Annotated in this window: 112 protein-coding genes, 1 tRNA gene, 9 pseudogenes and 1 riboswitch; of the genes and pseudogenes, 55 read left to right on the top strand and 67 right to left on the bottom strand. The window is 65.4% G+C overall.

The annotated features are described in order from the left end of the window. Window positions 1-249: 249 nt before the first annotated feature. From ACQPXH_RS15195 to ACQPXH_RS15220, 6 genes and pseudogenes are all read right to left on the bottom strand, one after another. Window positions 250-1440, bottom strand: a complete 1191-nt coding sequence (locus ACQPXH_RS15195; RefSeq protein ID WP_433602977.1) for an acyl-CoA dehydrogenase family protein — start codon at window positions 1438-1440, stop codon at window positions 250-252. Further along, the gene (locus ACQPXH_RS15200) at window positions 1437-1895 is read right to left on the bottom strand and encodes a MaoC family dehydratase (RefSeq protein WP_433602978.1); all 459 of its coding nucleotides are present in this window, start codon (window positions 1893-1895) and stop codon (window positions 1437-1439) included. The genes ACQPXH_RS15195 and ACQPXH_RS15200 overlap by 4 nt, the downstream gene beginning before the upstream one ends. Before the next feature lie 26 nt (window positions 1896-1921). Continuing rightward, a pseudogene (locus tag ACQPXH_RS15205) lies at window positions 1922-2362 on the bottom strand (SDR family NAD(P)-dependent oxidoreductase); the annotation flags it as partial. Between the two features lie 92 nt (window positions 2363-2454). Continuing rightward, window positions 2455-2577 carry a hypothetical protein gene (locus ACQPXH_RS15210; protein ID WP_433602979.1) on the bottom strand — a complete coding sequence of 41 codons (123 nt, stop codon included), beginning with the start codon at window positions 2575-2577 and terminating at the stop codon, window positions 2455-2457. A gap of 457 nt (window positions 2578-3034) precedes the next feature. Further along, window positions 3035-3250 (bottom strand): DUF397 domain-containing protein, encoded by a 216-nt coding sequence (locus tag ACQPXH_RS15215; RefSeq protein WP_433602980.1) that lies wholly within the window; start codon window positions 3248-3250, stop codon window positions 3035-3037. Next, the gene (locus tag ACQPXH_RS15220) at window positions 3247-4134 is read right to left on the bottom strand and encodes a helix-turn-helix domain-containing protein (RefSeq protein ID WP_433602981.1); all 888 of its coding nucleotides are present in this window, start codon (window positions 4132-4134) and stop codon (window positions 3247-3249) included. Before ACQPXH_RS15220 ends, ACQPXH_RS15215 begins: the two co-directional genes overlap by 4 nt. 258 nt (window positions 4135-4392) lie before the next feature. Between ACQPXH_RS15220 and ACQPXH_RS15225 the strand changes: the two genes are divergently transcribed. The 6 genes from ACQPXH_RS15225 (at window position 4393) to ACQPXH_RS15250 (ending at window position 6998) form a co-directional block, all read left to right on the top strand. After that, on the top strand, window positions 4393-4749 hold the full coding sequence (locus ACQPXH_RS15225) for a hypothetical protein (protein WP_433602982.1): 357 nt from the start codon (window positions 4393-4395) through the stop codon (window positions 4747-4749). Further along, window positions 4749-5090 (top strand): hypothetical protein, encoded by a 342-nt coding sequence (locus ACQPXH_RS15230; protein WP_433602983.1) that lies wholly within the window; start codon window positions 4749-4751, stop codon window positions 5088-5090. Before ACQPXH_RS15225 ends, ACQPXH_RS15230 begins: the two co-directional genes overlap by 1 nt. Window positions 5091-5108: 18 nt before the next feature. After that, window positions 5109-5363 (top strand): hypothetical protein, encoded by a 255-nt coding sequence (locus ACQPXH_RS15235; RefSeq protein ID WP_433602984.1) that lies wholly within the window; start codon window positions 5109-5111, stop codon window positions 5361-5363. A gap of 14 nt (window positions 5364-5377) precedes the next feature. Next, the gene (locus ACQPXH_RS15240) at window positions 5378-5548 is read left to right on the top strand and encodes a hypothetical protein (RefSeq protein WP_433602985.1); all 171 of its coding nucleotides are present in this window, start codon (window positions 5378-5380) and stop codon (window positions 5546-5548) included. A gap of 171 nt (window positions 5549-5719) precedes the next feature. Next, the gene (locus tag ACQPXH_RS15245) at window positions 5720-6697 is read left to right on the top strand and encodes an Rpn family recombination-promoting nuclease/putative transposase (protein WP_433602986.1); all 978 of its coding nucleotides are present in this window, start codon (window positions 5720-5722) and stop codon (window positions 6695-6697) included. A 67-nt stretch (window positions 6698-6764) separates the two neighbouring features. Then, the gene (locus tag ACQPXH_RS15250; protein WP_433602987.1) at window positions 6765-6998 is read left to right on the top strand and encodes a hypothetical protein; all 234 of its coding nucleotides are present in this window, start codon (window positions 6765-6767) and stop codon (window positions 6996-6998) included. Between the two features lie 91 nt (window positions 6999-7089). Here ACQPXH_RS15250 and ACQPXH_RS15255 read toward each other — a convergent pair whose 3' ends face one another. Next, complete coding sequence (locus ACQPXH_RS15255) at window positions 7090-7479, bottom strand: VOC family protein (protein ID WP_433602988.1); 390 nt, start codon at window positions 7477-7479, stop codon at window positions 7090-7092. Between the two features lie 178 nt (window positions 7480-7657). On the opposite strand from ACQPXH_RS15255, the gene ACQPXH_RS15260 reads away from it, so the two are divergent. Together ACQPXH_RS15260 and ACQPXH_RS15265 are read left to right on the top strand one after the other, a co-directional pair. Further along, the gene (locus ACQPXH_RS15260) at window positions 7658-7963 is read left to right on the top strand and encodes a hypothetical protein (protein ID WP_433603465.1); all 306 of its coding nucleotides are present in this window, start codon (window positions 7658-7660) and stop codon (window positions 7961-7963) included. 179 nt (window positions 7964-8142) lie between these two features. Continuing rightward, window positions 8143-8526 (top strand): hypothetical protein, encoded by a 384-nt coding sequence (locus tag ACQPXH_RS15265; RefSeq protein ID WP_433603466.1) that lies wholly within the window; start codon window positions 8143-8145, stop codon window positions 8524-8526. A 2-nt stretch (window positions 8527-8528) separates the two neighbouring features. Here the strand turns inward: ACQPXH_RS15265 and ACQPXH_RS15270 are convergent, their stop codons facing one another. After that, window positions 8529-9236, bottom strand: a complete 708-nt coding sequence (locus ACQPXH_RS15270; RefSeq protein WP_433602989.1) for a S1 family peptidase — start codon at window positions 9234-9236, stop codon at window positions 8529-8531. A 171-nt stretch (window positions 9237-9407) separates the two neighbouring features. On the opposite strand from ACQPXH_RS15270, the gene ACQPXH_RS15275 reads away from it, so the two are divergent. The 4 genes from ACQPXH_RS15275 to ACQPXH_RS15290 all read left to right on the top strand — a co-directional run bounded on the left by ACQPXH_RS15275 (window position 9408) and on the right by ACQPXH_RS15290 (window position 13785). Next, window positions 9408-10109 (top strand): response regulator, encoded by a 702-nt coding sequence (locus ACQPXH_RS15275; RefSeq protein WP_433602990.1) that lies wholly within the window; start codon window positions 9408-9410, stop codon window positions 10107-10109. Window positions 10110-10261: 152 nt separating this feature from the next. Beyond that, complete coding sequence (locus tag ACQPXH_RS15280; protein WP_433603467.1) at window positions 10262-11194, top strand: HAMP domain-containing sensor histidine kinase; 933 nt, start codon at window positions 10262-10264, stop codon at window positions 11192-11194. 582 nt (window positions 11195-11776) lie between these two features. Beyond that, on the top strand, window positions 11777-13468 hold the full coding sequence (locus ACQPXH_RS15285) for a DUF4153 domain-containing protein (RefSeq protein ID WP_433602991.1): 1692 nt from the start codon (window positions 11777-11779) through the stop codon (window positions 13466-13468). Window positions 13469-13641: 173 nt separating this feature from the next. Then, entirely contained in the window at window positions 13642-13785 is a 144-nt protein-coding gene (locus tag ACQPXH_RS15290) for a hypothetical protein (RefSeq protein ID WP_433602992.1), read from the top strand. Window positions 13786-13822: 37 nt separating this feature from the next. Here ACQPXH_RS15290 and ACQPXH_RS15295 read toward each other — a convergent pair whose 3' ends face one another. Continuing rightward, window positions 13823-15193 (bottom strand): purine-cytosine permease family protein, encoded by a 1371-nt coding sequence (locus ACQPXH_RS15295; protein WP_433602993.1) that lies wholly within the window; start codon window positions 15191-15193, stop codon window positions 13823-13825. Then, window positions 15189-15304: riboswitch (TPP riboswitch) on the bottom strand. (Overlaps the previous gene by 5 nt.) Before the next feature lie 183 nt (window positions 15305-15487). On the opposite strand from ACQPXH_RS15295, the gene ACQPXH_RS15300 reads away from it, so the two are divergent. Next, entirely contained in the window at window positions 15488-15769 is a 282-nt protein-coding gene (locus ACQPXH_RS15300) for a hypothetical protein (protein WP_433602994.1), read from the top strand. On the opposite strand, the gene ACQPXH_RS15305 is transcribed toward ACQPXH_RS15300, so the two are convergent. Then, a complete protein-coding gene (locus tag ACQPXH_RS15305) occupies window positions 15744-16529 on the bottom strand; it encodes a DUF72 domain-containing protein (protein ID WP_433602995.1) in 786 nt (261 codons plus the stop codon). The two genes, ACQPXH_RS15300 and ACQPXH_RS15305, sit on opposite strands and share 26 nt — an antisense overlap. Before the next feature lie 67 nt (window positions 16530-16596). On the opposite strand from ACQPXH_RS15305, the gene ACQPXH_RS15310 reads away from it, so the two are divergent. After that, window positions 16597-16755: a hypothetical protein gene (locus tag ACQPXH_RS15310; protein WP_433602996.1), complete on the top strand. Its 159-nt coding sequence runs from the start codon at window positions 16597-16599 to the stop codon at window positions 16753-16755. Here ACQPXH_RS15310 and ACQPXH_RS15315 read toward each other — a convergent pair. Continuing rightward, window positions 16749-17852 (bottom strand): glutamate--cysteine ligase 2, encoded by a 1104-nt coding sequence (locus tag ACQPXH_RS15315; RefSeq protein ID WP_433602997.1) that lies wholly within the window; start codon window positions 17850-17852, stop codon window positions 16749-16751. The genes ACQPXH_RS15310 and ACQPXH_RS15315 overlap by 7 nt on opposite strands. Window positions 17853-17964: 112 nt before the next feature. Here ACQPXH_RS15315 and ACQPXH_RS15320 point away from each other — a divergent pair, with 112 nt between their 5' ends. After that, window positions 17965-18561 carry a DJ-1/PfpI/YhbO family deglycase/protease gene (locus ACQPXH_RS15320; RefSeq protein ID WP_433602998.1) on the top strand — a complete coding sequence of 199 codons (597 nt, stop codon included), beginning with the start codon at window positions 17965-17967 and terminating at the stop codon, window positions 18559-18561. Between the two features lie 38 nt (window positions 18562-18599). Then, window positions 18600-19130, top strand: a complete 531-nt coding sequence (locus ACQPXH_RS15325) for a pyridoxamine 5'-phosphate oxidase family protein (protein WP_433602999.1) — start codon at window positions 18600-18602, stop codon at window positions 19128-19130. Between the two features lie 78 nt (window positions 19131-19208). On the opposite strand, the gene ACQPXH_RS15330 is transcribed toward ACQPXH_RS15325, so the two are convergent. Together ACQPXH_RS15330 and ACQPXH_RS15335 are read right to left on the bottom strand one after the other, a co-directional pair. Then, on the bottom strand, window positions 19209-20081 hold the full coding sequence (locus ACQPXH_RS15330; protein WP_433603000.1) for a TIGR03619 family F420-dependent LLM class oxidoreductase: 873 nt from the start codon (window positions 20079-20081) through the stop codon (window positions 19209-19211). A gap of 1 nt (window position 20082) precedes the next feature. Further along, complete coding sequence (locus ACQPXH_RS15335; protein WP_433603001.1) at window positions 20083-20631, bottom strand: VOC family protein; 549 nt, start codon at window positions 20629-20631, stop codon at window positions 20083-20085. 99 nt (window positions 20632-20730) lie between these two features. Between ACQPXH_RS15335 and ACQPXH_RS15340 the strand changes: the two genes are divergently transcribed. Next, the gene (locus ACQPXH_RS15340) at window positions 20731-21375 is read left to right on the top strand and encodes a TetR family transcriptional regulator (protein ID WP_433603002.1); all 645 of its coding nucleotides are present in this window, start codon (window positions 20731-20733) and stop codon (window positions 21373-21375) included. Here ACQPXH_RS15340 and ACQPXH_RS15345 read toward each other — a convergent pair. Then, entirely contained in the window at window positions 21365-22015 is a 651-nt protein-coding gene (locus ACQPXH_RS15345) for an arsenate reductase ArsC (protein WP_433603468.1), read from the bottom strand. The genes ACQPXH_RS15340 and ACQPXH_RS15345 overlap by 11 nt on opposite strands. A 902-nt stretch (window positions 22016-22917) precedes the next feature. Here ACQPXH_RS15345 and ACQPXH_RS15350 point away from each other — a divergent pair. Next, window positions 22918-23163 carry a hypothetical protein gene (locus tag ACQPXH_RS15350; protein WP_433603003.1) on the top strand — a complete coding sequence of 82 codons (246 nt, stop codon included), beginning with the start codon at window positions 22918-22920 and terminating at the stop codon, window positions 23161-23163. A gap of 20 nt (window positions 23164-23183) precedes the next feature. Here the strand turns inward: ACQPXH_RS15350 and ACQPXH_RS15355 are convergent, their stop codons facing one another. Beyond that, a complete protein-coding gene (locus ACQPXH_RS15355) occupies window positions 23184-23981 on the bottom strand; it encodes a HugZ family protein (RefSeq protein ID WP_433603004.1) in 798 nt (265 codons plus the stop codon). 119 nt (window positions 23982-24100) lie between these two features. Between ACQPXH_RS15355 and ACQPXH_RS15360 the strand changes: the two genes are divergently transcribed. Next, window positions 24101-25195 (top strand): hypothetical protein, encoded by a 1095-nt coding sequence (locus ACQPXH_RS15360; protein WP_433603005.1) that lies wholly within the window; start codon window positions 24101-24103, stop codon window positions 25193-25195. A gap of 15 nt (window positions 25196-25210) precedes the next feature. Here ACQPXH_RS15360 and ACQPXH_RS15365 read toward each other — a convergent pair whose 3' ends face one another. The 4 genes from ACQPXH_RS15365 to ACQPXH_RS15380 all read right to left on the bottom strand — a co-directional run bounded on the left by ACQPXH_RS15365 (window position 25211) and on the right by ACQPXH_RS15380 (window position 29334). After that, complete coding sequence (locus ACQPXH_RS15365; protein ID WP_433603006.1) at window positions 25211-26461, bottom strand: lipase family alpha/beta hydrolase; 1251 nt, start codon at window positions 26459-26461, stop codon at window positions 25211-25213. A gap of 48 nt (window positions 26462-26509) precedes the next feature. Continuing rightward, entirely contained in the window at window positions 26510-27514 is a 1005-nt protein-coding gene (locus ACQPXH_RS15370) for an SMP-30/gluconolactonase/LRE family protein (protein WP_433603007.1), read from the bottom strand. A 651-nt stretch (window positions 27515-28165) separates the two neighbouring features. After that, a complete protein-coding gene (locus ACQPXH_RS15375) occupies window positions 28166-28882 on the bottom strand; it encodes a metal-dependent hydrolase (protein ID WP_433603008.1) in 717 nt (238 codons plus the stop codon). 44 nt (window positions 28883-28926) lie between these two features. Further along, entirely contained in the window at window positions 28927-29334 is a 408-nt protein-coding gene (locus tag ACQPXH_RS15380) for a DUF4913 domain-containing protein (protein WP_433603009.1), read from the bottom strand. Between the two features lie 271 nt (window positions 29335-29605). On the opposite strand from ACQPXH_RS15380, the gene ACQPXH_RS15385 reads away from it, so the two are divergent. Continuing rightward, window positions 29606-30157 (top strand): isochorismatase family protein, encoded by a 552-nt coding sequence (locus tag ACQPXH_RS15385; RefSeq protein ID WP_433603010.1) that lies wholly within the window; start codon window positions 29606-29608, stop codon window positions 30155-30157. Window positions 30158-30238: 81 nt separating this feature from the next. Here the strand turns inward: ACQPXH_RS15385 and katG are convergent, their stop codons facing one another. Further along, window positions 30239-32467: a catalase/peroxidase HPI gene (gene katG / locus ACQPXH_RS15390; RefSeq protein ID WP_433603011.1), complete on the bottom strand. Its 2229-nt coding sequence runs from the start codon at window positions 32465-32467 to the stop codon at window positions 30239-30241. A gap of 39 nt (window positions 32468-32506) precedes the next feature. Continuing rightward, the gene (locus ACQPXH_RS15395; RefSeq protein ID WP_433603469.1) at window positions 32507-32950 is read right to left on the bottom strand and encodes a Fur family transcriptional regulator; all 444 of its coding nucleotides are present in this window, start codon (window positions 32948-32950) and stop codon (window positions 32507-32509) included. A gap of 728 nt (window positions 32951-33678) precedes the next feature. On the opposite strand from ACQPXH_RS15395, the gene ACQPXH_RS15400 reads away from it, so the two are divergent. Next, window positions 33679-35154 carry a flavin-containing monooxygenase gene (locus tag ACQPXH_RS15400; protein ID WP_433603012.1) on the top strand — a complete coding sequence of 492 codons (1476 nt, stop codon included), beginning with the start codon at window positions 33679-33681 and terminating at the stop codon, window positions 35152-35154. 4 nt (window positions 35155-35158) lie between these two features. Then, window positions 35159-36853 carry a GMC family oxidoreductase N-terminal domain-containing protein gene (locus tag ACQPXH_RS15405; protein ID WP_433603013.1) on the top strand — a complete coding sequence of 565 codons (1695 nt, stop codon included), beginning with the start codon at window positions 35159-35161 and terminating at the stop codon, window positions 36851-36853. 11 nt (window positions 36854-36864) lie between these two features. On the opposite strand, the gene ACQPXH_RS15410 is transcribed toward ACQPXH_RS15405, so the two are convergent. From ACQPXH_RS15410 to ACQPXH_RS15450, 9 genes are read right to left on the bottom strand one after another with little or no spacing between them, the layout of a single operon-like run. Then, complete coding sequence (locus tag ACQPXH_RS15410; RefSeq protein ID WP_433603014.1) at window positions 36865-38058, bottom strand: vWA domain-containing protein; 1194 nt, start codon at window positions 38056-38058, stop codon at window positions 36865-36867. After that, entirely contained in the window at window positions 38055-38699 is a 645-nt protein-coding gene (locus ACQPXH_RS15415) for an SRPBCC family protein (RefSeq protein WP_433603015.1), read from the bottom strand. The genes ACQPXH_RS15410 and ACQPXH_RS15415 overlap by 4 nt, the downstream gene beginning before the upstream one ends. Before the next feature lie 13 nt (window positions 38700-38712). Then, on the bottom strand, window positions 38713-39600 hold the full coding sequence (locus ACQPXH_RS15420; RefSeq protein WP_433603016.1) for an AAA family ATPase: 888 nt from the start codon (window positions 39598-39600) through the stop codon (window positions 38713-38715). Then, window positions 39597-40190 (bottom strand): nucleotidyltransferase family protein, encoded by a 594-nt coding sequence (locus ACQPXH_RS15425; protein WP_433603017.1) that lies wholly within the window; start codon window positions 40188-40190, stop codon window positions 39597-39599. The genes ACQPXH_RS15420 and ACQPXH_RS15425 overlap by 4 nt, the downstream gene beginning before the upstream one ends. Then, window positions 40187-41074, bottom strand: coding sequence for an XdhC family protein (locus tag ACQPXH_RS15430; RefSeq protein WP_433603470.1), 888 nt, complete (start codon window positions 41072-41074; stop codon window positions 40187-40189). Before ACQPXH_RS15430 ends, ACQPXH_RS15425 begins: the two co-directional genes overlap by 4 nt. A gap of 25 nt (window positions 41075-41099) precedes the next feature. Continuing rightward, complete coding sequence (locus ACQPXH_RS15435) at window positions 41100-43490, bottom strand: aerobic carbon-monoxide dehydrogenase large subunit (protein ID WP_433603018.1); 2391 nt, start codon at window positions 43488-43490, stop codon at window positions 41100-41102. After that, window positions 43487-44005: a (2Fe-2S)-binding protein gene (locus ACQPXH_RS15440; protein WP_433603019.1), complete on the bottom strand. Its 519-nt coding sequence runs from the start codon at window positions 44003-44005 to the stop codon at window positions 43487-43489. The genes ACQPXH_RS15435 and ACQPXH_RS15440 overlap by 4 nt, the downstream gene beginning before the upstream one ends. Then, window positions 43996-44898: an FAD binding domain-containing protein gene (locus ACQPXH_RS15445; protein WP_433603020.1), complete on the bottom strand. Its 903-nt coding sequence runs from the start codon at window positions 44896-44898 to the stop codon at window positions 43996-43998. Before ACQPXH_RS15445 ends, ACQPXH_RS15440 begins: the two co-directional genes overlap by 10 nt. Before the next feature lie 57 nt (window positions 44899-44955). Next, window positions 44956-46116 (bottom strand): XdhC family protein, encoded by a 1161-nt coding sequence (locus ACQPXH_RS15450; protein ID WP_433603021.1) that lies wholly within the window; start codon window positions 46114-46116, stop codon window positions 44956-44958. 64 nt (window positions 46117-46180) lie between these two features. Between ACQPXH_RS15450 and ACQPXH_RS15455 the strand changes: the two genes are divergently transcribed. From ACQPXH_RS15455 to ACQPXH_RS15470, 4 genes and pseudogenes are all read left to right on the top strand, one after another. Further along, window positions 46181-47137, top strand: a complete 957-nt coding sequence (locus ACQPXH_RS15455) for a LysR family transcriptional regulator (RefSeq protein ID WP_433603022.1) — start codon at window positions 46181-46183, stop codon at window positions 47135-47137. A gap of 88 nt (window positions 47138-47225) precedes the next feature. Next, a pseudogene (locus ACQPXH_RS15460) lies at window positions 47226-47435 on the top strand (nitroreductase family protein); the annotation flags it as partial. A gap of 588 nt (window positions 47436-48023) precedes the next feature. After that, complete coding sequence (locus ACQPXH_RS15465; protein ID WP_433603471.1) at window positions 48024-49970, top strand: glycoside hydrolase family 15 protein; 1947 nt, start codon at window positions 48024-48026, stop codon at window positions 49968-49970. A gap of 321 nt (window positions 49971-50291) precedes the next feature. Further along, window positions 50292-52496, top strand: coding sequence for a molybdopterin oxidoreductase family protein (locus tag ACQPXH_RS15470; RefSeq protein ID WP_433603023.1), 2205 nt, complete (start codon window positions 50292-50294; stop codon window positions 52494-52496). 10 nt (window positions 52497-52506) lie between these two features. Here ACQPXH_RS15470 and ACQPXH_RS15475 read toward each other — a convergent pair whose 3' ends face one another. Next, window positions 52507-53397, bottom strand: a complete 891-nt coding sequence (locus ACQPXH_RS15475) for an alpha/beta fold hydrolase (RefSeq protein WP_433603024.1) — start codon at window positions 53395-53397, stop codon at window positions 52507-52509. A gap of 138 nt (window positions 53398-53535) precedes the next feature. Here ACQPXH_RS15475 and ACQPXH_RS15480 point away from each other — a divergent pair, with 138 nt between their 5' ends. Continuing rightward, entirely contained in the window at window positions 53536-55395 is a 1860-nt protein-coding gene (locus ACQPXH_RS15480; protein ID WP_433603025.1) for a Na+/H+ antiporter, read from the top strand. On the opposite strand, the gene ACQPXH_RS15485 is transcribed toward ACQPXH_RS15480, so the two are convergent. Beyond that, a complete protein-coding gene (locus ACQPXH_RS15485) occupies window positions 55384-55944 on the bottom strand; it encodes a TetR/AcrR family transcriptional regulator (protein WP_433603026.1) in 561 nt (186 codons plus the stop codon). The genes ACQPXH_RS15480 and ACQPXH_RS15485 overlap by 12 nt on opposite strands. A 203-nt stretch (window positions 55945-56147) precedes the next feature. Here ACQPXH_RS15485 and ACQPXH_RS15490 point away from each other — a divergent pair, with 203 nt between their 5' ends. Both ACQPXH_RS15490 and ACQPXH_RS15495 read left to right on the top strand, forming a co-directional pair. Beyond that, window positions 56148-56786 (top strand): TetR/AcrR family transcriptional regulator, encoded by a 639-nt coding sequence (locus tag ACQPXH_RS15490; protein WP_433603027.1) that lies wholly within the window; start codon window positions 56148-56150, stop codon window positions 56784-56786. Further along, window positions 56783-57685, top strand: a pseudogene (locus tag ACQPXH_RS15495) (enoyl-CoA hydratase-related protein). Before ACQPXH_RS15490 ends, ACQPXH_RS15495 begins: the two are co-directional and overlap by 4 nt. 91 nt (window positions 57686-57776) lie before the next feature. Here ACQPXH_RS15495 and ACQPXH_RS15500 read toward each other — a convergent pair. Both ACQPXH_RS15500 and mshC read right to left on the bottom strand, forming a co-directional pair. Next, complete coding sequence (locus tag ACQPXH_RS15500; protein WP_433603028.1) at window positions 57777-58493, bottom strand: dienelactone hydrolase family protein; 717 nt, start codon at window positions 58491-58493, stop codon at window positions 57777-57779. A gap of 165 nt (window positions 58494-58658) precedes the next feature. Beyond that, the gene (gene mshC, locus ACQPXH_RS15505; protein ID WP_433603029.1) at window positions 58659-59897 is read right to left on the bottom strand and encodes a cysteine--1-D-myo-inosityl 2-amino-2-deoxy-alpha-D-glucopyranoside ligase; all 1239 of its coding nucleotides are present in this window, start codon (window positions 59895-59897) and stop codon (window positions 58659-58661) included. A 239-nt stretch (window positions 59898-60136) separates the two neighbouring features. On the opposite strand from mshC, the gene ACQPXH_RS15510 reads away from it, so the two are divergent. Beyond that, window positions 60137-61009, top strand: a complete 873-nt coding sequence (locus ACQPXH_RS15510) for an LLM class flavin-dependent oxidoreductase (RefSeq protein ID WP_433603030.1) — start codon at window positions 60137-60139, stop codon at window positions 61007-61009. Between the two features lie 184 nt (window positions 61010-61193). Here ACQPXH_RS15510 and ACQPXH_RS15515 read toward each other — a convergent pair whose 3' ends face one another. The 4 genes from ACQPXH_RS15515 to ACQPXH_RS15530 all read right to left on the bottom strand — a co-directional run bounded on the left by ACQPXH_RS15515 (window position 61194) and on the right by ACQPXH_RS15530 (window position 64337). After that, window positions 61194-61976, bottom strand: coding sequence for an SCO1664 family protein (locus tag ACQPXH_RS15515; RefSeq protein WP_433603031.1), 783 nt, complete (start codon window positions 61974-61976; stop codon window positions 61194-61196). A 3-nt stretch (window positions 61977-61979) separates the two neighbouring features. Beyond that, entirely contained in the window at window positions 61980-62564 is a 585-nt protein-coding gene (locus ACQPXH_RS15520; protein ID WP_433603032.1) for a DUF3090 domain-containing protein, read from the bottom strand. A 71-nt stretch (window positions 62565-62635) separates the two neighbouring features. After that, window positions 62636-63391, bottom strand: a complete 756-nt coding sequence (locus ACQPXH_RS15525) for a histidine phosphatase family protein (protein ID WP_433603033.1) — start codon at window positions 63389-63391, stop codon at window positions 62636-62638. A gap of 16 nt (window positions 63392-63407) precedes the next feature. Continuing rightward, window positions 63408-64337: an undecaprenyl-diphosphate phosphatase gene (locus tag ACQPXH_RS15530; protein ID WP_433603034.1), complete on the bottom strand. Its 930-nt coding sequence runs from the start codon at window positions 64335-64337 to the stop codon at window positions 63408-63410. Window positions 64338-64574: 237 nt separating this feature from the next. Between ACQPXH_RS15530 and ACQPXH_RS15535 the strand changes: the two genes are divergently transcribed. From ACQPXH_RS15535 to ACQPXH_RS15550, 4 genes are all read left to right on the top strand, one after another. Next, the gene (locus ACQPXH_RS15535; RefSeq protein WP_433603035.1) at window positions 64575-65552 is read left to right on the top strand and encodes an aldo/keto reductase; all 978 of its coding nucleotides are present in this window, start codon (window positions 64575-64577) and stop codon (window positions 65550-65552) included. Window positions 65553-65580: 28 nt separating this feature from the next. Beyond that, window positions 65581-66618 (top strand): heme/hemin ABC transporter substrate-binding protein, encoded by a 1038-nt coding sequence (locus tag ACQPXH_RS15540; protein WP_433603036.1) that lies wholly within the window; start codon window positions 65581-65583, stop codon window positions 66616-66618. A 322-nt stretch (window positions 66619-66940) separates the two neighbouring features. Continuing rightward, window positions 66941-68014 carry a FecCD family ABC transporter permease gene (locus ACQPXH_RS15545; RefSeq protein ID WP_433603472.1) on the top strand — a complete coding sequence of 358 codons (1074 nt, stop codon included), beginning with the start codon at window positions 66941-66943 and terminating at the stop codon, window positions 68012-68014. A 424-nt stretch (window positions 68015-68438) separates the two neighbouring features. Beyond that, the gene (locus ACQPXH_RS15550; protein ID WP_433603037.1) at window positions 68439-69296 is read left to right on the top strand and encodes a heme ABC transporter ATP-binding protein; all 858 of its coding nucleotides are present in this window, start codon (window positions 68439-68441) and stop codon (window positions 69294-69296) included. A 185-nt stretch (window positions 69297-69481) separates the two neighbouring features. Here the strand turns inward: ACQPXH_RS15550 and ACQPXH_RS15555 are convergent, their stop codons facing one another. The 3 genes from ACQPXH_RS15555 to ACQPXH_RS15565 are packed head-to-tail and all read right to left on the bottom strand — an operon-like array spanning window position 69482 to window position 72466. Beyond that, window positions 69482-71575, bottom strand: a complete 2094-nt coding sequence (locus ACQPXH_RS15555) for an MMPL family transporter (RefSeq protein WP_433603038.1) — start codon at window positions 71573-71575, stop codon at window positions 69482-69484. Continuing rightward, the gene (locus tag ACQPXH_RS15560; RefSeq protein WP_433603039.1) at window positions 71576-72109 is read right to left on the bottom strand and encodes a hypothetical protein; all 534 of its coding nucleotides are present in this window, start codon (window positions 72107-72109) and stop codon (window positions 71576-71578) included. It abuts the gene before it with no gap. After that, window positions 72110-72466: a hypothetical protein gene (locus tag ACQPXH_RS15565; RefSeq protein ID WP_433603040.1), complete on the bottom strand. Its 357-nt coding sequence runs from the start codon at window positions 72464-72466 to the stop codon at window positions 72110-72112. A gap of 154 nt (window positions 72467-72620) precedes the next feature. Here ACQPXH_RS15565 and ACQPXH_RS15570 point away from each other — a divergent pair, with 154 nt between their 5' ends. The 4 genes from ACQPXH_RS15570 (at window position 72621) to ACQPXH_RS15585 (ending at window position 76083) form a co-directional block, all read left to right on the top strand. After that, the gene (locus ACQPXH_RS15570; protein ID WP_433603041.1) at window positions 72621-73679 is read left to right on the top strand and encodes a YncE family protein; all 1059 of its coding nucleotides are present in this window, start codon (window positions 72621-72623) and stop codon (window positions 73677-73679) included. After that, window positions 73679-73924 carry a DUF5703 family protein gene (locus ACQPXH_RS15575; RefSeq protein WP_040691094.1) on the top strand — a complete coding sequence of 82 codons (246 nt, stop codon included), beginning with the start codon at window positions 73679-73681 and terminating at the stop codon, window positions 73922-73924. Before ACQPXH_RS15570 ends, ACQPXH_RS15575 begins: the two co-directional genes overlap by 1 nt. A 4-nt stretch (window positions 73925-73928) precedes the next feature. Next, window positions 73929-75005 carry a quinone-dependent dihydroorotate dehydrogenase gene (locus ACQPXH_RS15580; RefSeq protein ID WP_433603042.1) on the top strand — a complete coding sequence of 359 codons (1077 nt, stop codon included), beginning with the start codon at window positions 73929-73931 and terminating at the stop codon, window positions 75003-75005. 112 nt (window positions 75006-75117) lie between these two features. Further along, on the top strand, window positions 75118-76083 hold the full coding sequence (locus ACQPXH_RS15585; RefSeq protein ID WP_433603043.1) for a PfkB family carbohydrate kinase: 966 nt from the start codon (window positions 75118-75120) through the stop codon (window positions 76081-76083). A gap of 70 nt (window positions 76084-76153) precedes the next feature. Here the strand turns inward: ACQPXH_RS15585 and ACQPXH_RS15590 are convergent, their stop codons facing one another. From ACQPXH_RS15590 to ACQPXH_RS15600, 3 genes are read right to left on the bottom strand one after another with little or no spacing between them, the layout of a single operon-like run. Further along, on the bottom strand, window positions 76154-76546 hold the full coding sequence (locus ACQPXH_RS15590) for a hypothetical protein (RefSeq protein ID WP_433603044.1): 393 nt from the start codon (window positions 76544-76546) through the stop codon (window positions 76154-76156). Beyond that, window positions 76543-76827 (bottom strand): hypothetical protein, encoded by a 285-nt coding sequence (locus ACQPXH_RS15595; RefSeq protein ID WP_433603045.1) that lies wholly within the window; start codon window positions 76825-76827, stop codon window positions 76543-76545. The genes ACQPXH_RS15590 and ACQPXH_RS15595 overlap by 4 nt, the downstream gene beginning before the upstream one ends. Then, a complete protein-coding gene (locus tag ACQPXH_RS15600; RefSeq protein ID WP_433603046.1) occupies window positions 76824-77084 on the bottom strand; it encodes a hypothetical protein in 261 nt (86 codons plus the stop codon). The genes ACQPXH_RS15595 and ACQPXH_RS15600 overlap by 4 nt, the downstream gene beginning before the upstream one ends. A gap of 490 nt (window positions 77085-77574) precedes the next feature. Between ACQPXH_RS15600 and ACQPXH_RS15605 the strand changes: the two genes are divergently transcribed. From ACQPXH_RS15605 to ACQPXH_RS15615, 3 genes are all read left to right on the top strand, one after another. Then, window positions 77575-79077: a PfkB family carbohydrate kinase gene (locus tag ACQPXH_RS15605; RefSeq protein WP_433603047.1), complete on the top strand. Its 1503-nt coding sequence runs from the start codon at window positions 77575-77577 to the stop codon at window positions 79075-79077. 140 nt (window positions 79078-79217) lie between these two features. Beyond that, on the top strand, window positions 79218-79934 hold the full coding sequence (locus ACQPXH_RS15610) for a GTP cyclohydrolase II (RefSeq protein ID WP_433603048.1): 717 nt from the start codon (window positions 79218-79220) through the stop codon (window positions 79932-79934). A 184-nt stretch (window positions 79935-80118) separates the two neighbouring features. Continuing rightward, window positions 80119-81951: an AMP-dependent synthetase/ligase gene (locus tag ACQPXH_RS15615; protein ID WP_433603049.1), complete on the top strand. Its 1833-nt coding sequence runs from the start codon at window positions 80119-80121 to the stop codon at window positions 81949-81951. Between the two features lie 54 nt (window positions 81952-82005). Here ACQPXH_RS15615 and ACQPXH_RS15620 read toward each other — a convergent pair whose 3' ends face one another. Together ACQPXH_RS15620 and ACQPXH_RS15625 are read right to left on the bottom strand one after the other, a co-directional pair. After that, window positions 82006-82542, bottom strand: coding sequence for a YbhB/YbcL family Raf kinase inhibitor-like protein (locus tag ACQPXH_RS15620; RefSeq protein WP_433603050.1), 537 nt, complete (start codon window positions 82540-82542; stop codon window positions 82006-82008). A gap of 18 nt (window positions 82543-82560) precedes the next feature. Then, entirely contained in the window at window positions 82561-83922 is a 1362-nt protein-coding gene (locus ACQPXH_RS15625) for a M20/M25/M40 family metallo-hydrolase (protein ID WP_433603051.1), read from the bottom strand. Between the two features lie 171 nt (window positions 83923-84093). Here ACQPXH_RS15625 and ACQPXH_RS15630 point away from each other — a divergent pair, with 171 nt between their 5' ends. Then, on the top strand, window positions 84094-84969 hold the full coding sequence (locus tag ACQPXH_RS15630; protein WP_433603052.1) for a lysophospholipid acyltransferase family protein: 876 nt from the start codon (window positions 84094-84096) through the stop codon (window positions 84967-84969). 4 nt (window positions 84970-84973) lie between these two features. Here the strand turns inward: ACQPXH_RS15630 and ACQPXH_RS15635 are convergent, their stop codons facing one another. Continuing rightward, the gene (locus tag ACQPXH_RS15635) at window positions 84974-85330 is read right to left on the bottom strand and encodes a winged helix-turn-helix transcriptional regulator (protein WP_433603053.1); all 357 of its coding nucleotides are present in this window, start codon (window positions 85328-85330) and stop codon (window positions 84974-84976) included. 154 nt (window positions 85331-85484) lie between these two features. Here ACQPXH_RS15635 and ACQPXH_RS15640 point away from each other — a divergent pair. From ACQPXH_RS15640 to ACQPXH_RS15650, 3 genes are all read left to right on the top strand, one after another. Next, window positions 85485-85569: transfer RNA gene (locus tag ACQPXH_RS15640), tRNA-Leu, on the top strand. A 528-nt stretch (window positions 85570-86097) separates the two neighbouring features. Further along, a complete protein-coding gene (locus tag ACQPXH_RS15645) occupies window positions 86098-86466 on the top strand; it encodes a hypothetical protein (RefSeq protein WP_433603054.1) in 369 nt (122 codons plus the stop codon). A gap of 147 nt (window positions 86467-86613) precedes the next feature. Next, window positions 86614-87336: a transposase gene (locus ACQPXH_RS15650; RefSeq protein ID WP_433603055.1), complete on the top strand. Its 723-nt coding sequence runs from the start codon at window positions 86614-86616 to the stop codon at window positions 87334-87336. 356 nt (window positions 87337-87692) lie between these two features. Here ACQPXH_RS15650 and ACQPXH_RS15655 read toward each other — a convergent pair whose 3' ends face one another. Together ACQPXH_RS15655 and ACQPXH_RS15660 are read right to left on the bottom strand one after the other, a co-directional pair. Further along, window positions 87693-88049: a hypothetical protein gene (locus tag ACQPXH_RS15655; protein WP_433603056.1), complete on the bottom strand. Its 357-nt coding sequence runs from the start codon at window positions 88047-88049 to the stop codon at window positions 87693-87695. Between the two features lie 218 nt (window positions 88050-88267). Next, window positions 88268-89092, bottom strand: coding sequence for a transposase family protein (locus ACQPXH_RS15660; protein WP_433603057.1), 825 nt, complete (start codon window positions 89090-89092; stop codon window positions 88268-88270). Window positions 89093-89587: 495 nt separating this feature from the next. Between ACQPXH_RS15660 and ACQPXH_RS15665 the strand changes: the two genes are divergently transcribed. After that, entirely contained in the window at window positions 89588-89878 is a 291-nt protein-coding gene (locus ACQPXH_RS15665; RefSeq protein ID WP_433603058.1) for a hypothetical protein, read from the top strand. Window positions 89879-89999: 121 nt separating this feature from the next. On the opposite strand, the gene ACQPXH_RS15670 is transcribed toward ACQPXH_RS15665, so the two are convergent. The 5 genes from ACQPXH_RS15670 to ACQPXH_RS15690 form a co-directional block, all read right to left on the bottom strand. Continuing rightward, window positions 90000-90497 (bottom strand): hypothetical protein, encoded by a 498-nt coding sequence (locus tag ACQPXH_RS15670; RefSeq protein ID WP_433603059.1) that lies wholly within the window; start codon window positions 90495-90497, stop codon window positions 90000-90002. Continuing rightward, window positions 90494-90745 carry a hypothetical protein gene (locus ACQPXH_RS15675; protein ID WP_433603060.1) on the bottom strand — a complete coding sequence of 84 codons (252 nt, stop codon included), beginning with the start codon at window positions 90743-90745 and terminating at the stop codon, window positions 90494-90496. The genes ACQPXH_RS15670 and ACQPXH_RS15675 overlap by 4 nt, the downstream gene beginning before the upstream one ends. Before the next feature lie 196 nt (window positions 90746-90941). Next, on the bottom strand, window positions 90942-92030 hold the full coding sequence (locus ACQPXH_RS15680) for an IS630 family transposase (RefSeq protein ID WP_433603061.1): 1089 nt from the start codon (window positions 92028-92030) through the stop codon (window positions 90942-90944). 42 nt (window positions 92031-92072) lie between these two features. Further along, window positions 92073-92306 carry a hypothetical protein gene (locus ACQPXH_RS15685; protein WP_433603062.1) on the bottom strand — a complete coding sequence of 78 codons (234 nt, stop codon included), beginning with the start codon at window positions 92304-92306 and terminating at the stop codon, window positions 92073-92075. Further along, entirely contained in the window at window positions 92285-92734 is a 450-nt protein-coding gene (locus ACQPXH_RS15690) for a hypothetical protein (protein WP_433603063.1), read from the bottom strand. The genes ACQPXH_RS15685 and ACQPXH_RS15690 overlap by 22 nt, the downstream gene beginning before the upstream one ends. 416 nt (window positions 92735-93150) lie before the next feature. Here ACQPXH_RS15690 and ACQPXH_RS15695 point away from each other — a divergent pair. Next, window positions 93151-93974, top strand: a pseudogene (locus tag ACQPXH_RS15695) (IS3 family transposase); the annotation flags it as partial. A gap of 78 nt (window positions 93975-94052) precedes the next feature. Here ACQPXH_RS15695 and ACQPXH_RS15700 read toward each other — a convergent pair. The 8 genes and pseudogenes from ACQPXH_RS15700 to ACQPXH_RS15735 all read right to left on the bottom strand — a co-directional run. After that, window positions 94053-94555 (bottom strand): annotated as a pseudogene (locus tag ACQPXH_RS15700) (IS3 family transposase); the annotation flags it as partial. Window positions 94556-94628: 73 nt separating this feature from the next. Continuing rightward, window positions 94629-94712 (bottom strand): annotated as a pseudogene (locus ACQPXH_RS15705) (IS3 family transposase); the annotation flags it as partial. 174 nt (window positions 94713-94886) lie between these two features. Continuing rightward, on the bottom strand, window positions 94887-95144 hold the full coding sequence (locus ACQPXH_RS15710; RefSeq protein ID WP_433603473.1) for a transposase: 258 nt from the start codon (window positions 95142-95144) through the stop codon (window positions 94887-94889). A gap of 126 nt (window positions 95145-95270) precedes the next feature. Beyond that, window positions 95271-95555 (bottom strand): hypothetical protein, encoded by a 285-nt coding sequence (locus ACQPXH_RS15715; RefSeq protein WP_433603064.1) that lies wholly within the window; start codon window positions 95553-95555, stop codon window positions 95271-95273. Between the two features lie 15 nt (window positions 95556-95570). After that, window positions 95571-96224: a hypothetical protein gene (locus ACQPXH_RS15720; RefSeq protein WP_433603065.1), complete on the bottom strand. Its 654-nt coding sequence runs from the start codon at window positions 96222-96224 to the stop codon at window positions 95571-95573. Window positions 96225-96240: 16 nt separating this feature from the next. Next, window positions 96241-96980: pseudogene (locus tag ACQPXH_RS15725) on the bottom strand (transposase family protein). 288 nt (window positions 96981-97268) lie between these two features. After that, window positions 97269-98009 (bottom strand): SMI1/KNR4 family protein, encoded by a 741-nt coding sequence (locus tag ACQPXH_RS15730; protein WP_433603066.1) that lies wholly within the window; start codon window positions 98007-98009, stop codon window positions 97269-97271. A gap of 72 nt (window positions 98010-98081) precedes the next feature. Continuing rightward, window positions 98082-98393 (bottom strand): hypothetical protein, encoded by a 312-nt coding sequence (locus ACQPXH_RS15735; RefSeq protein WP_433603067.1) that lies wholly within the window; start codon window positions 98391-98393, stop codon window positions 98082-98084. Window positions 98394-98861: 468 nt separating this feature from the next. Between ACQPXH_RS15735 and ACQPXH_RS15740 the strand changes: the two are divergent. From ACQPXH_RS15740 to ACQPXH_RS15750, 3 genes and pseudogenes are all read left to right on the top strand, one after another. Continuing rightward, window positions 98862-100088, top strand: a pseudogene (locus ACQPXH_RS15740) (IS1634 family transposase); the annotation flags it as partial. Window positions 100089-100348: 260 nt separating this feature from the next. Beyond that, on the top strand, window positions 100349-102541 hold the full coding sequence (locus ACQPXH_RS15745; RefSeq protein ID WP_433603474.1) for a recombinase family protein: 2193 nt from the start codon (window positions 100349-100351) through the stop codon (window positions 102539-102541). Continuing rightward, window positions 102534-102821: pseudogene (locus ACQPXH_RS15750) on the top strand (IS1634 family transposase); the annotation flags it as partial. The gene ACQPXH_RS15745 and the pseudogene ACQPXH_RS15750, both read left to right, overlap by 8 nt. Window positions 102822-103720: 899 nt before the next feature. Here ACQPXH_RS15750 and ACQPXH_RS15755 read toward each other — a convergent pair. Continuing rightward, window positions 103721-103945, bottom strand: coding sequence for a M48 family metalloprotease (locus tag ACQPXH_RS15755; protein ID WP_433603068.1), 225 nt, complete (start codon window positions 103943-103945; stop codon window positions 103721-103723). A 172-nt stretch (window positions 103946-104117) separates the two neighbouring features. Next, window positions 104118-104696, bottom strand: a complete 579-nt coding sequence (locus tag ACQPXH_RS15760) for a TetR/AcrR family transcriptional regulator (protein WP_433603069.1) — start codon at window positions 104694-104696, stop codon at window positions 104118-104120. A gap of 96 nt (window positions 104697-104792) precedes the next feature. Here ACQPXH_RS15760 and ACQPXH_RS15765 point away from each other — a divergent pair, with 96 nt between their 5' ends. From ACQPXH_RS15765 to ACQPXH_RS15780, 4 genes are all read left to right on the top strand, one after another. Further along, window positions 104793-105230: a hypothetical protein gene (locus ACQPXH_RS15765; RefSeq protein WP_433603070.1), complete on the top strand. Its 438-nt coding sequence runs from the start codon at window positions 104793-104795 to the stop codon at window positions 105228-105230. A gap of 33 nt (window positions 105231-105263) precedes the next feature. Next, window positions 105264-105812 carry a DJ-1/PfpI family protein gene (locus ACQPXH_RS15770; RefSeq protein WP_433603071.1) on the top strand — a complete coding sequence of 183 codons (549 nt, stop codon included), beginning with the start codon at window positions 105264-105266 and terminating at the stop codon, window positions 105810-105812. After that, a complete protein-coding gene (locus ACQPXH_RS15775) occupies window positions 105809-106495 on the top strand; it encodes a VOC family protein (RefSeq protein WP_433603072.1) in 687 nt (228 codons plus the stop codon). Before ACQPXH_RS15770 ends, ACQPXH_RS15775 begins: the two co-directional genes overlap by 4 nt. Window positions 106496-106983: 488 nt before the next feature. Continuing rightward, complete coding sequence (locus ACQPXH_RS15780; protein WP_433603475.1) at window positions 106984-108522, top strand: molybdopterin-dependent oxidoreductase; 1539 nt, start codon at window positions 106984-106986, stop codon at window positions 108520-108522. Window positions 108523-108554: 32 nt separating this feature from the next. On the opposite strand, the gene ACQPXH_RS15785 is transcribed toward ACQPXH_RS15780, so the two are convergent. Together ACQPXH_RS15785 and ACQPXH_RS15790 are read right to left on the bottom strand one after the other, a co-directional pair. After that, the gene (locus tag ACQPXH_RS15785; RefSeq protein ID WP_433603073.1) at window positions 108555-108740 is read right to left on the bottom strand and encodes a hypothetical protein; all 186 of its coding nucleotides are present in this window, start codon (window positions 108738-108740) and stop codon (window positions 108555-108557) included. Window positions 108741-109691: 951 nt separating this feature from the next. Then, entirely contained in the window at window positions 109692-110336 is a 645-nt protein-coding gene (locus tag ACQPXH_RS15790; RefSeq protein WP_433603074.1) for a TetR/AcrR family transcriptional regulator, read from the bottom strand. A 56-nt stretch (window positions 110337-110392) separates the two neighbouring features. Between ACQPXH_RS15790 and ACQPXH_RS15795 the strand changes: the two genes are divergently transcribed. Next, on the top strand, window positions 110393-110872 hold the full coding sequence (locus ACQPXH_RS15795) for a methyltransferase family protein (protein WP_433603075.1): 480 nt from the start codon (window positions 110393-110395) through the stop codon (window positions 110870-110872). Here ACQPXH_RS15795 and ACQPXH_RS15800 read toward each other — a convergent pair. Next, a complete protein-coding gene (locus ACQPXH_RS15800; RefSeq protein WP_433603076.1) occupies window positions 110869-111135 on the bottom strand; it encodes a hypothetical protein in 267 nt (88 codons plus the stop codon). The two genes, ACQPXH_RS15795 and ACQPXH_RS15800, sit on opposite strands and share 4 nt — an antisense overlap. Between the last annotated feature and the right edge of the window lie 84 nt (window positions 111136-111219).

Raw genomic sequence — 111219 nt, forward strand, 5'->3', positions numbered from 1 at the left:
GCCCGTCCGGCTCGGGCGGAGCCGAACAGCAGCAGAGGCACCATGACGCCACCGGTCCCGATGTATGCGACGTGTTCGACGCCCGACGAACCGATCAGTCCCGCCGCACCGCGGGCCACGGCATCCAGATCCGCGGTGGTGGCCCGAACAGCGCCGGATACCACCATTAGCCGATCGGGATCGTCGGCCTCGACAGCCGATCGGGATCGTCGGCCTCGACCATGTCGAGCAATAGCGAGATGCTCGAACTTACAGACGGTAGTCGCGCAATACGCCCTTGCTGATGATCCGTTTCTGGATCTCACTGGTGCCTTCGCCGATCAGCATGAACGGCGCCTCGCGCATCAGCCGCTCGATCTCGTACTCGGTGGAATACCCGTAGCCGCCGTGGATGCGGAAACTGGCCTGGGTGACTTCGTTGCAGAATTCACTGGCCAGGTATTTGGCCATGCCCGCGGCGACGTCGTTGCGTTCACCGGAATCCTTGAGACGGGCGGCATTGACCATCATCAGATGTGCTGCTTCGACTTTGGTTGCCATCTCCGCCAGAGAAAAGCCGATGGCCTGGTGCTCGACGATGGGTTTGCCGAAGGTAGAGCGCTGCTGGGCGTAGCGGGCGCCGAGTTCGAATGCGCGAACGGCTATTCCGCAGGCGCGCGCGGCGACATTGACCCGGCCGACTTCGATGCCGTCCATCATCTGCTTGAAGCCCTCGCCCGGAATGCCGCCGAGCACCGTGTCCGCGGCCGCGACGTAGTTGTCGAACAGCAACTCGGTGGTATCGATGCCCTTGTAGCCCATTTTGTGGATCTTGCCGGGAATAGTCAGACCCGGCGCCACCTCGCCGTATCCGGCGGGCTTTTCGATCAGGAAGGTGGTGAGGTTGTCGTGCGGACGTTCGCGCCCTTCGTCGGTGCGGACCAGAACCGCGACCACGGTCGCTGTCGAGCCGTTGGTCAACCACATCTTCCGGCCGTCGATGACGTAATCGCCGGACTCGTCGCGGATCGCTTTCGTGCGAATGGCGGCCACATCCGAGCCGAGTTCGGGCTCTGACATCGAGAACGCACCGCGGATCTCGCCCGTGGCCATCCGGGGCAAAAAGTGTTGCTTCTGCTCCGGAGTGCCGTGGTGCTGAAGCAGATACGCCACGATGAAGTGGGTGTTGATCACCCCGGAAATACTCATCCAGCCCCGTGCGAGTTCTTCGACGCAGAGCGCGTAGGTGAGCAGCGATTCGCCGAGTCCACCGTATTCCTCCGGGATCATGAGGCCGAACAGCCCCATCTCCGCCATGCGGTCGACGATGGCCTGTGGGTAGGTGTCGGCGTGTTCGAGTTCCTGAGCGCTCGGAATGATCTCCTTGTCCACGAAGGCACGGACGGTATTCAGGATTTCGGTCTGGATCTCGGAAAGACCGTGCGTTCGTGCGAGTTTCACAGCCCCACCACCGTGATCGTTTCCGCGACACACGCCGGTTTGGGCTGTCCGTCGTTCTCGATGGTCCAGCGGGCGGTCAGCTGTACCCGGGTCTGTTCGACGCGCAGGTCCGCGATGGTCGCGGTGGCGCGGACGCGGGTGCCCGCGCGAACCGCCGACGGGACGCGAACGGTGTTGCTGCCGTAGTTGATTCGGGCCGTGCCGAAGTCGAGGGCGTAGGTGTCGCGGCCCAGCAGCGGGCTCAGTGAGAGCGTGAGGTCGCCGTGAGCGATGATCGCGCCGTATGGTCCGTCCGCGGCGCGCCGCGGGTCGACGTGGATCCACTGGTCGTCGCCGGTGGCTTCGGCGAAGGCATCGATTCGCGCTTGGTCGACAGTCCGCCACGGTCCCGGTCCGATGGATTCCCCGACCGCGGTACGCAGTTGGTCCAACGAGGTGAATACGCGCTTGGTCATGCCACCCTTTCGAAGACGGCGGCGAGGCGCCCGCCATCGACAATGTGTCGGGCGCCGGCGACGACGGTATTCCAGGTTCCGATGACATTGACATCGATGACATCGCGGAACGATTCGGGGGTGATCGCGACCCAGGTTTCCGGGACGCAGATTCCGGCGTTGGCGATGGTGTCGAGGCGACCCGGGGTATCGATGCCTTCGTTCACGGCCTTGCGCAATCCGTCCTGGTCCCGGATGTCGACAGTGGAGGCAAGTATGCGGCGGCCGGTCGCTTCGACCAGGCGCACCGTCTCGGCGAAATCGTCGGGCGTCGCCGAATCATAGGGAACCGCTGGCGGGAGTGGGCCCGCGACGACTGCGGCGATGATGTCGGCGCCTTCGGCAGCCATGCGCACCGCGTGCGCGCGGCGCTGGCCTCGCGCTGCTCCGGTTATGAACGCAACCTTGTCCGTGAGTCGGCCGGTCACTTGCCCTCCTCTGCCTGCGGCGTCGCTTGCGAAGGGATCATATCCGCCAGTAGAGAACTGGCCTCTCGTAACCGTATCGTCGATCCGCCGAATTATCGGTCCAAGCACAGATCTTCAGCGCCGGCCATGGCGTGGCCGGGGTACACGACATCGTCGCCGTCGCGGACCTCGTCGATCGTGTCGAACGGGAATTCGCCGGGCGTGTGCTGGGACATCCGGTCGTCGCACGCCTGGTCGACGACAACCAACTGAGAACGAACTCCCGCAACAACCGCATCCCACACCCGATCGCAATGGGGTGGATTCGCCGATGCCGCGCAACAAGCAATGCGCGCCCCGTCCGGATAGGTTGCCTCGCTATCAGGTCCGGCTACGCGCCGGGCGTAGTCGAAATGTGGCTCGCCACATCGTCCGACACCGCAATTCGACTGCGCTCGACGGGTCGGTGCCACACCTGAGACTCGGTTACGGGAGAAATTATTGGATGCGGCACTGTCCTCGGGAGCTTTCGCGTGCCGATTCGCGCGCCGTGCGTGTGCGGGGCGTGACAAAAGGTGTGCGAGAGCATATGTCGTTTGGAGGGAACCTATTGGACGAGGTATCCGGGAAAAGGGGACGGCCTCAGTCCATTGCGTTGGACTGAGGCCGTTACCCGCGATCAGTTCGAGGTTGTTACGTTGTGGGGCGGGTGAACTCACCGTCTTGCACGCCCGCGGTGAAGGCGTCCCACTCGCCGGGGGTGAATACCAGTGCCGGGCCGGTCGGATTCTTGCTGTCGCGAACTCCTACGCCACCGCCGTCCAGGAATGCCACCTCCACACATTCGTGGTTTCCGGAGCTGCGGGTGCTCTTGAACCATTTCGCACCTGCTAGGCGGTCATCGCTCACTGTGTCGAGTCCTTCCGTGCTACCTGCCGCAGCAGTGCCCTACTGGCCACCGCATCCAGCGCTGTGTGCTGGATCGTCGCAGACGCCCGCCGGTGCAGTTCGACGTCCGTCTCTTCCTCAAGGTACATGTCACCGGAGTAGTTCTCGACGTAGACGACGGTCGGTTCGGATACGCCGTTCGGTTTGGGTTCGAAGTCGAGGATTACGAACGGTCCGACCGGTGTGCCAAGCGGAAACCCTGCCTTGAACGGCAGGATGCGGATCGAGATGTTCGGGTTGGTGCTCATGTCCGCAAGATGTCGGCACTGCGCCGCTGTAATCGCCTCGCTTCCGACGATTGTGTGCAGAACACATTCGTGCAGGACGAGATCGACGATGATCGGCGATTTCTTGCGGGTGAGGATCTTCTGGCGCTGCATCTTCAACTCGATCCGGCGCTCGTGCTCCTCCTCGGCTTCCTTCGGGAAGTGGATCCGGTTCAATGCGCCGGCGTAATCGGCCGTTTGGAGTAGTCCGGGCACCAGATCGGGTCGCCAGATCTCCATCGACCGCGCGTCGGTCTCCAAGCGCATGTAGACGTCGAGGTTGGCTCGAATGAGATCGTTGTACGGGTCGTACCAAGTCTTTTCGGCCACCTGCCGAGCCAGCTCGATCATGGCCGCGACTTCATGGTCCGGAATTTCGAGGATCTTGCCGAGCTCGACGAGATCCCGGTCCAGCACCTTGCCGGGTTCTCCTCGTTCGAAGCGCGCGTACCTACTGTGGCTCCACTGCATCGCTTTCGCGACCGCCTCCTGGGTGAAGGACGTATTCGCCTCCCGCTGTCGGCGCACGAACTGTCCCAGCTGGCGTCGTGGCAGTGAAGTGTGTCCCGCAAAGACCATCGCAGCTCCTTGGCACTATCAGAAATGACAGGGGTCGACTGTCATAGTGGCAGGCGCCCTGCGGTTTTGAATCACTTTTTGAGAGATGCTGATTCGGCAGTGTCATTTTGACGGTCGAGTGATCTGATGGAGACGCCCGGGCGGAAGGCTTTGATGCGAGAACCCGCCCCGCTGGCTCGACGGTTCCACCCCATTCGCGACCGGGTGCCCAGAAGACTCAGTACGACCGGAGGTTCGCAAATGATAACGAACAAGCAAGTGGCAGAACTGGATACACGCCGAAGTGCGCGGCCGAAAGCGGTCGGATTCGTGCGCGGTGAGGTGTCCGGACTCGCCGCACCCGAGCACGCGAGCGCCGTGACGCGGCACGCCGCGTCGTTGGGTTATCAGTACGTTTACACGATACGGCCGCCACAGGACACCCCCGATCCGATCGAATATGCCCTCGGTATCGCGGCCGGGCTCGATGTGGCCGCGCTCGTTGTCTACGACCTGGCTCATGTCGACGATCAACCGGCGCGGGTATGCGAGGATTTCGATCTCGAAACCGTCTGCCCCGCAACAACTTGGGCGCGGTCGGCGGGTCCGGAACCGTGTGCGGTGGGTGCGGCGTAATGAGCCAGGAGCTCACCTTCACCCTGCCGGAGATCTGCGAGTGCGCAGACATCGAGCTGGCGCACGAGCTGATGCGCAGGCACCGTACCTGCCGAATTCATCGGTGCGCGTGGAAGGCTGCGGCGTACTACACGCTGGTCGATGCCGGACGGCTCGTTCCGCAATCGGTGACCCCGCGCGAGCGGACCGCCGCCCGGGGGATCGCGTTCCCTCCGTTGGACACCGAGCCGCGCGCCCTTCATGGGCTGCCCGTGCGCACATTGCACGAGGTACTGGCCAAGCTCAATGGGCTGGCATCGCCGATCTCCGGCGTACGCGTGAACGATCACGACAACGACTGATTTCGAACGGGGGCCGGAATGAGCGAACGTCGCACCGAGGTCGACGGCTGGCACGCGGACTGGCGGATCGATCGCCACCGCATTCGAATAATGCTGGTGCGCAACCTATCCGAAGCGCAGCCGCTGCTGTCCGCCGCAACACCTGCCGTCGCACCAGATCTGGCCGACCTTCGCGAGCGATTCCCGGAACTCTCCCGGTTATGGGATGCGATACGGCACGAATATTGGGTCGAATTCTTTGTCCCCCAAGAACATTCACAAGGCACTATCTAGCGAAAGGATATCCGGTGACTTCCGATCCGGAATCGGTCCGAGAGCAGCAGCTCGCCAGTCGCGCCGAACGAGCAGGTTACCTGCTGGTGCGCGATCAGCGCTGGACACTGCTCGACGCGGAAGACGGCGAAGCGCTGTATACGACAGCGTCACTTGACCTCATCGAGCAATGGCTGTCCCAATGACACATCCGGCGGATACGCACCGCGCCCCGGCAACCCGGTTCGCTGATAGCTGTCCGACAATTCGACTCATCCCGAGCGGTCAGGGGCGAGTAACCCGGCGCGTGAATCAACCTGGCGTGCAACGTCGCTCGCCCGGCTGCTGTGTCGGTGGGCGGTAGTACGGTGCGCCACATGGCCGCGAACCCGTCGAACCCGCACGACGCCTACTTCCGCAATGTGCTCGGCCGACCCGCCGAGGCCGCCTCGGAGCTACGTGTGGTGTTGCCGAGGGAGATTGTGGCGCGCCTGGATTGGGGCACTCTCGAGGTGCAGTCGGGTACGTTCGTGTCCGACGAGTTGCGGTCCCGCCAGAGTGATCTACTGTTCCGAACCCGCCTGGACGGTCGCGACGCATTCGTCTACATCTTGTTGGAGCATCAGAGCCGCAGCGACAATCTGATGCCGTTCCGGATGCTCGAATATGTCGTCAGCATCTGGAACCATTACCTGCGCTCGCACCCTCATGCTCGACTGCTGCCGCCGGTCATTCCGGTGGTCGTTCACGTCGGCCCGACCGGCTGCCGGTGGACGGCACCGATGGACGTAGCGGAACTGATCGATATCGATGCCGACACCCGGGCTGCGCTCGGGGACTACCTGCCCCGGATGCGGTACGTGCTCGATGACGTCAACGCCCTCGATCTGTCCGCACTACTGCGCCGGCCTCTGACGCCCGCGGCCAGAGTCATGCTGTGCCTGCAGAAAATCGCATCGGGCAACCCCGACCTGGTCGTGCAACTTCGGCCGCTTGTTTCCGACCTGGCCGCCATCCTCGCAGGTCCAGGCGGGAAACAGGCCTTCAGGGCCATCGTGAAGTACATTATGACCGTCGGTGATCTGAATCCCGACGACCTCGATCCCCTCACCGATCAACTCGGGTACGAAGCCAAGGAGGTCATCGTGACTACCGCTGACAGATTGCGCGCAGAAGGTGAGGCGCGTGGTGAAGTGCGCGGGCGTGCGGTGACGTTGGTCGAGCTGTTGACCTTGAAGTTCGGTCGGCTGCCCCCGTCGGTCGAGCAGGCTATCCGTGATGGCGGGTTGGAGCAGTTGAAGGTGTGGACCGCGCGGGTGTTCACGGCGAGCAGTTTGGACGACGTACTGGCCTGAGGTGCGGGCGCTACTCGATTACGCCCGCGCCGATCAGTCGATTCGTGTCCGAACTAAGGGGATCATCGTGACTACCGCTGACAGGTTGCGCGCAGAAGGTGAGGCGCGCGGCGAAGCGCGTGGTGAGGCGCGCGGTGAAGTGCGCGGGCGTGCGGTGACGTTGGTCGAGCTGTTGACCTTGAAGTTCGGTCGGCTGCCTCCGTCGGTCGAGCAGACTGTCCGCGATGGTGGATTGGAGCAGCTCAAACTGTGGTCTGCGCGGGTGCTCACGGCGAGCAGTCTGGACGACGTCCTGGCCTGAGTGGGTTTTCGCATCGATCGCGCTGTCGATGACCAGCAGGCAAAGACACCACCACCCCCAACAGCACAGCCGGTGGGGGTTAAAGACAAGCTCAGGGGACGACTTGGCCGATACCGAGCAGGTTGCCCTCGCTGTCACGGAACCACGCGCCCCGCTCGGCACGCCCCTTGCTCGGATAGTTGCCCTCGATGTCCATGATCCCGTTCACGGTGCCGTCGTATTCCTCGAACACCACGCCAGGGGCACGCAGGTCCGCGACGGTTGCCTCGATGTCATCGACATAGAAACCCATCTGGGTGAACGAGCCGTCGGACGCACCGGCGGAGGCGAACAGGCAGAAGACACCCGTCGCACCTGCATAGCGCAGGCCGCCCTCGCGTTCCTCGACCGGTTCGAGGCCGAGTTTCTCGGCGTACCAGCGGCGGGCTCGGCCCAGGTCCTTGGTGGGTATGCGGGCTTCGATGTGTGCGTTGCTCAGCATCCTCGTCATGGTAGCCAGCCGCACGCACGGTATGGGCCAGATCCCTGTCGCCTCTGATTTCCCAGCCGGGCGACCGTACATGCTGGAAGACTCGTGGGTCGAAACGGTCACTGTGACTGAGGGAGTTTGCGACGTGGAGTTCGTGTACAACATCGTCGTCGTCGCCCATCTGCTGGGTATGGCTGCGGTTGTCGGCGGGTATGTCGCCGGGCAGCCGGACGTACCCGAGCTGATGGTGTGGGGTGCGCGGGCACAGCTCGTCACCGGTCTGATCCTGGTCGGTATGGCGGATTCGATCGATTCGCTCGGCAAGGATCCGAATATGGCGAAAATCGGCACCAAATTGGTCATCTCGGTGCTGGTTGCTGCATTCGCCGAGATCGGTCGCGCGGATGCCAAGAAGGGGAAGCCGGTGCCGTGGATGACGCACGCGTCCGGTGGTTCGGCGATCGTCAACGTATTCGTCGCGGTGCTGTGGACCTGATCTGCTGGGGCGCATGGACTTTCGACATCGCGCCACCCGCGCGGCACCTTCGTTACAGGACGGAAGTAATGGAGGGCATCGAATGCGGGTCGATATCGAATTCACCAGCGGCGCAGTGACATTGCGGGGCTGGCTCTTCCAGTCGGAAGCGGTCTCGGGCCCGGGTCCCGCTGGTGGTGATGACACACGGTTTCGCGAGCGTCAAGGAATGGGTTGCCCCGTTCGCGGAAGTGTTCGGCGAAGCGGGCGTGGCTTGTCTGGTGTACGACCACCCTGGATTCGGGACGTCCGATGGCGAACCGCGTTACGAGGTCGACCCCGTCGCTCAGGCGGATAACACCTTCGGGCGAGTGGGTCGCGCCGAGCCTGGAACAGCGACGGCGTCGACAGGGGCCAGCGTGTGGCCGAGGGCGCTCAGGTGTAGCCGGTCCGCGGCCCGTACGCATGGATGTGTAGTGGCGGCGCCGGGTTCGACGTCGATGAGGATGACGCCGTATCTGCTCGACAGTCGGCGCATTTCGGCATCGAGTGTACGAACGGATAGCCCGGAATTGGGCCCATGAACTCAGAGTGGCCGGAATCCGGTACCGACGGCGTCCGACTGATTCATCTCATCCAGGATCACGCCGATGTCGACCGCGACGGCCGGATCGTGCACGGCCGGCGCGGCGCCGCAGGCGACGTCGAAGACGGTCACGCCGGCCACCACGATCCCGATGTGCCCGATATTCATCCCGACCAGGCGGTCGCCGAGGGTGACCGGCCCGCCCGAATCGCCCGGCCTGGAGCAGAGCTGGCTCCGGAACCACCACTCGTGCGTATCCCACACCACACCACAGTCGAAGCCGGAGGTGCGGCCGTTCTTGCAGACGATATCGCCCGGTCGCGGCGGTGCGCCGATGCCTCCGATGAAGGTCTGCGCCACCTGGCGAACCGGCGTGACCTTGGTGCCGTCGAATTCGATGACGGCGTAGTCGTTGCTGTGCCCGACCGCGGCGACGGTGCCGATGATGCCCGCCTGCTGTGTCTCGGCCTGGACGGACATACCGATATCGGCACAGTGGCCGGCGGTGAGTCCGACCATCCGGCCGGCTCTGTCATAGCCGATCGTCGTGACGGTGCATACCGCTCGGCCCTCGATCAGGATGCCCGAGCCGCCGCCCACTGTCGCCATCTGCGCGGCCGTCACGTCACCGGGTAGCCCCGAGGGCGCGATGACCGCGATGACAACGGCCACCAGCACGCGTATCCCGATCCGGCCCATGGCAACCATGTCGCTAACTGTGCGCCGTGGTCGCAGCTTCTCGTGTGCGCTTTCGTTGCAGGTGGGAAACAGTTTGATGTCGCCGGCTGTGTTGTCCTGCTCGAGCGCGCCTGCGGTGCACACGGAATCTCCACAATTGACGCGGGTTCTCTCCACAGCGAATGACTAGGGTTTCGGTTCATGGAACAGCACGCGGCGGGCAATGGGCAGGCGGCGCGACGGATTCTGGTGGTCGACGACGAGGTGACCATCGCGGAGTCGGTGGCGGTGCGTCTGCGAGCCGAGGGTTTCACTGTTGATCTGGCGCATGACGGGCCGGGAGCGGTCGCGACGGCCGAGGCGGTGGTGCCCGATCTGGTCGTACTGGATGTGATGCTGCCCGGCTTCGATGGTCTCGAGGTGTGCCGCCGCATCCAGGCCGCACGTCCGATCCCGGTTCTCATGCTCACCGCGCGTACCGATGAAACCGATCAGCTCATCGGCCTCGGTGTCGGCGCGGACGACTACTTGACCAAGCCGTTCTCGCTTCGTGTCCTCACCGCTCGCGTGCATGCCCTGCTGCGCCGGGTGGATCGCGTCGCCGAGCGTGACGGCGCCACCATCGTCGTCGGCGATCTACGCATCGATGTGGACCAGCGTCGTGTGTGGCGCGCCGATATCGAAGCGCAACTCACTCCGCTCGAATTCGACCTGCTGGCTCGCCTCGCGCGACGTCCCCGCGTGGTGCTGGCCCGGGAACGATTGCTCGAAGAGGTGTGGGACTGGGCCGACGCCGCGGGCACCCGGGCGGTCGACAGTCATATCAAGGCGTTGCGTCGCAAGCTCGGCGCGGACGTGATTCGCACGGTGCACGGTGTCGGCTACGCGTTGGACGCGCAATGAGCGATCACGCCACCGAGGATGTCGTGCGCGCGGGGACGCAGCGGCGCGCAACTGTTTCGCGGAGGCTGCGTGGCATATCGGACGCGGTAGCGGAAGTGGTGCCGCGACCGCTGGATCCGGTGAAATCGATCAAGCTGAAGTTCGCGATTCTGATGCTCGGGTCGGCTGGCGTGGCGTTCGGGTTCTTCCGGCTGCGGATCGGCTGGTTGCCGCCGAAGACGACGATCGCGGCGACGGTGATCGCACTGATCACCTCGCAGATCCTCGCGCACGGCACCACTCGGCCGCTGCGCGAGATGACCGCGGCGGCCAAGCGGATGGCGCAGGGCGACTACACCCGCCGGGTGCGGGCCAGCTCCCGCGACGAGGTCGGCCAACTGGCGGTGGCGTTCAATCAGATGGCCGCCGACTTGGCCGCCGCCGACCAACAGCGCCGTGACCTGATCGCCAACGTCTCCCACGAACTGCGCACCCCGATCACCGCGCTGAATGCGGTGCTGGAGAACATGGTCGACGGTGTATCCGAACCCGACGACAAAACCCTGCGCACCGCACTCGCGCAAACCGAGCGCCTCGGCCGACTCGTCTCCGAACTGCTCGACCTGTCCACCATCGAATCCGGCGCCCGCGCCCTCGACCGCGAAGAACTCAGCGTCACACCGCTGTTGGCCGAGGTCATCGCCGAGGCCGAGGTGGCCGCGGCGGCGCTCGGGCGCGGCGTGCGCTTCCGCACCGATGTGCAACCAAGCAGCGCAAGCGTTTTCGCAGACCGTGCACGTCTGCATCAGGTGCTGCTCAACCTGCTCGACAACGCCGCCCGCCACGGACCTGTGGGCGGAGAGGTCCGCATCGAGGCCCGCGTCGACCGCGGTGGTCTCGTCATAGACGTTCAAGACCAAGGCCCCGGCATCCCGATCGCCGAGCGCGCCACCATCTTCGACCGCTTCACCCGCGGCGGGCGCACCGATGGTGGCGGTACTGGCCTGGGCCTGGCCATCTCCCGCTGGATAGTCGATCTGCACGGCGGCACCATAGCCGTCGCCGATCCCGGCTCCCGGATCCGTGTAGTACTTCCCGCCCCGTAACGCATCCCAACGTTCCGCAACCCGGACCACGAGGTCCCGGGACAATGTCGCACACCTCAAGGAGGGCACCTCATGCCAGACCAATCCCACCCAGAATCACCCATGCCACCCAGACCGATATCGGAGCCGAAGGTACAGGCCGATTCGGACGCGGCGAACGCTGCCGACTCTTCGGCCGAAGCGGGGACACCGTCCGAACCTGACAACCTGTCCACCATCGAATCCGTGGGTGATGCGCCGACCGCAGTCGAGTCCGGCGGTGATTCGGTTGCGGAGACAGTCGAGGCATCGACCGCCTCGTCCGCTGAACGGGCGTCGGACGCATCGGATTCGGTAAGCGAGCGTGTGGTGCAGTCGGGCGAACCCACTGACATGTCGACGGCGGATCGGGGAGTGCCGTCGAGTGGTGCGGCCGAGGCGTCATCAGGAACAGCGTCGATTGCGCCGCCTACCTGGCCGAGTGTGTGGTCGAGCGCTTCGAGTGTGCCGACGAGTCCGCCATCGAGTGCGTCGCCGCCCATGATGCCGCCGGTTCCGCGGCCCGGCTCCGCGTTGCCACCGTCGCGACCCTGGCCTGTACAAATGCCGCGATGGCGGCGCATCGCCTGCCCGCCAAGCGTATTGCCCGCCGCGGGCATCGCAGGTCTCGCCGGCGCGGTGTTCATCCCATTGGACCGCCCCGGAATCGGTTGGGTACTCGCCGGTTCGGTGGCAGCGGCCGCGGTATTCACGGTGGACCGTCGCGCTCGTCGTACGGCAGGAGCGGCCGTCTCGGCACAGCATTCGGCCGCGTCCGAGGAGACGAGGCGTGATCCGGGACGCGTGGTTCCTGAGATACCCGGTGGTCGGACGCTACTCGAAGATGCCGGCGCGCCGTCCGATCGATCCGACGTGAACAGCGCCGGTTCGGTGGGCGCCGATGCGGCTGCGATACCGAATTCGCCGGAATCGCCCATCTCGAAAGGGGCTGAGCGCGGATGGGGGAGCACGGATCCGGTCGGTCGTACGACTGTGCAAGACGGTGGTGCGGAAGCCGATCCCGCTGGATCGGTGATCGGTGCTCGCGCTGTGAATTGGGGGCGGGTGTGGTGGACGACCCTGGCGTTGGCGCTGCTGGCAGTCGGGGCGGTGCGGGCGGCCGAGTGGCTGTTCGCGCTGTGTGTCGTCGGGGCTGGGGTGGCCGGGTCGTTGGCTGTTGTCGGGCGGCGTTCGGTGTATGGCGCGTGGTACGACGTGATCGCGGTGCCGTTCGAGTCGATCGCGGGCATTCCGTGGGTGTATTCGGCATTCCGGCGGATCGGCGACGGTCCGGCGCGCCGGTCGTGGCGAGCCGGGATATCGGCTGTGGTGACGCTGGCGTTGTTGGCGGTTTTCGCGCCGTTGCTGGGCGGCGCCGATGCGACATTCGCGAAACTGCTCGACGCGGTGACCCCGGATATCGACGCGCCATCGGTTGTGCAGTGGATCGTGCTGTTCGCGGTGCTCGGGCTGGGCAGCGTCGGGGCCATGTATCTGCTTGCCGGTCCGCGAGCCGCAGCGACGGGTGCACCGTCGGGTCGAGGCCTGCGACGGTTGGAGTGGGCACTGCCGGTGGGCGCGTTGACCATCTTGTTCGCGGTTTTCGTCGCCGCTCAGTTCGTCGCGCTGTTCGGCGGTGACGACTACGTGCAGCGCACCGCGAATCTGACCTACGCCGAATACGCGCGCAGCGGATTCTGGCAGCTTTCGATCGTCACCATCCTCACCCTCGCGGTAATCGCCGTTGTATTGCGTTGGGCTGCACGGGAATCCGCTGCCGACCGAGCCTGGCTGCGGATGCTGCTGTGCGCGATCGGGGTGCTGACGCTGATCATCGTGGCCTCGGCACTCGGCCGCATGTGGACCTACCAGCAGGCCTATGGCTTCACGGTCATGCGCCTGCTGGTCGAGGTATGCGAACTCTGGCTGGGGCTGGTGTACCTGTTGATGATCGCCGCTGTCCTTCGCTCGGACGGCACCTGGCTGCCGCGCGCCGCCATCGGCACCGCCATGGCGACACTGTTCGCACTGGCCGTGCTCAACCCGGAAGGCCTTGTCGCGGACCGGAATATAGACCGTTGGGAGCACGGTAGGAACCTCGACACGGGCTACCTCGGCGGGCTCTCACCCGATATCGTCTCCGTCGTAGAGCGGCTTCCGGAACCGCAGCGTCGCGAAGTGCTCTCCGCGATCCGCCGCGATCTCGACGACGATACGTGGCAGGGGTGGAACCTGTCGCGCGCGAACGCCCGCTAGGTCGGGTGCATGGACTCAGCGCCGGTTTCTGTCCTGATCCTGCGGATTCGGTGTGGCAATGGGCGCTGAGTTCGACGGTATGCGCTAGTGCGGCGTGAGCAGCCCGGGTGCGTCCATCGTGTCGACTCCGCCAGGATAACCACATCGCATCACGCCCCCGCGACACTGACCAAGTGTTCGTCGGACCCGCTCGTCAACAGAACATCCCCACCTTTCTGTCACTGGCGGCCGAGGTCGAGCACTGGTTCGGCCCGATGGTCGAAGCACCCGGCTTCCACGAGGCCTTGGAAACAGCATCCGGCGCGGCGCGGCCCTGATCGCATTCTCAGGACAGCGTCCGCGTTGGTCCGAGGTCTAATCTGACTTGCGCAGCAACGCAATCCGCCCCACGCTCCAGGCGACCACTACGGCCGCCAAGAACGACAGCAGTGACGCGCTCATCCACGCCTGCTCGGTGAAGTGCAGCTTCTTCTGCACGTCCACCCAGAAGTCGGTCCACACTCCGGCGTCGCCCGGGTTGATCAGCTGGTAGACCGAAAGTCCCACCAGCCAGGCGAAAACCATGCCCCACCGTGACGGCGCATTCGCCGAGGTATCCCATTGGTCGCGCGCCCGCAGGAAGAAGTCCGCGACGAGCACGCCGAGCAGCGGCACGAAGACCGACCCGATCAGGCCGAGGAAGCCGAAGTAGTTCGCCATGTTCAGCCGCAGCGCCAGCAGCGTGATGAGGATGCCGAGACCGATCGAGAGCAACCGGCGGTCGATTCGCGGCGCGAGGTTCTGGATCGAGACGGCCGTGGAGTACACATTCGCGAACGACTGGTCGGCCTCCCGGAATACGAAGATGAAGAAGAACACCGCTCCGAGGGTGACCGTCAGGAAGGGCGAGTACACCCCGCCGTCGCCGGATGCGAGCGCCAATGCGAACAGGCCGAGCACATACGCGATGATCTGGGTGAACGCATACGCCCCGCTGGCCGCGCCGAATGCCGCGCCGGTGCTGCGGGAGTGCCGGGTGTAGTCGGCCGCCACCGGCACCCACGAGATCGACACCGCAAGGGCCGCATCGGTGGCGACCCAGAACAGATTCCAATCCACGCCGAACGGTCCGCCGCCTTCGGTGCCCGGGTTGGTGGTGAGATCCGGCAGACCTGCGCGGACGAACTGGATGTAGAACCAGACCAACGCGATCACCACGCCGGCGGTCACGAACCGCCGCAGCATTCGCACCGAACCGAGCGGCCAGATCGTCAGCACCGTCGTCAGCACCCCCGCGGCGACCACGTAAACCCAGTGCGGGCCACCGTCGAACAACTCTTCGGCCGCATTGCCGATGACGATCAATTCGAAGGTGCCCCAACCGATCAGTTGGGCGATATTGAGCAGTGTCGGCAGGTAGCTGAGCTTCGCGCCGAACAGTCCGCGCAGCAACATCATCGCGGGCTTACCGGTCTTGGCCCCAGGTACTGCGGCCAGGCCGAGCATGAGCCCGCCGATTACCGTGCCGATGATCATCGCGAGAATGCCCGCGGCGATGGAGATCTGGGCGCTGCCTTCGGAATTCGGCGCGAGCACCGTGTACGCGCCGGAGAATGCGAACAGGCTGACCCCGAGATTCGCCCAGAACGCGCTCTGGTCCCAGAACGAAAGGACCTGCGGTGCAGGCTGGTCCAGGGTCAACGGTGCTTCGCGCCGCTCGGATCGATCGATGGTGGGTGCAGACATCCCGGTACCGCTCTCCCTACGCCGGCATTACCCGGACAGGTTCATGCGGTCGGCGAAACGTGGGGTCCGCCCTCTCAGCCCGGCCGTGCCCGAGCTCCCGCGGTGGGGTTATTCGGGCGAAATGCTACACCCGCGCATCGGCGCGCCGGGCCGCGCCTTCGGACATTCCAGACAGGTTCCGCCGAGACCGCCCGAAAATCTCAGCCGCCGCCCATACTGTCCGGGTATCGATGTGGTTATCGCTCGGTTATCTGTCACTCATCGCCCGCCTCTACCTGGAATGAGTACGCGCCCATGATGCTGATCACCTTGCACGAGACCGTCCTTGCTCAACTCGGGAATCCGACGCCGGAGGCCCCGCCCAATTCGGAGAAGATCCTGCAGATGGTCCGCTACCTGACCTGGTTTGTTCTGCTATCGGGTGTCTCCGGAATCACCTACGCGGGCGGCAGATTCGCGTGGGAGAAGTGGAGCGGTGGCACCCTGGAATCCCCGAAGATGCTCGCCGGAGCAATGGTCGGCGGTGTCATCGCGACCAGTGCGGGCACAATCATGAATGCTGTTGTGGGGAGCTGAAATCCGTTGTGGGTGTTCGACTGACGGTGGCTCCGGCCGTGGCCGCGGCGCGCGCGAAGACGACTGCGTCGCGAACCGCGGCACCGCCGGGATCATTGTTGAAGTAGACGTACACCTGCTCACGATCCGACCACGTGTCGGCCAGCCGTCGCGCCCAACTGGTGAGTGCCGTGCGTCCGTAGCGCGGTGCGGGTGTCGCACGTCCGGAATGCAGTCGCAGATAACCCCAGTCCGTCGTGCGCCACAGCGGCGCGACGGGACGGGACTGGACGTCGGCCCAACACAACGTCGCGCCGCATTCCGTCAGTACGGCACGAACTTCGGGAGTCCACCAGGACTCGTGCCGAGGTTCGACCGCGATCGGGATGTCGGGCGGAAAACAGCGTAGGCAGGCGTCGAGCAGTACCGGATCGACCCGCAGCGTCGGCGGAAGTTGCAACAGCACCGGTCCCAGCTTGTCGCCCAGCGCGCGGGCGTGCTCCATCAAGCGTGCGACTGGTTCCTCGGGTTCGCGCAGCCGCTTGATGTGGGTGAGGAAGCGGCTCGCCTTGACCGCGAAACAGAAGTCCGGCGGCGTCCGGTCCCGCCATGCCGCGAAGGTCTCGCCGCTGGGCAGTCGATAGAAGGCATTGTTGCTCTCGACCGTCGCGAAGCCCGCGGCGTAGGTTTCGAGCCACACACGCTGCGGAAGATTCGCCGGATACAGCACGTCGCGCCAGTCCCGGTACTGCCAACCCGATGTGCCGACGAGTAGGGGCATACCTCCATCGAAGCACCTTCCGATGGCCACCATCTCAACTACGCTGTGTAGTAGATATGGGAGCGCAATGAGCGAGCAATCGGTGGTCCAGCGGCGAATCGACTGGACAAGGTGGAGTTTTCTGCAGTGGGCCGTCTTCGTGATCGGTGCGACGCTACTGGCGATCGTCGCCGTACAGGTCGTCCGGTACCGCGGCCTGCGTCCGGTATTCGGCCTGTCTCAGTAGCACCCTTCGAGGGTGGCGGCGGCGACCACATCGATGACGTCGCTGACATCGTCGTGCGCGCGCATAGCGGTGCGTTGGCGCCGGGCGCCGTTACCACGTGCAAGAACCGCTTTGACGGTATCGGCGACGAACTGCTGGTCACCCGACTGCTCGAGCGCGGGGGTGAGGTAGTCGACGAGCCCGGCCACCAGGGAGTGGGCCGGCAGGGCACGGCCGCTGATCGTGTCGAGTCCGTCTCCATCGAGGCCGGATCGGGCGGCCTTCCAATATGCGGCCCGCAAAACCTCCGCGGGCACTGGTGGCGGTGGCAGCCCGTCGTGTATCGCAGTCTGGGCCATCACGACCGCGGCGCGAATCAGCGTGGCCAACAACGCTGTTTCTTCCACCGTCGCCGGTACATCACTGACGCGCACCTCGACGGTCGGGTACGTGGCCGAGGGCCGCACATCCCAATACACCATCGCGGTATCGAGAATGCTGCCGCTGGCGAACATCATCCGCACCATATCGTCGTAGTCCGCGACCGAATCGAAGAACGGTGGGGGCCCGGCACTCGGCCACCGCCGCCACATGATGCTGCGCCAGCTGGCGTATCCGGTATCGGTAGCGCGGTAGACCGCCGAATTGGCCGTCAACGACAACAACACGGGTAACCAGGGCCGCAAATAATTCCCGACCCGCACCGCGATATCACGTGAAGGCACCCCGACATGGACATGGCAGCCGCACAAACCCTGCTCATGGGCGAGCAACCCGAAATGGTGTTCGATGAGTCGATAGCGCGGGGTATCGGTGACCGGATAGGCATCCGGCACCGTGGGCGGCACCGCCACCGCGAGCAGCCTGGCACCGTTCTTCTCCGCGCAACTCGCCACGTTGCGGCGTAGTCGGCGCAGGTCATCGAGTATTTCGAGGGTCCGGGTGTGCACCCCGGTATTGATCTCGACCTGACAGCGCGTCAACTCCAACTGCAGATCGATGCCGACGTCGGCGGCGGCCGACGCGACTTCGACATTCCGCGGACTCGGCGCACCCGTGATCGGATCCGCCAGAAGGAATTCCTCTTCCACGCCGACAGTGGGCAGGGCCGCGGCCATTACTGGAGTTTACTGCGCAAATCGCTGATCCGGACGGCTGCTGGAATCGTTTGAGTGCCCTGCGCCGGGGTAGGCCGACCGTAGTGAAGGATCGGCGAGAAAGGGGTCCGGTATGTCCGAGGAATTGCGCGGTGTGCGCGCATTGGTCATCACCGCGAATACCGGCGTCGAACACGACGAGCTGCTGGTGCCGCTGGGCTGGTTGCGCGGACATGGCGCCGTCGCCGTGCACGCGACCCCCGAACGTAGCGAGGTCCAGACTTTTCGACACGATGTCGACAAGGACGAGGTCGTGCAGCCGGATGCGGCGCTCAACGATCTCGAGGTCGACGATTTCGACCTGCTCGTCGTGCCGGGCGGAACTGTGAACGTGGATAAATTGCGCGTCTGCGATCGCGCCGTGGAAGTGGCACAACAGTTCGTGCGGGCAGGCAAACCCGTCGCGGCGATCTGCCACGGTCCATGGCTGCTCGTGGAGGCCGACGTCGTCGCGGGCAAGACCCTGACGTCCTATCACTCGCTGCGTACCGATGTCGTCAATGCCGAAGGGCGCTGGATCGATCGGGCGGTGGTACGTTCGGACGAGAACGGCTGGCCGCTGATCACCTCCCGCAGCCCCGGCGACCTCACCGAATTCACCGAAGCGATCGGCGCCGAGCTCACCGCGGCCCAGTCGGCCCAGGCCTTCGTCGGCGATGAAGTCTTCTGACACCGGTGAGTTTCCCGGACACGGATCGTCCTACTGATATGCACACCATCAACCTCGCCGACCGCTACGAACTGCCGCCGATCGATTGGGACGACATTCGCGAACGACTCGACGCGAGCATCGAACAAGCCCCCGGCGCCGGGGGCCCGGATCGGCACACCTGCTGGCTGACCACGATCAATCCCGACGGCAGCCCGCACGTCACCGCCGTCGGCGCGCTGTGGGTGGACGGCGCCTTCTGGTTCACCACCGGGGCCCGAAGCCGCAAGGGCCGCAACCTGGCTCGCGATCCGCGCTGCTCGATGAGCGTGGCCACCCACGAATTCGATCTGGTCGTGGACGGTACCGCGACCAGGATCGCCGATCCCGCCGCCGTCGCCGATGTCGCCCGGCGCTGGGCCGACGGCGGCTGGCCCTGTCGCGTCGACGACACCGGCGAGGCGCTCACCGCGGAATACAGTGCCCCCTCCGCGGGTCCGCCGCCTTGGCATGTCTACCGCCTGACCGCGCTCACCGCCACGGCACTGTCCACCGTGGAACCCGGCGGAGCGACCCGCTGGCGGTTCTGAGGCGCCGCACCTCCATTGCCCGTCAGGTAATCGTGTCGGGGCTGGCGGCTTTCCTGGGATCGGCGGGGCCTTACCGGTTCAGCTCGTCTTCGCGATGACCTTCTCCGCGAACCGGGACAGGTGCGCGATCTTGGTGTCCAGCGATTCGGTATCCGGTTCGGTGGTGTACGGGTAGCGGAAGCCGACGATCACGTCGGTAACCCCCTTGTCCTCCAACCGCTTCACACCGTCCACGGTGAATCCGTCCAGGGAGATGACGTGGATCTCGAAATCCTTGCGGGTGCCGTATTCGGCGCGCAGGACATCGAGTTTCGCGAGCAGCCGGTCCAATTCGGCCGGCTCGCCGCCTGCATGCATCCAGCCATCGCCGCGCTGGGCCGCGCGCCGCAATGCCGGGCCACTGTGTCCGCCGATGAGGATCGGAATCGGCTCGGTGGGCACCGGGCTGATCTTGATGGGCGGCAGATCGTAGAACTCCCCGTGGTATTCGAAATAGCCGCCCGCGGTGAGTCCGCGCACGATATCGATGCACTCGTCCATGCGCGCGCCGCGGTGTTCGAACGGGACACCCATGATTTCGAAATCATCCGGCCACGGACTGATGCCGACACCGAACCCGAACCGGTTCCCGCTCAGTGCCGCGATCGAGGCGGCCTGCTTGGCAACAAGAACCGGTGGGCGGATGGGCAGTTTCACCACGAAGGGCGTCAGCCGCAGCGTCGTCGTGGCCGCCGCGATGGCCGCCGACAATACGAAGGCCTCGATGAACGGTTTGTCCTCCAGGAACTCCCGATTGCCGTCGGCGGTGTAGGGGTAGGTGGCGTCGGATTCCTTCGGATAGGCCACGCTGTCGGCGATCGTCATCGATGTGTACCCGGCCGCCTCCGCGGCCCGTGCCAGCGGCACATAGAAGGTCGGGTCCGTCATCGTCTCGGCATAGGTGAATCGCATCTCAATCGCCTTCCGTACTTTCGGCGCCGCGCGCCCTGTTCGATGCGGCGGATGAGTTCGAAAACCCCTCTGGGGTCAGATAATCGAACATCGCTTGCATATCCGCCGACAGCCGCATGAGCTCCACGGCGGAACCGAGTGCGCCGCCGTCGAGATAGGTGAACTCCATCCCTACGCCCTCGAACGCACCGCGCGCGAGGATTTCGGCTCCGCTCGCCTTCGCCTCGGCCAGCGCCGCGTCATAGTCCTCGGGCACCCACGCGACGTGATGCAGTCCGGGCCCGACTCTGTCCAGATGTTCGGAATACAAACTGGTCCCGGACTTGGGCTCGATCAACTCTAGCTGCTGCCCGCCCGCATATCCCAATGCCACCGTGATCGTGTAATCGGCGGGCGCGCCACGCAATTCGCACGACTGCGGCCCGAAGTGCACATCTGGGACGGTGAACCACTTCGCGACGCCGAATCGCTCGGTGAACTCGCGTTGGGCCGCCTCGATATCGCGCACCACCCAGCACAGCTGGAAAATCGGGCCCCGCGTGATGGTCATCGGATCACCTCGACTCTGCTGCACGAAGACTGCTTGGTATCGCCCAATTAAGCACTAACACTTAAGGTAGTCAACACTCGGATTTAGTACAGTGTTGACATGGCCACCGAGGATCCGCGTGCCGCACTGCTCGACGCGGGCGAACGACTCATCGCCGAACGCGGCGTGGACGTCCCGCTCCGCGATATCGCCGCGGCCGCGGGCCAACGCAACAACTCCGCGGTGCACTACTACTTCGACTCCCGCAGCGGTCTGCTCGAGGCCATCGTCGACCGTCGCATGAACTGGCTCGAAGACCGCCGAATGGGACTTCTCGCCACATACGAGGCCGAGGGCGCCGCACACGAGATCCGCACGCTGATCGCGATGCTCGCCGCCCCCATCCTCGAACTCATCTACACAGCACAGGTCACCCACTACGGCCGCTTCCTCGAAGTCGTGCGGGCTCACCCCGTGATCGCCGATGCCCGCCGCCTCGCCGGCGCCGACCGCGCCGCCGTGCGCATCATCGCCACCCGCCTGGATGCGGCCCTGCCGGAACTGCCACCCCGCCGACGCCGCCAGCGACTGGAAACCATGGCGACCGTCATGTTCGCACTGATCGCCGACTACGAACGCGCACTGGAAGCGGGCGTGCGCACGTCTGCCCCTGACAGCGACACCGCCGAGATCATCGACATGATCGTCGCGATCCTCACCGTGCCGGTGCGCGAAGCGACAACGAGGGGTCAGGTCAGGAGATGATCGGGAGGTCGAGGCTGGCCAGCAGATCGATCACACGCTGCCGGATATCGTCGCGGATCGGTCGCACCTCGGCCACCGGTAGCCCGGCCGGATCGTCCACGCCCCAATCTTCGTATCGGATGCCGGGCACCAGTGGGCACACGTCGCCGCACCCCATGGTGACGATGATGTCGGCGGCCAGGATGATCTCGTCGGTCCAGGTCTTGGGGAACTCGTGGGAGATGTCGATGCCCACCTCCGCCATGGCCGCGACCGCTGCCGCGTTGAGTGCGCCGCTCGGCTCGGACCCACCGGACCAGGCCAGTACCCGACCCTGTGCGTAGTGCTCGAAGAAGCCCAGCGCCATCTGCGAACGTCCGGCATTGAATGTGCACAGGAACAGCACCACCGGGATAGCGTGCTCGACGCGGCCCTCCACCTTGGCCCGCGCGTGCAACTGCTGCCGGGCGAAGCGTTCGGCGAGCAGCGGCACGTAGAGCTTCACCGGCGCGCGTGCCGTGATCTGCGAGTAGGAGTCGTGCAGGAAATGGTGAATCGTGTTGGCGTCGAACAAGATCGTGAACTCGCGGTGCAGTCGCCGCTCGGCACGGGCGAGCGCCGTGCCGTGCACTATGTCGAGGAGTCGGTACGCCGGGGTGATCTCGGCGTAGCCGGCCCGGTTCGTCCGCTCGGGCGTAGGCACAGTAGTGAGGGTGACACCGACGCCCCTGCGCGGCAACCAAACTGAGGATGAACCGTATCGAACCCGCAGGCCACAATGTGGCGTATCGCCGAAGAAACCCCTCGATACCGCGGGCGTCGCGAAAACCGTTAGCGCAGAGAACCTTCCGCGGAGGGATCGATCATTGCGTCACGATGGCGTGTTCGGGACAGGCGCTCGCTGCGTCGGCGACGGCCTCCTGGTACCGGGTAGGAACCGACAGATCTCCGGTTGCGGCATAGCCGCGTGCGCAGCGACTCCTCGATGAAAGCAGCGATCAGGCTGCGGTTTTCCCGTAGCAGTCGCTGGAACTGCGGGCGTTCGGCGAGCACCCGTACCGCCGAGCTCAGCAGTTTGGTGACCGTTTCCTGCCCCGCCGCGAACAAGAAGGTCGCCGATCGCACGATATCGATGAGATCGGGTAGTTCTCCGTCGAGGTAGGTCGTGGACGCAACGATGCCTCAGAAATTGGCATTGCTTTCCTCGTGATGTGGCCCAGGGCAGCCCGGCCGTGAATAGGCTCCGCGACCGGCAGCGCCACATCAAGGCACCCAAGGGTGCGGTCAGCGCCCCGCTGCCCCTGATGAGCACGCAGATGTCCGGTTCGGAGAAACCGGTGGGGTGGGCGATGTCCACCCCATGGGTGGCTATCGGCGACTGCACACGTGACCGAATCTATTTACGCAAGCCGACGAAATCTCACACCAAGGGAGGACACGCGTCCTGTGCATCTCATCGCCGTCATTGTGCTGACCACAGTCATCGCCGGGCTCGTGCGCCGGTTGGTGATTCCGAAGCGAAGTCACAGCCTGACTGCTCTCCCTAACAGGCCACAGCACCGGATGCCGAATCTCGTTTACGCCCCGGTGCGTCCGATGCGGCTGCGTGGCCCATTTATCGCACTCACCGCGCTCTGGTCGGCGCTGCTGGTCACCGAGATCGCAACGAATCCGGACGCGAGCAATCCGATGCTCTACATCTATTTGCTCGCGCTCGTCGCCTCGGCCGTCAACCTCACCGCAATCCACCTCCAATGGCGGTTCGCGGACGGAATCTTCCACCATCCTGCCCACCCACCGGCTATGTGAACCACGGTCGTGGGTCATCGTCAGCCCTCGCGCGAGCGCCGTGTCAATTCGACTGTCGCCGCACGCAATTCGCCTGCGGAATCGATCGCCGTCGCGTAGCCGACCCGGGTCCGCGCCACTCCGCGTGGCGTCACCACTCGCAGATCCAGCCCGTACCGGTCGGCGCGTTCGCAACTCGCCTCGGTCGCGTCCGGGTATCCGCCCAATACCTGCGCCATCGACAACAGCGCGTCCGCGTGATCGTCATTGAGATGTGTGATCGCCCGCCCCGCCACCGCAACCACCGGATCCGGCGCGGCCGCCAGATACTGTTCGGCGGTTGCCGAATCCATCCGCCCGTACCCACCGACCCATCGAACTCGCTGCACCCGCAACACCCACAACGAGAAATCGCTGTAATCCACGTAGTACTTCGCGGCAGGCACCGCCGCCAGATGAGCCGCACGCGCCGCCGCGGCCTCGGCACCGACCGGCCGCTCCACCACACCGGCCAGGGTGATGCGGGTACCGGCCAGCGGATCGGCAGGTACATCGGGCGACACCACCGACAGGCTGGCCCGCGGATCCGCCGCGAGATTGCGCCCGTGCTCGGCCATCCGCGAGACGCACAGCACCGGCTGACCATCCAGCAGCCCGTAGGTGACGAACGACGCCCACGGGCCGCCGTCCTCGCTCAAACTCGCCAAGGTCGCGATATTCGTCGTCGCCGCAACGGTCCTGGCCTCCTCGGCCGCCGAGGGGCGAGCGGAATTCACCACGGGCGCGGTCGGCTGTGGAATCGAAGGCGCGTCGCCGGGATCACCGTGATCGAGAGTCATACCGTCCATCCTCGCAGGGGCCTCGGCAGCGCCGACATCGCACACTGAAACGGCGAAGACCGCATCTCGAACGGGGCGATCGCGCGCGCAACGGCCGCGGATGGGCAAGACTGGCGTGCGTGACCCGATACGCATTCGACGCCGACCGCAACGCCCTTGTCGCCATCTGGGCGACCGGACGCGGCGATCTCTCGACCACGGTGGCCCAGCTGCCAGCGATAAACCATGACCAGGCAACGAGTTTGGCGTCGAATCTGACCACCCTGTCCCGGTTCCAGTGGCGCACCTATACGCATCCGGCAAGCGCCGCAGGCGATCCCGACGTTCCCAATAGCGAGGCCTGGCGGCGCGCGGAAGAACGCCGCAACTTCAAGGAGGTCGAGGCCGGAATCCGCACCCCGAACCTGCCGACCGACCACGGCCTCGTCGTTTCCTACAGCGGCGTGGTCGAATCCGCGCACCGCGTCGGGCGCACCCTGCACGCCATCGACGACTCCGCCCTGCGCGACACCATCGCCGGCGAGGTCCGCACCGAACAGGCCGCCATCGAATCCGCCGAACTCGGCGATCTGTCCGGACGCGCACGCCAAGCAGTCGAACTCTCACGCCCGGACGTCTCACCGGCCCAGGTCCAGGCCGCCGACGACCTGCTGCGCGCCGACCCCCTCGGCACCGTGGAACTGTTCACTGAACTCGACCCCGCCTCCGCATCCGTCGCGGCCGCGCACTGGCTCTACGCCGCCGCCGAAGTCGCGGGTGAACTCGCGGGCGTGCCGACCGGCGATGTGGTCGTCGAAGCCGACGATATCGAGGCACTGCAGGTCGAAACCCCGACCCTGGTACTGGAGCGTCTGACCAGCGGTGAGACACCGATCGAGATTGTCGTCGACCTCATCGCCGAGGCCATGGCCGTCTCCGAAGGACACGTGCCCGCACCATGGGCGGTGGTGGCCCGCGTCGCCGAAATCGAAGAGCAGGCACGCAAATTCGATCTCGACAGCGCCTCCCGCGCCGCCCTCCTCGATGAGTTCCGGATCAGTCGCCTCGACCCGACCCGCCCGGCCCTCGACCTCCTCGAAGATCTCCTCGACGGCATCCGCGGTTGCCTACTGCTCTACTCGGCGCACACCGCCGGCGACGACGCGGAAGTCGAAGCCCAGTTCGCCGCCGACGTCAGAGGGGAAGCCGACACCCACTCCGACCAACTGTTCTGACCCGGGCACCGCTGATCAACCACAGCGCACAGACATCTGACGCGCATCGGCGCCCAGCCAGCGGAGCAGCGCGTCGTAAACGGCGTCGTGGTTGAGCAGGGTGAAATGGTTGGCTCCGGGGAGATGCAGGCCGTTGGCATCATCGAAACCTATGCGGCGGGCCCGATTCCGGCCGGAGCCGCTGGCCGGCAGGACCAACCCGTCGCCGATGATCCGGCCGAGCGGATGACGCGGGCTGTGGGTTACCGAGGCGGTGACGAAGTAGTGGTCGGCGCAATCGAGTAGCGGTATCTCGCGAATGACTCTGCGACGCAATGCGTCCACGTCCAAGTCATGCCAATCCTCATCGACGAGCGAACCCTGGCGCAGGTCGCGAATGCCCGCGCTGCGGCGGCGCAGCAGCCGACCGAACGGCCGGGTCTCGGGTATTTTCACCAATGCGGCGGAGGCATAGTGGACGAACTGCTCCAACGGTGCACCCAAATGCGGTGATCCGAGACAGACGATCTGCCGCACCCGGCGCACCCACGGCAGGTCGGCCTGATCGGCGTCGTAGCAGGCGCCCCGCACGATCAGGCCGCCCATCGAATGTCCGACGAGTGCGATCTGCTCGACCTGCACCGGCCAGTTCTCGACCAGCCGCTGCAGCATCCCGTTCAGCAGACGAGCGTTCTCCGAGATGTGCAGCCCGCTGTTGTATCGAACCATCAGCGCCGTGCAGTCGAGATCGGCCTCGAGCCGCTCGGCATAGCTGGGCCGGCCGCCGAGCCGCCAAGCGTGTTCGGTCTCCACCAAACCGTGCAGAAAAATCACGATGCGCGGGCGCGGATTCGACACCACATCGCCGACCCACCCCGGCGCGACCGGTTCCCCATTGATTCGAAATGTCATCGGCCCGGCCAGAATCGGCAGCTCATCCTCGAGACTGTCGCCGATCAAACCCTGCAATGCCGCCAGGAATCCGGACCCGCAGACCGTGTGTGAGGGCACCGGTGCACCGGGTACGTCCACGGTGCGCTCCGCCAGCGCTCCCGCAGCTGCCGCGGTGCCGCCGACCAGCTGATACACCCCATCGGTAATCGCATCGTGCACTACCTTGACCGGCTGCGCAGCCGGTCCGACACCCAGTCGCACCGCCGCGAACACCCGGTCCGAAATGGCTCGATGAACCGCGGCGATCCCTTCGATCGCACCACCCAGTTCATCGCCCGCCAACCCGGCGAGCGCCTGCATCTCCGCCTGTCGTTGCCGCTCCGGCTCACTCATTCTTTCAGTGTACAACTGTTCACTGAGTTTTCGTGTCGAAGCGGCGGCCTAGGACGGTATTCGGCTGACTCCGACCGCCGTTTCGGTGAGGCTGCCGAGGTAGAGGGTGCCGTCGTGTTCGACAACTCCGGTGACCATGGCGTAGTCGGTGCCCTCGGCCTGCAGGTCGTGCACGACCTTGCCGTCGAAGTCGATGGCCATCACCCAGACGGTGCGCGGCGGTTTGGGCTGTACCCATTCCGGTAGCGCCCAGACGATCCGGCGCAGAATACCGGGCAGGGGAAGTAGATGGTCCAGCAATGGATTTCGTGGTGACGGCAGGGTGATCCACACCAGGCCGTCGCTGCCGAGAGCCATATTGTCGGGGAAACCGGGCAGGTTCTCGATCAGGCGGTCGTAGGTGCCCGCCTTCGGCCCGGTGAGCCAGTAGCGAGTCACCCGGTAGGCGCCGGTCTCCGCGACGAGCACGGTGGAGCCGTCGGGGGAGAGCACCACGCCATTGGCGAATTGCAGGCCGTCGATGAGGGTTTCGAGCTTGCCGGACGGATCGAGGCGGAACAGGCGGCCGGTGCCGGAATGCTCCAGCAGGTCGCCCATCCACGCGTCGAGCGGATAGCGACGCGACGACGAGGAAAAGTAGATGGTGCCGTCCGCGGCGCGAACCACATTGCTGGCGAAGGGGAGTGGTTCGCCGTCGACCTCGTCCACGAGTACCTCGATCTCGCCCGCGCTGTCCAGCCGCAGCAGGCCGCGATGGAAATCGCAGATCAGCAGCGACCCATCGGCGTCGGCATGCATACCGAGCGGACGGCCGCCGGTATTCGCCAGCAAGCTCACCGTGCCCTCCGCGGGTTCGATGCTGTAGACCGAACCGTCATCGACTCCCGCAATGATTCGCCCCTCGGCGGTGCGCACCACATCCTCAGGTGCCGCACCGGGCAGTTCGAATCGCTCGAGCCGGGGAAGTGCTGTGGCACTATGTGTTTCGCGAGCCCGGGGTGGGGCGGGCGGTGGTGTCCAGCGCTGCGGCTGCATTGTCGATCCGGCGACCATGGCTCACTTTATCCCGGTGCCGATGGCCAGTTGCCGAGAATGACCCTCAGCAACATTGTCATACGTAGATATGCGCATCTAAACATGTGTGGTTCAATTAGTGCGGCAACAACACCGTCCGGCTTCGCCGAACGCAGCACAGAAGGGCTCCTGGGGATTGCGCACCGAGTAGATCCGGTAATGAGGCCGTCGTCGATGCGCGCCGTGCGGCCGCCGGCGAATCCGCGGTTCGGATCAACCTGGTTGCCATGATCAACGCCTCCAACCGGCTCCTGGTGATCACCCAGACCAAGGGGCGGCTCGTACATGCGAGGCACGTTCGAGAGCGTGGCGAGCTGAACTGCTCGCGGGTCCCGGCCCAGGATCATTCGGGCCGGGCCCGCGGATGGGGGAGCGCTCAGAGAACCTGCGGCAGTGTCCCGAACGGGCGTCGGGCGAGGACCTGTGAGCGGTTCACGAGCAACGTATCCAGCGGAACTGCGATCTCGAGTACGCTTTGAATGCATCAGACTATATAGATATGCGTATTAGACTATGTAACCTTCCACTCTTGTCTCACCAAACCCAAACCACTCGAAAGACCGCACAGACCAGGGGAGCCTCTGGTCGCTGCGCCCGCCGAAACATCATCGGCGGGCGCATCGACTGGTCCTAGGGACTGACCGAGAAGACGTGCCAGAGCACAGCGAGCGTGGCCAGGGTGAAAAACGGTGACAGAATCCAGGTTTCGACCTTGTTCCCGGTCCGTTCGATCACCGGCACGCAGGTACGCAGCGGGAACGGCCAGAACAGTCGGCACCCCTTATCGGTGAGGCAATCACCGGCGAGGTGGGCCAGTGCTCCGAGTCCGACAGCGAACGGTAACCACGCCGGTTTATCGGCAATCCAGTGATCCATCGCGAACGTCCCTGCCGCGGCGACGATTATGACCGTCCCCCATGCCTCGATGCCCTCACCGGAGGGGCACAGATGCAGTGCCCGTACCGCCAGCGCGAGCAGGAAGAACACCAAACCGAGTGTGAAATATCTGCCGAGCCAATGCTCACCCGCCCAGGTCCCGTAGGCGACGGCGATGACGAAGGCGAACGAGTGTGTGGCGTGCCGATGTCCACCGGAGATCCAGGAAATCAAGCGGCACAGGTGATAGGAGATGGGGCCGAGCACATGCGCGATGGTGCCGTTCGGATGGTCCGCATCGGGCAGCAGCGCGGCCCCAGCCGTCAGGAAGGTACCGAGCAATACCTCGACGGCACCGAGATGCGCGTCACCGGTTGGCAATACCGGATAGACCAACGCCGAGATGGGCAGCGTAGCCGCTGCTACCGACCAGGCGAAAGCGCCACTGGTCGCATGTGAATGTCCTAGCACTACATGAAGGTTAGTTGACCACAACCCATTTCGAACAAACGAGACTAACCAGCCGATGAAAATGTATCGGGAGGAGGGGATTTCACCGAAAGCGGCCAGACGCGATCGGTGTGTCCATTGTGCATGGAACAGCCGGCGAACGGTCCGTTGGGGTCGAACAATACGTTCATATGACTGTCGGCATGGTCCAGAAACCATAGCGACAGGCCCAATTCGGCGTTGAGTCGATAGAGTTCCCAGGATTGCCAGAGCGCCTCCAGCCGCGCCACAGCCTCGGTGTGCCGCCACCATTCCGGGCACCAGGCCAGACCGTTGTCGGCCACTTTGCGCCGATAGACCTGGGCCAGGTAGTTCTCGACGAACTCCACGACCGATGCATAGACCTGTGTCCGCTGCTCTTTCACGGCGCCCCCAGGGACAGTGGCATTCCAAACAGCTTCGAGAGTAGTCACGAAATCTGCTGAGGTCCTTTGGGAAACCTTTGGAATTGCTATGCGGAGCGCCGCGAACGCGGATTCACAATGCGATCGAGGGTGTGCAGATCCGATTCCAGTGCATAGAACACACGCAGCGCGGCGACGAATGCGAAAAGGCTGACCACGCACAGGATCACGATGGGACCGATTACTGTCTGCTGCTGACCTTCGCCACCTGTGGGGTTGGCCGGGGGGGTGGGTTCGTAGTTGAGTGGGGGTACGCGTAGCTCGACCAGCAGGAGGAGACATGACCACGCTGTCGGATCGACCCAACACCGCCTTGATGGTGATAGACGTGCAGAACGGTGTTGTGGCCGAGGCATTTCAGCGAGACGCCGTCGTGGCGAATATCAGCACGCTCGTCGAGAAGGCCCGCGAGGACGGTGTTCCGATCGTCTGGGTGCAGCACTCGAGTGAGGAGCTCGTGCCGGGGACCGTGGCGTGGGAATACGTTCCGGAGTTGGTGCGTGCGGAGTCGGAACCGTTGGTGCACAAGGAGTTCGGTGATTCGTTCGAGGACACCGAGCTGGCGGAGATACTGGCGAAGGCCAGGGTGGGACATCTCGTTGTGACCGGTGCGGAGACCGATGCCTGCATCCGATCCACCATCCATGGTGCTTTCGTCCGCGGCTACGACGTGACGCTGGTCAGTGACGGGCATACGACATTCGACAAGAGCCGATGGGGTGCGCCATCGCCGGAGCAGGTGATCGACCACACGAATCTGTACTGGCGGTATCAGACGGCGCCGTCGCGCACAGCGGCCGTCGTCGCGGCAAAGGAAGTGACCTTCGGATGAAGGCACCCCCGCGAACTATGGGAGTTCGCGGGGGTGCCGGACGAGGACGACCGTCCTTGGCGGGCGGTCATTCCTCCTTCATCACACCAGGTCGAACCGGTCCAGGTTCGACACCTTGACCCACGCGGCGATGAAGTCGTTGACGAACTTCTCCTTCGAGTCGTCGGTCGCGTAGACCTCCGCGAGGGCGCGCAGCTGCGAGTTCGACCCGAAGACCAGGTCGGCGCGGCTGCCGGTCCACTTGACCGCACCGGTGGCGCGGTCCTTGCCCTCGTAGGTTCCGTCATCGGTGGCCGACGGCTCCCACTTCGTGCCCATGTCGAGCAGGTTCACGAAGAAGTCGTTGGTCAACGATCCCGGGTTCTCGGTGAATACGCCCAGCGGCGACTGCTTGTGGTTCGCGCCGAGGACACGCAGACCACCGATGAGGACGGTCAACTCGGGGCTGCTGAGGGTGAGCAGGTTCGCCCGGTCGATCAGCAGGTACTCGGCCGGGAGCCGGTTACCCTTCCCGAGGTAGTTGCGGAAACCGTCCGCGCTGGGCTCGAGCGCGGAGAAGGACTCCACATCGGTCTGGTCTTGGGTGGCGTCGGTGCGACCTGGGGTGAACGGCACCTCGACGTCGTAGCCGGCAGCCTTGGCTGCCTGCTCGACGGCCGCGGCACCACCGAGCACGACGAGGTCGGCGAAGGACACCCGGGTGTTGCCGGTCTGGGCGGAGTTGAAGGATTCCTGGATGCCCTCGAGCACGCGTACCACCTGGGCGAGTTCGTCGGGCTCGTTGCCGTCCCAGCCGGCCTGCGGCTGCAGGCGGATGCGTCCGCCGTTGGCGCCACCGCGCTTGTCGCTGCCGCGGAACGACGCTGCCGCCGCCCACGTGGTCGAAACGAGCTGCGCGACAGTCAGACCCGAGGCCAGGATCTGGCTCTTGAGTGCGGCGATATCGGCGGCCCCGACGAGGTCGTAGTCAGCGGCCGGGACCGGGTCCTGCCACAGCAGCGTCTCCTCCGGCACCTCCGGCCCGAGGTAAAGGACCTTCGGTCCCATATCGCGGTGGGTCAGCTTGTACCAAGCCTTGCCGAACTCCGCGGTGAGCTCTTCGGGGTGCTCGAGCCAGCGACGGGTGATCTGCTCGTAGATCGGGTCGATCCGCAGCGAGAGGTCCGTCGTCAGCATGACCGGAGTGTGGGACTTCGACGGGTCGTGGGCATCGACCACGGTGCCGGCGCCCGCGCCGTCCTTGGGGATCCACTGATTCGCACCGGCGGGACTATTGGTCAGCTCCCACTCGTAGCCGTACAGGGTCTCGAGGAAGCTGTTGTCCCACTTGGTCGGGGTGGGTGTCCAGGTGCCTTCCAGGCCGCTGGTGATCGCGTCTTTGCCGACACCGGTGCCGAAGGCACTCGTCCAGCCCAGGCCCTGCTCTTCGAGCGGGGCGGCCTCGGGCTCGGGACCGACGAGTCCGGCATCGCCGGCGCCGTGGGTCTTGCCGAAGGTGTGGCCACCCACGATCAGGGCCGCCGTCTCGATGTCGTTCATGGCCATGCGGCGGAACGTCTCGCGGATGTCGACGGCCGCGGCGAGCGGATCCGGATTGCCGTTGGGGCCTTCAGGGTTGACGTAGATCAGACCCATTTGGACTGCGGCCAAGGGGTTTTCGAGGTCGCGGGTGCCGGTGTAGCGTTCGTCGCCGAGCCAGGTCTGCTCGGGACCCCAGTACACGTCCTCCTCGGGCTCCCACTGGTCGACGCGGCCGCCACCGAAACCGAAGGTCGGAAAGCCCATGTCTTCGAGTGCCACATTGCCCGCGTAGACCATGAGGTCGGCCCAGGAGAGCTTCTTGCCGTACTTCTTCTTGACCGGCCACAGCAGGCGCCGGGCCTTGTCGAGGTTTCCGTTGTCCGGCCAGCTGTTGAGCGGGGCGAAACGCTGCATACCCGCACCGGCTCCGCCACGGCCGTCGCTGATCCGGTAGGTGCCCGCGGCATGCCAGGCCATCCGGATGAAGAACGGTCCGTAGTGACCGAAGTCGGCGGGCCACCAGTCCTGGGAGGTGGTCATAACCTCCACGATGTCGGCCTTCACGGCAGCCAGATCGAGGGTTTTGAATTCCGCGGCGTAGTCGAAATCCGCGTCCATCGGGTTGGCTACGGCCGGGTTCTTCTGCAAGATCTCGAGGTTGAGCTGGTTCGGCCACCAGTCACGGTTGCTTCCGCCTTCGGCTGGGGACTTGAGGCGACCGGTGACGGGGCAACCACCGGCGGCGGGTTCGGTATTGGCCTCTCCGATGGGCGGATGTTCTTCAGGCACGGCAATTCCTTTCGGGGGAGTGAGTGAATCGGGCTGTGATCACGGGTGTGATCCGGACATTTGCGCTGCCGAGCAGTCGGGGCACAGGCCCCAATAGATGACCTCGGCCTCATCGAGTACGAATCCGCTGTCGTGTGATGCGGTCAGGCAGGGAGCCTCGCCGACGGCGCAGTCGACATCGGCGATGACGCCGCACGAGCGGCACACCGCATGGTGATGGTTATCGCCGACTCGCGTTTCGTAGCGCGCGATGGATCCCATTGGCTGGATGCGCCGCAGCAGACCGGTGGCCGTCAGCGCGCGCAACACGTCGTATACCGCCTGATGGGATACCGCACCGACCGTCGCGCGTACATGACCGAGGATCGAGTCCGTATCGGAGTGCGGATGCTCGTGCACGGCAGTCAGCACGGCAATCCGCGGCGCCGTCACGCGCAGCGACACCCCGCGCAACATACGCTCGAATTCCGGAGTCGTGGACACATTCAAGAGTATGACTCATTCAAGTCTCCACGGGGAGGGTTTTCCGAAATCTCGAGACGATCCACAGCTTCGGCTGGTCTCCGGATCCTGCCGCACCCTGCCGAACCCCACAATCCGCTGCCGGTTCGAGGTTGTGGTTATTGGGAGGGGAGCGGCGGATGAACTGTGAGCGGCGATCGTCATGACGTTTACTTGACATAATGTTGATTATCGGCGTTACAACGGAGGGGCTGGGAGTGGGCGGCTCGTGTTGTATGACGTTGGCATGTATGGGATTTCGGGACTCTGCCTGCTGAGCGGCTGGCCGGCTACCGGCGACTCCTGCGCACGGAACATGTGCTGCGAATGCGCGGTGTCCCCTTGTTGCCCGATTCTGCTGATGTAAATATTTCGGGCGATCATGGATTCTGACGGAAGAACGTTGGATCCGCCGGAACCCTCGGATCTCGACCGTTTGAGCCCGGCTCCCCTCTGTATCCGTCAGCACCTTTAAATCGTCACGTGACGATTTAAAGGTGCTGTGCAAGGTGTGGCCAGTCGGATTGGCTTCTGGCACCCGCAAAACAGATCCAATCATCAAGCAGTGCCCTCATGCAAAACCCGTATAACCCGATCCCACCGTAAATCGTCACAGTGACGAATGAAGCACCACTCTATGGCCGAAAATGTTGATTTCCTGGCCGCGGTGCTCTCCCGGCAACTGTGTCACCGTTCATACAGTTGTCGACATGACTAGCACTCCGTCCGTGCTCATCGTCGGCGCCGGATTCGGCGGCCTCGCGGCTGCGCTGGAGCTGAAGCGCCGCGGCCACGACGCTTTCGCCATTATCGACAAGGCCGACGGGCTCGGCGGAGTCTGGCGGGACAATACGTATCCCGGTGCCGCCTGTGACGCACCATCGGATCTGTACTCGTTCTCCTTCGCACCTAATGCGCACTGGCCGAAGCGTTTCGCCGAACAGCCCGACATCCTCACCTACATGCATGATGTCGCGCGCCGCTACGATCTCGACAAGCACATGCGTTTCGGTGTCGAGGTCGACTCGGCGGACTTCGATGCCGACCGTGGCATCTGGCAGGTGCGCACGACCGCGGGTGAGCTGCTCGAGGCGGATGTCTTTGTGCCTGCGGTAGGTCAGCTTTCGCGTCCGGTGTGGCCGAATATTGCGGGTATGGATTCGTTCACCGGGGATGCGTTCCATTCGGCGCGCTGGGATCACGAGGTCGAGCTGTCCGGTAAGCGGGTCGCGATCATCGGCACCGGTGCGAGTGCGATTCAGATCATTCCGGCGATTCAGCCGAGGGTCGGGCAGTTGACGGTGTTCCAGCGGTCGGCGCCGTGGATCATTCCGAAGATCGAAAGCTATTACGCGCCACCGAAACTCAGTGCGCTGGACAAGCTGTCGATCGTGACGAAGTTCCCGCTGATCCAGCGCGCGGAGCGGTTCGGCTGGTATTCGTTCTACGAGTTGGTGAGTTCGGGACTGGAGGGCAACGGCCGCATCGCCGATGTGATCTCGGGGTGGGCGGACCGGCATCGGGCTTCGCAGATCTCTGATCCCGAACTGCTGGCGAAGATGACGCCGGATTACGAGGCCGGCTGTAAGCGCGGGCTGATGGCGAGCAACTATTACCCGGCGGTGGCGCAGCCGAATGTGCACGTGGAGACCTCGCATATCGCCGAGATCACGCCGACCGGTGTGCGCACCGAGGACGGCACGCTGTACGAGGTCGATGTGATCGTGCATTGCACCGGATTCAAGGCCACGGAGTTCTTGGCGCCCATGGCGATTCGCGGGATCGGTGGTAAGGAGTTGCGCGAGGTGTGGTCGGGCGGTGCGCGGGCCTACAAGGGCCTCACCGTGCCGCATTTTCCGAATATGTTCATCATGTACGGGCCGAATACCAACCTCGGTGCGGGTTCGATCATCTACATGCACGAGCGGCAGGCGCGTTACCTGCGCCAAGCGGTGGAGCACCTGCGCGAGGTCGGTGGTTATCTGTCGGTGCGGCCGGAGGTGGAGGCGCGGTTCGACGAGGAGATCCAGGGGCGGCTCGAACACACGGTGTGGACCAAGTGCACCAGTTGGTATCGGGAGGCCAGTGGCCGGGTGACGGCGAACTGGCCGGGCCGGATGAGTGAATACGACAAGCGGACGCATTTCGATGTCCGCGACTACGAGCTGGTTCGGACCGGAAGGTGATCCCATGACGCACTATGACGTGCTGGTGATCGGTTCCGGTTTCGGTGGCAGTGTCAGCGCGCTGCGGTTGACCGAGAAGGGCTATCGGGTGGGTGTCCTGGAGACGGGGCGGCGCTTCGCCGATGACGAATTCGCTGAGAACTCCTGGCATCTGCGCGAGTATCTGTGGGCGCCGAAATTGGGCTGCTTCGGTATTCAGCGGATGACGCTGCTGAACGACACCTTCATCATGAGCGGTGCGGGTGTCGGTGGCGGTTCGCTGGTTTACGCGAACACGCTGTACGAGGCGCCGGATACCTTCTACGGCGATGAGCAGTGGGCGCATATCACCGATTGGAAGTCCGAGCTGGCGCCGCATTACGACCAGGCCAAGCGCATGCTGGGGGTGACGACCAATCCGGCGACGACGCCGTCGGATCGGGTGCTGCGGGCGGTCGCCGAGGATATGGGTATCGGCGATACCTACCGTCGCACGCCGGTCGGAGTGTTGTTCGCGGATAAGGAGACTCGGCCCGGGGCTGCGGTCGCGGATCCGTTCTTCGGTGGTATCGGACCCGAGCGGCGCTCGTGCACGCACTGTGGTGAGTGCATGACCGGGTGTCGGCACGGGGCGAAGAACACCCTGGTGAAAAACTATCTGTATCTGGCGGAGCAGGCGGGCGCGACCGTGCATCCGTTGACGACCGCGGTGTCGGTGCGGCCACTGTCCGGTGGCGGGTATGCGGTCGATACCGTGCGCACCGGGCGCTGGGTTCGCAAGGCGAAGCAGACCTTGACCGCCGATCAGGTGGTGTTCTCCGCGGCCGCGCTGGGCACCCAGCAGCTGCTGCACAATCTGCGGGATCGTGGTGTGCTGCCGAATATTTCGCCGCGCCTGGGTCATCTGGCGCGCACGAATTCCGAGGCGGTGCTGGCGGCGCGAACACGAGACAGGGATTCGGATTTCACCAGGGGTGTCGCTATCACCTCCTCGATCCATCCCAACGCCTACACCCATGTGGAGCCGGTGCGTTATGGCAAGGGCAGCAATTTCATCGGTCTGTTGACGACGGTGCTGGTCGACGGGCAGGAGGGTAAGCGTCGCTGGGTGCTCGGTCTGCGGGAGATGGTGCGGTATCGGCGGGATCTGCTGCGCATGCACAATCCGGCGCACTGGTCCGAACGGATGATCGGGCTGCTGGTCATGCAGAACGTCGACAATTCGATCATCACCTATAACAAGCGCGGTCTGTTCGGTAAGCGGATGACCACCAAACCCGGTGCGGGACAAGCGCCTCCGGCGTGGATTCCGGAGGGCAACGAGGTCGCGCGGCGGGTCGCCGAGAAGATCAACGGCATTCCGCAGGGCTCCTGGACCGAGATGGCCGATGTTCCGATCACCGGGCACTTCATCGGTGGCTGTGTGATCGGCGACTCCCCCGATGCCGGCGTGGTCGACCCGTATCAGCGGCTCTACGGTTACGAGGGGCTGCACATTGTGGACGGTTCGACGATCTCGGCGAATCTCGGGGTGAACCCGTCGCTGACCATCACCGCGCAGGCCGAGCGCGCGATGTCGTTGTGGCCGAACAAAGGTGAACATGATCAGCGTCCGCGGCTGGGTGCGCCGTATCGGCGGATCGATGCGATCGCGCCGAAGAATCCGGTGGTGCCGGAGTCGGCGCCGGGCGCGCTCCGGCTCCCGATTACTCCGGTATGACCCTTTTGGGTTCAGTTCGCCGATGCCAGGGCTTGCAGGAACTCGTGCATACCCGCCAGCGTGTGTGCGGGCATCATGATGTCGCAGTACGGCAGGGCCGCCGCCATCGCACCGGTGGTCGGCTGGAATCGGGAGTCGCCCGCGCGGGGATTGAGCCAGATCACGCGCCAAGCCCGGCGTCGGATCCGGGCCATCGCTCGGGCGAGGACATCGGGGGTGTCGCTGTCCCAGCCGTCCGAGGCGATGACGACGACGGCGCCGCGTACCGCGTTACCGGACGCGGTCGTGAGCAGTGTGCCGAGGCACCGTCCGATATGCGTGCCGCCGTAGCGGTCGATCACCTTGTCGTTGGCCCTGGCCACCGCGACATCCGGGGAACGGTGTGCCAGCACCGGGGTCAGCCTGGTCAGCGAGGTGGAGAAGGCGAATACCTCGGGTCGATCGGGTGTGCGGCGCTGCATCGCGGCTCGCATCAGGTGTAGGTAGATCGTCGAATACGGTCGCATGGAGCGGCTGACGTCACAGATCATGACGATTCGGCGCGGGCGGCTACGGGGACGGGTGCGGACCAGGACCGCCGACTCCCAGCCGGTGCGGCGGGAGTTGTGCATCGTGGCCCGGAAGTCGATCCGTTTGCCGTGTGGTTGGTTTTCATACCGCCTGCTGCGGCGTTGTGGCCAGTGCGCCGATGCCTGCTCGAGCCAGGCACCGACCGTGCGCAGATCGTCGGGATCGAAGTGGTCGAACGGTTCCTGTGCTCGTGCCGCGAATCTGCTCGGCAGTGCGTCCGGCACCGTCACACCTTTGTCGGTCGATCGGTCGGTGCCGGTCCCTGATTGCAGTGTCGCCCAAGGGACCACACCGCCTTGCCGACTCTGCCCCCGACCGCCCGTACTCGGGGCCGACATGTGTTCGGTGGGCAGTCGGTGCGTTCGGCTCGGCGGGTCCACACCGAGCACCGCATCGGCGAACACCGTGGCGAAGACCGCGTCGAAGGCGGTGAGGTCCTGCATGCGATCGACGAGTGTGAGTCGCGCGGCCCAGTAGAGTTCGGTGCGCGACCACGGTGGCATGCGGCGCAAGGCTTGTACGAACAGCGCGGGCCCGCTCGGTGCGACCGCGACGCCACCACGGCGCAGCCGTGCGACCACCGCGACAGCGAATGCGGCCAGATCGACTCCGCGCAGCATTGCCGCGCGTGTCATCGCTTCCCGCGCATCCGTCTGCGTAGCAGGATGATTGCGAGCACGGACGCCAGCGCGAGCGCGATCGCGGGCGCGTACTTCTTGATCATCGCGGGTCCGGCGAGATCGACGAGGTCCAGTGGTGCCGGTTCGGTTTGTGTGACCGGCTGCGGCCGCATCTCTGGGCTGTCGGGCCCAACCACTGGGGCGGCCGAATCGCTCGCCGCGAGTTTCGCTTCGAGGGACGTCACGAATTGGCCGAGGAGTTTCTCGGACACCTGCTGCAGCACTCCGCTGCCGAGTTGGGCGAGCTTGCCGACGATCTTGAGGTCGGTGTCCACGGTGACGCGGGTCTTGCCGCCGTCTTCGCGCAGTTGCGTGGTGATGGTCGCCGCCGCGTTTCCGGATCCGCGTGCATCGCGGCCGGTGCCGTTGATGACGGCGCGATGGTCGTGTTCGTCGCGCTCGACGAAGTTCGCTTTCCCGGTGAATTCGCTGGTCACCGGGCCGACTTTGACCTTCAGTTTGCCGAGGAAGTCCTGTCCCTGCCAGCCGACCATCTGTGCGCCGGGCATGAGCGGGACCACCTGTTCGAGGTCGGTCAGCACCTGCCATGCCTGCTCGACGGGTGCGTTGACGGTGAATTCGTTGGCGATCTTCATCGGAGTGTCCCTCTCATCCGGTGGCCAGGCTTCGGGTGTATTCGATGAATGCCGTGTGCACGGTGGCTCGGTCGTCGGGTGTCTTCGCCAGTGCGCTGAGCGCCGCGAGCGCCTCCGGTGCGGTGAGATCGGCGACGTCGAGTGTTGCCAGCGCGGCGATCCAGTCGATGGTTTCGGCGACGCCGGGCGGCTTGTCGAGGTCGAGGTCGCGGGCGCGGCCGACGAATCGGGTGGCGTGTTCGATCAGCGCGTCGGTTGCCCCGGGCACGGTGCGTCGCACGATCGCGACCGCGCGGGTCGGCTCCGGGTAGTCGATCCAGTGGTAGAGGCAGCGCCGCCGCAGCGCGTCGTGCAGGTCGCGACTGCGGTTGGAGGTCAGCACCGCCAGCGGCGGGTGTTCGGCGGCGAAGGTCCCGAGTTCGGGTACGGTCACCGTGGCCTCACCGAGGAATTCGAGCAGCAGCGCTTCGAATTCGTCGTCGGCGCGGTCGATTTCGTCGATCAGCAGCACCGGGGGTGTAGGGCCGCGATATCGGGCACAGCGCAGGATCGGGCGGTCGACCAGGAATGCCTCGGTGAACAGCTCGGCTTCGGTGAGGTCGGCGCCGCGCGCCTCGGCGAGCCGGATGCTGAGCAGTTGACGCTGGTAGTTCCAGTCGTACAGCGCTTCGCTCACGGTGAGTCCCTCGTAGCACTGCAGGCGGATCAGTGGTGCGTCGAGCACGGTGGCCAGGGTTTTGGCTGCCGTTGTCTTGCCCACTCCTGGTTCGCCTTCCAGCAGCAGCGGCCGACCCAACGTGGTGGCCAGATAGACGGCGGCGGCGGTCCCGGTATCGAGCAGGTAGTCGTCGGCGTCGAATCGTCGGACCACGTCCTCGATATCGTCGAACGGCGACATCATGGCGACGTGGCGGCGCGCAGGCGCTCGTAGTCGTCCCAGGTGTCCACATCCAAGGGCATCGCTGCGTCGACGTCGAGTCCGGACACCGGGACGCGGCCGGACTCGATGAGCTTCCACACGGCTTTGTCGCCGCGCAATCGGGCCGACTCGCCGAATACGCTGCGACTCAGCCAGAATGGATGCCCGATACCGTCGTGGTAGCGGCAGACCGTGATCGCCGTGGACTTTCCTTCGGCGATCAATCGCTCGACCGTTGCCGCCGACAGACCCGGTTGATCCCCGAGCATCAGCACAATTCCGGCGGCACGGGGGTGCACCAGGGGCAGGGCCGAACGCAACGACGACGAACAGCCCGAACCGAAGTCCTCGGCCATCACCACCTCCAGTCCGGCGAGATCGACCTGCTGCCGGATCGCTGTGGCCGCGCCGCCGAGGGTGACGATGATCTGGTCGAAAGCGCAGGTACGCACCACGTCGAGGGTGGCGCCGAGGACCGTCGTATTCCGGTACGGCAGTAGCTGTTTCGCAGTGCCGAGGCGGCGTGAAGCTCCTGCGGCGAGTACGACTGCGGTGACGAACTCGATTGTCATGAGCTCGTCTTCGCGAAGGAGGTGCGGCAGCCGGAGCTGCAGAACCAGTGGTCGACATCGCCGATGGTGAGATGCGGTGTGTCCGGCCCGACCGTCACGATCATGCCGCACACCGGATCGAGCACCTCGACCGCGACATCCATCGTGCGGGGTGTCACGGCCAATCCGTCTTTGCGGATCGCCTGGATCACTTGCGCGACAATCGAGACGGCGATCTCCGCGGAGGTTTTGGCGCCGATCGGCAAACCCACCGGGGTGCGCACGCGCGCCCGCTCGGCGTCGGTCAATTCGAGTTCGTCGAGAATCGACGCCCCCCGAATCCTGCTGGCCACCAACCCGATATAGCCCAGACCCGCATCGAGCGCGGCTCGGATCAGCTCGGCTTCGGGGCCACCGTGACTGGCGATCACCATCGCCGTCGTATCGGCCAGCGAATCCGGTGAGTCGGTTCCGGCGACACTGCGCTGCACTCCGAATCCGACCAGTTCGCACATGTCGGCCAAGGCGTCGGCGATGGGTGTCGCGCCGCAGATGCACACCAGCGGTGCCGGGATCCGCGGCTCGAGGAATATCTCCAACGCGCCGCCGGACAGACAGGGATTCACCACGACCGCCGCGCCGGGTGCTTCGGGAAACTGCAGGTCACCGTCGGGCAGCACGCGCAGTAGCACACTCTCGTGCGATTGCAGGGCGCCCAGCGCCGCCTTGCGGACCGAGTTCTGGGCGCACTGGCCGCCGACGAACCCTTCGATCGTTCCGTTCTGCAACAGGATCGCTTCGTCTCCGGCGTGCGCGGAGGTCGGTTGCTGCGCGCGCACGACGGTCGCGTGCACGAACGGAGTCCGGGTGCGAACCAATTGCTGTGCGCGCTCGCTCATCTTCATCGGTGATCCCATGGCCGGTACCTACTCAGATCGGCGGTGTGGCCCGCCCCTGCATCGCTTCCCACACCCGCGACGGCGTCAGCGGCATGTCGGCGTGGCGAACTCCGAACGGCGCCAACGCATCCACCACGGCGTTGACCACCGCTGCCGGCGATCCGACCGTGGCCGATTCGCCGATGCCTTTCGCGCCGATCGGGTGGTGCGGTGAAGGGGTGACCGTGTAGCCGGTCTCCAAGTGCGGAACTTCGAGTGCGGTCGGGATGAGGTAGTCCATCAGGGATCCGCTCAGGCAGTTGCCGTCCTCGTCGAAGGCCATGATCTGCATCAGCGCCATGCCGATGCCGTCGGTGATGCCGCCGTGCACTTGGCCCTCGATGATCATCGGATTGATCCGGGTGCCGCAGTCGTCGACGGCGAGGAAGCGCCGCACCTGCACTACGGCTGTCCCTGGGTCGATGTCGACGACGCAGAAATACGCACCGTAGGGGTAGGTGAGATTCTCCGGGTTGTAGCAGATCTGCGCGTCGAGTCCGCCCTCGATGCCTTCGGGCAGATCTCCGGCGCCGTGTGCGCGCATCGCGATCTGCTGGATCGTCACGGCCGCGGACGGATCGCCCTTGACGTGGAACGAGCCCTTTTCCCACTCGAGGTCGGCGATGGAGACCTCGAGCATGCCGGATGCGATGATCCGCGCCTTGTCGCGCACCTTGCGCGCCACCAGTGCGGCTGCGGCGCCCGAGACCGGTGTCGAGCGGCTGCCGTAGGTGCCCAGGCCGAACGGAGTCTGATCGGTATCGCCGTGCACCACGTCGATATCCTCCGGCGGGATGCCGAGTTCTTCGGCGACGATCTGGGCGAAGGTCGTCTCGTGCCCTTGCCCCTGGGTCTGCACCGCGATGCGCACAACGGCTTTGCCGGTCGGATGGATGCGCAGCTCGCACCCGTCGGCCATCCCGAGTCCGAGGATGTCCATATCCTTGCGCGGACCCGCACCGACGGCCTCGGTGAAGAAGGACATCCCGATGCCCATCAGCTCGCCGCGGGCGCGCTTGTCCTGCTGCTCCTTTCGCAAGGCGTCGTAGCCGATCATGTCCATCGCCAGGCGCATGGTCTTCTCGTAGTCGCCGGAGTCATAGACCCAGCCGGTTTTGGAGGTGTACGGGAACTGCTCGGGGCGAAGGAGATTGCGCAGCCGCAGTTGGGCCGGGTCCATCTTCAGTTCGTGGGCGAGGCAATCGACCAACCGCTCGACGAAGTAGACGGCCTCGGTGATCCGGAACGAGCACGCGTAGGCGACGCCGCCGGGGGCCTTGTTCGTGTAGACCGCGGTCATCTTGCAGTAGGCGGCCTCGATGTCGTAGCTGCCGGTGAAGACGCCGAAGAAGCCGGCCGGATACTTCAACGGCGCGGCGGTGCCGTTGAAGGCGCCGTGATCGGCGAGGACGGTCGACCGGATGGCCAGGATCTTGCCTTCGGCGGTGGCGGCGATCTCGCCGACCATGATGTAGTCGCGGGCGAATCCGGTGCTGGTGAGGTTCTCGCTGCGATCCTCCATCCACTTCACCGGTTTGCCCAGCAACAGTGACCCGACGATGGCGCACACGTATCCCGGATAGATGGGTACTTTGTTGCCGAACCCACCGCCGATATCGGGTGAGATCACCCGGATCTTGTGCTCGGGCAGCCCGGCCACCAACGCGTAGAGGGTGCGGTGGGCATGTGGTGCCTGACTCGTCGACCACAGGGTGAGCTTGCCCGTCACGGGATCGAGATCCGCGACGGCACCGCAGGTCTCCATCGGGGCGGGATGCACTCGCGGATAGACGATCTCTTGTTTCACGACCACATCGGCGCGCGCGAACACCGCATCGGTCGCGGCGGCGTCGCCGGTCTCCCAGTCGAAGCAGTGGTTGTCGCGTTTGCCCTCGAGATCGTCGCGGATCACCGGCGTCCCGGGTGCCAGCGCGGTCCGGGCGTCGATCACCGGATCGAGCATCTCGTAGTCGACGTTGATGAGTTCCAACGCATCCCGGGCTGAATAGCGGTCCTCGGCGACGACGAAGGCCACCTCTTGGCCCTGGAACCGGACCTTGTCGGTGGCCAGCACCGCTTGCACATCGTTGGACAGCGTCGGCATCCAGGCCAGTCCCTTCGCCGCCAGATCCGCACCCGTGACAACCGCCCTGACCTTCGGATGTGCTTGTGCCGCGGAGATATCGACGCTCACGATCCGGGCGTGCGCGAACGGGGAACGCAGGATCGCCAAATGCAGCATGCCGGGCAGCGATACGTCGTCGACGTAATTGCCGTGTCCGCGGATGAACCGCGGATCCTCTTTGCGCAGCATCCTGCCGTGACCGCACGGCTTGTGGTCGTTGTCGACACGGTCTTCGGGCCGGGATTCGACGGCTGTCATGACGGGGTCCCTACCGGTGTAGGTGGGGCGGCGGGTTCGGGCTCGACCGCTTCGCCGCGTTGTTTCGCCGCGGCCCACTGGATCGACCGCACGATGGTGGTGTATCCGGTGCAGCGGCAGATCTGACCCGAGATCGCCTCGCGGATGGTCTGCTCGTCGGGGTTCGGGTTGCGGTCGAGCAGGGCGCGGGCGGTGATCATCATGGCGGGCGTGCAGAATCCGCATTGCAACCCGTGGCACTGCATGAAACCCTCTTGCACGGGATCGAGCCGGCCGTCCACCTCGAGTCCCTCGACGGTGCGCACCGCACGACCGCCGGCCATGACGGCCAGCATCGTGCACGACTTCACTGGTTCGCCGTCGACCTCCACGACACAGGCGCCGCAGTTGCTGGTGTCACAGCCCCAGTGGGTTCCGGTGAGGCGCAACTGATCTCGCAGGAAGTGCACGAGCAGGGTGCGTGGCTCGACCTGCGCGGTCACCGGCTCGCCGTTGACGGTCATGGTTACCTGCATGGCTGATTCCCTTCCGGCGCAGGGTGATTCAGTACGCGATCGACCGCGGTGCGCAGCACGCGAATCGTCAGTTCGGACGCGAGATGGCGTTTGTAATCCGCGCTGCCGCGCGCATCGGAGACAGGTGAGCACGCCGCGCTCGCCCGGCGGCCCGCTTCCGCGAAGACCTTCTCGGTGGGCGGCTCACCGATGAGCACGTCCACCGAGGAGGCCAGCGCCGCCGGATCGGGGTCGACCGCGGTCAGGCCGATCCGTGCGGCCGCTATCGCCTCGCCGCGCAGGGTCACCGTCGCGCCGGCCGCCGCGATCGCCCAGTCGCCGACGCGACGCGCCACCTTCGCGTAGGCGCTCGATGTCCGATGCCGCACCGGGATTCGGATCTCGATCAGAAGTTCGTTGTGCGACATGGCGGGTTCGTACGGGCCGACGAGGAAGTCGTCCATCGCGATCTCTCGGTCGCCGGACGGTCCGCGCACCAGGCAGGTGGCACCGAGGACCGTGCAGACAGTGCACAGATCTTCGGCGGGATCGGCCTGACACAGTGAGCCACCGATGGTGCCGCGGTTGCGTACGATCGGGTCGGCGATCACGCGCTCGGCGTCACGGAAGATCGGGCACACCGTGGCGAGGTCGTCGGATTCCAGTACATGCCGATGCCGGACCATCGCGCCGATGCGCACCAGGGTCGGATCTGTGACGATGTAGCCCAGTTCGGCGGCCAGGTCGTTGATGTCGATGAGATATTCCGGATTGGCCAGCCGCAGCTTCATCATCGGCAACAGGCTGTGCCCGCCCGCGACGATGCGCGCCTCCTCCCCGAGCCGGTCCAGTAGTGCGACGGCGTGATCCACGCCCGTTGCGCGCTCGTATTCGAATGGCCCAGGAACTTGCATGTGATCGACCTCACATCGGTGGGAATGGGCCAAGCCTCGGCCCCGCTGATGCCACCGTCAAGACCGATTTAAGGAATCACTTAATTCGCTGTTCGCGCTGGTCGTGTGGTGGATCCGGCCGCCGGTTCCGCTCAGTGCGCCGCCGTGTCCGCCCCAGCGTCGTGCGATGATCTCGGCCGCGATGGACACCGCCGTCTCTTCCGGTGTCCGCCCGCCCAGATCCAGCCCGATCGGGCTGGCGAGGCGGGTGAGTTGTTCGTCGGTGAGGCCTGCCTGTCGCAGCCGGCCCAGCCGCTGGTCGTGTGTGCGGCGCGAGCCCATGGCACCGACATAGCCGATCTGCGGTGCGCGCAGTGCCACCTCGAGCAGCGGAACGTCGAACTTGGGATCGTGGGTCAGCACGCACACGACGGTTTGCGAATCGACCGCGCCGGCCGCGATCTGCGCGGCCAGGTAGCGGTGCGGCCAGTCGACGACGACCTCGTCGGCGGTCGGGAACCGGGCGGAGGTGGCGAAGACCGGTCGCGCGTCGCACACCGTCACCCGGTAGCCGAGGAACGATCCCTGCTGGGCGACGGCGGCGGCGAAATCGATCGCCCCGAACACCAGCATCCGCGGTTGCCGGGCATAACTGGCGACGAAAACACTCATGCCCTCGCCGCGGCGCTGCCCGTCCGGACCATAGGACAGCACTTCGGTGCGGCCCGCCGCGAGCAGCCCGCGTGCGTCATCGATGACCGCATCGTCGGCGCGCGCCGACCCCAGCGCGCCGTGCGCGTCGTTCGGCCGGATCAGCAGCCGACGCCCTACCCGGGCGGTGTCGGGGTGCTCGATGACGGTCGCAACCGCGACCGGCCGGTGCTCGGCGATATCCGCGGCGACCTCGCCGAGTTCCGGAAACGTCTCCCGCGAGACCGCTTCGACGAAGATGTCGATGATGCCGCCGCAGGTGAGACCGACAGCGAATGCGTCCTCGTCGGAGAAGCCGTATCGCTGCAGCACCGGAGAGCCGGTCCGGATGACATCGGTGGCGAGTTCGTAGACCGCGCCCTCGACGCAGCCACCGGAAACCGAACCGCCGACCGTTCCGTCCGGGGCGACGACCATGGCGGCACCGGGCGGTCGCGGTGACGAACGGAAGGTCCGCACGACCGTCGCGACCCCAGCTGTGCCCCCGGCGTTCCATGTTGTCATCAGATCCGTGAGCACGTCCTGCATTATGCGTCCTCCAGACGCGATGCAGCCGTCGACGCCGCGTCCACCTCCAAAGTAGACTCGGATCGTGACGCCCGCCCAGCTTCGGGCCTACTCGACCGTGGTGCGGCTCGGCTCCGTCCATGCGGCGGCCGGCGAGCTGGGGATGTCGGATGCCGGTGTCTCGACCCATATCGCCCAGCTGCGCAAGGAACTCGACGACCCGCTGTTCACCCGCGCGGCATCGGGTCTGGCGTTCACCCCCGGCGGGTTGCGCTTGGCCAGCCGGGCGATCGAGATTCTCGGGCTGCAGCGCCAGACCGCCATCGAGGTGAGCGAGGCGGCGCACGGCCGACGGCTGCTGCGTATCGCGGCATCGAGTGCGTTCGCCGAACATGCCGCGCCCGGCCTCATCGACCTGTTCGCGGCGCGGGCCAAGGATCTGTCGGTGGAGCTGAGTGTGCATCCCACCAGTCGGTTCCGCAGCCTGATCGAGACCCGTGCGGTGGATATCGCGCTGGGGCCCGGGCGTGAGGGCACCGACTCGACCATCACCGCCCGGCCGTTTCTGAAGTATCAGATCATTTCGGTCGCGCGCCCCGACAGCCCACTGGCCGACATCGCACCGCATCCGGCGCTGCTGCGGGAACAGCGGTGGATGCTGGGCCCCGGTGCAGGCAGTGTCGACGGGCATATCGCGACAATGCTGCGCGAGTTGGCCATTCCCGAATCACACCAGCGGATCTTCCAGAGCGACGCCGCCGCCCTCGAAGAGGTTCGCTGTGCCGGAGGCATCACCTTGACGATCGGCTTCGCGGTGTCCTCCGACCTCGCGACCGGCCGGTTGCGACACATCAAGGGACCCGGCCTTCAGGTATCCGACGAGTGGTGCGCGACCACCTTGCCACCGGACACCCGCCAGCCCGCGGTGTCGGAACTGCTGCGGTTCATCACCACCCCGCGATGCACCCAGGCGATGATCCGCGGGTCCGGTGTCGGTGTCACCCGGTTCCGCCCGAAAGTGCATGTGACGCTGTGGAGTTGACGCGGGCGCCGCGATGGAGCATCGGCGCGGCCCGGGGATTCCCGTCAGGACGTCCACAATATCGAGTGCCCGCGTTGGAGGGAGGTCTATGTTCGACCTCGAGGAAGTGGTCAGGGAGCGCCATTCGACACGGATGTTCTTGCCCGATCGACCGGTTCCGAGACGATTGGTGGACGAGGCGCTTGCCTTGGCTGTTCGTGCGCCGTCGAACTCCAACATCCAGCCGTGGCAGATGGTGTTCGCCTCCGGAGCTGCCCGGGACCGGCTGGTGGCAGCGGTGCTGCACGAGGCCCGCAGACGGCCGCCCAAAATCCCGCCGCTTCCCCACGCGTTCGCTCACCTGCGTCGTGAATTGGGCGCGCAGGTCTATGGGGCGATGGGAATCGCTCGCGAAGACATCGAGCGCAGGCGGGTCGCTGTTCTGCGCAACTGGGAGCGGCCGCAACGACCACGGCATCGCCTCGATCGGCACTGTCGCAGCGGAGCTGTCCATCCGGTTCGTCTTGGATCCGGTCGTGAATTCCGTATCGGTCCCCATGATGACGCGGCCTTCACTGTCGATCAGCACCACCCGCTGACCGAATGCTTGGAATCGCGCAAGCAAGACCTCCTCGATCGCGGCAACCGGCACATCGGCGCCGGCGATGGCCCGGACATCGTCTTCTTGTTCGATCGCGTCCCACCACATCACGATGGGCGGTCGCCTCGACCGCGGGGTCCAGCTGTGGGATGCGGTCCGCCGTGGATTCTGGACGAAACTGATCCCGCCGCCGCTGATGGCCACAGGGCCGGCATTGACATAACGTCGCCGAGCACAGTCGTTTCGGTGCATACTCAGCCCGTATCGCTTTCAGAGTTCAGCGCCGAGACGACGATGGAGCGACACATGGACGACGACAGCGAACCCATGCCGCGGCCGACGGCGTTCCCACGCATCGACGACTACGGTTTCATCTCCGACTGCGAGGTCACCGCGCTCATCGCGCCCAGCGGAGCCGTCGAATGGATGTGTCTACCCCGCATGGACTCCCCCAGCGTCTTCGCGGCCATGCTCGATCGTTCCGCCGGTTCGTTCCGGTTCGCCCCCGCCGACTACATGGTGCCCACCGATCGCCGTTACGTCCCGGGCACGATGGTCATGGAGACCAGTTGGCGCAGTGGCGAGGGGTGGGCGACGGTCCGCGATGTGCTGCTGGTCGGGCCCTGGCGACACCAGGTACCCGGCCGTAGCGCTCATTGCCGAACCCCCACCGACTACGACGCCGAGCACATTCTGCTGCGAACGGTGCACTGTGAGACCGGGCAAATCCAGTTCGTGCTCGACTGCCAGCCGTCCTTCGACTACGGCAGGCATCGCGCGCATTGGGAGTACCTCGACAGTTACTACACCGCGCAGGCCGGCGCCGACGGGATCGATCTGCAGCTGACGCTGAGCACCGACGTGCGCTTGGGGCTGGAAGGGACCCATGCGCTGGCCCGCACCCTGCTGAAGGCGGGCGACACACGCTTTTGCGCGCTCTCCTGGGGTAGTCGTGACGCGCCGCGCGCCGTCGACGAGGCCGATGCGCGGCTGCTGCGGACCATCCATCATTGGCGGCACTGGCTGGCCGGTGGGCGGTTTCCGGACCATCCCTGGGCTGCCCAGCTCACCCGCAGCGCGCTGACTCTCAAGGGGCTGACCTTCGCGCCCACCGGCGCCATCAGTGCCGCCGCCACCACGTCATTACCCGAAACACCAGGCGGACAACGCAATTGGGACTATCGCTACTCGTGGATACGCGACTCCGCCTTCGCACTGTGGGGCCTGTACACGCTGGGTTTCAGCTGGGAGGCCAACGACTTCTTCTCCTACATCATCGGTTTGACCGAAGACGTCCAGGATATGCAGATCGTCTACGGCATCGGCGGCGAAAGCGACCTCACCGAGCAGACTCTCACCCACCTGCGCGGCTACGAAAATGCCCGCCCCGTGCGCATCGGCAACGGCGCGTACCGGCAACGCCAGCACGATGTGTGGGGTGCTGCGCTGGACGCGGTCTATCTCTACGCGCGCAACCGGGACCGAATCGACGCGCGAGCCTGGTTGGTGCTGAGCCGGGCGGTCAAAAGCGCTCTCACCTACTGGCGCGAGCCCGACCATGGCATCTGGGAAGTACGCGGGGAGCCCCAGCATTTCACCTCCAGCAAGGTGATGTGCTGGGTTGCCGCCGATCGTGGCGCCCGGCTGGCTCGCATCCACCAGGACTTCGAGCGCGCGCATCGCTGGCAACGGGCGGCAGACGAAATCCGCGCCGACATATGCACGAACGCCCTCGATTCCCGCCAGGTGTTCACCCAGTGCTACGGCAGCACGGCGCTGGATGCCTCGACGCTGCTCATCCCGCTGGTTCGCTTCCTGCCGCCAGACGACGACCGGGTGCGCAACACGGTGTTGGCCATCGCCGACGAACTGACCGAGGACGGCCTCGTATTGCGCTACCGCGTCGGTGAAACCGACGATGGCTGCGCGGGGGAAGAAGGTGCCTTCACGATCTGCTCGTTCTGGCTGGTCTCGGCGCTGTCGGAGATCGGTGAGAAGACACGAGCCGAACAGCTGTGCGAGAAACTGCTCGCCTACGCCAGCCCCCTGGGCCTCTACGCCGAGGAGATCGACCCCCGGACCGGTCGGCACTGGGGCAATTTCCCGCAGGCGTTCACCCACCTCGCGCTGATCAACGCCGTAATGCACGTCATTCAGGACGAACAAGCGATATTGCGGCAGGCGCTCGGCGGGGAATCGATCGCCCCACGACTCGACGATGCATCGTTCACGCTGGGCTACATGCACCGCTGACCCTGCTGCTGCAGCCCGGGTCATCCGCGCGATGACCGCACTCGAAATGCCGGCAGTCGCGACGCCGCTGGTCCGGAGCAAGGCCGAGATCTCACTCGGCAGACCGGATTCGGCACGAAATCTCTTCGCGCATACCAACTTCCGAATGTCTCGGTCGATACCGTTCGGTTTCGCGGACCGGCGCGCCGTGGTCGAGGCTACGGCAATCGATCCCGCGCGCGGACGAATCCGTGGTCCGGCTCGATCGGAACGGTGTACCCGCCACGGTAGGCGCCGCTACGATGAGACGGTAACTCTCTCAATGGTGTGGAGGAACACGGGATGGGTGCTACCACCGTCGCTCGGCAATGCACGTTGTGTGAGGCGCACTGCGGGATTCTGGTGACCGTCGAGGATGATCAGGTCACCCGGATCGAGGGCAATCCCGATGATGTGCTCTCGCAGGGGTATATCTGCCCGAAGGCGACGGCAATGGGTGGGCTGCACCACGATCCGGATCGATTGCGCACACCGGTGCGCCGGGTCGGTGACCGGTTCGAGCCGATCGGATGGGACGAGGCGTTCCGCGAGATCGGGCGGCGGCTGCGGCAGGTGCGCCGCGCGCACGGGGCCAGCGCGATCGGAATGTACCTGGGAAATCCGGCCGCACACAGCTCGTCGGTGATCTACGGCGCGCTGCTGCGCACGGTGCTGATGACACGGAACTTCTTTTCGGCGTCCTCGATCGACCAGTTTCCGCAGGAGTTCGTGGCCTGGCGGATGTTCGGATCGAATGTACTGATGCCGGTGGCCGATATCGATCGCACCGATCGACTCGTGATCATGGGCGCCAATCCGGCGGTATCCAACGGTTCGGTGACCACCATGCCCAATGCGAAGCAGCGCATCCGGGACGTAAGCAAGCGCGGCAAGGTGGTCGTCATCGATCCGCGCCGCACCGAGACCGCGCGCCTGGCCGATGAGCATGTGGCCATCGCACCCGGCGGTGATGTGTATCTACTGCTGGCGATGCTGCAAGTGCTGGTCAGCGAAAACCTGTGTGCGGAAAGCAGGATTCGCGCGCAGTGCAGCGGATGGGACGAATTGCGGGCACTGGTCGCCGATGTGACACCGGAACTCGTCGCGCCGCTCACCGGCGTCGACGCCGAGACGATTCGGCGGCTGGCGCGCGAGCATGCGGCGGCGGATTCGGCCCTGGTCTATGCCCGGATCGGGATATGCCACCAGGTGACCGGCACGCTGACACATTGGCTGGTCAACACCATCAACGCGGTCACCGGGAATCTGGATCGGCCCGGCGGGCAGATGTTCGCGACGCCGCCGATCGATGCGCCGCGATTCGGGAAATATCTGCCGGTGGGCTACGGAGCGTGGACCGACCGCTCCGGCACCTACAAATCGTTTCGCTCCGAGCTGCCGGTCGCGGTGCTGGCCGACGAGATCCGCACCGAGGGCGCCGGGCAGATCCGCGCGATGATCACCTACGCCGGCAATCCGGTGCTGTCGACGCCGCAGCGCGGCGAACTCGACGCCGCACTGGACTCGCTGGATCTCTATGTGGCCGTGGATATGTACGTCACCGAGACGACCCGGCACGCGGATATCATCCTGCCGCCGATCTCCCCGCTGGAACGCGAGGATGTGAACATTCTGTTCCCGGTGTTCAGTGTCCGGAACAATCTGCGCTACGACGCCCGCGTTTTCGAACCTCCCGCCGACGGACTCGAAGATTGGCAGATCATGGCGCGGCTGATCACCGAGCTGGTGCCGCTGCCGGCGCGCCGGTTCACCACACGGGCGGTCAATGCGCTTCTGGCGCAGTTCAGTCCGATGCGGTTGACGACCCTCGGGGTGGCCGCAGGTCCGTACGGGGTGCTGCGGCGCGGTCGCAAGGGATTGTCTGTCGCGAAGGTGCGCGCCGCGGCCGGGGGGATCGATCTCGGTCCGCTGCAGCCGCGATTGCGCACGTTGATCGGGACGAAGGATCGCAAAGTGCGCCTGGCGCCCGACGATTTCGTCACGGCCGCACGGGAATTGCTCGACGACGCGCGCCGGGGCAATGCGCTGACCACGCCCGCCGACGGCTACGACCTCAAACTCATCGGCCGCCGCCACCTGCGCAGCAACAACTCCTGGCTGCACAATGTCCCGTCCATGGTGAAGGGCCGCGACCGCTGCACCGCCCTCATGCACCCCGCCGACGCCGCCGAACGCGCCCTCACCGACGGCACACCCGTCGCGGTCACCTCCCGCACCGGCTCGATCGTGGTCACCCTCGAGGTCAGCGACGATATCCGCCGCGGCACCATCGCCATCCCGCACGGGTGGGGGCACCGTGAACCCGGCGTCGGATGGCACGTGGCGGCGTCTCTCCCGGGCGCGAATGTCAATCTGCTGCACGACCCGTCGCTCACCGACACCTTCTCCGGGAACGCGGCGGTCAACAACACGTGGGTGACAGTGACTCCGGCGACGCCCGCGCCGACGGCGCCGGATGTCGATCGCGAGGCTGCGCCGACTTCGTAGGACTGTGCGTCTACCGCACACGGCTGGCGTGGAAATCCAGCACCGCGGCCAAGGTCTCCCTGGGGGCTTCGAACTGCGGGTAATGGCCGACCTTCGGCAACTCGACCACATCCGGATCCGGGATCAGCTCGCGATAGCGGCGCACCATGTGCGCACCCGACACCGGATCGAGCAGACCGTCGATCAGCCGGACCGGAACCTGCGTGTCGACGAGCGCGCCCACCCAGCGCTCCCGGTTCGCCTTGCGCTCACCCATATATCGAATCAGCTTGTGCCCGTTGCTCTTCCCGTGCTTGCTGCACCACAGGATCCAATACTGATCGAGCTCGTGAGAACTGGGACGGGTGTCGGGACCGAAGACCCCGGCGAGGCTGCGACGGAAGACCCGCTCGGTACCCAACACTCCGAGCAGCGGTCCCAGCGGACTCGCCAGCAACTTCTGCACCGGTCGCGCACGATGGGTCTCGGGGAACAGTCCGCCGTTGAGCAGACATACCGATTCGATCACCAAAGAATCGTCGCCCTCGGCGCGGCGCCGTGCGTCGCGGGCCAGCAACTCCTGGGCGACGGTGTCCCCGTAATCGTGGGCCAGGATGTGCGTGCGGGAAATCCCCTGCTCACGCAGCAGATTCTCGTGGAGATCGGCCTGATCGGCGATCCGGTAATCGTAATTGCGGGGTTTGGCCGACCAGCCGAAGCCGATCATATCCGGGGCGATGAGCCGCGCGAAGCGCTCGCGCAGACCCGGCCACACCGCGTGCCAGTCCCAGGACGCGGTGGGGAAACCGTGGATACAGAGCAGATTTCCGGCACCGTCACCGGTGCTGTCCTGCCAGAAGATCTGATGGCCGCGGTGGGTGTGCCGCCGACCGCTCGCCCGCCAGGACGCAAACTCTTCCATGTCTACCTCCTTCGTGCCGACAACTATTGCGCGCGCACGCTACCGCCACAGCCATTCGGGGGAACCGAACCACACCGTCCCGTGTCACGTACCGCATGGTCTTTTCGAGCCGGGTGTTTGCTCTGCGAGAATGCCACAGTGCATGTCGCGATCGGCCTCGTTGTTCTAGTCGCGTCGGCGGCGTCGCTCGCGGCGCTGTCGCGACGATTCGGGATATCCGAACCGCTGGTGTTGACGCTGGCCGGGGTGGTCGCGTCGTATTTGCCGCACGTTCCCGAGGTCCACCCGGATCCCGAGGTCATTCTGTTGGGCTTCCTGCCGCCGCTGCTCTACACCTCGGCGATTCGCACCTCCCTGGTCGACTTCCGGGCCAACGCGCGCACCATCGCGCTGCTGTCGGTGGGTCTGGTGCTGTTCAGCACGTTCGCGGTCGCGGCGGTGGTGTGGTGGCTGCTGCCGGTGCCGTTCGCGGTGGCGGTGGCCCTGGGTGCGGTGGTCGCGCCGACGGATGCGGTGGCCGCGACCGGGATCGCGCGGCGCATCGGGATGCCGCGCCGGATCGTCACGATCCTCGAAGACGAGTCGATGTTCAACGACGCGACCGCGCTGGTGACGGTGCGCACCGCGATCGCGGCGGCCGCGGGCACGGTGTCGGTGTTGCAGGCCGGTGGTGACTTCCTGCTGGCAGCGGGCGGTGGTGCGGCGGTGGGCATCGTGGTCGCCTATCTGCTGGCGATGCTGCGGCGGCGCATCACCGATCCGGTGCTGGACACCACGCTGTCGTTCCTGGCGCCGTTCCTCGCCTATCTGCCCGCCGAGGGGATCGAAGCCTCCGGTGTGATCGCGGTGGTGACCTGCGGCATGGTGCTGGGGCACGGTGCGCCGGTGTGGCAGAGCGCCGCCTCCCGGATCGCCGAACGCACCAATTGGCGCACCATCCAATTCATTCTCGAGAGCGTCGTCTTCCTGATGATCGGGCTGCAGATGCGCGCGATCATCGAGGGCGCGTGGGACAGCGACCTCGACCACACCACGCTGATCGTGGGGGCGGTGGCGGTCATGTCGGCGGCGATGCTGTCGCGGCCGCTGTGGGTGTTCCCGGTCGCGTTGCTCTCGCGCAAACTGGGATTGTCGAATTCCGATGTACCGCTGAGTCATCCGGTGGTGGTGTCGTGGGCGGGCATGCGCGGTGTGGTCACCCTGGCGGCGGTGCTGCTGCTGCCCGCCGACACCCCGCAGCTGCCGGTGCTCAAACTGCTCGCGCTCGTCGTGGTCGCGGGAACGCTACTGCTGCAAGGGACTTCGCTGCCGTGGGTGGTGCGGCGGCTACATGTGCGCGGCCCGAGTCGCGCGGAAAACGCACTGCAGAAGGCGAATCTGCTGCAGCAGGCGACCGCGGCCGGACTGGCCGAACTGGACAAGCACATCACCCCTGACACGCCGCCGGGTGTCGTCGAACAACTGCGCGACCGGGTCACCTGGAAGACCAACGCGGCCTGGGAACGACTGGGCCGCTCGGAATCGGAACTGGCGACACCGACCGCCGAATATCGTCGGCTGCGGCTGGAAATGCTACGCGCGGAACGGGAAGCGGTACTGCGCGTGCGGGATTCGGGCGGCGCGGACTACGAGATCCTGCAGTACGTGTTCTCGCGGCTCGATCTCGAGGAATCCATGATCGACCGCTTCGACGAAACCGAAGAGCAACGCGTCGAACCGCTCGCCGCCCCGGTGGCGGCCGACAGCTGCGCGCATCTCGAGTCCGCGCCGCTGGTGCGTGAGCCCACCGAACCCGACGAGTGCAAGGAATGTACCGCCGAGGGATATACCTGGGTGCATCTGCGAATGTGCCTGTCCTGCGGGCACATTGCCTGCTGTGACTCCTCGGTGGGCAATCACGCGACCAAGCATTATGCCGCTACCGGACATCCGGTGATGCGCAGCGTGGAGCCCGGTGAGGCGTGGCGGTGGTGCTATGTGGACGAGCTACTCGGCTGAGCGGCGGGCGTGGGAGTAGATCAACCGCGCGTACTGGGCCAGCAGTTGGTCCAGTGAAATATCCTCCCTGCCCGCGGCGATCTGCTGGTAGCCGATCAGCATCGACATGCCGAGTGCGGTGACCACCGCCGTGGTCTCCTCGGCGCCCACAACGCCTTTGATCGCCTTGTGCACGGTGCGGCGGCGCGATTCGTCGACCCGCTCGAGTGCCAGATTCACCGATTCGTCATTGCCGGCCCAGGCCCGGATCGCGGCCTCGGCGGCGTGGTGCAGGCCCGCGGCGAGGTCGGACATGGCGCGGATGTCGTCGTCGGGATCGCCCTGGTTGAAGTTCAGCGTGCGCAGGATGATGACCTGGCGGTTCTCCCAATGCTCGAGCAGCGCGTCCACGAAGCCCTGCCAGCTGCCGAAATGGTGGTAGAACGAGCCGCTGGTGACACCGAGACGGCGGCACAGCACGCCGATATTGAGGCCCTTGAAGCCGAGTTCGGCCAAGACCTCCAGAGCGGTGTCGAAGTACTGCTCCTTGGTGACCACCACTCGTGACATTCGCAGGCGCCGTTTCTGTCGTGCGGGCAGGGTGGACCGGACAGTACCTCATCGTATGTCCGTCGCGCCGGAACATAACGAAGCCCACGCACGCACCACGAAAGTACCCGCGACCGGGTGAAACATGCAGTGGCATAGCGGAAGAGGGTTTGCCGGGGAGCCGCCGATCTATAACAGAGCAATTGCTCTGTTATAGTCGTGGCATGCCCCGCCCACGAACCCATGACCCCGACACCGTGCTCGATGCCGCGGAGTCGCTGGCGGTGCGCTCGGGTCCGGCCGCGGTCACCATCCGGGCCGTCGCGGCGGCCACCGGCGTGTCCAACGGCGCGATCTATCACACCTTCGGCTCGCGCGCGGAACTGCTCGGACGCAGCTGGTTACGGGCGGCGGGGCGGTTTCTGCAGATGCAGACCGAATCGGTCGAGGCGCATCTGTCCGCGAACGACCCCACCTCAGGCGCGCTCGAGGCGGTAGTGGCCGCCGCCGAGACGCCGGTGGAGTTCGCGCGGCGATACCCGGACTCCTCGAGACTGCTGCTGACCGTCTCACGTGACGAACTGCTCGGCGACGAACTGCCCGAACAGGTCGTCACCGAACTCGCCGGAACCGATGACGCGCTGGTGCGACTGCTCATCCGGCTCTCACGTGCCCTGTGGGGCCGCGGTGACGGCGCCGCGGTCGATGTGATCACCACCTGCGTCGTCGATTTGCCGACCGGCATCCTGCTGCGCCGCGACCGGATCGCGAAACCCATTGCCCGCGAGCACCTTCGCGCCGCCGTGCGCGCGGTGCTCGCGGTCGGCCCACCCGAACAACACCTGGAGCAAGGAACGACATGAGCACACTGAGCTACCACGAAAAGATCGCCGTCCTCGACCTCGGCGACGACGAAAACCGTTTCACCCCGGACTTTCTCGACGCGGTCGACGCCCACCTCGACACCGTGATCGCCGAGGAAGCACACGGTCTGGTGACCACCGCGAGCGGCAAGTTCTACTCCAACGGCCTCGACGTGGACTGGCTGGTCGCCAACGGTGACCGCACCCAGTGGTACATCGGCCGGGTGCAGGCTCTGTTCGCCCGCGTGCTCACCCTGCCCATACCCACCGCTGCCGCACTGCCCGGGCACGCTTTCGGCGCCGGCGCCATGCTCGCCCTCGCCCACGACTATCGGGTGATGCGCGCCGACCGCGGCTTCTTCTGTCTGCCCGAGGTCGATATCCGTATTCCGTTCACCCCGGGCATGGCCGCCCTGATCCAGTCCAAGCTGGCCCCCAAGGCCGCGGTGGCGTCGATGACGACCGGTCGCCGCTTCGGCGGAATAGATGCCGCAGCGCTGGATATCATCGACGCCACCGCGGGCGAAGCCGCGGTCGCCACCGCCGCCATCGCGATGCTCGCCCCGCTCGGCAGCAAGGATTCCGCGACGCTGGGCGCGATCAAGAACACGATGTTCGGTCCGGTCGTCGCCAAGCTGACCGAATCCAGCTCGTAAACGGCCGATCAGGTGCTGCCCACCGCAATAGCGCTCGCCGAGAAGATCGCCGCCAACGCACCGCTGTCGGTGCGCGCATCCAAGCGAATCATGCATCGCAGCAATGAATTCGGCTCCGATTGGGATGCGCCGATGTGGGAGATGAGTTTCCGGGAGGCGGGACCGATCTTCGCCAGCGAGGACGCGCCGGAAGGGCCGCGCGCGTTCGCCGAGAAGCGTGCGCCGCAGTGGCGCGGGGAGTGAGGTTTTCGCCGCAAGTCATCGGGGGTGGTGGGATGCGGACGTGCGAGAGCTTTGATCGGACCTTCGGGTTGCGCCGTGCCGCGAGCCCGCGCTACTCGGATTCGTCCGCCGCAGGTGCATCGGTCAGGTGCTTGTCGAAGAACGCGAAGATGCGATGCCAGGCATCGCGGGTGGCCTCGGCGTCGTAGCCCAGACCGGCGACCCGCAGAACCGGCTCGATGCCGAAGACGTTGGCGAAGCCGTGCATGGTGCCCGGGTAGGTCTCGATGTCGTGCTCGACACCCAGATCGGTCAGCACACGATCGAGTTTGCGGCCCGCGCCCAGGAGTGAGGGATCGAGCTGGGCGTAGCTGGCCACCACCGGGCACGCACCCTCGAGTTGGGTGCGGTAGTCGCCGTAGAGGCCCGGATAGAACGGTGCGGCCGCATCGAAACCCATTGGCGCGGTGAGCAATGCGAAACCACCGCCCATGCAGAAGCCGATGACCGCGGTCTTGCCGGTGCAGGCGGAATCGGCGACCAAGCGGTCGCGAGCGGCGAGTACCTCCCGGATCGCGGGGCTGGCACCGGTGAAGATCAGCGACCGCATCACCGCGCGGATGCAGCGCACCCGGCCATTGGCGAACAGGTTCGGGGCGATCGCGAGATAGCCGTAGTCGGCGAGCATTTCGACATTGCCACGGATATCCGGGCCGAAACCGACACCGTCGTGCAGCACCACGACACCGGGCCACGGACCATCCCCGGTCGGGCGGGCCAGGATCGCTTCGAGAGCGCCGTCCGGTGCGTCGAGCTCGATGGTGTCCATGTCAGCAATGTAGGCGACTGTCCCAGACGTGTACAGCTATTGCGTGGCGAGCCGCTATCGCGCGACACGAATTTCGGAGTTGATCGTGAAATGCGCGGTATCGCGGCCTCGGGCGGCTCAACCTCTGCCGACGGTCTCCATCGACGCGCCCGACATCAGGGTGGATTACAGCTGTACGCCCAGCAGACCGTCCACGGCGGTTGTGATCAGGCCTGGGGCCGCGCTGTCTCGACCTCCGTAGTTCAGGGCCTGGTTGGCCCAGTTGTCCACGGCGGCAAGGGCTTTCGGGGTGTCGAGGTCGTCGGCGAGGTGTTGGCGGAGGCGGGCGACGGTGTCTTCGGCGGCCGGGCCGCAAGCGAGCGCGGTGGCTCGGCGCCACAGGTCCAGGCGAGTGGTGGCGTCGGCGAGGACGGCGTCGGTCCACATGCGGTCTCGGCGGTAGTGACCGGCGAGCAGGCCGAGGCGGATCGCGGCAGGGTCGACGCCCGCGGCGCGCAGTTTCGAGACCAGCACCAAATTGCCGCGCGATTTGGACATCTTCTCGCCGTCCAGGCCGATAAGACCGGCGTGCACGTAATGGCGGGCGAAGCGGCGGCCCGCGATCAATGCCTCGGCGTGTGCGGCGGAGTATTCGTGGTGCGGGTAGATCAGGTCGCTGCCGCCGCCCTGGATATCGAATTCGGGGCCCACGCGGTTGAGCGCGATAGCCGCGCACTCGATATGCCAACCGGGTCGCCCGGCACCGAAGGGCGCCGGCCACGACGGCTCGTCGGGACGCGCGGCGCGCCACAGCAGTGCGTCGATGGTGTCGCGCTTGCCGGGACGGTCGGGATCGCCGCCGCGTTCGGCGAACAGGCGATCCATGGTTGCGCGGTCGTAGCCGGATTCGTAGCCGAACTGCTCGGTGGCATCGGCGCGGAAGTAGATGTCCGGATATTCGGCATCCTCGACCGTGTATGCCGCGCCCGAGGCCAGCAGCTTCTCCACGAATTCGATGACCTCGTCGACGGACTCCACGGCGCCGATGTAGTCGCGCGGCGGCACGACGCGCAGAGCGGACATGTCCTCGCGGAACAGATTGATCTCGCGGGTGCCCAGATCACGCCAGTCCACACCGTCGCGGGCGGCGCGCTCGAACAGCGGGTCGTCGACGTCGGTGACGTTCTGCACGTAGTGCACCTCATGGCCCGCGTCGCGCCACAACCGGTTGACCAGGTCGAACGTCAGGTAGGTGGCGGCATGCCCGAGGTGGGTGGCGTCATAGGGGGTGATCCCGCAGACGTACATGGTGGCCGTAGGACCCGGGGTCACCGGGCGAACCTGTCGGTCGGCGGTGTCGTACAACCGCAACGGTGGCCCTGCTCCGGGAATTGTCGGTAGGGCGGTATCGGACCAGGACTGCATGATTCGAGGGTAAAGGTGTGGTGGCGGCCATTGCGCCGCGCCCTGCCCTCAGCAGTAGGTTGTAAGGCAACCACCCCGGATCTGACCTGCCCCGATGCCGCAAATGTCGAATGTCAATGTTTGCCGTCCGCCGGATCGAATTGCCGCGAGTGGCGCAGGTCACTGTCGCTGAGTTGCCATGCGCACCGGGCTGTCCGAATTCGGGCCGCGGCCGAGTGCGGTCGCGCTAGGTTGGACCGGTGACTGTTCTCGGTGCGGTGTCGATGCCCCAAGTTTCCCCGGAACACTTGGCCGCGGTCGCGGCCGCGGCCGAGGACAGCGGTCTCGAGGAACTGTGGTTGTGGGAGGACTGTTTCTGGGCCGGTGGAATCACCACTGCCGCAACGGTATTGGCTCGGACCGAGCGGGTGCGCGTCGGGATCGGGGTGATGCCGGTGCCGCTGCGTAATGTGGCGCTCACCGCCATGGAGGTGGCGGCGCTGTTGCGGCTGCATCCGGGCCGGGTGCTCCCGGGTTTCGGGCACGGTGTGCAGGACTGGATGGGACAGATCGGCGTGCGGGTCGAATCGCCGATGACGCTGCTACGCGAACATCTGGTTGCGCTGCGCGGACTGCTGAACGGTGAAAAGGTCAGCGCCGCAGGCCGATACGTGCGCCTCGACAATGTCGCCCTGGAATGGCCGCCGAGCACGCCCCCGCCGATCACCGCCGCCGCGACCGGACCGCAGACCCTGCGACTGTCCGGCGAACTCGCCGACGCCACCATCCTCACCGCACGAACCACTCCCGACGGCGTCCGCGCCGCCCGTGCGCGCATCGAGGAAGGCCGCGCGAAAGCCGCACGCACCGAACCGCATCGGGTGATCGTCAACCTGCTGACGGCCACCGGCCCGGACGCGGCCGCACGCTTGACCGCGGCCCAGCAGCGCAACTCCGGCGAGCATCCGGCAGAGGCAGGCGTCGCGGGCGACGCACACGCCATCGTGGATGCCGTCCGCCGCTACGCCGACGCAGGCGCCGACACCGTAGTCCTCGAACCCACCGATGACGATCCGAACCTGATCGAATTCGTCCGCTTCGTCGGTGCCGAAGTCCGCCCGCTGCTCAACTGAGCGCCGCTCCCGGCCGCGGTCGTGCATCTGCAGCACGCCGCACGAATCTTCGGCCCTGCGCGCCAGGTCGGACAGCGGAAACCGTACCCCTCAGGCAGCACATGCGCCCCGACACCCGATGCAATACGGCACCGCGCGCACATCGCAGGCTGCCGCCGACGGTATCCGCGGTGCCGGCTTCAGCTCAGAACGCGGGCCACGGAATCGGCAGCGACGTGCGCGGCACCGGCATCACCGGGTTGTCCAACAGTTCCTGCGTACGGTCGGCGAGCGCCTGGATCTCCGCATCGGTGAGATGCGGTGCGAGATCATCGGCGACCGAACCGGGCAGCACCTCGGCGAAGGTGGCGATATCGGCCATCAACCCGTCACAGATGGGTTCACCAGCCCAGCCCCACAGCACAGTGCGCAACTTGTGCTCGGTATGCAGGCAGATGCCGTGATCGACGCCGTAGACCTGCCCGTCGACACCTTCCAGCGCATGCCCGCCCTTACGGTCGGCATTGTTGAGCAGCACGTCGAGCACCGCCATCCGCTGCAGTCGCGGATCGTCGGCATGGATCAGCGACACCTCGTTACCCGCCGGATCCTCGGCGCGCAGCACCTCGCAGAACCCGTCGGGCACCGCACCCAACTCCACCAGATCCACCAGATCGAGCCGGTTGCCCTGATCGGTGTGGTTGTCCACCGACTCCACCCACCGCTGCACCATGCCCGGCCCATAGGGGCCATCGCGCAGGATCGTCTCCGGAATGACACCCCAGCCGAGCGCATCCGACACCCGATACGAGGCCACCTCACGCCCGGCCAGGGTGCCGTCGGGGAAATCCCACAGCGGCCGTTCCCCGCGCACCGGCTTGTAGACCACGCGAACGCCGTCCGTATCGCAGACCAGGGTGACATTGCTCGCGGTCGTCACCCGCCCGATCACCGTCAATTCTGCGGTGTGCCACCGAGGCTCGGCCACGGACTACTCCTCTAGCTCGGCCGCGCCGAAAATATCCCCGCGCTTGTATCCGTTGGTTCGAACGCACATATGCCCGCGCGAGGAAAGCGGTTCCCCGCACAGCGGACACGGCGGCCGACCCGCCGCGATCACCCGGGTGGAACGTAACGCGAACTCCCGCGCCTGGATCGGGGTCAGGAACACCCGCACCGCGTCGGGGCCCTCCTCGGTGTCATCGAGCACCACCGACTCGTCGACCTCGGTTTCGGTGATCGCCAGCAATTCCACCACCACCGCGCCCGCATCGGCGTCCCAGCCCAGGCCCATGGTGCCGACCCGGAACTCGGCGTCGATCGGGGTCACCAGCGGGTCGCTGTCGGAGATGTCCTCGGCCTGCGGCGGCACCTCGGCGCCGAAGCGACGCGCGACCTCGTCGAGCAGCAGACCCATCCGGTCGGCGAGCACCTTCACCTGCTGCTTCTCCAACGCCACGCTGACCACCCGTGGTTCCTGCACGGCCTGCAGGTAGAACACGCGATCGCCCGGCTCACCGACGGTCCCGGCGACAAAACGATCGGGGGTGCGAAATACATGGATTGCGCGAGACATCTGCACCTCCTGATACGTGACCCTGATCGACTACCCGCGGCGCTGGACTCCGCAACACGCCACCTACTCGTTTACAAGGAATCTCGAAGCTCCGCATTCCCATTATCCGCACTCGGGGTACTACCCAGCTCGCCACCGGGAACCGGACCGGCTGCGGGCTCTGCCGGCGACCCGGAATCCGAGGCGGGCCGTTGCGGTTTGATGACCAAACCGGACAGATCCGTCCCCGTATCGTTGAGCCGAACCACATACGGCGCGGTCGGGGTGTAGCGCACCATGCTGAGCGAGGCGGGTTCGACCACGATGCGCTGGAAACCGTCGAGATGTAGGCCGAGCGCGTCGGCGAGCACGGACTTGATCACGTCACCGTGCGTGCACGCCACCCACAGCACGTCGTGCCCGGCCTTCTCGGCGAACCGTCGATCGTGCTCGCGCACCGCGGCCACCGCACGGGTCTGTACCTGCGCCAGACCTTCGCCGCCGGGAAAGACCGCGCCCGAGGCGTGCCGCTGCACCACCTTCCACAGTGGTTCGGTCAGCAGATCCGCGATCGCCCTGCCGGTCCAGTCGCCGTAGTCGACCTCGATCAACCGATCCTCGTACTCCGGTTCCAGACCGAGCTTTTCCGCAAGCGGTGCGACCGTGCGCTGACAGCGCAGCAGCGGCGAATGCACGATGTGCTCGATCGGCAGCGCGGCGAGCCGTTCGGCGACGGCGCGGGCCTGGGTATCGCCGTACTCGGTCAGATCGACGCCCGCGCTGCGCCCGGCCAGGGTGCGGGCGGTATTCGAGGTCGAAACACCGTGCCGCAGCAGGATCACCGTCATGGCACCAGCCTAACGATCATGTCGCCGACACCACTCCGCTCGCGAGCAGGCCCATGACCGTCAGCCCGAGCACGATGCGGTAGCCGACGAACCAGTCCAGGGAATGTTTGCCGACGAACTTCAACAGCCACGCCACCGAGGCATACCCGACCATGAACGCCAGAAGCGTCGCGACCAGCAGTTGTGGTCCGCTGGCATTGAGGCCCTCACCGGCCGGTTCGAACGCGTCGGGCAGGCTGAACAGGCCCGACGCGGTCACCGCGGGAATGGCGAGCAGGAACGAGAATCGCACGGCCGCTTCACGCTCGAGCCCGAGGAACAGACCCGCCGTCGCGGTCGCACCGGAACGGGACACACCCGGGACCAGGGCCAGGCATTGCGCGAAGCCCATGATCAAACCGTCGCGGGTGGTCAACTGCTCGATCGGGCGGATCCTGCGTCCGTAGTACTCACCGGCGGCGATGACCAGCGCGAACGCGATCAGCATGAACGAGATCAACCATAAATTGCGGGCGCCGGTGCGGATCTGGTCCTTGAACAGGAATCCGAGCGCCCCGATCGGGATCGTCGCGATGATCACATACCAGCCGATACGGTAGTCGAGTTCACGCTGCGCCTGCTCGTCCAGGACGCGCTTGTGATCGGCGGTAATGACCGGAAGGCGCGTGGTGGGCTGGTCGTGCAGCGGCAGGTCCGGCTCGCCACGCGTGGTCAGCCGATCGCGCAGCCCGGAGAACCACGCGAGGATGATCCGCCAGATGTCCTTGGCGAAGAACACCAGCACCGCCGCCTCGGTGCCCAACTGGGTGACCGCGGTGAACGAGGCGCCCGCGTCGTCGCCGAAGAAGACCCCGGACACGATGCGCAGATGCGCCGAGGAGGAGATCGGCAGAAACTCCGTGAGACCCTGCACCAGACCAAGTACCAAGGCCTGAACCCAGGTCATCGACTCGCCGACCACGAACCAGCCTCCACTTCCGCCCGAAATATATGTTCCTACTGGGCGATTGGTCCGGCGATCGATCGCATCACTGTAACCACCGCCGCAATCACGCAGCGACAGTACAGTGTCGAGATGGCGGCGGCATGCCCGGCTCGACCGTGCGACCCACGGTGCTGGTGGGCGTCGAGTTACGTATCCACACTCTAGGCTTGGCGCCGTGACGATTGCGCGGACACGGTGATGGAACAGCGGACGGTCGGCCGCAGCGGCCTACGGGTGTCCCGGATAGGACTTGCCACCCACACCTGGGGGGCGCATACCGATACCGACGACGCGGCGGTGCAGTTGGTGGCGTTCGCCGAGGCCGGCGGCACACTTGTCGATACCTCCCCCGCCTACGCCGGCGGTGCGGCACAACGGATCCTGGCCGAACTGCTCGGCGATCTGGTCTCGCGCGACGATCTGGTGCTCAGCGGCTGCGCGGGTGTCACGCCGCGGCCCGTGCCCGCACCCGCAGGGCCGACCGTGCCCGAGCCGGAGCCGGTGCGACCGGCCGTGGACACCTCCCGTCGCGCGCTACTGCGCCAGCTCGATCGGACACTGCTCGAACTGGGCACCGACTATCTCGATATCTGGCATGTCGCCGCCTGGGATCCCGCGACCCCGCTCGACGAGGTCGCCGCCACTCTCGAATTCGCGGTGCGCTCCGGGCGCGTCCGCTACGCGGGTGCGCGCGGATTCAATGCCTGGCAGGTCGCCAGCCTCGCCGCGGTCGCGCCGGTCACCGTCGCGCAGACCCCGTACTCGCTGCTGGTCCGTGACACCGAAACCGACTTCATTCCGGCTGCTCGACATCACGGTGTTGGGTTGATCGCCACCGCGCCGCTGGCCGGGGGCATTCTCACCGGCAAATACCGCGACGGGGTGCCCGCCGATTCGCGCGGTGCGGACGAGGCGACCGCCGCCGAGATCCGGCACCGGCTCGACGACCACGCGACCCGGGTGGTCGAGGCGCTGGTGACCGCCGCCGATGGACTGGCCACCTCACCGTTGGCCGTGGCCCTCGCCTGGATCCGCGACCGTCCCGGCATCGCGAGCATGATCGTCGGCGCGCGCGATATCGGGCAGCTCACCGGGGTGCTGGCCGCCGAGACATTGGAGCTGCCGCGTGCCATCGCGGCCGCGCTCGACGATGTCAGCGCACGCGCGGCCGGGTGATCCGATGAGGGTGGCTAGCCTTACCTGCATGAGGTTTCTCGACCGTGTCCGATCCGGCGGGGCGCGTTCTCTTCTGGCTGTGCTGGCATTGACCCTGCTGGTCGGATCGGCGTGCGGAACCGGCAGCGATGCCACCGGCAGCGGGGGGCGTGGGCCGGTCACCGCGAAACTGGAGAACCTCGATCCGGTGCCGATCGGGCCCGAGCCCACGCCTACGCTGCCCGCGACCGTCCGATCCTTCGACGGGGCCGAAGTCACGGTCACCGATGCCAGCCGCATCATCGCCGCCGACCGCTTCGGCACACTCGCGCAGACGGTCTGGGCGTTGGGTATGGGCGCAAAAATGGTCGGGCGCAGTACCGCGGCTGGATTTCCCGCGGTCGCGAATCTGCCCATCGTGACCGGTGGCAGCGGTTCGCTGAACGTGGAATCCGTTCTGGCGCTGCGTCCTTCGGTCTTTCTCACCGACAGCACCAGCGCCGCGCCGCAGGTGCGCGAGCAACTGCGCGCGGCCGGGGTGACGGTTGTCTATTTCGATCCGCAGCGCACCATGGACGGGGTGGTACCGCAGATCGAGGCGGTCGCCGCGGCGCTCGGCGTACCCGATCGCGGCCGAGCCCTGGCCCAGCGCACCCGTGGCGAAATCGCCGCCGCCAGTGCCGCGGTACCCGAGCAGGACAAACCCCTCACCATCGCCTTCCTCTACCTGCGCAGCACCGCCATCACCATGCTCGCCGGACCCGGCTCCGGCGCCGACGCTCTCATCGCCGCACTCGGCGCGCGCGATGCGGGCACCGAGGCCGGGTTGCCCGAACCGTTCGTCGCGATCACCAGTGAGGCCATGATCGCGGCCGCACCGGATGTGCTGCTGGTGATGTCGGACGGGCTGAAGTCGGTCGGCGGCGTCGACGGGCTGGAAAAGGTGCCCGGCATCGCGCAGACACCCGCCGGGCGCAACAAGCGGGTGGTCGATATGGCCGACTCGGTGGTGTTGAGTTTCGGCCCGAACACCGGCCGGGTGATCGCCGCCCTCAGCGCGGCCGTGTACGGCACCGAGCCCGCATGAGCGGCGCCTTGCAGTGCCCGGGGGATCACGGCGGGCGGCCCATGCGGTTCGGCGAGGTGCGGGCAGTACTTCACGGACTGGGAGCCGGGCATCGCAGCGCGGTCGTGATAAACGTGCGAACCACGAGGACACTCGGTGAACAGCGCAAACGAGCGTCAGGGACTGCGAGCGTGCACGAAATGACCACGGGAGCAGCCGACTCGGCGATGCGGCGCAGTCGGCATCCGATTGCGCCGAGGTCGCGGGTGCGCTCGCGCACTGTGATCGGACAGGTGCGGGTGTGAACGAAAGGGCCACTGGGACAACGACGGCCGACTCGGCGATGCCGCACAGTCCGCATCCGATCGCGCCGAAGTCGCGGGGGTGGTCGCGGACCGCGATCGTATTCGCCGTGGCGGTCGCGGCGCTGGTGGTGTTGGCGTTGGCATCCGCGGCGATCGGGCAGGTGCCGACGACGCCCGCCGAGGTCGCGGGCAGTGTGCTGCATCGGATCGGATTGGACTGGGGGCCGATGCCCGCACATCCGGCGGGTGAGGTGACGCTGTGGGAAGTGCGGTTTCCCCGCGTGGTGCTCGCGATCCTGGTCGGCGCCGCATTGGCGACAGCGGGTGCATTACTGCAGGGGGTGTTCGCGAATCCGCTCGCCGAACCCGGTGTGATCGGCGTATCGGCGGGGGCGGCGGTCGGTGCGGGCACAGTGATCGTGGTCGGTGGTGCGTTCGTGGCGGCGTGGTCGGTGGCCGCGGCGGCATTCGTGGCGGGGTTGCTGACCACATTGCTGGTGTATCTGCTGTCACGCTCGAATGGGCGCACCGAGGTGGTCACGCTGGTACTCACCGGTGTCGCGATCAACGCCTTCGCAGGCGGGTTGATCGCGTTCCTGCTGTTCATCGCGAGCCCCGCCGCCCGCGATCAAATCGTGTTCTGGCAGCTGGGCAGTCTCAACGGAGCCACCTGGGATGCGGTGCATGTCGTCGCTCCGCTGGCCGCACTCGGCATCCTCGCCGCGGTGCTCATCGCGCCCCGGCTGGACCTGCTCGCCCTCGGTGAATCCGCCGCGCGTCATCTGGGCGTGGACGTGGAGCGCCTGCGCCGCAACGTCATCGTGGTGGTCGCCGTCCTGGCCACCGCGGGCGTCGCCTTCACCGGCATCGTGCTGTTCGTCGGACTGATCGTGCCGCATGTGGTCCGCATGCTGGTCGGCCCCGCCCACCGCATCCTCATCCCGTTGAGCGCCATCGTCGGCGCGGTCGTACTCCTCGCCGCCGACGTGGCCGCCCGCTCGCTGGTCCACAATGCGGACCTGCCCCTCGGCATGCTCACCTCCCTCATCGGCGGCCCCTTCTTCTTCTGGCTCCTGCGCCGCACGCGTGCTCGCTCCGGAGGTTGGGCATGAGTCACGAAATCGGTTGGGGCGTAACCGATCCGCACACGCTCGGGATGTGGCGTCGCGCTGCCTCGCCCCGAAGCGTTCGCCGGCTTTCTCGGATCCATCACCATTGGGCATTCACGACAGGCGCGGATCCCGAGAAGGGATGCGGCCCCTTCGACGAGGCGCGACCCGAGCAGGGCCGCCGCGTCGACAGGACTCGTGGGCTACCGGGCAGCTCGAACGCGAATTCCAGGTGGCGTCGCGCGCCGATGCCGGATAGCGGGCCGGCAACCGACGAGCAGGACGCGCCGACCGGTCAACAGATAGGGCGCACCAGCATGTCCTACCCGAGGGCGCTGCCAGGCAGCATCGGCAGCCATGCTCGGGCGCGCGGGATCGCCGGCGACGGCCGAGCGTACATGCCGGACAGTCCCAGTGGGGTGCAGATGTGAGGGGGGTGAGACCGGGTTCGGTGTTCGCGCGGACACATGAGTTGCCGGTGCCGCCGCAGCGGGGCGCGGTGACGCTTCGGGCTCGCGGAGTGAGCATCGACAGGCGTGGCGCTTCGGGAGCCCATACACGTCGGGTCCTCGAAACCGTCGACTTCGATGTTGTGGCGGGCCAGATCGTGGCGTTGGTGGGGCCGAACGGGGCGGGCAAGTCGACACTGTTGGCGGCGCTCGCGGGTGAGTTGGAGCCGAGCGAGGGCACCATCGAACTCGATGGGCGGGCGCTGGGTCACTGGTCGCATTCGGATATGGCGCGGCGCCGGGCGGTATTGCCGCAGAGCCACACCGTCGGATTCCCGTTCACCGCACGCGAAGTGGTCGCCATGGGGCGTGCGCCGTGGGCGCGGACCGAGCGGCGCGGCCTCGATGACGAGCGGATCGCCGCCGCTATGACCGCCGCCGACGTGGAACACCTTGCCGCCCGACCATTTCCGACGCTCTCCGGCGGTGAACGCGCCCGCGTCGCCCTGGCCCGCGTGCTTGCTCAGGACACCGCAACCCTGCTATTGGACGAACCCACCGCCGCGCTCGACCTCGGCCACCAAGAAGCGGTCCTGCGCCTGGCCAGCGCGCGAGCCGCCGCGGGCGCCGCCGTTGTCGTCGTTCTGCACGACCTCGGCATCGCCGCCGCTTACGCCGACCGCGTCGCGGTCCTGGAATCCGGCCGCATCGCCGCCGACGGCCCACCCCGCAAAGTCCTCACCACCGAACTCCTCACCCGCGTGTACCAACACCCTGTCGAAGTCCTCGACCACCCGCTGACCGGCGCCCAGCTGGTCCTGCCCGTCCGCCGCTGACCGCGTGGCGGACCTGCGCGTCGGAGCAGGCGAGCCTTCGCACGAGCACGGTCGAATCGCCGAGCCCGGAGCATCGGACTCGACAAGCATCACTGCCCGGCCGAGCGGCATCGGCCGATGGTTCGCCCAGGGCTTGATTCGCGCCCTTCCGTGCAGTCATTGTCGATCCTTCGCCCACTGAGTGTTCAACGCCAGATCAGCTTCAGCACCGCGGGCGTCAACAGGATGCGGACCACGGAGGCGTCCAGGACCAGCGCCGCGATCATGCCGTAGGCGATGTACTTCATCAACACCAGATCGGAAAAGCCGAACGCACCGGTCACCACGATGAGAATCGCTGCGGCAGAAGTGATTACGCCGCCGGTGTGGGCGATGCCGTACCGGATGGCTTCCGGCGGCGACGCGCCGTCCGCGCGCGCCTCGGCCATCCGCGACAGCAGGAACACCTCGTAGTCGGTGGACAGCCCGAACACCACCGTCACGATCAACGCCAGCACCGCGAACATCAGCGGGCCCGGCGTGAAGTCGAAGATCCCGGCCCCGTGCCCCTCGACGAACACCCAGGTGAGCACACCCAGTGTGGAGGCCAGACTCAATGCGCTCATCAAAACGGCCTTGAGCGCCAACACGATCGAACGAAACGCCAGATACAGCATCACCAACGCCGCGACCGCCAGGAGCCCGACCAGCAACGGCAGCCGCACCAGCAGCCCATTGATGCTGTCGCGCTCGAGCGCGGGCACCCCGGTCACCATGATCTGCACTCCGGACGGTTCCGGAATCGCCCGCAGCGCATCGATCACCGCATCCGCATCGCGTTTGTCGGCGAGACCGGCGTTGAGCACATTGATCCCGTCCTCGGTCGGCGCACCGGGTTCGAAACGGCCGGTCAGACCGGGAATCCGGCTCGCCTCGTAGCGGATATCGCCGAGCTGCTGCGCATTCGCGCCCACCACGACCAGTTTGATCGGTTCGGTGCGAAAACTCGGGAACAACTGGTCGAACCGCTCCTGGGCGACCCGTGCCGGGTTGTCCGCGGACAGATACCGTTCGCTGATCCCACCGAACTCGATATTGCGAATCGGAACGATCAACACCAGCAACCCGAGCACGATCGGCACCACCACCGCCCACGGTCGCCGCATCGCCGACGTCGCCAGCCGCGAGAAGAATCCGGCGTCGATCTGCACCTCGGTTTTGGTGCGCGAGAACCGATGCCAACCCCACAGGTCGATCCGCCGCCCGACAATGCTCAGCACCGCGGGCAGCGCCGTAACCGACAGCAGCGCGGCGAGCAGCACCGAACTGATGCCGCCATAGGGAACCGACCGCAACACTCCGTTCGGGAAGATGAGCAACGCGGCCAGACTGATCGCGATGATCGCGGCCGAGAACAATACGGTGCGCCCGGCCGTGGCAACGGTGCGCGCCGTCGCATCCTCCACACTGTGCCCGGCGGCCAACTCCTCGCGGAACCGGGTCACGGTGAACAGCCCGTAGTCGATCGCCAACCCCAGACTCACCAAAGTGACGACAGCACTGGCGAAAACGTTCACCTGGATGTGATCGGTGAGCATCCGGATGGTGCCCTGGGTGCCCAGCACCGTCATCCCGCCGATCAGCACCGGCAGCACCGCCCCGACCACCCCGCCGAAAACGAAATACAACAGGATCGCCACGATGGGCAGCGCGATGATCTCGGCCCGGCGGATATCGTCCTGCATGCCCTGATTGATGCCCTCGACAATCGGCTGCAGCCCCGCCAACTGCACCGTGGTGCCGCCGGGTCCACTGCCCGCGCGCCCAGCGCCCAGCTCACCCTTGATCGTGGTGTAGTTCTCGACCGTCGCGGTGCCTTCCCCATGCAATCCGACGCTGGCGAAAGCGTGGGTGTGCGAGGCGTCGGTGGCCTGCGCGGCGAAGGGGCTGTCCCAATAACTGTCGATCTTGAGGACCCGGTCGGGATGACGGGCCAGCAGCTGCTTCAGCGAATTCGTCACTGCCGCACGCACTGTCGGGTCGTCGACGGTCATCCCCGCGGGCGCGGTGTACAGCAAGATTATGTCGCTGTCGGTATCGCGGCCGAAGGTGGCATCGGCGATCTTGGCGGCGGCCACCGACTCGCTGCTCTCGTCGAACCAGCCCTCCTGGGTCAGCCTGCCCGCCAGATCCCGGCCGTACCATCCCGAGAGCAGCACCACGACAATGGCTGTGCCCAGCACCAGATAACGGTGGCGGTGGATCAGACGTCCCCATCGCAGCGAGCCGGATTCGATCATCTAGCCGCAGGCCGCGGTGCGGTAGTCGGCCGAGCGCAGAATGCCGCACAGATCGGTGCGCGAGATCTTCCACTTGCCGTCGAGCAGCACGAAATGCACGACGGTGGTGCGGACCGCGGTGCCGCTGCCGTCCTTGTCCAGCCGCATGGTCGCGGTCAGGGTGCCGTCGCGGTTGTCGAAGACCGGGTCGGTGACGCCGTAGATGGCGCGTGGATTGTCCTGCAGTGCCCGATACATATCCGGGATGGCGTCGCGGAAGGCCGCGCCGTCCTCGATGAGGTCGGTGCGTTCGGAGTCGGGCAGTGCCGGATCAAGGGCGCGTTTGATCTGCGCGTCCAATTCGGCGGCCGTCGGCAGCGGCCGGTGCGCGGCGCTCGAGGAGGCCGCGATCGAGGACGACAGCGAGGCGTTGGCCGAGGAACGCGCGGCATCGACCGAGGCCTCGTCCGGTCCGGTGCTGCACGCCGCGGCCACCGCGGCCAGGGTGGCCGCGGTCAGCGCGGAACCGAGGAATCGTGTGCTTGGCATCACCATCTACATACCATCAATGACCGAACTGATGCGCCCGAGCAGGGCCCGCACGGTTGTCGTATCCCGATCGGGGGCCCTTTCGAGCGGTATCGCGTCCGGAATCATGTCGCGCACCAGCGCCACGACACTGCGTTCGTCGTCGAGGTCGATATCGGTGGCGCGGGCCTGCGCGACCGCGACCACGTCCTCCGGTCCCGGCACATCGCTGTCGAGGTCGGCACGGTAGATCTCCAGCTCCACGGTTGAGCGCAGGGTGCGGAAAGCGTAGGGCCTGCCATCGGCCGTTGTGCCGAATCCGTGAGCAAACGGACCAACGGTTATGTCATCGATGGCAAATCCCGATGGATGGTCGGCTTTCAACCGGATCTCCCTGAATTGGACATTGTTTCGAGTCAACCGTAACCCCGATCGCCGACATTCTCCGTCGGCGACGACCCCGGTAGGCCGGTCACGTGCGCCATCATGGTCAGATGGTGCGGTAGTGGATGATTCGTCATAGTTAGGAGTTCGGTGGATGCGCCCACATGGTTCGCTGCACGCAGTGCTCGCTGGTGTGGCGGTGCTGGCGCTGATCGCCGGATGTTCCTCCGATTCCGATAGCGACAAGCTCGAGACCCGACCGGCGGCCACCGCGGCGGTCGCCCCCGAGCAGCGTGCGCATCCCGCCGGGGATGTGTGGGGGCTCGACAACCCGGTCGGCGGACTGTTCGCCGAGGCGGGCACCGGACGACTGGTTGCGCTCGAAGCCGGCCACGACACCAGCACGATGTTGTTCGTCATCGACCCCGCAACGTTCACCCGTGTCGATCCCACCGGCGCGCCGGACGTGGCGATGCGCACCCTCCTGCTGCCCGCCCGTGGTGTCGGCTTGGCGCAGGGCAAGCCGGGTGAATTGCTGATCCCCGGCGACCACCGGATCATGCGCGTCGACATCACCACCGGCGTCACCACCGAGGTGCCCGTGGACGGAGATGCCAGATCGGTGCGCTATCGCGACGACGGCACGATGTTCGTCGGCACCGCAGACGGCAAGGTGCGCGCACTCTCCCCCGACGGCAACGTCGCCGAAACCATCTCCGGCCTGGCCTCCGCCGACGCACTCGCCGTCACCGGCGACCATGTCTCGGTCCTGGACCGCCGCCAGACCTCGCTGACCCAGCTCGACCTCGGCAAAGACCGCCTCGGACTGGCACTGCGCGCGGGTGACGGCGCAACCAATCTGATCACCGACCCGTTCGGCCGGATCATCGTCACCGACACCGCGGGTGATGAGCTGTTGGTCTACACTGCCGGACCGCTCGTACTGCGGCAGCGATTCCCGGTAGGATCGTCGCCTTACGCGCTTGCCTACGATCAGCGGTCCGACACCGTGTGGGTGACGTGTACCCAGAGCAACGAAGTCGTCGGATTCGACCTGTCGACGGGTATACCGAAAGAGGTGGGCCGTTATCCGACGGTTCGACAGCCGAACTCGGTGACCATCGACGAGCGCACCGGCGACCTGTTCGTCGGTTCCGCGACCGGAAACGGTCTGCAACGGATCCGCGCGGACCAGCGGAAGAAAGGGCAGTGATGGCGCCACAATCACGCGCAGCGCTACCGGCGAGCTGGGAAACCACCAGTGACGACTACGAATACGTGCCGCTGCGGCTCCCACCGGAGGTGACCCGGGTGACGGCGTCGATGCGGCTGGCCATCCAAGCCGAATTCGGCGGCTGGGAACTGTCGCGGGTGCGCGCCTACACCGACGGCAGCAGGCGGGTACTGCTGCGGCGCCGAAAAACCGCACTACTACCCCAGCCCGAACCGGGAATGTGAGGCCATGTATTCACTGCTGCTGCGCCTGATGTTCCTGCTTCCGCCGGAACGCGTCCACCATCTGGCGTTCACAGCCATGCGGCTGGCTGCCCGGTTCGCGCCGACGCGCTGGGCGATGACCAGAATGCTGACCACCGACGATCCGATCCTGCGCAACCATGCCTTCGGCATCGACTTCCCGGCGCCGCTCGGGCTGGCCGCCGGATTCGACAAGAACGCCGACGGTGTGAACTCCTGGGCGCCATTGGGGTTCGGATTCGCCGAAATCGGCACTGTCACCGCGCGGGCCCAGCCCGGCAATCCCGCACCGCGGCTGTTCCGGCTGCCCGCCGACCACGGTCTGATCAACCGGATGGGTTTCAACAACCACGGCGCCGCTGCGGCGGCCGAACATCTGCGCAACCGCCGCGGCGGAGTCCCGATCGGCGCGAATATCGGTAAAACGAAAATCGTCGAGCCCGCCGACGCCGCAGCCGACTATGCGGTGAGTGCTTCGCTGCTCGGTCCGCTGGCCGACTTCGTCGTCGTCAATGTCAGCTCGCCCAACACCCCCGGCCTGCGGGATCTGCAGGCCGTGGAATCCCTGCGCCCGGTCCTGCAGGCCGTCCTCGACAGCGTCGACGTTCCGGTGCTGGTGAAAATCGCCCCCGACCTGTCCGACGACGGTGTCGACGCCGTCGCCGATCTCGCGGTGGAACTCGGCCTGGCCGGGATCGTCGCCACCAACACCACCATCCGCCGCGACGGCCTGCGCACCGAGGCCGCCGAGGTCGCTGCCATGGGCGCGGGTGGTCTATCCGGGCCCCCGGTCGCCGAGCGTTCCCTGGAAGTACTGCGCCGGCTCTACCGCCGCGTCGGCGACCGTCTGGTGCTGATCTCGGTCGGCGGCATCGAAACCGCCGATCAAGCCTGGGAACGCATCCTCGCCGGTGCCACTCTGCTGCAGGGCTACACCGGTTTCATCTACGGCGGACCGTTCTGGACGCGTCACATCCACCGCGGTATCGCCCAGCGACTGCGCGAAGCCGGTTACCACGGCATCGCCGAGGCAGTCGGTGCGGACCACGTCGCACGCACCTGATCCCGACCGGTCGTTTCGTGCCGCCGATGCATTGTTGCGGGCCATGCCATTTCGCGCGTGCGCGGCCTAAGCTGGTGTGCGGCAAGTCGAGAGCACCACAAAGGGGCGGCGCATGGTCACCGGTGCCGAACAGTGGCATCCGCACGGCGTGGTCACCGTCATCGGTGACGCGGTCATCGATCACATCTACCGCACGGACACCATGCCCTCCGAAGGCTCCGAGGCCAGCGGGACGTTCGAGGCGCAAGTCGGGGGCAAGGGACTCAATCGGGCCGTCGCGGCGGCCCGCCTCGGCGTGCGAGTCCGCCTGGTCACCGTGATCGGAGACGACGACAGCGGCCGTCGCATCATCGAATATCTGCGGCGCGAGAACGTCGACACCGGACTGGTCAAGGTCGTTCCCGGAACCACACCGGTTGCCGTCGTGATGGTCGATCGCAGTGGCGCGGGGGCATTCATCGGCCGGGTCGACGGCGCCAAGCTCGGCACCGCGGATCTGCGCAGCGAGCAGGTTCGCGCGGCGATCGGGTCCTCGGATGCAGTGCTGATGACGTTCGAGTTGCCGACCGAGGTCATCAACGAGGCACTATCGATGATCCGTGCGATGCCGAAGCGCCCTCGCCTTCTGGTTCACCCCGCACCCCCTGTCGAGAATCTTCAGGACCTCGAACATCACTTCGAGCCGATCGACTATCTGAACGGAAGTTCGTGGGAACTCGGCGAATTGGCCGGCGACAGCGATAGCGTCGGCGGCGAGCAATTCGCGACGACCACCGCGCCCGCGCTACTGGCACGCGGTGCGTACTGCGTCTGTGAGGTCGAGCAACTCGCCTGCCGGGTCCGCTCCGGCACCCTCCAGCTCGACCTTTCGGCGCGTCCGGAGGCGCCGTCACCCGCGGCCGGCGCGGCATTCGACGCGGCGCTGGCCTACCGAGTCATACGGACCGGGCAGCCCGCGAACCGTGCGGATTTCGAGTGGGCGACCGCCGCGATGGCGGCAACCCGAACGACCAGCCCCCTCGCCGAGGGGATGCCGACCATGCACGAGATCGATCGGGTCGTAGCACCGACTCCCTGACGCGGCTCCCCCGCCGCTACGGCACCGGCCGCCTCCCCTCCCGGCGGCCGATGCCTCGCGGCGCCACACGCTATCGGAACACCCACGGTGTCCGGTCTGCGTGCAGTGCCAACCGGGACTGCCCCGCGGATTCGCAGCCCGCCGGATCGTCCTGAATCCCGTTGGGACGCTGGCGCAGTCGAGCTAGTATCCGCTTCGACAGCAGGATCACCGCCTGCTCCCAGACGATGCCGACCCGCCCGGCCAGAATGGCCGCATCGGCGTGGGCGTGCCGATCGTGCACGATGTCCGGATCGCTGAGGATCTCGTCGAGCTCCATGCCGGCCAGCGCCTGTTCGCGGGTCAGCAGCCGATCCGGCAGCCAGCTCAGTCGCCAGACCGCGGTCCCCGCCCCGGTCTGGCGGTATGCCGACTCGGGGGTGATATCGCTGATCATGGTCCAGTCGGTGGTGTCGACGGTCATGGGTGCCTCCGGTGTAACAATTCGAGCCCGATGAGCTCGAGGGGTATTCCGATCTGGCCGGCGCAATAGAAGGCCCGTGCGTGAACCGTCGAGTCGTGCCGGAATTCCTGGGTGCTGAAGATCTCCGCGAGATCCATCCCCGCCAAAGCTTGTTCCCGCGTCAGCAGCCGTTCGGGCAGCCAGCTCAGCCGCCACGACTTGGCCCACTTGTCCGCCAGCCGGTAGGCCGACTCCGCGGTGAGATCGCTGGTCATCGACCAGTGAGTTACGTAGATGGTCACGAATGCCTCCTGTCGAGCATCCGTCGGTGCAGCGTGTGCAGTGCCTGCTGCACGGTGATACCGAGTTGATCGGCCAATGCCCGCGCGTGCGCGTCGTGGTCCGATGCCGGGTCCGGGAGGCTCAGAATCTCCTGCAATTGCATTCCGGCCCAGGCCTGTTCGCGGGTCAGCTGGTCGGATACCCAGCTCAATCGCCATGCCGGTTCTTCGCGCCCTGCGCGCCACGCCCATTCGTCGGGCGTGACGCTGCTGGTCATCGACCGGCTGCATTCGTAGATCGTCACGGCTGTCTCCAGGGGTGCCAGAGCTGTCGCCGACCGCATTTCGGGTGCACTGAGCCCCGGTCGACCGCTGCGTCGCGGTCAGCCGGGGCTCGCTGCTGTCGGATGGAGCAGGCGACGAAGTCGGCTTGATCGGGTGAAATGTCGTCCCGGCGAACGCGATTCGTTCGCCTAGACGGTGGCGCGGTTCGCAACGAGTTCGGTTTCGGTACCGCCGGCCCTTGGCTCCCCGCGCCGCCGTGCGTGCCGTATCAGCAGGATCACTCTCATCACCAGGCCCTCCCGAGTCATCTGGTGGACGACACTTGGTCGCCGTAACTCAGTGTGGCATTTGCCATTCACTACGGTCAATTGCCGTTGTAAGTTGGTAATTGCCGGTTCGCTCGGCGGCTAAACCCCGAACGATTGGCATATCGTGGGAGTGGCACAGGGAACGATCGCAGCGTCATGGAGGACAGGCCCGCCTATGGTCCAGCAGGACTCACGCACGGTTGCCATCCGCAACATCCTCACCAGGCTCAGCAAACGATCGGGGCTGAGTGCGGATCGGTTGCGCACCACGGAAATCGATGTCGCTCCCCTGCTGGATCTATCCGTCATCCGCCAGCGAGCGCAGCAGGAGGGGCTGTCGGCGGAGGAAGCCGTCTTGCCCGTGGTTCGTGACCTCGCGCGGCAGTTGGATCCGACCAACCGTTTGATCGCCGATGCCGAACTGTCGTTGGGGCTGCTGCGTGAAAAGCCCCCAGCCGGAATAGATCTCGAGCGATTGTACGCGGCCGACCTCGGCGAGCGTCGCGTGTACCTGACCGAACAGTGGCGGGGCCTGCATGATGCGTACGGCGCAGATTTCGTACCGTCCGCACCGACTGTGCGTTCGTTGCGGGCTACGCCCGAGCGACGCGCATTTACCGAATTGGCGGCCAAGCTCGCCGCCGCGGCCGCCTATTCGACATCGAACTACAGGTTCACCCCCGAACCGAAGGTGCTGATCGCACTGCCGGATGTAGCGCCGCGCCGTGGCGTGGTCACGGTCATCGGATCGGCGGTGATCGACCACATCTACCGGATCGGCCAAATTCCGTCGGCGGGCAAATCCACGCCGGGCAGCTTCGAGGTGCATGCGGGCGGTAAGGGGCTCAACCGTGCGGTGGCGGCTGCGCGCCTGGGACTGCAGGCTCGGCTCATCTCCGCGGTCGGAAACGACGACGCCGGCAGGCACATCCTCAACTATCTACGCACCGAGAATGTCGATACCCGGTTGGTCAAAGTGGTCAACGGCGCCACGACGAATGTCTCCGCGGTCATGATCACGAGCACGGGGGTGTCCAGCAAAATCGGCTGCGAGGACGACCGCATCTGGCAAGGAGCACACGTGGTGAGCGAACCACGGTTTCGTGAGGCGCTCGCAGCCTCGGATGCGGTCGTATTGACCTTCGAGCAGCCCTCCGATGCGATCAAGGGCGTGCTCGCGGCCATCGGGGAGATGGATCGTCGGCCGTCGTTGGTGGTGAACCCCTCGCCGCCGATCGATGCGCCGCAATATCTCTACCAGTATTTCGGTGCCGTCGACTATCTCGTCGGCTCGACGTGGGAACTGCGCGCACTGCTGCCCGGGGATCCGTCCGCGTCCGGGACCGAGGTGGCGCAACGGCTGCGTAGTCTGGGTGTGCGCGGGGTCTGCGTGATCGATGGCTTCCGTTGCATCGTCAGATCCGACGAGATCAATGCGGATATCGCGGATTTTCCTGTGGCACTGGAAGATTCGCCGGGTGCCGCGGCGGCGTTCTCCGCCGCGCTGGTGTCGAAGATCGTCGCCACCGGCCGACCGGCCGACGAACCGGTATTCCGCTGGGCGACCGCGGCGATGGTCGCGACCCAGTCGTTCGGTGACATCCCGGACGCCATGCCGTCGGTCAGGGATATCGACCGCATCGTCCACCTCGCCGGGGAGGAGTCGGCCGGCGCGTAGCATAACTTGATGGAGCGGCTCGTAGCTTCAGAGCGCCAAAATCGGGTGATCGAGTTACAGTTTGCGTCGTTGCGTTGCAGCGGACTCTTCTTGGGCCGCAAAAGGCGGCAAACCCATATCCCATTGTCTTCGGAGGAGCATTGACCACAGCTGTGCCGACGCTTGGTGAGACCGCCCATCGGCTCACCCGCAAGGGGCAGGATCTGCAGGTTCGTGTGATGGAAGTGGCCGGCGGCGCCGAGTACGGACATGTGCTCGTCTTCGGCGAAGCCGACGATGGGTGTCTGGTCCGGGTGCATTCGCGGTGTCTATACGGCGAGGGGCTCGGTTCGGACGATTGCGATTGCGGGCCGGAACTCGACAAGTCCTTGGACCTGATCTGGGCTGAGGGCAGCGGTGTGCTGGTCTATCTGGAGCAAGAGGGCCGCGGTGTCGGGCTGATCGCCAAGGCGCTGGGTTACCGGGAGAGTCAGCGGTCGGGCGCGGACACTTTCACCAGCTACGAGCAGCTCGGATTCCCTGCCGACGGTCGTAGCTACCTGCACGCGGCGAAAAGCCTGCAGGAACTCGGACTGACCCGTGTGCGCCTACTCACCAACAATCCGGACAAGGTCGCCGAACTGCGCGCCGCCGGTCTGGCCGTGACCATGGAACCGCTGCTGACGACGGTGCTCAGTGCGCGGGCCGCGGCATATCTGGATGCGAAACGCCGACGCCGCGGCCATCTCATCCCCACCGGCGACGTGCCGTGGGCTCCGGATGTACAACCGGTATTCAAACGCAAGAGCCGCATCTGGCGGTTCTGGACGATGCGGGGTCAGGCCCGCCGTCGGCGCACTTTCCCCGCGTCCAAGTAACGGGCACGAGATTACCCCGGTCTGGCTACCATGAGTGAGCTGCGCCACACGGTGCTATCCCACCGCGTGACACGATGAGATAGAGTCGCCTGCAATTTATCAGGAGCGGCGGGTCTCGAACCGCGTGGAAACCATGCGGTCGCGCCGGGCGCGGTTCACGCCAGAGATATCGGGAAACGGGAAGATGACGACAACAGAAATCGGTTTCGCGCACGAGTCCGGCAAGACGGTGTACACGGTGCCGGAGGCATTCCAGGAGACCGTGAAGTTACGACCGGATCAGGTCGCGTTGCGGACGGTCGGCGGTACCACGGAGATCAGCTGGCGCGAATACGGTGAGCGGGTGCGCACCCTGGCGGCGGGGCTGTCCGGCTTGGGCGTCGGCCACGGCGACACCGTCGGGATCATGCTCACCAACCGGCCCGAGTTCAATCTGATCGACACGGCCGCACTACATTTGGGCGCCACCCCGTTCTCGGTCTACAACACCAGCTCTCCCGAGCAGATCGAGCATCTGTTCACCAATGCGGGGAACAAGGTGGTGATCACCGAGCGCGCCTTCCTCGACGTGATCAAGGGCGCGGACGTCGAGCTCGAGCACATCGTGGTGGTGGACGGCCCGGCCGCCGATACGGTCGGCCTGGCCGACCTCGAGGCGAATCCGGCCGCCGACTTCGATTTCGATGCCGCTTGGCAGGCGGTCACCCCCGACGACCTGGCCACGCTGATCTACACCTCGGGCACCACCGGCCCGTCCAAGGGCGTGGAGATCACCCACCGCAATGTGCTGGCCCAGATCATCGCGCTGGTCAACGGCCCACTGCGCGTCGGCTTCGACGACCGCGCCATCTCCTATCTGCCCGCCGCGCACGTCGCGGACCGCATTTCCGGCCATGCCATCAGCCTGCTGACCGGCATCCTGATCACCTGTGTGCCGGATCCGCGCGAGATCGCCGCCGCGCTGCCCGACGCACACCCCACCGTCTTCTTCGGTGTGCCCCGGGTGTGGCAGAAGATCAAGGCCGGTATCGACGGCAAGCTGGCCACCGAAGCGAGCCCGGTGAAGAAGGCCCTGGCGCACTGGGCCATCAATACCGGCATCGCGGCCGCACGCGCCGAGCTGGCGGGTAAGGGCCGCAGCCCGGTGCTCGCCGTGCAGTACAAGGTCGCCGACGCGCTGGTGCTGTCGAAACTGCGGGCCGCGCTCGGCCTGGACAACCTCAAGGTCGCCGCTTCAGGCGCAGCCGCGATTCCGGCCGAAACCCTCGAGTACTTCCTCGGACTCGGGTTCACCGTCAGCGAGGTGTGGGGTATGTCGGAAACCACCGGCGTGGCCACCTACACCGAACTGGCCAAGCCGCGGCCGGGTTCGGTCGGCCGGGCCGTCGAGGGCCTCGAGCTACGGCTCGGCGAGGACGGTGAACTGCTGGTGCGTGGCGCGATCGTCACCCCGGGCTACCGCAAACAGCCCGATAGGACCAAGGAAGCGCTCGACGCCGACGGCTGGCTGGCCACTGGTGACGTCGCCACCATCGATGCCGACGGCTATCTGCGCATCGTGGATCGCAAGAAAGAACTGATCATCAACGAGTCGGGCAAGAACATCTCCCCGACCAATATCGAGAACGCGGTCAAGGCGGCCTCCTCGCTGGTCGGTCAGGTGGTGGCGATCGGGGAGGCCAAACCGTTCATCTCCGCACTGATCGTGCTCGATCCGGACACCGCCGCCATCCGGGCCAAGGAATTCGACGCGCCCGCCGACGATCTGGCCGCGCTGGCCACCCGCAAGGAGATCCTGGACGAGGTGCTGGCGGCGGTCGTCGCGGGTAACCGCAAGCTGTCGCGAGTCGAGCAGATCAAACGGTTCACCGTGGTCGGCAAGCCGTGGGAGCCGGGCGGGGACGAGCTGACCCCGACGATGAAGCTCAAGCGCAACCCGATCGCGGCGAAGTACGCCGAGGAGATCGCCTCGCTGTACACAACTCCGCTGCCCGAATCGGTGGTGAACGTGTCGTAACGATCGGTGGCCCTGAGTAAAAGCTCAGGGCCACAGTCGTTTTCCTGGCCGATGCTAGGCGGCCTCGTACTTGGCGACGATGGTGGCGCGGGCCACGGTGTGCGAGAACAGGTTGAAGCCGAGGAAGGCGGGTGTGCCGTTCTCGTCGATCTCCAACCGCTCCACATCCACCGCGTGCACGACGATGAAGTAGCGGTGGTACCCGTGTCCGGCCGGCGGCGCCGCACCGACGTATCCCGGGAACGCGCCGTCATTGCGCAATGTGACCGCCCCCTCGGGCAGGACACCGCCCTCACTACCAGCTCCGCGTGGCAGCGAGGTGGTGTTCCCCGGAATGTCGGCCACCGCCCAGTGCCAGAAACCGGCGGCAGTCGGTGCATCCGGATCGTAGACGGTGACCGCGAAACTCTTCGTCTCCGCGGGGAATCCGGACCAGGACAGCTGCGGCGAGACATCCTTGCCGCCCGCGCCGAATACGCCGCTGACCTGATCGTTGCCGAAGCTTTCGCCATCGGCGACATCCTCCGAGGTCACCGTGAAGCTCGGCACCTCGGGCAGCGCGTCGTACGGGTTGTAAGAGTAGTCGGGCACGGTGGGTCCTTTCGATCGTCAGCTGTTCAACAGGAAGTGTTCCAGCACCCGGGTGCCGAATTCGAGTGCCTGCACCGGAACCCGCTCGTCGACACCATGGAACAGTGCCGTGAAGTCCAATTCCGGTGGCAGCCGCAGCGGTGCGAAACCGAAGCAGCGAATACCCAAGCGGGCGAAGGCCTTTGCGTCGGTACCGCCGGAGAGCATATAGGGCACGGTCCGGCCCTGCGGGTCGTGGGCGAGAATGGCGGCGTTCATCGCGTCGACGAGATGTCCGTCGAATGTCGTTTCGTAGGAGTCGAGTTCGGTGATCCACTCGCGCTCGACTTCCGGACCGATCAGCTCGTCCACCTCACGCTCGAACGCGGCCTGCCGTCCCGGCACCACGCGACAGTCGACGACCGCCTCGGCGGTCTGCGGGATCACATTCGCCTTGTAACCCGCCTGCAGCATGGTCGGATTCGCGGTATCGCGCAGGGTCGCGCCGATGATGCGGGAGATGGTGCCCAACTTCGCGAGCTGACCCTCGATATCGGGACTCGACGGATCGAACTCCAAGCCGGTCTCCTCGGCGACCGCGGCCAGGAATTCGGCGACCGAATCCGAAAGCACGAGGGGGAACGTGTGTTTGCCCAGGCGCGCCACCGCGGCAGCCAGGATCGTGACGGCATTGTCCTCGTGCAGGAACGAACCGTGACCGGCACGGGCCTTGGCCCGCAACCGCATCCAGCCGAGCCCCTTCTCGGCCGTCTCCACCAGATACAACCGACGGTCGGTGCCGTCCGGGCGCGGCACGGTCAGCGAGAAGCCGCCGACCTCCCCCACCGCCTCGGTGATCCCGTCGAACAGGTCGGGCCGATTCTGCACCAGCCACTGTGAACCCCACTTGCCGCCGTTCTCCTCATCGGCGAGGAAGGCGAAGACGATATCGCGCGGCGGCACCGTCCCCTCGATCTTGAACTGGCGCGCGATGGCCAGCATCATGCCGACCATATCCTTCATATCGATCGCGCCGCGCCCCCACACATAGCCGTCGCGCACCGCACCCGAGAACGGGTGCACACTCCAGTCCGCGGCCTCGGCGGGCACCACATCCAGGTGTCCGTGGATCAGCAGCGCGCCGCGGCTGGAATCGGCTCCCTTCAACCGCGCGAACACATTCCCGCGACACGGCGCACCGGACTCCACGTACTCGGTCGTGTACCCCGCCTGATGCAGCTGATCGGCCACCCACTGCGCACATTCGCGCTCGCCCTTGGTGGTGGCCAGATCTCCGGTGTTGGAAGTGTCGAACCGGATCAGCGTGCTGACCAATTCGACCACTTCGGACACGGCACGAGATGTGGTGTTCGGACCGGATACTTCGCCAGTTGCAGACACGTACCCTTTCCTACCACCTGACACCGCCCGCAGGGTGCCATGGCGGCACCCGCCATGATCGCGAGGTGCGCAATCGCGGGTCGATTCACGCTGATCGCAATCGCGGGTGCGGTGTGGTCGCGATATTGCGGGGTATGTCTCGGTCGAAGCCTCGATCGGAAAGCCGTGCCCATGAAGTTCCCGAACCTGCCGTTGCCGCCGATCGACGGCGCGACCGACTGGGTCGCCCGGCAGGTGCGAGCGCGGGTTCCCAAAGCGGATATGAGCGACCGGGATCCCGCCTTCATCGCCTGCGCCGTCGAACCGTCCTGGCGACTGGCCCGCGCGTACTTCCGCGTCGACGTGCGCGGAATGGAGCAGATACCCGAAGCTGGGCCGATACTGTTGGTCGGCAACCACTCCGGCGGCAATGTCTCGCCCGAGGCGCTCGTGACCACTCTCGTGTTCGCGCACTATTTCGGACCCGAACGCCCCTTCTACCAACTCGCCCACAATCTGGTGATGGCCGTGCCGTTCCTCGGCTCGTTCCTGTCCCGCTTCGGCACGGTGGCGGCCGATCCCGACAGCGCCAAGGCCGCGCTGCGCAGTGGCGCGGCGGTGCTGGTGTATCCCGGCGGCGACTGGGAGGTACACCGCCCGACCTGGGAGGAGGACCAGCTCGATTTCGCCGGACGCACCGGATTCCTCCGACTTGCCTGGGACGAACACGTGCCGATCGTGCCGTTCGTGAACTACGGCGCCCAGCAGAACGCACTCATGCTCACCCGCGGCGACCGGATCGCCCGGCTGCTACGCCTGGATCGGACGCTGCGGTTGAAGGTGTTCCCGATTTCGCTGGCGCTGCCGTGGGGACTGAACATCAGCGACCTGGCCGGGCATATTCCCTTGCCCACGAAAGTGACCGTCGAATTCCTGCCGCCGATCGACCTGCACGAGATATTGGGGCCCGAGCTGGATGTGGATCGCGGCTACGAGTACGTCACCGGGATCATGCAGGAGGCATTGTCGAGGCTGGCCGAGGAACGGACGCTGCCGATTCTGGGATGAGTCCTCACCTGGGCAGATGGACGCGCCCGGCGCCGATCCGGTCGATGCGATCGCGGCCCCACGCGCCCAGCGGCTCCAGCGCCGCATTGAGGGCAATGCCCAATTCGGTCAGCCGATACTCGACCTTCGGCGGCACCTCGCCATAGATCTCGCGATCCACGATGCCGTCCTCCTCCAGCTCACGCAGCTGCTGGATCAGCATCTTCTCCGAGACACCGGGCAGACCCTTGCGCAGTTCACCGAAGCGGCGCACACCGTGATTCGCCAACTCCCACAGGATCAGCACCTTCCACTTCCCGCCCACCACATCCATCGCCGCATCGATGCCGCAGAAATACGGTCCGGATCTCTTGGCGCCCATCGCTACCTGCCCCATGCGTATCGGTAAGTACTGACTCGAATAGTAGGTACTCGCCGCCAGCTCGGGCAAGACGACCGCGCAACACCGAGAATCACCAGCTAAACCCGCGATTTGGTCAACGCCGCCACATCCGATAGCCTTGCTGAGCACACCGGTCCGGGTGGCGGAATGGCAGACGCGCTAGCTTGAGGTGCTAGTGCCCTTTATCGGGCGTGGGGGTTCAAGTCCCCCTCCGGACACAAAATTGTGGCATTTATGCCCCCAAAATCGGGTCCGGGCATCGCCTGGACACTCTGTCCCGGCCGTACACCCCCACCTGCGGGTTTGCTCCGTTCAACGGTGGTCGATGTGACCGATGACACAGTATCTCCGCTGATCCCGTCCTTCTCCTCCATCGGGCTCACCGGTGGCGATGGCTGCGGAATCGGTGCCGGTCTGCCGATGGCGACCATCGAGCAACCACCAGCACGCACTGCGGTGTACAGCGTGCGCCCGGTCAACCAACGGGCGCGTGGTAGACAAAGCCGTTCTGCGAGCACTGGATCGGCAGCCCGGTGACCTGCTGTCCTGGCGGATCGCCGCGGGGCTGATTGTGATCGCCCGGCCCGGCTACGGCCGCCGCGGGGTCACCAAACATGGGCATCTATCCCTGCCCGCCCATGCACCGCCCCACCTCCGCCCATCGAAATATCCCGTCCCCGAGGCAGGGACCGGCCAGTCCAAAGCTGGCCGGTCCCTGCCTCTTTCACGATAGGAGCAATTTCTCGATGCCCACCGACACCGACACTCCCACCACCGACACCGATATCGGCGAAGACGCCGTGATCGACACCGCGCACGACGTCGCCATCGACCCGCACACCGACACCGACGTTGCTGCCGAGTTCCGCGGTTCCCCCGACGAGTTGTGCAAAGGGCCGACCGCGAATCCCGCCGACCTCGAGATCGATGAGAACGTGCGAAAGACCTTCCGGCTCGAGGACCACCCGGATGTGACCGACTCCATCCGCGAGCCGCTGCCGCCAGGGGCCGATCAGATCGCCTACGTCGACATCGATGACACAATCCGCCGCACCTACGGCTATGCCGAACAGGGCGCTGGGATCGGGTATTCAAAGTCAAGGGCCACGCGTTGATCGCCTGTGTCAGTATACCGTTGGCGCGGCCGGTGATCGTCGCGGCACGACTACGCCGTGGTGCCACCAACTCCGCGCGTGGTGCGGCGAGTTTCGTGGCCGAGGCGATCAAGACCGACCGGCGCGACCGGCGCGACCGGATTGCTGGTGGTGCGGGCGGGTTCCGCGTTCTACGGCGAGGAAGTCGTCGCTGCCGCACGGGCATCGCGGACGCATTTCTCGGTGACCGTGCGGATGAATCCGTCGATCCGGGCCGCGATCAGCGGCACCGACGAATCCGCGTGGACGGCAATCCGATACCCGCAAGCGGTGTGGGACGAAGACGGTCAGTGCGCGATCTCCGACGTCGAGATCGCGCGGGTCGCCTATACCGCGTTCGTCAGCAAACCCAAGCGCCGCCAGGTCACCGCGACGTTGATCGTGCGACGGGTCAGGCGTTTGGGCACCGGTCACCGGCAGGGCCAGGGCGAGCTGTTCACGACCTACCGGTTCCACGCCGTGTTCACCGACTCGCCGCTGACCTTGATCGAGGCGGAGAAGGCCCACCGCCAGCACGCGATCATCGAGCAGGTCATCGCCGACTTGAAGGGCTCAGCGCTGGCGCATCTGCCATCAGGCAACTTCAATGCCAACGCGGCCTGGCTGTTGCCGGCGTGTCTGACCTACAACCTCACCCGCGCCGCCGGCGCGATCGCCTCACGATTTCATGCCAGGGCCACCACCGGCACGATCCGCGCCGACCTCATCGAAGTCCAAGCGCGGCTGGCATCCTCTGGCCGCCAACAGATTTGGCATCTCCCACACCACTGGCACGCCGAGCACGCTTGGCACACCCTGTCCGACACCATTCACGCCCCACCCGCTGCCTGATCCCCCGGCCACCTCGCCCGAACCAGGGCCCCAACCAGGAACAACAGTGGAAAAGCTGGGCAGACAGCGGTCACCACACGCCCGAAACCATTGTGGCCCACACGCGGAAAGCGCGCGGACCACTCACAATGCCCTCGGTGGATCCGGGCTCAGAAAAGGTCTTCCATGCCGATACGACATTCTCGTGCCAGGAGCCCTTCAACTCACGTCACTCGTGCCACACTTCGACGGTACTCGAATATGCCGCGGTCAAATATGGATGCTTCTGTGCACCTTCTGCGATCACCTCGATCGGCCATCCAGGCGGATGCAGATCCGAGAGCCGCGAACTAAGCGTCGAAAAAGCCCGGATCTCGTCACGCCCGCCAGGTAGTTCCACGATGTATATCCAGGTGCTGCCGATCCGGAGCATCCCCTACCGGTTCACGCCAAGTCCGCAAGATCCTACGCGGCCCAAACTGCGATCCAAGCTGAGCCAATACGTGATCGGCCTCTACTACAGAAATCGCTCCTCGCGGGGCGTCCGGCGAAAAACCATACTTCAGAGCAGGAACAGACGGAGCCGGAACGATTTCGAGATCCCTGACGAGCGACTCATCGACCATGGCTCTCAACAGGCGCAATTCCTCATCGGTGAAGCCGATATGATCTGAATCCATGTTCAGAACCAAACATTCTTCGGCCATGTATATCTCACTGGCAGAGTAATACATCAGAGCCATCTCGAGTATATGATCCGGTAGCCGCCCCGCGAAGCGTCTGCATATATCGGCGAACCGGGACTCGTCACTCAATTCAGTTCTGCTTTCTATATTCGCCAAGCACTCTTGTCGTGATGCCATTGTTCGAATCTATCACCACCTCGACTATTTTATTCCCTTCGGTCCTCGCCAAGTCCAGCTTCCGTCACCACCAATACTTGGCGGCTTATTCACTGGAGTCGGTAGAAGAACAGTCCGATGGTGGCGGTGATGGTTTCCTCGAAGGTTGCCAGGGGGCGGCGGTAGTCGGTGTGGAGGATGCGCCAGGTATTGAGGTTGGCGATGACTCGTTCGACGACCGCGCGCAGCCGGTTGACGTCGGTGTTGTAGCTCTGGTCTGATTCGTGCAGGTCACGGCCTTTCGGTTTCTTGACCGGTGTGATCATCCCGCAGCCTTGATATCCCTTGTCCGCCAGCAGTTTCGACGGGTCCAGCCCGTCGAGCAGCCCGGAGGCGGCCAGTGCGGCCATGTCGTGGTCGCGGCCGGGGACAGGGTCGGAGATCCAGATCGGGTTGCCCTCGAGATCGCAGAGGGCCTGCACGTTCGCTCCTGTGGTCTTGTGCTTGCCGGAGAACAGTTCCCGGTGCTCGGCGCAGGTCCAGCACGGCAGTAGGGTGCCGTCGAGCACGTAGCTGCCAGCCGGGTCGATCTCGTCGGCGACCGGGATCCATTGCGCGAGCGCGGCGGCGATCAGCGACGTGAGCGCGCCGATCGCGCGGCTGACGGTGGGCTGCGAGGTGCCGAACGCTTCGGCCAGTTCCTGCTGGACTCGGTTGCGGCGCAGGTAGGCCAAGGTCACGCACACGCAGCGGCGCAGGCCCAGGCTGCCAGCTCGGTTGCCCGTTGCATTCCTGGTGGATGTCGGCCACCAGATCGGTGATCTCGTCGGCGGTGAAACCGGTGGTATGGTACATGCGCGGCGGCACTCGTCTGCGGAAAACTTTGTAGCAGAACGATTTTGCGGTGCGCAGGGCCGCTGCTTCGACAACGACACGCCCTGTTCCGACACAACCAGAGCGATAGCCCGAACGTTGCGAATCTCTTCTTCAGTCGCCGACCGGCGAGCACGGTCGAAGGCCGCGCTCAGGCCGCTGAATAAGCCTCCATGTACATGTACGAAAAATCGGGCCGCGCACTGGGAGGAACACCATAATGAAAGTGCCGAATCTTCGCGACTTTCTGATCTACGTGCAACCATTGCAGTGGGCAATCGCGTCGGATGATCCCGAACTCCTGTCCGGCGGGTATATGGTTGTTCTCAACGCACACATCGAGATCAGATTCGTCCCTGATGTCTCCGAACTCGCTCCACCATGGAATATTCATAAGTTCGACCCGACAGTTGGGGTCGAATCCCGATCAGAGGCCCGCATATGGGCTACGCGCACGTCGGATTACTCTGCGACTCAGAATCCTCGCTTGGCAGGCACTGCGGAGAGGATACCCTTGCTTCCCCTACGCGAACCATCCCAGTGAAGACGAGACAGATATGGGTGTCCTCTGGTATATCGACGCCACGCAATGGTCGGCTCTCATCCTCGAGTTGGAACGTCTTTCCGAGCGCACCAACTTCTTCGGACATTTTGTGGCTCTCTCCGGCATAACAGGAACGCATCTGTGGCGCTTCCTGACCGAGCGGTTTCTCACGTCCGATCTTCTTGATTACGAAACGACCGAGATGATGCGACATGCCCGCTGGCTAAGCGCGCCATCCAGATCGTTCCAGGTGACCGCACGCAGTCGTGCCATCACGGCAAGCGGTTGGATATTGGTCATTTAACGTCTACTCCTGTCGATTTCAGCGCCCGGATAATTTCTTTATTATAATCGCGTACACTAGCCTCACTCGGATCAAATACCAATCGATGGTTCCGATTCGCACACTTCAGCCGACTCCAAGGTCATATTACCGACCGAATGAGCACCACAAGCATAGGCCAGCCAGTATAATTGCTCGTTACCAACGCAAGGTTCCGAATGAGTGTCGACCCAAATGTTGACGATGTCACCACCCAAATAGGTAATGTCCCACCAAAACCAACTTTATTCTGTGGATCAAACGTGAAGAGCCACTCCTGAAGATTCCACGTTGATTCGTCACGGTCTTTCGTATATTGCCGAGCCCCGCGCACAGTGGATTCTATGGGTGATCCCGCCCCTCCAGTCACGCCAACAAACCAGCCTGGAATTCCACTGGTAGGCAACTCCTCCATATTGTCGAATTCAGGATCGGCTGAAATCTCCAATGCTGCGTGCATCACTGCGCGTAACCGCCGCGCATAATCATCAGCGTCTCCGTCTACGCTCACCTTGAACCGCCCGAGCAGCATCCCCTGAGGTGCATTCATTGGCTTCGAGAAGACGCGTGACCGCTCCGCCTTCAATGCCTCAATAGTCATGATCCACCCGCTGCCCGAAAAACCCACAGACTGCCGGATTTCCCACTACGTGGATCGAATTCTGTTCCAGGAACATCGTCGTAGAATTTATCTCCCGCAATAATACCCGGATCGGGCGAGGCTGCACGCAGCCTTTTCCGTGCCTCTTTGAATTTCTCTTTGTATTTTTCAAGCTCCTCTGGAGTGGGTGGCTCGACTCCAGCCTCCTGTGGAGTGGAGAATATTTTACCGGCGATCTTTTTACTCATTGTTCCGTACCTGTATCAGATCGATAGGCCCGGCCACACCGGTCGGCAACGCGGTAGCCAACGGCGCCACCAGAACACCGCCGGTAACAGCGATATTCGGGGCGCCGGCGCCAATGTACTTGCTGGAAGGCAGAGCCATTTTAGTTATCTCCCTTGGGATTTGCGCAGGCCCTAGTGTCCCGTGATTCTGTTTTGTTTACTTAGCGTTGTTGTCGACGAGTTTGCGGATGTTGGTCTGGGTGAGAGCGACCTTGGCCAGGATCTCGTCGGCGGTGGCGGTCCATTCGAACGGTTTCGCGGTGGCGTTCCAGTGGGTGATGTAGTCGCGGATCCGGGTGATCAGGACCTTCACCGAGGTGAAGGTGCCGCGGCGGATCGATTGACGGGTGATCAGGCCGAACCAGGTTTCGACCATGTTCATCCACGACGAGCCCTTCGGGGTGAAATGGAAACTGACACACGGGTTGTCGGCCAGCCATGCCTGCACCTCGGGCGTTGCGTGAGTGGACAGGTTGTCCAGCACGACGTGGATCTCCTTGCCCGCGTGCGGTTTCACCGCCCGCTTCAAGAAGGCGAGGAACTGCGCGCCGTCGCGGGTGGGCCGGCAGTCGCCGAACACCTCGCCGGTACCGACATTCAGCGCCGCGAACAGGTTCGTGGTCCCGTGCCGAACGTAGTCGTGCGTACGCTTCTCGGTCATCCCGAAATCGATCGGCAACAGTGGCTGGGTCCGATCCAAGGCCTGGATCTGGGTCTTCTCGTCGACCGAGAGCACCACTGCACCACCCGGTGGGTCCAGGTAGAGCCCGACGATATCGCCGACCTTGTCGGCGAACTCCGGATCGCGAGACAGCTTGAACGTGCCCTGACGCTGCGGTTTCAACCCCACCTCGCGCCACAGCGTCGCCACGTAATGATGCGACACCGTCACCTTTTCGGTCCGGGCGATGAACTTCACCATCTCCCGAGACGACCAGTGCGACAACCCCTCCGGTGGCGCCGATCGCGTCGCGGCCAGGATCCGCGCTCGAATCCGGCCCGGCACCTGCTCGCGGCCCGCGCCGCGCTTGCGTTCCAGCAACCCGGCAATGCCATCGGCGGCATAGCGGGCCAGCCACACATCCACCGTCGGCCGCGACACCCCCGCCATCGCCGCGATCTCGACCTTCGGCCGTTTCTCCGCATACCACAACACGATCCGCGCCCGACCACCCACAGTGGCCGGCACATCCGGACAGTACGTCAGATCCCGCAGCTCCTCGAGCTGCGCCGCGGTCAATTCCACCTATACAAACTACCTATGTCAACAAAACAGAATCACGGGACACTAGCTTGCGATCATTCCGCGGTCTGGCCACTCCCCTCTTTCTTGTTTGAGGCCGAGTACTTTTCTCGCCGCATCATAGAACTGGGCGTCGTAAATTTCGTCGTCAGGCCGTGGCTGTTGGGATGATTTGTCGATAGTTAGCTTTCTGGCGAAGTTTTCATAGTCGTCTCCGAATTCATAGACGACAACCATTTTGGATTCCGAGTTCTTCCTCACATACAGCAGAATTGCCATTTACCATCGCTTTCGAAGTCTTCACCCCGCGATGAAGGGCGTACTTTATCCCAGTTAAATTTTTCTTGTATAAATCTGTGCGCTTGCTGGTATGTTACGCCAGGAATTTCGCTCATATAGATAAGTTCCGCCAACTCGTGCTCGAGGAGCAGGTAGTCCTCGGATAGCGCTCGCCCGGAGCGGAGCCTGATCCACGCCTCGGCCATATCAGCGTTGGCATCGAACCGTTGTAAGAGTATCTCATTGGTCTCGTAGTCGAGAATTGGATGCTCGGTCTCGAAGACGTGTTTCTTGACTGCGGTGATTTCGTCTTCGGAGAATCCATGCCTACCGCTGGCACGGAAGTAACCGCTGCTGTGTCGACTGATCGCACTGATATCGCGTGGGGTGGAGCGACGCGAACCGGTCCGAGTCGGCACAGAGTCCACGGCGAGGCCCCCAGTAGATTCAAGCCCGGCGGCTCGCGATACCCCGAATGACTGGTTTTGGGGCACTTGAAAATCTTCGTACGCGGCGCTGGCCCACCGTGTCTGCGCCTCGTCATCGAGTATGTTTCTTGGTCGGCGGACAGCTCCTGATTCCCGCTGCCGATCGGCGCACGAACCGAGGATCGTTCTACCTGGCCGATCGCTTCTATATGCACAGTTGGGCGTTCGCCTTCGGCTCCTGGGGCCTTCAACCGGGTCTGCGATACGGGTCTCTGGCCAGGATCAGTGGGTAGATCGGGGTCCAGGCGAGGGAGGGACGTGAACGGGCTGGCCTTCACCTGGGATGGCGGGATAGTGGTTGAGGTAGAAGCGGTCGTGGGTTGGGGGCGGGGAGTTGTGGTCGAGGGTGTGGTTGGGCGAGGTGGGACACCACGGTCACCGAGATCCTGGCCGGCTACTACGAACCCGACAAGAGCGGTAAACGTAAGCCGGAGTGCCTGTACGGGGCCGAGAAGATGTGGGCACACCTGCAACGCGACGGCATCCCGGTGGCCCGGTCCACGATCGAGGGGCTGATGCGCGCCAACGGATGGCGGGGTGTGGTCCGGCGCAAGAAGATCCGCACCACCGAACCGGATCCGGCGGCGGCGCGGGCGCCGGACCTGGTGGACCGCCAGTTCACCGTGCCCGCCCCGAACCTGCTGGTCGTCGCCGATTTCACCTATGTGCGGCTCGCGGGCGGCTCGTGGGTATACACGGCGTTCTGTATCGATGCTTACGCCGGGCGGATCGTGGGCTGGGAATGCTCGGCGAGCAAGGAAACCGCGTTCGTCGAATCAGCGATCCGGCAAGCCGTCGCACTACGGACCCGTGAGGGAAAACCGATGAACGGCAACACGATTCATCATTCGGATGCCGGATCTCAGTACACGCCGATCCACTTCGGGGAGACGCTGACGCTGTCCGGGTTGCGGCCGTCGGTCGGGTCCGTGGGCGATGCCTTCGATAATGCATTGGCAGAGACCACAATTGTCTCTACAAGACCGAAGCCGTGCGGGACGACTCGCCGTTCCGGACCGGCCCGCTGCGGCGTCTGGCCGATGTCGAGGCGGTCACCTCCGACTGGGTGGCGTGGTTCAACCAGTCCCGTCTGATGCACCGGCTCGGCCGCAAACCACCGGTCGAGTACGAGACCGACTACTATGCAAACCTGCCCCAGCAACTGGCTGCGGACAGATAACCGGGTGTGCACGAAACCCGGGGGGATTCAGTTGGGGGGACTGCCCCGAGATTGGTTGACTCGCGGGTTGTGGTGTTTTCAGGCCGCGAGTGGGGCCTTGTTGAGGGTCTCATACTCGACCGGGGTCAAGCGTGCGAGGCCTCGTTGACGGCGGCGACGGTGGTAGGTGTGTTCGATCCAGGTGACGATCGCCAGCCGTAATTCTTCTCTTGTGGCCCAGCGTTTTCCGGTCGAGAACGTTGCGTTGCAGCAGCGCGAACCACGATTCCATGGCCGCGTTATCGCCACATGCCCCAACACGGCCCATGGAGCCTTGTAATCGGTTGTGGGACAACATTTTGCAGAACTTCCGTGATCGGAATTGGCTGCCGCGGTCGGAATGGACGATGGTGTCGGCCGGTGAGCGCAGGGCGATGGCGTTGCCTAGCGCCGCGCACGCCAGCGAGGCGGTCATACGCTCATCGATGCTGTAGCCGACGATGCGGTTGGACCACAGGTCCTTGACCGCGCACAGGTAGATACGCCCACCCGGCCCATGTTTTCACGTAGGTGATGTCGCCGCACCAGCGCTGATTCGCCGCGGCCCAGCAGATCCGGCGCGTCGACCGGTTTCGAACCACGAATCGTTGTGCGCCGAAACAATTTCGGATGACGGCCACGCAACCCGGCCGCCCGCATCAGCCGCCACACCCGCTTGCGTGAGATCCGATGACCAGCCACGCGCAGCCCGGCGTGCACCCCCGCCGCACGCCGGGGTCCCCCGCGCAACTTGTCGTGGACGCCTGGACAAGCCCGGCGTCACTGATATCGCGGTCGCTGGGACCGCGCCTGCGCCACGCGTAATACCCTGACCGGGACACCTCCAACTCCCGGCACATGAAAGTCACATCGAACTCACCCGAAGCGGCCCAGTCAGCAATCGCGGCGAATTTCACCGCTGGTCTTTCGCGAACCAGGCAATTTTCTTGCAAACGCGACCCGCATCTTCAACTCCGCGTTCTCCGCACGCAACCGCTCCAACTCGGCCCGCTCCGAGTCGGTCAACGACTTCTCACCCGAGTCACCGGCACCACCGGATTCTTTGGCCCTATTCACCCATTTCCTCAACGTCATCTCATGCACACCGATATTGCGTGCCACCTCGACCACCGGCCGCCCCTCCTCGACGATGAAGCCACCGCCTGCGCCTTGTACTCCTCGGTGAAGCTACGCCGCGCCGAGCCCAATCCAAAACTCCCGTGCTACCAGGCGGCGATGACGCCCGTGTCCACCGAACCGGGAACGGTCCAATTCACCTCAAGACTGTTCACTCTCGTCAACGAGATAGAAGTAGCTCATCCGGAACGGTTGCAGCAATGCTCGCATGAATGCGGGGCCATCGTTGCGGAGTACCCATCGCGGTTCACCGATTATTCCGATCCCACCTTCGTACCAGGCTATTGCGCCGTCACTCCAGTCGGGCTCGATCACTTTCAATGCGACCTCACCACCCGTCGTCATACTGAATTCAGCGACCCGATGCGGACCGCCGCGTTCGACGTGATAAACGGCAACCAAGGTAGGTGTGCTCTCACTGGTCATATATGAAATCTCCCCTCAGTGGATGGTACCGAAACTGGTCATCGGTTGGGTCGGCGGATAAGCATACGCGCCGGTGATCAGGCCAGGCCAGGCCTCTCCGGTGATCATCCCTCGCCTTCGAATCTCCTCAAGGCGCGCGATCGCACCGTCGATGGCAATGTCGCTCAACCCGACATCTTCCAGCATTATTCGAAAATGCCGCACATCCACCGCACGTACTTTGTTCATGATTTCCGGACTCAACGGCACTCGAACGTTCCTTTCCGCAAAGTCCGACCTAATTCCGAATCTCCTGTCCGGAAATTCCGGGAACGAGTATCCGTGATCAATCGCGATTATGGATCCATTGACGTCTGTCAGATAGTTGCCTTTATGACGATCCGTATTCCCTATTACGTAATCCAGAACCGCCATCTCTTCCTGCTGAACTCGCGGATACTGGTCGTGATCCAATGATTTGGCCGCAGTAATCCATCGCTGCACCGAGCCCCGCCCCTGCGGAGTATTCCGCACGACGGTCGGTGGCACTCGATCGAACCCTAGAGTTTCACTCACGCGATACGCCGCGGACTCTCTGCTGGCGAGAGTACCCGAGATGCCGACCCGAATACTGAAATTCTCACCACTTAGAGGCTTGCCGATGGCCTCGGAACCGTCATTGAAAGTCAAGAAGAATGAGCCTTTTTCATCCTTGCTGAATAGCGCGGACCTCGCGAGCTTGAAGGACGTGGATGGCTTGGACGAGTTGCCCGGTCCGGTGCGGGCAGCAGCGGAGTTTCCGCGGTATCCGCCAGGTTTTCAGCTGGGCGTCGGCGCGCTCGCCGGGGCCGCGTAGCTTCGCGTGAGCGCGGTTGAACTGCTTCTGCGATTCCGGTTTGTCTCTGCCCTTGTACGGCGTGAGTGCCGCGGTGGCGCCGTGATATCCCTTGTCGGCCAACACGATCCATCCGCCCTGTTCGAGCTCGTAGAGGATTCGCCAGATCCAGGCCGCCTTCATGTCGTGCACGCTGCCGGGCAACGCACCCGACACCCACACGATCTCACCGTCAGGTGTGGCGATGACCCGCACGTTCATCCCGTGGTGGCGGTGCTTACCCGAGTAGAACGGCCGATCGGCGGCGACCCGGTCGATCGCGATCAGCGTGCCGTCCAGAATCAGATAGCCATGCCCGGCGGTCTTTGCGTGGGCCAACGCTTTCCGAAGCGCCGGTGATCGCGCGGCCAGCAACTCCACGGTCTCGGTGACATACCGCCACGCGGTCGCCGTCGATATCTCGAACCCGGCACCCAAATCGTCGAAGGTTTCTCCTTTGCGCAAGTAGGCCAGCACGAGCAGGGCTGGCGGCCTGGGTTGAGCAGGCGCCACACCGACCCGATCCGGCGGCGGTGACGGCGGACGCAGGCTGCGGCGAACGCCGAGACCATTGCCGCCGCGCGAGTGCTGCTGACCCAGATGGGTATCTCTCCCGCCGATCTCGTCACCACCGGGTGCAGCGGTGCCGACCTTCGGCGAGGTCATCCCCGACAGTGAAAGCGCGGTTGTCGGCGGGCACGCTGCGCACATACGCGGAGGCAGAGCGGGACACCCCAGACCTTCCGACACATGAAACTACAACGACGAGCACCCATGAGGGCGCACAGCCCCGCGGCGGTGGCGGTCGAGACCGGTACGTCCGCAATCCTAAAATAGGGTGCACCCCGCGATCACGATCATCAAGGTTCGCCCACGCCACCCCCGAACCACCTCCGAACCGCTCGCAAGCGCCCCACGAGCCGAGCACGCCGCGCCTGCTGCGCCGAACGCCGATACAAACTGTTGAACAAGTGCTTCTCGGGGTCACCGAACCACGGCAGCTCCCGATCTCCTATCGTCATGGTCGACGCGGGCCACGCCCCCGAACGTACCTCCGCGAGCAGAATTCGCAGCAGTTCAGTGAAATCCACGGCACACAGGTAGTGCTGTTCCTCATCGCGCCCGAAGTTAATGATCTGCCCGACGGTACCGCCGACATCCGGGTCCAGATCGAGTCCGATGTAGTCCGCACGGGTGGTGTCCGACCACAACGGAATCCAGCCGCGCGAGGCATACTGCGGCTTAATCCTCCCCTCGGCCCCCAGCATGACCGACCCGATGTCCTGCATGGACTCGAAATCCGGATCCGCCAACAGTTCGGCCCACTCATCCCAACACTGCGCGATCTTCTCCGTCGACAGGAACGACAACGACGGAATGCATGGCACGGCGTACGAGATATGCGACGACGTATCGGTCACCCGCTGCCCATTGTGAATCCCCCACACCGCACGCACCTCGGCAGGCAATACATGCCCCAGATACGCCTCCAACCCATCCAACTCATCCGAATTCGCACCCGGAGCAAGGTTCTCATACGCTAACGGCACATGCACCCGAAGCCACCCGACATACTCCCCGAAGATCTCCACAGCCTCCACACGAGTGAAGCTAGCAGAACAGCCCCGACGCGTGCGCCTCATGGCGCCGAATACGCTTTCGGTCCACGGTATTCAGGGCGCGTACGAGAACTTCGCGAGCATCTTCCAATCCCCCTCGGAGTCCTTGACATACTTATAGAAGACCTTCTCCAGTCCAGTACCGGCGGCCTCGTGGACCGTGGCCAGATGACCAACCGCCTGCAACAAGTCGTCATCGGGCACGATGATCGGTTGAGTATCGGAGACCGACGTCACCCTCACTTCCCCTCCGGCGAGTTCTACGGTTAGTTCTGCCGTTGAATCATCCTCGTACATCTCGACCAGAACTTGGTCGGCAATATTGACATCGAGCTCATTCTGAACCTCAAGCGAAACGGCTCCCATGACCGACGTACTCCTCCTCTTTCAATCACTGACTCGAACAACTACGGTTGCGGATAAACTGGCATCGGTGGCCGCGTGGACGCCTTGACCAGTGCGCTTTCGTCTTCATAGGCCGGTCAAAATTCGACCGGTGGATCCGGGTTCAGCAGTGCGCTACGAGGTACACGGTCGATGAACCACGAGAGGCCGATCTCCGCGGTTGGATCGTTTGCGCAGAGGTCGTCCAAATCATTGATCTGCGCGGGGCCGCCACACGGACGGCCCGGGCGGGCACCCGATGGAGCACGGCTGGCCCGTGCCCATCGTTTGGCCTGAGTTGCACAGGTGAAGTCGATTTCGGTTGATCGGCGCACCATCACCGCTGGTCAAAGCGTTTTAGGTGGCCGATATGGGTCACTAACAGGGTCGGTAGGATCGCCGGTCGTGGCGTTCATCCGCAAGGTCAAGACCGCGTCCGGGGCAACAGCGGTGCAGATCGCGGAGAAACACGGCCGCCAAAACAAGATCATCGAACACGTCGGGTCGGCGCATTCCGATGCCGAGCTGGCCGCGTTGATCGCCACCGCGCAAGCGAAACTTCTTGCTGGGCAACAGGTTCTGGATCTAGGAGTCGATTCCACCGCGCCGGGGATTGCGCCGATCACCGCGAAACGTGCCCGGTGGTTGATCGAGGCCATCACCACCGGCTGGCGCGACCTCGGATTCGACGCCATCGACGACGAGGCGTTCTTCCAGCTGGTCCTGGCGCGGCTGGTGGAACCAACCTCGATGACCGACTCCACTCGCGTCATCTGCGACCTCGGTATGACACCAGCGCACCGCAACACTTACGCCAGCGCGTTAACCCGTTGTGCCACACGCGATTACCGCGACAAGATCGCTTCTGCGTGTTTCGCTCACGCGGGGCGAACCGGCGGGCTCACACTCATCATCTACGACGTCACGACGCTTTATTTCGAGGCCGAGTCCGAAGATGGACTCCGCAAGGTCGGCTACTCGAAAGAGCGCCGCGTCGACCCGCAAATAGTCGTCGGGTTGCTCGCGGACCGTAACGGGTTCCCGCTGGAAATCGGGTGTTTCTCGGGAAATACCGCCGAAACCACCACCATCCTCGCGATCATCACCGCCTTCCGAGCCCGCCACGACCTGACCAACACCGAACTGGTGGTCGCCGCTGATGCCGGAATGCTGTCAGCGACCAACCTGACCGCACTCGACGATGCCGGCTGCGGGTTCATCGTCGGGTCCCGCCAAGTCAAAGCACCCGCCGACCTCGCCTCCCACTTCCATTGGCATGGAGACTATTTCACCGACGGACAACTCATCGACACAGTCACACCCCGACGTGCCGGGACCCCGGTCAACACCATCGCCACCCGCGCCGAACCCGTCTGGACATCGGCCAACGAGAAAGCATGGCGGGCGGTCTGGCATTACAGCACCGCACACGCACGCCGCGACACGCTCACCCTCAACGCCCAGGAAACGCGGGCACGAGCCGCGGTCGATGGCAGCAAACCCGCGAAATCGACACGGTTCGTGAAAATAGCTGGCACCGACCGATCCGTAGATGAGGTTTCCCTGGCCCGAGCGCGGTCGCTGGTCGGGTTGAAAGGCTACGTCACCAACATCGGCGCCGAAACGATGAGCGCGGGCGAGATAATCGGCAAATACCACGACCTATGGCAGGTCGAAGCGTGCGGTTCATGATGCACCTGTAGCCGGAACGGGCTGGAGGGGCTGATGATTGGACGTGAGGGCTTGCTGCGGATGGCTGCGGTGGCTGAGCGGTTGAAGCGGCAGGTCGAGGCAACTGCGCGTGTGGAGGCCGGCGGTGAGGCCGGAGCCGATCGAGTGGGCGGATCTGCCCGTGGCGAGCCGGGTCGCGGCGGTCCGGGTATTGACGGTGATGGTCCGTAGGCGTCTGACGTGCTCGGGTGATGGGGACACCGACGATGAGTGCGCAGATTCCGCAGTGGCCGGGCAAGGTGAGGGCCGAGCACACCGATCGGCTGGCGGTGATCTATGTGCGCCAGTCGACGATGCGTCAGGTGGTTGAGCACACCGAGTCGCTGCGGGTTCAGTACGGGCTGGTCGACCGGGCGATCGCGCTGGGGTGGGCGCGGGATCGGGTGAAGGTCATCGATGCCGATGTGGGGATGTCGGGAGCGAGCACGGCCGGGCGGGCCGGTTTCGCGGAGCTGGTCAGCGAGGTCGGATTGGGTCATGTGGGAATCATTGTGGGAGTGGAGGTTTCACGGTTGGCACGGTCGGGCCGGGACTGGTATCAGCTGATGGAATTGTGTGTGCTGGCCGCAACGCTGCTGGCCGACAGCGATGGCGTCTACGATCCGGGCGAGTACAACGATCGGCTGTTGCTGGGGTTGAAGGGCACCATGAGCGAGGTCGAACTGCACCTGATCAAGCAGCGGATGGCGTCGGGTCGCCTCGCCAAGGCCAAACGGGGCGAGCTGTTCTTCGCGGTCCCGACCGGATACGTGCTGCGCCCGTCCGGGGAGGTCGTCAAGGACCCTGACGAGCAGGTTCGCACGGTCATCGAGCTGATCTTCGACTTGTTCGACGAGTTGGGCACGGTGAACGCGGTGCTGGGGTATCTGGTCGAGCACGGTATCCGGATCGGGGTGCGGTTGCGGGAGGGCCCCGACGCCGGTGAGCTGGAGTGGCGGCGCCCGAGCCGGATGACGGTCAACAACATCCTGCGCCACCCGATCTACGCCGGGATCTACGCGCATGGGCGCCGATCGGTCGATCCGCGGCGGCGGATCGCCGGGCGGCCGTCGACGGGGAAGGTGAGCGTGCCGATGGAGCAGTGGAAGGTGGTGCTGCCGGACCGGTTGCCCGCCTACATCACCGCTGAGCGCTGGCGGGCAAATCTGGCACGGCTGCAAGCCAATCGGGCCACCGCTGCCACACCGGGTGCCGTCCGGGAGGGTCCGGCGCTGCTGACCGGGCTGCTGCGCTGCGGGCGATGCGGGACGAAGATGACAGTGCACTACACCCACCGTGACGGCGTCGTCAACGGATACACCTACCTCTGCTGCCGCGCCCAAGCCGACTACGGCTTGCCCTGCTGTCAGCGCCTGTCCGGCCGATGCGTGGACGCCTATCTCAGCGCAGCGCTGCTGCAGATGCTGGCCCCGGCAGCGTTGGAGGTCTCCCTCGCCGCAGCGGCCGAGATCGAGGCCGAACGCGGCAGGCTCGAGACCTTGTGGTCCCAGCGCCTGGAACGCGCCGCCTACGCCGCCGACCGCGCCGCCCGCTGCTATCGGCTCGCCGAACCGGAAAATCGGTTGGTGGTAAGAACTTTGGAGCGTGACTGGGAACAGGCTTTGACCGAGCTGGAACGGTTACGCGAAGACCACGACCGGTTCCTCGCCGCCACCCCGCCGGTGCTGTCAGCCGCCGACCGCGACCGCATCCGCGGTCTTGCCGCCGATATCCCCGCCCTCTGGCAGGCCGCCACCACAACCAACACCGACCGCAAACAACTGCTACGCGCAGTCATCGACGTCGTCACCGTCACCGTGATCGGCGACAGTGAACAGGTCGAAACCGAGATCGGCTGGGCCGGCGGGCACCGCACCAGCGGGCAACTGGCCCGCCCGGTCGCGCGCCTGGAACAACTGTCCTACTATCCGCGACTGGTCTCCCGCGTGCTCGAACTCGATGACGCCGGCCTGACCGATGCCCAGATCGCCGACCACCTCAACTCCGAGGGACTGCGGCCGCCCAAACGATTCGAAACCTTTGGGCCCCAAGCAATCCGGGATCTGGTGAACCGGCTACGCGCCACCACCGGCCGATCCGGCCACCGCACCCAGCGGCCGGCCCCGCCGCCCGGACAACACACATGGTGGATGCCCGAACTAGCCGCCGAACTGGCCATGCCAACCGGTCACCGTCTACAACTGGATCCGCCGCGGCTGGGTCACCGCCCGCCAGGACCCCGACACCCGGCGTTGGATCATCACCGCCGACCCCACCGAACTCGAACGCCTACGCCAGCTCCGCCGCCTACCCCGCGGCTACCACCTCCGCCGCCGCTGGCACAACGACCCCACACCCACCGAACCCACCACTCACCCAGCCGAACCACAGTTATGAATGCATTGTGGTTGACACGCTGAGCGGTCGTTCCGGATGTCGAAAACCGATTTGAAGGCCCGGCCGATGTTCCACCGCACCCGCGACGCGATCGAAGCTCACCTGACGATCGTGTTCACCACCCTCGCGGTCGCCCGCTACCTGCAAGAATCCACCGGAACCAGCATCGCCCGCCTGATCCGAGTGCTACGGCCACTACAAGAGATCACCGTTGTTATCGCAGGCCACCCCCACCTCGCCGCCGACCCGATCAGTCGTGAAGCCGCCGAAATCCTCACCGCCCTCGGCATTCCGCACCCGTGACGACCAGAAGTGGGTCACTAAACCTGTGCAACTCAGGTTTGGATCTAGAATCTGCCAAAGTTCCAGCGCCACAGTCGGATCGGTGTCAATGGTCATGTGGGGGTACCGATGGCCATTGACATCCGAACTTGGCCTCCGAACAGGGCGTCCCGGCAGAGGTTGCGGTGGCATTCCACCAGGGCTTGGAGAACGAGACTCGACTGGGGAATGGGAGAGGATTTCCGGGCGCGCTTGCTGGGCTTGTGTTCTCCGCGAACACCAGATACTCGTGATCTTCGTGCCGCATCGCGCTACGCGAACGGCGGCCTCGTCCACGGCGTACGCTCGTCTAGCGCGCGTAGGAGTCGGGGAAGGAAGTCCCGCACGACGGCGTCATCGTGATAATCGAGCGCCGACAGGCGCGGGCATCCCGATGCGAGAGCATCGACTGCGGCCTGGTAGTAGTTCTCCACTGGACCGGTGAAGGTCCCCGGGGGAAACCTCACTGCTCGATCAGGTCCTCCGCAATCGCGACGACCTGGTCGTCGCGGAGTAGAACATCTCCCCAAATGCCGTATGTGAGCATGTTGATGTATCCCTGCCAAGGATACGGTGGTTCCACGGCGTCTACGCTGTCCGGGGCTTCATTCATGGCAGCCAAGGTAACCGACGCTCCCGCCTCTCGAGCCCGATCCGCCCGCCTGCCACGTACCGAGTGCGGCCTCAGCCCCAGTGGTCGCAATGTGATTCGCGAATCGAACACCACGATGAAGATGCCAACGGCCGTAGCTTCGTCCACGACACATACCTGCTCGCTCGGCACGTACCGACGCGCACAGCCCTTTGGCCGTAAGCATCTTCCCGCGCCGGCAGATCTGGACATCGTCGGCGGATTCGGTTGCGAGGCATCTCTGGTGTGATCAGCGCTCCATCGCACGGAGCCGCTCGGCGATCGGGGGATGGCTGCCGAACCAGCGGGCACGCACGGCGAGCAGTCCAGTGACCGGCAGGCGGTCTCGCAGCCACTCACGCAGCGCGGCCGCGAGATCGCGCCCGTATCCGAGCTCGACCGCTACCCGGTCGGCGGCGAATTCCTCACGGCGACTGCGTATCGCGTTAGTGAGTGGTTCGATCGCGAACAGCACCGACAGCCCCAACGCGACCGGCAAGCCCGTGGTGGGTGCCAGTGCAACGGGCAGAAGGACCAGCAAAGTGGGTCTAGCCGATCCGCTCCAGGGCGCACGGTGGCACTCACGTGTCTTGCCCAGCGCCGAGGTGAGGGCGCGAGGACCACCCACGGGCCTGGCCGGATAGGAGTTATCGGCCGTCCTCGTGGTGCGGGTAGCGGGACCGGATCAGTCCGGTCGCTGCTCGCGCGGTTTGCTCGAAGGGTTCCAAGGTGCCTGCGGCACGGCAGAGAATGTGGGCGCCTTCGAGCAGGCAGATGAGGGCGGTGGCGAGGTCCAGTGCCTCGGTGGGTTCGACACCGGTGGTGGCGAGCCGCTCGGCCAGCGCAGTCGTCCAAGAAGTGAAGGCGGTACCGGCGATGTGGCGCAGCGCGTCGCCGTCCGGCTCGACCGTGATGGCCGCGACGGCGCAGCCACCGCCTCTGGCGGACGCGGCGACCACCGGACGCACCGCGGCGAGGAAGTTGTCGACGATCGCGGCAGGGGTGTCCCCCGGCAGCGCGGCCAACTGGGATCGCACGTGCTGGCCGTTGCGGCTCGCGGCCTCCGCGACCAGTTCGGCTTTGCCGCCGGGAAAGTGGTGGTAGATCGCCCCGCGGGCGGCCCCGCTGGCCTCGAGGATCTCGGTGAAAGACATCCCGGCGACGCCCCGACGCTGGAGCGCGCCGAGGGCGGCGTCGATCATCCGGGCCTTGGTGTCGTTCGGCATCTTGCCCTCCCGAGGTTGACTAGTACAGCCATCCTACTGCACACTGATCATCGCTAGTACGCACGTACTAGCGATAATGGAAAGCAGGAGAAAATCATGCCCATCACCGTTACTGCTCCCCGTGGCGTGCTGACCGACGCCGGCGAGCGTGAAATCCTGCCGCGGCTGACCGCCGCGCTCATCGACATCAGCGGGGCGACCGGAAACGCGTTCTTCACCTCGATCGTCGGTGGCACAGTGCATGTGCTGGCACCCGAGCACATCTACGCGGGCGGCGGCACCCGGCCGGTGGTGATGGTCGAGTTGAAGCTGCCGAACATCGGCCTGCCAGATCCGGCGAGCAGAGCCGCGTTCGTCGTTGCGGCCACCGACATCGTCGATGCCCTCACCGTCGCGGGCCACGATCGCGCGAACACCTGGGTCAACGTCCTCAACGCGCTCGACGGAGGGTGGGGTATCGGTGGCGTGGCCTATACCGGTGGCGCGCTCATCGCGGCTGTCATCGCGGCAGCCGAGCCCACGGCTGTGCGCTGACCCGTCCATCGACATCTCGTCGAAAGAGCAACTATGTCAGGCACTCTCACCGATCGCACGATCGCATTTCTGGTCGCCAACGACGGCATCGAGCAGAGCGAACTCACCCATCCGTGGCGCGCTGTGTGCGCTGCGGATGGGCGGGCCGTCCTCGTCGCCCCGGACCGGGGACACGTCCAGACGTATCGCCACCTCAACCGGATGGACCGCTACCCGGTGGACGTGACGGTCGAAGCCGCCGATGCGGCTGACTACGACGCCGTCGTCCTGCCCGGCGGTGTCGCCAATCCCGATATCCTGCGCCGAGTTCCGGCCGCACACCGGCTGCTGCGACAAGCCGACGCGGCAGGCGCGACGATCGCGGCCATCTGCCACGGCCCGTGGACCCTCATCGACGCCGGCCTGGTGGCGGGCCGCACTCTGGCGGCATGGCCCAGTCTCGCAACCGATCTCACCAATGCCGGAGCCACCTGGACAGCCGACCGAACACACGTCGACGGCACCCTGATCACCGCGCAAAGCGACCAGGACATCGACGCTTTCACCGCTCTGCTCCTCGCCGCCGTGGGAAGGTCGTCATGACACCGACCGTGGGTGGGGTCTGCTGGATCGACCTCGGTGTCGCCGACATCGACACCGCAACCGCCTTCTATCGTCGGCTATTCGGCTGGACCGTCGCTGATCCCGACGACACCGGATATCGGATCGCGCTGTTGCACGGCCACCCGGTCGCCGCCTTCGGGCCTGCCGAAGACCCCGGTCCGCCGTACTGGACCGTCTACGTCGAGACCGGCGACATCACCGCCGGTGTCGCTGCCGCCGAGGCTGCGGGCGGCACCGTCGTCGCGGCTCCGGAAGCCGCCGGGGACGCCGGGGTCGCAGCCATTGTGCGAAGTCCGCACGGCATTCCGATTTCCCTGTGGCAGCCGGGAAATCACCTCGGCACATACCTCGCGCGGGAGCACGGTGCACTGGCCGGAGTCGACCTGCGCATGGACCCGGAGAAGTCCGCGCCGTTCCTGCGCCTCGCCTTCGGATGGCAGGTCCACCCAGACAGCACGATCGTCCACAGCGCGCGGATCGTCGCCACCTGGTCGGCCGGCCCGACCGCACTCCGACCCACACCATGGCTCGTACGTTTCCATGTCACCGACGTGCCCGCTACCCGTGACCGCGCACTCGAACTCGGCGCCACCCCCGTCCTTGAAGAACCCGGCACCCTCATCGACCCGACCGGCGCAGCCTTCGCCCTCACGGCCATATGAGCCCCGCCGTCAGTCGTCCGCGGTATCGGGGTCGCGCAGCGGCCGGTGAACACCGCCCAGATCCGGCAGGTGGAAACTGTAATGCCCGGCCAGACCGATATGTTCGCGGCCCGACTCATGTACATGGAATTCCACAGAACAACACAATTCAGAACCAGGCCCAGCGCGGAGAGTTGGTCTTCCACGAGACAACACATTCTCCTCGGTAGAACTCCAGTCGATGTCCCGGAATCCAACCGCCCCACAGAACGCAGAACTGCGAAATGGCCGGATCAACCTCTACCGCTACTTACTAGGTTGTCGAGTCGTTTGCCACCGAATTCAGCGTGTACGGCATCCGCTTCGGCGACGGTGTAGCACGTGGCTACTCGACTCTGGCCGCTTTCGTTCACCCGACAGCGCTGGGCACGACGCCAACCGTCAGCACGACCCGGTGGTTCTACCGCGCCCAAGTAGGCTCGGCGCTTGTGGCGGGTCTGCGAGTGGCAATGGGAATCGTGGCGGCCGGGATGACCCTCGGTGTCGCCGAGCTGGTATCGGTCCCGGTCGGCCCGAACAGCGCGCCGCTCAACGCCTTCGGGTCCGCGGTCATCGACAACACGCCTGAGGGGCCGCGGGAATGGGCTATCGGTACCTTCGGTGCCAACGACAAGCTGCTGCTCTACGCGGTGATGGTCTTGGTGGCGGTCGGCGTGGCAGCGGCCGCGGGCGCATTGGAGCGAACGGCGCGGCCACTCGGGTCGGCTCTGTTCATCGCCTTCGGTGTCGCGGGCGCGATCGTCGCCTGCACTCGCGCGCACGCGGCGTGGACCTTCGCGCTGCCCACCGTGATCGGCAGTATCTGCGGACTGCTGGTGTTACGGATACTGGTCCGGCGTATGGACGGCGCCGCGGCCGCGCAACCCGGGACCGCCGCTCGGGGCGCGACCGAACCGCGCTCTGCCGCACCGGCATCGGAAGAGGCGGGACGGCGCACGCTCCTCGAAGGCTTGGTGGGCGCCGGAGTGCTCGCGCTGACGACCGGAGTGAGCGGACGGCTGCTCGCTGTGCGCGCGGGCGACGTGTCCGGCAATCGCGCGGCGGTCCGCCTGCCCGCCGCGGTCGAGCCCGCCGCGCCCGTCCCTGCCGCCGAAGTACCGGTATCCGGGCTGTCCTCGTTCATCACGTCGAATACCGACTTCTACCGAGTCGATACGGCGCTGACCATACCGCAACTGTCAACCGACGACTGGACGCTGCGCATCCACGGCATGGTCGACCGCGAGATCACCCTCTCCTACGCCGACCTGGCCACCCGGCGACCGATCGAACGGGTACTGACCATGACCTGTGTGTCGAACCCGGTCGGCGGCAACCTGATCGGCACCGCGCGCTGGCTCGGCTATCGGGTGGCCGACCTGCTGGCGGAGGCGGGTGTGCGGCCGGGCGCCGACATGGTCCTGTCCACCAGCATCGACGACTTCACCGCCGGAACCCCGCTGACAGCACTGACCGACGGCCGCGACGCGATGCTGGCGATCGGCATGAACGGTGAACCGCTGCCGATCCGCCACGGATTTCCGGCCCGCCTGGTCGTTCCCGGCCTGTACGGATATCTGTCGGCGACCAAGTGGGTGACCGACCTCCAGGTCACCAGATTCGATCGGGCACGTGGATATTGGGTGCGGCGCGGTTGGGCGCCCACGGGCCCGATCAAGACCGAGGCGAGGATAGACACGCCGAAATCGTCAGCGACACTGCCGCCCGGCTCGGTCGCGATCTCCGGGATCGCCTGGGCCCAGCGGCGCGGCGTGACGGCCGTCGAGATCCAAATCGACGACAGCGACTGGAAACCGGCGCAACTGTCGACGGAGTACTCGATCGATACGTGGCGGCAATGGGTCTACCGGTGGGACGCGACACCGGGGCAACACACGGTGCGCGCCCGCGCCACCGATGGCACCGGCATCGTGCAGACCGCCGAAAGCAAAGACACGGTTCCCGACGGCGCCTCCGGCTATCCGTCGATATCGGTCCGGGTGGGGTAGGCGCTGCCGGCGGCCGGGACGCCGCGCCTCAGCTACCGCCTGCGCAGACCCATGCCCGCCAGCACCACACCGATCACGACGGCTATCAGACCGATGACGGCCCAGATCGCCTGCCCGTTCATTCCGCCGCTCTGCCCCAGCAGGTCCAGCCCCTGGAGCGTCCACAAACCGCCCATCAGAACCAGCAGAACTCCGACGATCAACCACACCCAGCGCACTGCCGCTCCTCCGTCTCGGTCGCAAGCAACCCGGAAAGCCCATCCTGCCACGGAACTCGCAACGCCATACCCCGCAGTCGGCAGGAGGCGATCTCCTGGGACGTTCGACCACGTAGTCACGAATACCGTGGACGTCCCTATCGGCGGCGCGCAGCAGCCGCTGAACCCATCCGAACAGCCTCACCGACATGTTTCGTGAGTGTCCACCCGTTCATACGTTTCAGACCCGCGACCCGCCCGGATACATTCTCAGCCGCCCGCCGCGCGACCCGCGGCTCGGCCCGGGTGAACCACTCCCCGAGCCTCACCATCGACGAATCCAGCTCGGCCGCAGCCCGATCCAGGACTACAAGACAAAGCCGGCCCTCGACGGCGCGACACTCAGACCGGATACGCACCCACGATGAACAGGCGTTTCCCAGTTGCCCATGTTTATGCGTCCTGCCGAGGGCACCAACCTGCGGCAACCGGACCAGGACCGTCACGCCACCGCTATTTGCCGATGACCAGCAGTTTTCGGTGTTGCAGGAGGTTGGCGTACTGGTCGATACGCCCTCCGGACACCAGTGCTAACCCCACAGGGGGTCACACTTCGGAAAGCTCCTCAGCAGTCATCACAATCTGATCCCGTCGACTCTCCTGCACCCGCTCCACCTTGCAGATCGTATGTACCAAGATCGCCGAGCCACTTGCATGGTGCAGAGAAGCGGGCGAATCCGGTTCCGCGCCGATGCGGAGCCGATCTGGCCGCATCTGTAGTTGCCCCCACTGTCAGCGGCTGTCCGGTGGCCCCGTGATGTCGTGGGTCGATTTCCCCGCGACGGGTTCAAATGGACCGGACCCGGCGGAGAACCGGTACCGCGACGGCCGCAACGCCGCCGCCACCCTGCTGCACACCACCCGCGCCGCCGGTCCCGCCAGGGTCGAGTTGGATGTCGGGGGTCGCCGTACTCACGCGGGCGTGACCAGAATCGATGCCGCCACGGAGTCGACGTACCAGGTTCGGAATTGCTGCGGGCTCCACCCCCGCCGACGGACGAGCCAATCGAAATTACGGACGTCCATGGCCAGCCACAGCACGTCGACGACCATCTCCTGCGAGTAATCGGGGTTCAGTTCGCCGGTGGTCGCGAGGTCTGCGGCGAACATCGTCATGCCGGCGCGCCGCTCGTCGAGGTTCTTGGTCCAGATCTCGGCTGCTTCGGGATCGGCGGCCGCCGCGCTCCACACGGCGAGCATGACCTCGGCCTCGCGCGTATGGGTTTCCACGAGATGGCGGGCATACCTTGCCAGTTTCGCGCGGGCGTCGCCGAGGGCCCGGATCTCGCTCGCGAATTCGCGGCGTGCCAGTTCGGTCGGTTCGTCGTCGCCGGCGATGGTGATGTCGACCAGTTCGGAGAGCAGGGTCTTCTTGTTCCCGAATGTCTTGTACACGGTCTGCACCGCGACACCGGCCTCGTGGGCGATCGCGGCAAGTGTGGTCGGGGTGTAACCGTGGGCTACGAACAGCGTGCGTGCCGCGTCGAGGATGGTGTGCCGAGTCCGGCGCGCCTGATCCTGGCGGTGGGTCGATTCGTATCGCCTCTTGACAACCACGCCGGTAGTGTAACCATATACTGGTTAGAGTAATGCTCTACTGAATTGAGGCGATCATGGCCAGCAACTCCACCTCCGAGCGCGGCGCCCGGGTGATCTTCATTCCGCCGCCCCTCTACTACATCGCCGCGGTCGTCGGCGGCTTGCTGCTGAACGCGGCGGTCGCGCTGCCGATCGGCGCCCGCCCCGCGACCGCGATCGTCGGTGCCGCGATCGCCGCGCTGGGCTTGGTCTTCGCCTGGTCCGGTGTCGGCGCGGTCATCGCGCATCGCACCACGATCGTGCCGCACCGGCCGGTCTCGACGCTGGTCACGACGGGCGTCTATCGCATCTCCCGCAACCCGATGTACACCGGATTGGCCGTGGCCGTCCTCGGATTCGGGCTGCTGCTGAACAACTGGTGGCCGATCGCGCTGACCCCCGTCGCGGTTGCCCTGGTCCTACGTCTGGTGATCAAACCCGAGGAGCGGTATCTGACCCAGCGATTCGGGCAGTCCTACATCGATTACCGACACCGGGTCAGACGCTGGCTCTAACCCCGCAGGACGCCGATCCCGGAAACCGCCCGCAGGGCACTGCGCGGACAGCGGTCGGTCACGACCGCATCACCCACCGCGCCACGACCGACCCCCACCGCCACGCCCACAACGACACCTCGCTGCTCGCCGCGATCGCCGTCAACACCGAATCGCCCATCGACGCCTTCGGCCCAGTCCGGCTCGATGTCCCAGAACTGACGGTGGACACCAGCACCGACTACCAGCCCAGCCTCGAGAAGATCGCGCAATTTCTCACTCACCCGGACGTAAATCCAATCCGAGAGCGAGGACGCTAATGAGTGCGCTTACGCGGGAAACATAGCGCGCCGTCGCGGTCGAAGGAA

Origin of the sequence: Nocardia sp. CA-135953 (genome assembly GCF_050955735.1) — a bacterium.
In the GTDB taxonomy this organism is placed as follows: Bacteria; Actinomycetota; Actinomycetes; order Mycobacteriales; family Mycobacteriaceae; genus Nocardia.

Bases quoted from the DNA above. Each gene is read 5' to 3' on its own strand.
- ACQPXH_RS15230 (WP_433602983.1), top strand. From the start codon at position 4,749: ATGAGCCAGGAGCTCACCTTCACCCTGCCGGAGATCTGCGAGTGCGCA.
- ACQPXH_RS15600 (WP_433603046.1), bottom strand. From the start codon at position 77,084: ATGACCAGCAGCGTCACGCCCGACGAATGGGCGTGGCGCGCAGGGCGC.
- ACQPXH_RS15245 (WP_433602986.1), top strand. From the start codon at position 5,720: ATGGCCGCGAACCCGTCGAACCCGCACGACGCCTACTTCCGCAATGTG.
- ACQPXH_RS15305 (WP_433602995.1), bottom strand. From the start codon at position 16,529: ATGCCCCTACTCGTCGGCACATCGGGTTGGCAGTACCGGGACTGGCGC.
- ACQPXH_RS15540 (WP_433603036.1), top strand. From the start codon at position 65,581: ATGAGGTTTCTCGACCGTGTCCGATCCGGCGGGGCGCGTTCTCTTCTG.
- ACQPXH_RS15745 (WP_433603474.1), top strand. From the start codon at position 100,349: ATGAGTGCGCAGATTCCGCAGTGGCCGGGCAAGGTGAGGGCCGAGCAC.
- ACQPXH_RS15590 (WP_433603044.1), bottom strand. From the start codon at position 76,546: ATGACCGTCGACACCACCGACTGGACCATGATCAGCGATATCACCCCC.
- ACQPXH_RS15665 (WP_433603058.1), top strand. From the start codon at position 89,588: ATGGGTGTCCTCTGGTATATCGACGCCACGCAATGGTCGGCTCTCATC.
- ACQPXH_RS15255 (WP_433602988.1), bottom strand. From the start codon at position 7,479: ATGCTGAGCAACGCACACATCGAAGCCCGCATACCCACCAAGGACCTG.
- ACQPXH_RS15300 (WP_433602994.1), top strand. From the start codon at position 15,488: ATGATGCTGATCACCTTGCACGAGACCGTCCTTGCTCAACTCGGGAAT.
- ACQPXH_RS15220 (WP_433602981.1), bottom strand. From the start codon at position 4,134: ATGGTCTTTGCGGGACACACTTCACTGCCACGACGCCAGCTGGGACAG.
- ACQPXH_RS15635 (WP_433603053.1), bottom strand. From the start codon at position 85,330: ATGGGCGCCAAGAGATCCGGACCGTATTTCTGCGGCATCGATGCGGCG.
- ACQPXH_RS15485 (WP_433603026.1), bottom strand. From the start codon at position 55,944: ATGTCACGAGTGGTGGTCACCAAGGAGCAGTACTTCGACACCGCTCTG.
- ACQPXH_RS15685 (WP_433603062.1), bottom strand. From the start codon at position 92,306: ATGGCAATTCTGCTGTATGTGAGGAAGAACTCGGAATCCAAAATGGTT.
- ACQPXH_RS15275 (WP_433602990.1), top strand. From the start codon at position 9,408: ATGGAACAGCACGCGGCGGGCAATGGGCAGGCGGCGCGACGGATTCTG.
- ACQPXH_RS15555 (WP_433603038.1), bottom strand. From the start codon at position 71,575: ATGATCGAATCCGGCTCGCTGCGATGGGGACGTCTGATCCACCGCCAC.
- ACQPXH_RS15325 (WP_433602999.1), top strand. From the start codon at position 18,600: ATGCACACCATCAACCTCGCCGACCGCTACGAACTGCCGCCGATCGAT.
- ACQPXH_RS15525 (WP_433603033.1), bottom strand. From the start codon at position 63,391: ATGACGGTGATCCTGCTGCGGCACGGTGTTTCGACCTCGAATACCGCC.
- ACQPXH_RS15445 (WP_433603020.1), bottom strand. From the start codon at position 44,898: ATGCAAGTTCCTGGGCCATTCGAATACGAGCGCGCAACGGGCGTGGAT.
- ACQPXH_RS15435 (WP_433603018.1), bottom strand. From the start codon at position 43,490: ATGACAGCCGTCGAATCCCGGCCCGAAGACCGTGTCGACAACGACCAC.
- ACQPXH_RS15795 (WP_433603075.1), top strand. From the start codon at position 110,393: ATGGCCAGCAACTCCACCTCCGAGCGCGGCGCCCGGGTGATCTTCATT.
- ACQPXH_RS15440 (WP_433603019.1), bottom strand. From the start codon at position 44,005: ATGCAGGTAACCATGACCGTCAACGGCGAGCCGGTGACCGCGCAGGTC.
- ACQPXH_RS15615 (WP_433603049.1), top strand. From the start codon at position 80,119: ATGACGACAACAGAAATCGGTTTCGCGCACGAGTCCGGCAAGACGGTG.
- ACQPXH_RS15605 (WP_433603047.1), top strand. From the start codon at position 77,575: ATGGTCCAGCAGGACTCACGCACGGTTGCCATCCGCAACATCCTCACC.
- ACQPXH_RS15265 (WP_433603466.1), top strand. From the start codon at position 8,143: ATGACACACGGTTTCGCGAGCGTCAAGGAATGGGTTGCCCCGTTCGCG.
- ACQPXH_RS15320 (WP_433602998.1), top strand. From the start codon at position 17,965: ATGTCCGAGGAATTGCGCGGTGTGCGCGCATTGGTCATCACCGCGAAT.
- ACQPXH_RS15490 (WP_433603027.1), top strand. From the start codon at position 56,148: ATGCCCCGCCCACGAACCCATGACCCCGACACCGTGCTCGATGCCGCG.
- ACQPXH_RS15350 (WP_433603003.1), top strand. From the start codon at position 22,918: ATGCCGAATCTCGTTTACGCCCCGGTGCGTCCGATGCGGCTGCGTGGC.
- ACQPXH_RS15735 (WP_433603067.1), bottom strand. From the start codon at position 98,393: ATGGGAGCCGTTTCGCTTGAGGTTCAGAATGAGCTCGATGTCAATATT.
- ACQPXH_RS15295 (WP_433602993.1), bottom strand. From the start codon at position 15,193: ATGTCTGCACCCACCATCGATCGATCCGAGCGGCGCGAAGCACCGTTG.
- ACQPXH_RS15370 (WP_433603007.1), bottom strand. From the start codon at position 27,514: ATGGTCGCCGGATCGACAATGCAGCCGCAGCGCTGGACACCACCGCCC.
- ACQPXH_RS15425 (WP_433603017.1), bottom strand. From the start codon at position 40,190: ATGACAATCGAGTTCGTCACCGCAGTCGTACTCGCCGCAGGAGCTTCA.
- ACQPXH_RS15545 (WP_433603472.1), top strand. From the start codon at position 66,941: ATGCCGCACAGTCCGCATCCGATCGCGCCGAAGTCGCGGGGGTGGTCG.
- ACQPXH_RS15770 (WP_433603071.1), top strand. From the start codon at position 105,264: ATGTCAGGCACTCTCACCGATCGCACGATCGCATTTCTGGTCGCCAAC.
- ACQPXH_RS15520 (WP_433603032.1), bottom strand. From the start codon at position 62,564: ATGTCTCGCGCAATCCATGTATTTCGCACCCCCGATCGTTTTGTCGCC.
- ACQPXH_RS15630 (WP_433603052.1), top strand. From the start codon at position 84,094: ATGAAGTTCCCGAACCTGCCGTTGCCGCCGATCGACGGCGCGACCGAC.
- ACQPXH_RS15200 (WP_433602978.1), bottom strand. From the start codon at position 1,895: ATGACCAAGCGCGTATTCACCTCGTTGGACCAACTGCGTACCGCGGTC.
- ACQPXH_RS15280 (WP_433603467.1), top strand. From the start codon at position 10,262: ATGCTCGGGTCGGCTGGCGTGGCGTTCGGGTTCTTCCGGCTGCGGATC.
- ACQPXH_RS15365 (WP_433603006.1), bottom strand. From the start codon at position 26,461: ATGAGTGAGCCGGAGCGGCAACGACAGGCGGAGATGCAGGCGCTCGCC.
- ACQPXH_RS15580 (WP_433603042.1), top strand. From the start codon at position 73,929: ATGTATTCACTGCTGCTGCGCCTGATGTTCCTGCTTCCGCCGGAACGC.
- ACQPXH_RS15415 (WP_433603015.1), bottom strand. From the start codon at position 38,699: ATGAAGATCGCCAACGAATTCACCGTCAACGCACCCGTCGAGCAGGCA.
- ACQPXH_RS15330 (WP_433603000.1), bottom strand. From the start codon at position 20,081: ATGCGATTCACCTATGCCGAGACGATGACGGACCCGACCTTCTATGTG.
- ACQPXH_RS15315 (WP_433602997.1), bottom strand. From the start codon at position 17,852: ATGGCCGCGGCCCTGCCCACTGTCGGCGTGGAAGAGGAATTCCTTCTG.
- ACQPXH_RS15560 (WP_433603039.1), bottom strand. From the start codon at position 72,109: ATGGTGATGCCAAGCACACGATTCCTCGGTTCCGCGCTGACCGCGGCC.
- ACQPXH_RS15670 (WP_433603059.1), bottom strand. From the start codon at position 90,497: ATGACTATTGAGGCATTGAAGGCGGAGCGGTCACGCGTCTTCTCGAAG.
- ACQPXH_RS15355 (WP_433603004.1), bottom strand. From the start codon at position 23,981: ATGACTCTCGATCACGGTGATCCCGGCGACGCGCCTTCGATTCCACAG.
- ACQPXH_RS15645 (WP_433603054.1), top strand. From the start codon at position 86,098: ATGCCCACCGACACCGACACTCCCACCACCGACACCGATATCGGCGAA.
- ACQPXH_RS15530 (WP_433603034.1), bottom strand. From the start codon at position 64,337: ATGACCTGGGTTCAGGCCTTGGTACTTGGTCTGGTGCAGGGTCTCACG.
- ACQPXH_RS15260 (WP_433603465.1), top strand. From the start codon at position 7,658: ATGGCTGCGGTTGTCGGCGGGTATGTCGCCGGGCAGCCGGACGTACCC.
- ACQPXH_RS15285 (WP_433602991.1), top strand. From the start codon at position 11,777: ATGCCGCGATGGCGGCGCATCGCCTGCCCGCCAAGCGTATTGCCCGCC.
- ACQPXH_RS15675 (WP_433603060.1), bottom strand. From the start codon at position 90,745: ATGAGTAAAAAGATCGCCGGTAAAATATTCTCCACTCCACAGGAGGCT.
- ACQPXH_RS15475 (WP_433603024.1), bottom strand. From the start codon at position 53,397: ATGGAAGAGTTTGCGTCCTGGCGGGCGAGCGGTCGGCGGCACACCCAC.
- ACQPXH_RS15335 (WP_433603001.1), bottom strand. From the start codon at position 20,631: ATGACCATCACGCGGGGCCCGATTTTCCAGCTGTGCTGGGTGGTGCGC.
- ACQPXH_RS15655 (WP_433603056.1), bottom strand. From the start codon at position 88,049: ATGTATTACTCTGCCAGTGAGATATACATGGCCGAAGAATGTTTGGTT.
- ACQPXH_RS15340 (WP_433603002.1), top strand. From the start codon at position 20,731: ATGGCCACCGAGGATCCGCGTGCCGCACTGCTCGACGCGGGCGAACGA.
- ACQPXH_RS15270 (WP_433602989.1), bottom strand. From the start codon at position 9,236: ATGGTTGCCATGGGCCGGATCGGGATACGCGTGCTGGTGGCCGTTGTC.
- ACQPXH_RS15760 (WP_433603069.1), bottom strand. From the start codon at position 104,696: ATGCCGAACGACACCAAGGCCCGGATGATCGACGCCGCCCTCGGCGCG.
- ACQPXH_RS15715 (WP_433603064.1), bottom strand. From the start codon at position 95,555: ATGACCAGTGAGAGCACACCTACCTTGGTTGCCGTTTATCACGTCGAA.
- ACQPXH_RS15430 (WP_433603470.1), bottom strand. From the start codon at position 41,074: ATGAAGATGAGCGAGCGCGCACAGCAATTGGTTCGCACCCGGACTCCG.
- ACQPXH_RS15535 (WP_433603035.1), top strand. From the start codon at position 64,575: ATGGAACAGCGGACGGTCGGCCGCAGCGGCCTACGGGTGTCCCGGATA.
- ACQPXH_RS15585 (WP_433603043.1), top strand. From the start codon at position 75,118: ATGGTCACCGGTGCCGAACAGTGGCATCCGCACGGCGTGGTCACCGTC.
- ACQPXH_RS15420 (WP_433603016.1), bottom strand. From the start codon at position 39,600: ATGATGTCGCCGTTCGACGATATCGAGGACGTGGTCCGACGATTCGAC.
- ACQPXH_RS15450 (WP_433603021.1), bottom strand. From the start codon at position 46,116: ATGCAGGACGTGCTCACGGATCTGATGACAACATGGAACGCCGGGGGC.
- ACQPXH_RS15575 (WP_040691094.1), top strand. From the start codon at position 73,679: ATGGCGCCACAATCACGCGCAGCGCTACCGGCGAGCTGGGAAACCACC.
- ACQPXH_RS15570 (WP_433603041.1), top strand. From the start codon at position 72,621: ATGCGCCCACATGGTTCGCTGCACGCAGTGCTCGCTGGTGTGGCGGTG.
- ACQPXH_RS15780 (WP_433603475.1), top strand. From the start codon at position 106,984: ATGGGAATCGTGGCGGCCGGGATGACCCTCGGTGTCGCCGAGCTGGTA.
- ACQPXH_RS15400 (WP_433603012.1), top strand. From the start codon at position 33,679: ATGACTAGCACTCCGTCCGTGCTCATCGTCGGCGCCGGATTCGGCGGC.
- ACQPXH_RS15405 (WP_433603013.1), top strand. From the start codon at position 35,159: ATGACGCACTATGACGTGCTGGTGATCGGTTCCGGTTTCGGTGGCAGT.
- ACQPXH_RS15470 (WP_433603023.1), top strand. From the start codon at position 50,292: ATGGGTGCTACCACCGTCGCTCGGCAATGCACGTTGTGTGAGGCGCAC.
- ACQPXH_RS15310 (WP_433602996.1), top strand. From the start codon at position 16,597: ATGAGCGAGCAATCGGTGGTCCAGCGGCGAATCGACTGGACAAGGTGG.
- ACQPXH_RS15385 (WP_433603010.1), top strand. From the start codon at position 29,606: ATGACCACGCTGTCGGATCGACCCAACACCGCCTTGATGGTGATAGAC.
- ACQPXH_RS15765 (WP_433603070.1), top strand. From the start codon at position 104,793: ATGCCCATCACCGTTACTGCTCCCCGTGGCGTGCTGACCGACGCCGGC.
- ACQPXH_RS15210 (WP_433602979.1), bottom strand. From the start codon at position 2,577: ATGTCCCAGCACACGCCCGGCGAATTCCCGTTCGACACGATCGACGAG.
- ACQPXH_RS15775 (WP_433603072.1), top strand. From the start codon at position 105,809: ATGACACCGACCGTGGGTGGGGTCTGCTGGATCGACCTCGGTGTCGCC.
- mshC (WP_433603029.1), bottom strand. From the start codon at position 59,897: ATGCAGTCCTGGTCCGATACCGCCCTACCGACAATTCCCGGAGCAGGG.
- ACQPXH_RS15465 (WP_433603471.1), top strand. From the start codon at position 48,024: ATGGACGACGACAGCGAACCCATGCCGCGGCCGACGGCGTTCCCACGC.
- ACQPXH_RS15500 (WP_433603028.1), bottom strand. From the start codon at position 58,493: ATGGACACCATCGAGCTCGACGCACCGGACGGCGCTCTCGAAGCGATC.
- ACQPXH_RS15235 (WP_433602984.1), top strand. From the start codon at position 5,109: ATGAGCGAACGTCGCACCGAGGTCGACGGCTGGCACGCGGACTGGCGG.
- ACQPXH_RS15410 (WP_433603014.1), bottom strand. From the start codon at position 38,058: ATGACACGCGCGGCAATGCTGCGCGGAGTCGATCTGGCCGCATTCGCT.